The organism is Streptomyces sp. NPDC048521 (assembly GCF_043199855.1).
Taxonomy (GTDB): domain Bacteria; phylum Actinomycetota; class Actinomycetes; order Streptomycetales; family Streptomycetaceae; genus Streptomyces.
On sequence record NZ_JBICWR010000010.1, the window covers coordinates 166,504 to 280,407 of the forward strand.

Here is a 113,904-nt window from a genome sequence, read left to right on the forward strand (position 1 = left end):
CACCCTGGACACCGCCCTGAGTGGCACCGGCACCGCCGCCCTGGACACCGCCCTGAGTGGCACCAGGCCCGCCACCCTGGACACCGCCCTGAGTGGCACCAGGCCCGCCACCCTGGACACCGCCCTGAGTGGCACCGGCACCGCCGCCCTGGACACCGCCCTGGGTAGCACCGGCACCGCCGCCCTGGACACCGCCCTGGGTAGCACCGCCACCGCCACCCTGGACACCGCCCTGGGTAGCACCGCCACCGCCACCCTGGACACCGCCCTGGGTCGCACCGCCACCGCCACCCTGGACACCGCCCTGGGTCGCACCGCCACCGCCACCCTGGACACCGCCCTGAGTGGCACCGGGCCCGCCACCCTGGACACCGCCCTGGGTAGCACCGGCACCGCCACCTTGGACACCGCCCTGGGTAGCACCGGCACCGCCACCTTGGACACCGCCCTGGGTGGCACCGGGCCCGCCACCCTGAACACCGCCCTGGGTAGCACCGGCACCGCCACCTTGGACACCGCCCTGGGTAGCACCAGGCCCGCCACCCTGAACACCACCCTGGGTCGCACCGGCCCCGCCGCCCTGGACACCGCCCTGAGTGGCACCGCCACCGCCGCCCTGGACACCGCCCTGGGTAGCACCGGCACCGCCGCCCTGGACGCCGCCCTGGGTAGCACCGCCGCCGCCGCCCTGGACACCGCCCTGGGTAGCACCGGCACCGCCGCCCTGGACACCGCCCTGGGTAGCACCGCCGCCGCCGCCCTGAACGCCGCCCTGGGTAGCACCGGCACCGCCGCCCTGGACGCCGCCCTGGGTAGCACCGGCCCCGCCACCTTGGACACCGCCCTGAGTGGCACCGCCACCGCCGCCCTGGACACCGCCCTGGGTAGCACCGCCGCCGCCGCCCTGAACGCCGCCCTGGGTAGCACCGGCACCGCCGCCCTGAACACCGCCCTGGGTAGCACCGGCACCGCCACCCTGAACGCCGCCCTGGGTAGCACCGGGCCCGCCGCCCTGAACACCACCCTGGGTAGCACCGGCACCGCCGCCCTGGACACCGCCCTGAGTGGCACCAGGCCCGCCACCCTGAACACCACCCTGAGTGGCACCAGGCCCGCCACCCTGGACACCGCCCTGGGTAGCACCAGGCCCGCCACCTTGGACACCGCCCTGGGTAGCACCGGCACCGCCACCTTGGACACCGCCCTGAGTGGCACCAGGCCCGCCGCCCTGGACACCGCCCTGGGTAGCACCGGCACCGCCACCCTGGACACCGCCCTGGGTAGCACCGGCACCGCCACCCTGGACACCGCCCTGGGTAGCACCGGCACCGCCACCCTGAACACCGCCCTGGGTCCTGCCGGTCCCGCCACCCTGGACACCGCCCTGGGTCCTACCGCCGCCCTGCTTGCATTGATTTCCCTTGCACGGCTTCGGCTTTTCCGGAAGCAGGCGCTGAGTCTGTGATTTACCTGGGTGGGCTTGGGTGTTGGCTACTGTTCCGTTCGCTGCCGGCGCCGCAGAGGCAGGGGCCCCGATGGTGACGAGTCCTCCGGCCATTGCAGCTGACACTATCGCTGTCGCTATCTGCTGCTTCCGAATGTGCCGCACGGGTGTGCTCCTCTCTTCCGAGTCAAGCGCTATCGCTTCGGCTTCCAGTGATGTTTTGCGTCGGCTCTGGCCTCATCGTGGTGATTGTTCGGCCACTCAGGAAAAGGCCCGTCCAACTGGGCGCCTGGCTCGATAATCGCGGACTGCCCTGGACCGCCGGGTTCTACGCGGTGGTCGGATGCGTCCCATGCATCGAGCAGTTGACCCGGGCCAGGAACAAATACACCCCGCGTCGCACATCCACAGCGTTGAGCCCTGGAAACCTGGACGCCGCGAAGTGACCCATCCCCGATCGTTCTCCCACCAGCCAGCCGAGTCAACTCGAATCACAGGGACGCAAAATGTTCATCAACTCGGTTTGTCGACAGAAATACCCACCCCAGGGACCCGAAAGGGCCGCACCGCTCCGTCGATCGGTACTGGGAAATTTACTGCGGCGGCAAACCCTCGCGGCAGTTCGCCAATAAACTAACGGCAGCCTTGTGGGCGGAATTGGCTACAACGCGGAGCCTCGTCGAAGGGCGATCCGCCCCAGGACGGTCTTCACGAGTGGCGACCCGCCATCTTCTCGAGGCGGGCGATGCGCTCGGCCATCGGCGGGTGGGTGGAGAACAGCTTCGACAGTCCCTGGCCCGGGCGGAAGGGATTGGCGATCATCATGTGGCTCGCCGTCTCGATCCGGGGCTCGGGCGGCAGCGGGAGCTGCTGGGTGCCCGTCTCCAGCTTGCGCAGCGCGCTCGCGAGGGCGAGCGGGTCGCCGGTGAGCTGGGCTCCCGAGGCATCCGCCTGGTACTCCCGGGAGCGGCTGATGCCCAGCTGGATCACGGTCGCGGCGAGCGGGCCCAGGATCATGATCAGGAGCATGCCGAACAGGCCGGGGCCGTCGTCGTCGTCCGAGCGGCCGATCGGGATGAGCCAGGCGAAGTTCACCAGGAACATGATCACCGAGGCGAGGGCGCCGGCGACCGACGAGATGAGGATGTCCCGGTTGTAGACGTGGCTCAACTCGTGGCCGATGACGCCGCGCAGCTCGCGCTCGTCCAGCAGGCGCAGGATGCCCTCGGTGCAGCACACGGCCGCGTTGCGCGGGTTGCGGCCCGTGGCGAAGGCATTGGGAGCCTCCGTCGGGGAGATGTACAGCCGGGGCATGGGCTGGCGGGCCTGCGTGGACAGCTCGCGCACCATTCGGTACAGCGCCGGGGCCTCGAACTCGCTGACCGGACGGGCACGCATCGCGCGGAGCGCCAGCTTGTCGCTGTTCCAGTACGCGTACGCGTTGGTGCCGAGGGCGACGAGGACCGCGACGATCAGACCGGTGCGGCCGAAGAAGCTGCCGATGACGATGATGAGTGCGGACAGCCCCCCGAGGAGTACGGCGGTCCTGAGCCCGTTGTGCCGGCGGTGCACGGTGCGCCCTCCAAGTCGTGCAGCTGGGGAACACTTCGGTCCAGTGGACCCTCCCGCTTGTGACAACGCCAGGCAGCGGTCACGAGTTCCCTGGTGTGTGCGGTGGCACGGATCGGCCGTACGAGTGGCGTGCGCCTACGGCCTCACGCGCGCGTGGCGGCACGGGTGCCCCACGCGCGCCTGGGGATTCCTCAGAACAGGCCGGTGGCCGTGAAGCGAAGGACCAGCTGGGGTGCTCCGGACAGGGCGACGCCGAGGACTCCGGTCAGGGCGATGGCGGCCGTGAGGGGGGCCGGGACGCGGTGCCTGGCGGGCTCGCCCTCGGGGGCGCGGAACAGCAGGGCCGTCCACTGCAGGTAGTAGAAGAGGGCGATCACGACGTTGACGGCCATGACGACGGCGAGCCAGCCCAGGCCCGCGTCGACGGCCGCCGAGAACACGGTGACCTTGGCGAACAGGCCGATGACGCCCGGCGGCAGCCCGGCCAGGCACAACAGGAAGAAGGCCAGGAGGAGGGCGGTGAGCGGGTTGGTGGCGTACAGGCCCCGGTAGTCGGCGATCCGGTTCAGGCCCCTGCTACGGCCCACCAGGGCGGCGACCGCGAACGCGCCGAGGTTCACGGCGGCGTACATCAGGGCGTACGCGACCGTGGAGCCGATCGCCTTCTCGGGGTTCTTGGCGTATCCGGCGGCAGCGATCGGCACGAGGAGGTAGCCGGCCTGGCCGACGGAGGACCAGGCGAGCAGCCGTACGGCGCTGTACGCGCGCGTGGCCTGCTGGCGCAGGGCGGCCACGTTGCCGATGGTCATGGTGAGGGCGGCCAGGGCGGCGAGCGCGGGCCCCCAGACGTCGGCGTACGAGGGGAACGCGACGACGGTGACGAGGATCAGGCCGGAGAAGCCGACCGCCTTGCCGACGACCGACAGGTAGGCGGCGACGGGCAGGGGGGCGCCCACGTAGGTGTCGGGCACCCAGAAGTGGAAGGGCACGGCGGCCGTCTTGAAGGCGAAGCCGACGAGGGTCAGGACGACCCCGGTCTGGGCGAGGGTGTCCAGCCGGCCGTCGACGTGCGTCAGGCGCTGGGCGACCTGCGTGAGGTAGAGGGTGCCGGTGGAGGCGTAGACGAAGCTGATGCCCATCAGGCTCACCGCGGTGGCGGTGACCGAGGACAGGAAGAACTTCAGGGCGGCCTCGGAGGACCGTTTGTCACCCTGCCGGATGCCCACCAGGGCGAAGGCCGGCAGGGAGGCGACCTCCAGGGCGACGATCAGCGTGGCCAGGTCGCGGGAGGCGGGCAGCAGGGCGGCGCCGGCCGCGGAGGACAGCAGCAGGAACCAGAACTCGCCCGCCGGGACGCGCCGCCGGTCGTCGTCGAGGTTCGTGACCGACAGCAGGGCCGCCAGCAGGGCGCCGCCGAGGACCAGGAACTGGATGACGAGCGTGAACCGGTCCACGGTGTAGCTGCACACGTGCGCGTGGCCGGTCAGGCAGAAGGTGCTGCGGTCGCCGTCCAGGAGGGGCAGGAGCAGCAGGGCGGCCGCGGCCAGTCCGGCGACCGAGACCCAGCCGAGCACGGCCTTGCGGGGCTCGGGCAGGAACAGGTCGGCGACGAGGACGACGAGCGCCACGGCGGCGGCGATCGTGGGCGGGGCGATCGCCGGCCAGTCGACGGACTGGACCAGCGACTCGGCAAGCGGCTGGGCGCTCATCGGGTGCCTCCTGCGAGGAGCTGCTGCACGGCCGGGTCGGTCAGGCCGAGCAGGGCCCGCGGCCACAGTCCGGCGACGACGGTGAGGGTGACGAGCGGGGTCCAGGCGGCGAATTCGTACCCGTGCACGTCGGCGAGTTTCGGGACTTCCTGCTCCGCGGCGCCCATGCAGACGCGGCGGACCACGATCAGCATGTACGCGGCCGTCAGCAGGGTGCCGAACGCGCCGATGGCCATGAAGGTGAGGAACGCGGGCCGGCTGAGGTCGGCGGCGGGTCGGAACGCGCCGAACAGGGCCAGCATCTCGCCCCAGAATCCGGCGAGTCCGGGCAGGCCGAGGGAGGCGACGGCGCCGAAGGCGAGCAGGCCGCCGAGGCGCGGGGCCTTGCCGTACAGGGCGGCGCCCGTCTCCTGTGCGAGGGTGTCGAGGTCGGTGCTGCCGGTGCGGTCCTTCAGCGCGCCGACCAGGAAGAACAGCAGGCCGGTGATGAGGCCGTGGGCGATGTTGGCGAACAGGGCGCCGTTCACGCCGGTGGGGGTCATGGTGGCGATGCCCAGCAGGACGAAGCCCATGTGGCCGACGGACGAGTAGGCGATCAGGCGCTTGAGGTCGCCCTTCGCGCCCTGCTTGGCGAGGGCCAGGCAGGCCAGGGATCCGTAGATGATCCCTACGACGGCGAAGGCGGCGAGGTACGGCGCGAAGGTGTGGAAGCCGTGCGGCGCGATCGGCAGCAGGATCCGGACGAAACCGTACGTACCCATCTTAAGCAGCACACCGGCCAGCAGGACGGAGCCGACGGTCGGGGCGGCGGTGTGGGCGTCGGGCAGCCAGCTGTGCAGGGGCCACATCGGCGTCTTGACCGCGAGCCCGATCCCGATCGCCAGAACGGCGATGACCTGCACGGATGCGGTCAGCGACCGGCCATTGTCAGTGGCGAGTGCCACCATGTCGAACGTGCCCGCCTTGATCCCGATCAGGAGCAGGCCGAGCAGCATGACGACGGAGCCGAGCAGCGTGAACAGGATGAACTTCCACGCGGCCCGGGTCCGGCCCTCGCCGCCCCACCGGGCGATGAGGAAGTACATCGGGATGAGCACCATCTCGAACGCAAGGAAGAACAGCAGCAGGTCGAGGACGGCGAAGGTCGCGAGGGTGCCGGACTCGAGCAGGAGCAGCAGCGCGACGAACGCCTTCGGGGACGGGCCCGAGGGCGGCTTGAAGTACGAGTAGAGCGCGCAGAGGAAGGTCAGCAGCGCGGTCAGGACCAGAAGGGGGAGGGAGATGCCGTCGATGCCGAGGTGGATCCGCACGTCGAGTGCGGGGATCCAGCTGATGTCGGTCGTGGCCTGCATCTTCGACGGATGGTCGTGGTCGAAGCCGAGCGCCAGGACGCTCGCGGCGATGAGGATCGCGCCGGTGACGGTGACGCCGTGCCGGAGCACCGCCTGCTCGGGTGACTTCCCCTTCAGTCCGGGCGGTGCGGGCAGGAGAGCGGCGACGGCGCCGAGGAGCGGGCCGACGACGACGAATGCCAGAACGAACTGCATCACGGACTCGTTGATATCGATCACGCCTGCTCACGCTCCGGTCGCGACGAGGACGACGGCGACCGCCAGGACGACGGTGCCGGCGAGCAGCGCGCTCACATAGGTCTGCACATTGCCGGTCTGCGCGCGCCGTACGGCGGCCCCGAGGAACCGGGGCAGCGCGGCGGCGGCGTGTACGTAGGTGTCGACGACCTCGCGGTCGAGGAACCGGACGAGGCTCGCTCCGGCCTGGACCGGGCGGACGAACAGCGCCGTGTACACGGCGTCCAGGTGGAAGCCGGCGGCCGCGTGCCGGTGCAGCGGGCCGAGCAGCAGCCGCCCGGGGTCCGCCGGGTCGGGGGCGTAGGCGATGTCGCCGTAGGCCGGCCGGTGGGTGGCGATGGCCTCTGCCTCGACCAGTCCGGCGTCGCCCTCGGGATGGGCGGCGACCGCGCCGAGCGGGGCGCGGGCGGCGAGCGCGGAGGTGTGCTGCCAGGCGCCGTAGGTGAGCAGTCCGCCGACCAGGGCGAGGCCCGTGCCGAGGATGGAGGTGAGGAGGGTCGGGGTCAGGTCGCGGCCGTCGAACCAGCCGGGCAGCGTGCGGTAGGCGAACCCGCCGAAGGCCAGGGACGGGATCGCGAGCACCCACAGCACCACGGTCATCGTCAGCGGCTGACGCCCGTGCTCGGGGGCCTCGGCGCCCCGGCCGCGGAAGGCCAGCAGCCACAGGCGGGTGGCGTAGGCGGCGGTGAGCAGGGCGGTGACCAGGCCGGCGACGAGGACGATCCAGCCCGCCGCGCCGGGCGCGTGCTCGGTGTGACCGCCGGTGACGTGTTCGGCGGCGCCGAGGACCGACTCCTTGGAGAAAAAGCCGCTGAAAGGCGGGATCGCGGCGAGCGCGAGCAGCGCCACGGTCATCGTCCAGTAGGCGTCCGGGATGCGGTCGCGCAGGCCGTGCATGCGGGACATGGCGGCCAGCGAGTTGGTGCCGGCGGCGTGGATGATCACACCGGCCGCGAGGAACAGCAGCGCCTTGAAGGCGCCGTGGGACAGGAGGTGGAAGACGGCGGCACCGCGGTCGCCGACGGCGAGGGCGCCGGTCATGTAGCCGAGCTGGCCGATCGTCGAGTAGGCGAGGACGCGCTTGATGTCGTCCTGGGCGAGCGCGGCCAGGCCCGAGCCGGTCATGGTCACGGCGGCCATGACGGCGAGGACCACCATCGCGGCGAAGGAGGCCTCGAACACGGGAAGGAGGCGGGCGATGAAGTAGACGCCGGCGGCGACCATCGTCGCGGCGTGGATCAGCGCGGAGACGGGTGTCGGGCCCGCCATCGCGTCCGGCAACCAGGTGTGCAGCGGGAACTGCGCCGACTTGCCCGCCACGCCCGCGAGCAGCAGCAGGGCGATCAGTGTGGGGTGGTCGAGACCGCCGCCGGCGACGGCGCCGAGGACGCGGGTGATGCGGAACGACCCGGCGTCGGTGCCGAGGGCGAACAGGCCGATGAGGAAGGGCACGTCGCCGAGCTTGGTGACCAGGAAGGCCTTCAGGGATGCGGCGCGGGCCTCGGGGGTCTCCCAGTAGTGGCCCACCAGGAAGTAGGAGCAGATGCCCATGACCTCCCAGCCGACCAGCAGCACGATCAGGTCGCCCGAGTAGACGACCAGCAGCATCGCGGAGGTGAACAGGGAGACGAGAGCGGCGTAGGAGGGGTAGCGCGGGTCGTCGCGCAGGTAGCCCGTGGAGTAGATCTGCACGCAGGTCGCGACGAAGGCGACCAGGACGGCGGTGAGCGCGGCGAAGCCGTCGATGTACAGGGCCAGGTCGATCGGCACCGAGCCGGTGGGCGTCAGCTCGGTGTGGGCGTTGATGGTCCGGCCGCCGCCCTGTCGTACGGCGACCGACGCGGCCAGCACGAGCGCGGCAAGGGCCGGCAGCACGGCGAGCGGGCGGACGAAACCGGGGGTGGTGCGGCCCAGGAGCAGGCCCGCCGCGGCACCCAGGAACGGCAGGAGGGGGACGAGGACGGCGAGGGTGGTCGTGGTCACGCGGTGGCCTCAGCCTTCTCGGCCGCGGAGGTGTCGGGTCCCTCGGTCTCGGGTCCCTCGGCGGTGTCGCGGAGCTTGTCGATGTCGGAGGTGCCGCGGTTGCGGTAGACGGCGAGGACGATCGCCAGGCCGATGCCGATCTCGGCCGCGGCGATGGCGATGGTGAACAGGGTCAGCGCCTGGCCGGAGTGCAGGGTCTCCTCGGCGGCCCTGCTGAGCCAGACGTCGAAGGCGACCAGGTTGAGGTTGACGGCGTTGAGCATCAGCTCGACCGACATCAGCACCAGGATCGCGTTGCGGCGGGCGAGGACGCCGTACAGGCCGGTGCAGAAGAGGAGGGCGGAGAGGACGGCGGGATAGGCGAGGTGCATCAGCGGGCGCCTTCCTTGTCGCCGGGGGAACTCGCGGGCTTCGCGCCGGAGGAACGGGCGGGGCTGTTCGCGGCGGTGTCCGTCGGAGCGGCCGCACCGGTGACGGCCGCGTCCGCCTTCGCCTTGCGGGACAGGACGATCGCGCCGACCAGGGCCGCGAGGAGGAGGACGGAGAGGGCCTCGAAGGGCAGGACCCAGTTCTGGAAGAGACTCTCGCCGGTGACGCGGGTGGTGCCGGCGGCCGGGCCGTCCAGGTCGATCCAGGTGGTGCGGAAGGCGTCGACGACCACCCAGACCAGGGCGACGGCGGCGGCGACCGCGACGGTCAGGGCGGCCCAGCGGTTGCCAGAGTCGGCGTCCGGGGAGCGGCCGATGGGGGCCTTGGTGAGCATCAGACCGAACAGGAGGAGGACGACGACGGAGCCGACGTAGATCAGGACCTGCACCCAGGCGATGAACTCGGCCGTGAGCAGCAGGTACTCCACGGCGAGGCCGCCGAGGGCGACCACGAGCCACAGGGCCGCGTGCACCAGCTGCCGCGTGGTGACCGTGACGAGCGCGGCGCCGAGGGTGACCAGGCCGACGAGGAGAAAGGCGATCTCGACGCCGGTCGGGGACAGGAAGCCGTGCTGGGCTGCGGCGAGGCTCCCGTGCTGGGCTGCGGCGAGGCTCACGACTCACCCTCCTGCGGCTGCTGCGGTTCGGCCTGTGTGGCGGCCAGCTTCTCGGCGGTCTTGCGGGCGGCGGCGATCTCCTTCGGCTCCTCCGCGCCGGGGTCCAGGGCGGGCGGGGCCGGGACGGTCCACATCCACTCGCGGAGCTTGTCCCGCTCATGGGTGAGGTCACGGATGTCGGTCTCGGCGTACTCGAACTCCGGGGACCAGAAGAGGGCGTCGAAAGGACAGACCTCGATGCAGATACCGCAGTACATGCACAGGGAGAAGTCGATGGCGAACCGGTCGAGGACGTTGCGGCTGCGCTCACGTCCGCCCGGGGCCGCCGGAGGGACCGTCTCCTTGTGGGAGTCGATGTAGATGCACCAGTCCGGGCACTCGCGGGCGCACAGCATGCAGACGGTGCAGTTCTCCTCGAACAGGCCGATCACGCCACGGGTGCGGGGCGGCAGCTCGGGGAGGGCGTCCGGGTACTGCTCGGTGACGGTCTTCCGCGTCATCGTGCGCAGGGTGACGGCCAGGCCCTTGGCGAGGCCGGAGCCGGGAATGGGGGCCATGGTTAGCTGATCACCACCTTGACGATGCCGGTGAGGGCGATCTGGGCGAGGGAGAGGGGGACGAGGAGGGTCCAGGAGAGCTTCTGAAGCTGGTCCTCGCGCAGCCGGGGGTAGGTGACGCGGAGCCAGATGACGACGAACGCGAGGATCGCGGTCTTCAGCAGGGTCCACAGCCAGCCCAGGCCGTCGGCGCCCCACGGGCCGTGCCAGCCGCCGAGGAAGAGGACGGTGGTCAGGCCGCACAGGACGACGATGCCCGCGTACTCGGCGAGCAGGAACAGGGCGAAGCGCAGTCCCGTGTACTCGGTGTACGCGCCGAAGATGATCTCCGAGTCGGCGACGGGCATGTCGAACGGCGGACGCTGCAGTTCGGCGAGTCCGGCGACGAAGAAGACGATCGCGCCGACGATCTGCCAGGGCAGCCACCACCAGTGGAAGGCGTGGACGATGCCCGGCAGGGAGACGGTTCCTGCGGCCATGGCCACGGAGGCGGCGGCGAGCAGCATCGGAAGTTCGTAGGCGAGCAGCTGGGCAGCCGTGCGCAAGCCGCCGAGCAGGGAGAACTTGTTCGCGCTCGCCCAGCCGGCCATGAGCGAGCCGAGCACGCCGACGCCCATCACCGCGAGCACGAAGAACACGCCCGCGTCGAGGACCTCGCCGACGGCGCCCTCGCTCGGGCCGATCGGGATGGCGAGCAGGACGAGGAGGTACGGCAGCAGGGCCACGGCCGGGGCGAGCTGGAAGACGCGGCGGTCGGCGCCCGCCGGGACCACGTCCTCCTTCTGGGCGAACTTCACGCCGTCCGCGATGAGCTGGGCCCAGCCGTGGAAGCCGCCCGCGTACATCGGGCCGAGGCGGCCCTGCATATGCGCCATCACCTTGTGCTCGGTCTGGCCCACGATCAGCGGGAAGGTGAGGAACACGACGAACACGACCAGGAGTCGCAGGGCGACGTCCAGCACGTCGTTCACTGCGGGCCTCCTGCGGGGTGATCGGGCTGGTCGGGCTCGGCGGGGGTGCCGTCGGCGGCGGGCTCGGCGGGGGTGCCGGGCCTACGGGGTTGCTCGGCGGTTTCGCTGGGTTGCTCGATTTCGCGAGGCTGCGTGGGCTCCTCCGGGGTCACCACGGATTCCGCGGCTTCCTCGGGAGTCGCCCCGGACCGCGCGGGCTCCTTCGGGTGGGAGCGGGGCGTCGGCTCGGGCTCCGGCTCGTCGAAGGCCGGGCGCGCGTGGTGCCAGGGGGCGTCCGAGCTGCGCGGGGCCGTGCTCCGGCGGGCGGGCCGGACCGCGTCGTCCGGTTCCGCCGGCGCAGGTTCCGTGGGCTCTGCCGACCCCGGTTTCACCGGCTCCGTCGGCTCAGCCGGAGCGGGTGCCGCTTCGGGTGTGCCGGCCCGCTGCGAGGCCGAGCCCTCCGAAGCGGTGCGCGCGCGGCGCGGCCGTACCGGTGCCGGTGTGGGGGCGGCCGGCTGCGTCGGGCCGGGCTCATGTGCCACCGACGCCTCGGCGGCCGGTCCCTCCACCGCCGCCGCCTGCGCTGCGTCGCCCTCGGCCGCGGCCTGCTTCTGTGCCGCCGCGTCCTCGGCCGGTGCCGGCGCCTTCACGGCCCGTGCAGCCGTGTCATCGGCCGGTGCCGCCGCGTCCTCGGCCCGTGCGGTCGTGTCCTCGGGCGCTGCCGCCGCCTGGCTCACCGAGCCTTCGCTCGCGCTCCTCATCCGGCGCGGCCGACCCGGAGCACCGGCGCCCGCTCCGGTGCGCGCGCCCGCGGCGCCCGGCTGCGTACCCCCGGCTCCCGAGCCCGCGGGTGCCGTCTGTGAATCCGCGGCTCCCGAGGTGACGCCCTCCCCCGGCTGTGCGCCGGCGACGCCCTCCGCGGTGGTCGCACCGGTCTGGCTGGCGGAGCCCTGTGCCGTCGTACGGGTGCGCCGGACCGGGCGTTCCCCGGCCGCGCGGGCGGGGCGCTCACCCGCCGCGCGTCCCGCCGTACGGGCCGGGCGGGCCGGGGCGGGGGGCAGCTGGCCCTTGAGCGGGCCCCACTCGTTGGGGTCGGGGACGCCCGGGGGCAGCATCTGGCGGCGCTTCGGGCCGCCGTGCGCCGCACCCGCCGCAGGCTCCCCTGGTTCCTTGGCTCCGGGCCAGGCCTTGGCGACGCGGGCGGCGAGGACGAAGTCCTTGCGGAGTGGGTGGCCCTCGAAGTTCTCGGGGAGCAGCAGGTGCTCCAGGCCGGGGTGGTTGTCGAAGACGACGCCGAACATCTCGTGGGTCTCGCGCTCGTGCCAGGCTGCGCCCGCGTAGACGCCGACGGCCGAAGGGAGCGTCGGTGCCTCGTGCGGGACCGTCGTGCGGACGAGGAGCCGGCGGACCGGGTCCAGCGCGACGACGTGGGCGGACACCCGGAAGCCCGTACCCGGTTCGTCGACCGCGCTCAGCCAGTCGAAGTAGGTGCAGGACAGGGTCGTACGGGCCGTCTCCAGTGCGGTGAGCCAGGAGGACGGGGGCACGTCCACCGTCAGGACGTCGTACGACTCCTCGGCCGTGGCGTCCGTGCCGAAGAGTTCCTCCGCGGGGGCGGGCAGCCAGCCGACCGTGCTCATCGGGCGTCCCCCTCGGTGGCGGGGGCCGGGGGCTTGACCAGGTCGCTCTGCAGGGCGGCCGCGGACGGGCGGGCGGAGCCGGCGCCGTACCGCTCCCCCAGCGACTCGCGGGCGATCTTCTCCTGGAGCTTGAGGATGCCCTGGAGCAGTGCCTCGGGGCGCGGCGGGCAGCCGGGAACGTAGACGTCGACCGGGATGATCTGGTCGACGCCCTTGGTGACCGAGTAGGAGTCCCAGTACGGGCCGCCGCAGTTGGAGCAGGCGCCGAAGGAGATGACGTACTTCGGTTCGGGCATCTGCTCGTACAGGCGCTTGACGGCCGGGGCCATCTTGTCCGTGACCGTGCCGGAGACGACCATCAGGTCGGCCTGGCGGGGGCCCGGTGCGAAGGGGATCACGCCGAGCCGGATGAAGTCGTGGCGGGCCATCGACGCGGCGATGAACTCGATCGCGCAGCAGGCGAGGCCGAAGTTGAAGACCCACAGCGAGTAGCGGCGGCCCCAGTTCAGGACCACCTTCATCGGTTCGGGTGCCAGGCGTGCCAGGGCGCCCAGCCTCTTGGGCTCGGGCAGCGGAACCGGCTCGGAGACCGCGGGGTTCACGTCCATGCCAGGACGCCCTTCTTGTATGCGTACAGCAGGCCCACGGCGAGGAAGCCGAGGAAGATGAACATCTCCACGAGGGTCGTGGCGCCGTAGCCGTCGGCGGCGAAGACCGTCGCCCAGGGGAACAGGAAGATCGAGTCGACCGCGAAGATCACGTACAGGAAGGCGTAGACGTAGTAGCGGACCTGGGTGTGGGCCCAGCCCTCGCCGACCGGGTCGACGCCGCATTCGTAGGTCAGGAGTTTCTCGGGGGTCGGCACGACCGGGCGCAGCAGGCGGCCGGCGCCGAAGGCGACCGCGACGAACAGCACGCCGACGAGGGCGAGCAGTCCGACCACCGAATAGGACTGGAAGTAGCCGGCCGCGATGACGTCCGCGGCGGCGACCGGTGAGTCCCCCAACGTCTCCCGCACCGTCCGTTCCTCGCTCCCTGACCTCGTGACCCGGTGAACTCTGTGATCCCACGTTTTCGAGGATCTGTACGCACGGGAGTCTAGGCCCTGATAAAGAAAGGGTAAGCAGCCTGTCACGCCGTGAGACGCGGGGCCCGGGTGCGGGGTGGGGTTTTCCCCCGTCGGCGGAGGGCGGCGTACCGCATGGCGCGGCGGGCGCCGCGCACGGCAGGCTGACCGGTATGACCGCTCCCAGCTCCGCCGCCGACCGGACCGACGGCACCGACCGGACCGACGGCACCGATCGCCTGCCCCGACCCCGGCCGGCCTACGCCGCGCACACCTGGAAGGAGATCGCGCATCTCCTGCTGAACCTGCCGGTGGCGGTGTTCGGCTTCGCCTACGCGTTCACGGTGCTGGTCACCGGGGGGACCCTCACCCTCACCGTGATCGGCCTGCCGCTGCTCGCGCTCTGCCTGCTCGGTGCCCGGCAGCTGGGGAAGCTGGAACGGGCCCGGGCCCGGAGGCTGCTCGGGGTACGGGTGGAGGAGCCGACGCCGCTGCCGCTCGCGAAGGGCGGGGGGCTGGTGCAGCGGCTGTGGATGGCGCTGAAGGACCCGGTGGGCTGGCGGACGCTGCTGTACGACGCCATCCGGCTGCCCTGGGGCGTCCTCACCTTCTGCACCGTGCTGATCTCGCTGTCCGTGCTGTGGCCGGTGCTGCCGTACCTGGCGCGGGCGCTTGCGAACGTCGACCGGGCGATGGTGCGGGGGCTGCTGTCCCCCTCGGACGAGCTGGAGCGCCGGATCGCCGAACTGGAGTCCGATCGCGGGATCGTGGTGGACACGGCGGCGGCGGACCTGCGCCGGATCGAGCGGGACCTGCACGACGGGGCCCAGGCCCGGCTGGTGAACCTGGCGATGGGCCTCGGCCTGGCCAAGGAGAAGCTGCTGGAGGACCCGGACGCGGCGGCGGCGATGGTCGACGAGGCGCACGGCGAGGTGAAGCTGGCCCTGCAGGAGTTGCGCGATCTGGCCCGGGGCATCCATCCGGCGGTCCTCACGGACCGGGGCCTGGACGCGGCTCTGTCGTCGGTCGCCTCCCGTTGCACGGTGCCGGTGAAGGTGACCGTGGACCTGCCGGCCCGGCCGGCGGAGGCCATCGAGGGCATCGCCTACTTCACCGTCTCCGAGCTGCTGCAGAACATCAGCAAGCACAGCCGGGCCCGATCCGCCTCCGTCGACGTGTGGCGCTCGGAGGACCGACTGCTCATCCAGGTCCGGGACGACGGCCAGGGCGGCGCCCGGCTGGACGGCGGCACCGGCATGCGGGGCCTCGCGGAGCGGCTGGGCGCGGTGGACGGCCTGTTCGTGCTCGACTCGCCGGCCGGTGGCCCGACCGTGGTCACCGCGGAACTGCCGTGGCGGAACCGGAAGGCATGACCGCCCGGCCCGCCGAAGGTTCGGCAGCCGCACACCCTCCCCGACGCTTCGCCACCCCATATCGCCCCGGCCACGCCGAACAGCCACACCCACCCGCACCCCCCAAGGGACGCCCCCGCCCCGCGCGCCCCCAGGGGTGGGGAAAACCCCCCGTCCAAGACGCCGACGGCCTTCATGGCTCGCGGGCGGGCGGCGGACGACTCTGGAGACACGGCTGAACCGCCGCTCGGACGAGGAGAACGGGACGACATTCGATGGCCACGGAGTACGCGCAGGGGTACGGGCGAGGGCACGGGCAGCCCGCCGGAACCGGCCACCGGCTGCCCGCAGCGCTGCGGGCGCCGTTCGAGGCACGCAGTTGGCGCGAGTTCGGCTACGTCCTGCTGAGTCTGCCGGTCTCCCTGCTGCTCTTCACCTGGGCGGTGGCGATGGTCCCGCTCGGGGCGGGCCTGCTGGTGACCTTCCTCGGCGTCCCGGTGCTGGCGGCGGCACTCGCCGGCTGCCGCGGCTTCGGCGTGCTGGAGCGGGCGCGGGCGCGCGGGCTGCTCCGGCTGGACGTGGCCGACCCCGAACCGCTGCGGGTACGCGGGCCGGGCGCGCCTGCCTGGATGGGCGCGGTCCTGAAGAGCGGAGCCTCCTGGCGGCACCTGCTGTACGCGCTGGTGCTGCTCCCGTGGGCGGTGTTCTCGTTCGCGGTGGCCGTGAGTTTCTGGACCGTCGGCTGGGCACTGCTGACGTATCCGCTGTGGTTCTGGGTGTTCCCGGCGTACGCCGGGACCGGCGGCCTGCAGATGTACGGCGACCAGCACCACAGCATCTATCTCGACAACGCGTTCGAGATCACCGTGACCGCCCTGATCGGACTGCTGTTCACCCTGGCCACGCCCTGGCTCGTCCGGGCCCTGACCACCGTGGACGGGCTGCTCGTGCGGGGGCTGCTCGGGCCGTCGTTGCTGTCGGCGCGGGTGGTGGAGCTGGAGTCGGACCGGGGGGTCGTGGTCGACACGGCCGCGGCCGACCTGCGGCGCATCGAGCGGGACCTGCACGACGGGGCACAGGCCCGGCTGGTCGGCCTGGCCATGGATCTGGGGCTGGCGAAGGAGAAGCTCCGGGAGGACCCGCAGTCCGCGGCACGGATGGTGGAGGAGGCGCACGGCGAGGTGAAGACGGCGCTGCAGGAGCTGCGCGATCTCGCGCGGGGCATTCATCCGGCGGTGCTGACCGACCGGGGCCTGGACGCGGCCCTGTCCGCGGTCGCCGCCCGCTGCACGGTGCCGGTACGGGTCGAGGTAGACCTGCCCGCCCGGCCGGCCCCGGCCATCGAGGGCATCGCCTACTTCACGGTCTCCGAGCTGCTGCAGAACATCAGCAAGCACAGCGGGGCCCGGTCCGCGTCGGTGGACGTGTGGTGCTCGGAGGACCGGCTGATGCTGCAGGTGATCGACGACGGCGTGGGCGGCGCGGAGGTCTCCCCCGGCTCGGGCCTTGCGGGACTGGCCGGCCGCCTGGACGCGGTGGACGGCATCCTCGTGGTGGACTCACCGGCCGGCGGCCCGACCCGTGTGATCGCGGAACTGCCGTGGCGGACGTCCGCATGAGCCGGACACCGGCCTGAGGCCACCCCCTCCCTGGCGGTCCCGCCGGTACGGGCGGCTGCCGGGCGGCCGACCGGACCGCCCTCGCGCCCACGACGTCATGGCCCCCTCGCCTCGATGCTGGAATGCTGGACCTCCGTACGGACGCGTCAGGGACCGACGTCGTCGCAGGGAACGGGCTGTGGGGGGCCGGAAGATCGTGGAGGACAGGGTGCGGGTGGTCATCGCCGAGGATTCAGTGCTGCTCAGGGAGGGCCTGACCCGGCTGCTGACCGACCGCGGGCACGATGTGGTGGCCGGTGTCGGGGACGCGGACGCGCTGGTGAAGACCATCGCCGACCTGGACGCGCAGGGCGCGCTGCCGGACGTGGTGGTGGCGGACGTACGGATGCCGCCGACGCACACCGACGAGGGCGTGCGGGCGGCCGTGACGCTGCGCAAGGCGCACCCGCGGCTCGGGGTGCTGGTGCTGTCGCAGTACGTGGAGGAGCGCTACGCCACCGAGTTGCTGGCCGGTTCCAGCCGGGGCGTGGGGTATCTGCTCAAGGACCGGGTCGCGGAGGTGCGGGAATTCGTCGACGCGGTGGTGCGCGTCGCCGAGGGCGGTACGGCGCTGGACCCGGAGGTGGTCGCGCAGCTGCTCGGGCGCAGCCGCAAGCAGGACGTGCTGGCGGGGCTCACCCCGCGCGAGCGGGAGGTGCTCGGGCTGATGGCCGAGGGGCGTACGAATTCGGCGATCGCCCGGCAGCTGGTGGTCAGCGACGGGGCCGTGGAGAAGCACGTCAGCAACATCTTCCTGAAGCTGGGTCTGGCCCCGAGCGACGGCGACCACCGGCGCGTTCTGGCCGTTCTCACCTATCTGAACTCGTGACGGACGCGTCCGGCGTCGTACCGGACGTCTCCGGACCGTGACGGGCGGGCACGGCGGCGGTGGCGTGGCACCGCCGTCCGGGACCGTGTCGGACGGGAGCGGAAGGGGAGAACCGGGGGACGCGCGGGGAGCGCCTTGAGAGGCGCTTGAGGGATGCGGGACATCATGGGAGGTCAGCGCGACAGGCCGTCTCGAAATGTCATCCGATCCGTGGATGCCCTCGGGAAGGTGACCCTAACCGACGTAGGGTTGATCCTGGGATGGTCCGTGGGACAGACCACGCCCCGGACAGCCGCCTCGAAGGAGGTCCAGTTCAGTGACCAGCCAGGTCAGCAGCCCAGCGGAGCAGACCGACGGATCGGTCGTGGCAGAGCAGCGCAAACCGGGCGGAGCCAAGGACGTTCGGCGCCTGGACCGGGTGATCATCCGGTTCGCGGGGGACTCGGGTGACGGCATGCAGCTCACCGGGGACCGCTTCACCTCGGAGACCGCGTCCTTCGGCAACGACCTCTCCACCCTCCCGAACTTCCCCGCCGAGATCCGCGCCCCCGCCGGCACCCTGCCCGGCGTCTCCTCGTTCCAGCTCCACTTCGCCGACCACGACATCCTCACCCCGGGCGACGCGCCGAACGTGCTGGTCGCGATGAACCCGGCCGCCCTGAAAGCGAACATCGGCGATCTGCCGCGCGGCGCCGAGATCATCGTCAACACCGACGAGTTCACCAAGCGGGCCCTGCAGAAGGTGGGCTACGACAGCTCGCCCCTGGAGGACGGCTCGCTCGACGGCTACAGCCTCCACCCGGTGCCGCTCACCACGCTCACGGTGGAGGCGCTGAAGGAGTTCGCCCTCTCCCGCAAGGAGGCCGAGCGCAGCAAGAACATGTTCGCGCTGGGCCTGCTGAGCTGGATGTACCACCGGCCCACCGAGGGCACCGAGAAGTTCCTGAGGTCGAAGTTCGCGAAGAAGCCGGACATCGCGGAGGCCAACATCGCCGCGTTCCGGGCGGGCTGGAACTTCGGCGAGACGACGGAGGACTTCGCGGTCTCCTACGAGGTCGCGCCGGCCGCCAAGGCCTTCCCGGTCGGCACCTACCGGAACATCTCCGGCAACCTGGCCCTGGCCTACGGCCTGATCGCGGCCTCGCAGCAGGCGGACCTGCCGCTGTTCCTGGGCTCGTACCCGATCACGCCGGCCTCGGACATCCTGCACGAGCTGAGCCGGCACAAGAACTTCGGTGTGCGGACCTTCCAGGCGGAGGACGAGATCGCGGGTATCGGCGCGGCGCTGGGCGCGGCGTTCGGCGGCTCGCTTGCGGTCACCACCACGTCCGGTCCGGGTGTGGCGCTGAAGAGCGAGACGATCGGGCTCGCGGTCTCCCTGGAGCTGCCGCTGCTGGTGGTCGACATCCAGCGTGGCGGCCCGTCCACCGGTCTGCCGACCAAGACCGAGCAGGCGGACCTGCTGCAGGCGATGTACGGCCGCAACGGCGAGGCCCCGGTGCCGGTGGTGGCGCCCAGAACCCCGGCGGACTGCTTCGACGCGGCCCTGGAGGCGGCCCGGATCGCCCTGACGTACAGGACCCCCGTGTTCCTGCTCTCCGACGGCTATCTGGCCAACGGGTCGGAGCCGTGGCGGATCCCGGAACTGGACGAGCTGCCGGATCTGCGGGTGCAGTTCGCGTCCGGTCCGAACCACACCCTTCAGGACGGCACCGAGGTCTTCTGGCCCTACAAGCGCGATCCGCAGACCCTGGCCCGGCCGTGGGCGATCCCGGGCACGCCGGGCCTGGAGCACCGCATCGGCGGCATCGAGAAGCAGGACGGCACGGGCAACATCTCCTACGACCCGGCCAACCACGACTTCATGGTCCGCACCCGCCAGGCCAAGGTCGACGGGATCGAGGTCCCGGACGTCGAGGTCGACGACCCGCACGGCGCGCGGACGCTGGTGCTGGGCTGGGGCTCGACGTACGGCCCGATCACGGCGGCGGTACGGCGGCTGCGCGCGGCCGGGGAGTCGATCGCGCAGGCGCACCTGCGCCACCTCAACCCCTTCCCGCGCAACCTCGGAAGCGTGCTGGAGCAGTACGACAAGGTGGTCGTCCCGGAGATGAACCTGGGGCAGCTGGCCACCCTGATCCGGGCGAGGTACCTGGTCGACGCCCACTCCTACAACCAGGTCAACGGCATGCCGTTCAAGGCGGAACAGCTCGCCGCGGCGCTGAAGGAGGCCATCGATGACTGACGCCGGCAACGGGCTGCTGCAGCTGGTCCCCAAGGCCGAGGCCAAGCAGTCGATGAAGGACTTCAAGTCGGACCAGGAGGTGCGCTGGTGCCCGGGGTGCGGTGACTACGCGATCCTGGCCGCCGTGCAGGGTTTCATGCCGGAGCTGGGGCTGGCCAGGGAGAACATCGTCTTCGTCTCCGGTATCGGCTGCTCCTCCCGCTTCCCGTACTACATGAACACCTACGGGATGCACTCCATCCACGGCCGCGCCCCGGCGATCGCGACCGGGCTGGCCTCCTCCCGCCGGGACCTGAGCGTGTGGGTCGTCACCGGTGACGGCGACGCCCTGTCCATCGGCGGCAACCACCTGATCCACGCGCTGCGCCGCAATGTGAACCTGAAGATCCTGCTGTTCAACAACCGGATCTACGGGCTGACCAAGGGCCAGTACTCGCCGACCTCCGAGGTGGGCAAGATCACCAAGTCGACGCCGATGGGTTCGTTGGACGCGCCGTTCAACCCGGTGTCGCTGGCGATCGGCGCGGAGGCGTCCTTCGTGGCGCGCACGATCGACTCCGACCGCAAGCATCTGACCGAGGTGCTGCGCGCCGCCGCCGACCACCAGGGCACGGCGCTGATCGAGATCTACCAGAACTGCAACATCTTCAACGACGGTGCCTTCGACGCCCTGAAGGACAAGCAGCAGGCGGAGGAGGCGCTGATCCGCCTGGAGCACGGGCAGCCGATCCGCTTCGGTGCGGACGGCGCGCGCGGTGTCGTACGCGACCGGCAGACCGGTGACCTTCAGGTGATGACGGTGACCGAGCAGAACGAGGCGGACCTCCTCGTCCACGACGCGCACGCCGCGTCCCCGACGACCGCCTTCGCGCTGTCACGGCTAGCGGACCCGGACACCCTGCACCACACCCCGATCGGTGTCTTCCGCTCGGTGGAACGGCCGGTCTACGACACGGCGATGGCCGATCAGCTCGACACGGCGATCGAGCAGCGGGGCAAGGGCGACCTGGCCGCGCTGCTGGCCGGCGGCGACACCTGGACGGTCGTCGGCTGATCTTCTCGCTGATTCACGAGGCCCGGGACTTGGCTTCCCGGGCCTCGTCGTGTGCACGGCGGGTCTCGTCGTAGGCCCGGCGGGTCTCGTCGTAGGCCTGGCGGGCCTTCTCCACCTCGGCCATGCGGTCATGGGTCCACTGGGCCAGGGAGCGCACCTGCTCCGCCGCCTCCCGGCCGAGACCGGTGAGCGAGTAGTCGACACGGGGCGGGATGACCGGCTTGGCGTCCCGGTGGACCAGGCCGTCGCGCTCCAGGGTCTGGAGGGTCTGGGTGAGCATCTTCTCGCTGACGTCCCGGCCGCTGAACCGGCCGATGGCCCGGCGCAGCTCGCTGAAGCGGTACGGACGCTCGAGCAGCTCGATCAGGACGAGGACGCCCCAGCGGCTGGTGACGTGTTCCATCACGAGGCGGTAGGGGCACAGCGCCTCCGCGTCCACCCTCTGCTTGCTTACCGACATGCCAGTACCTTACTTGAAAGTGGGTACTTTCGTTTGGTTAGTGCAGCTCCTAGGGTGAGTGGCCTACGACATCCGCTGTCCTCACGGCATCCCCCAAGGAGTTCTGAACCATGAGCATCGTCGTCACCGGAGCCACCGGACACCTCGGCCGCCACGTCGCGGAGCAGTTGCTGGAGAAGGTTCCGGCGGAGCAGATCACCGCGGTCGTGCGCGACGAGAAGAAGGCCGCCGACCTGGCGGCCCGCGGCGTACGGCTCGCTGTCGCCGACTACAACGCGCCCGAGACCTTCGACGGCCTGTTCCGGGCCGGTGACCGGGTCCTGCTGATCTCGGGCAACGAGTTCGACAAGGGCCGGGTGCGGCAGCACCAGGTCGTCATCGACGCGGCGAAGGCGGCGGGCGTGGCGCTGCTCGCGTACACCAGCGCCCCGAGCAGCCTGACGGCCGCACTGGCGGACGACCACCGGGCCACCGAGGAGGCGCTGCTCGCCTCCGGTCTGCCGTACAGCCTGCTGCGCAACGGCTGGTACCACGAGAACTACACCGAGAACCTGGCCCCGGTGCTGGAGCACGGCGCGGTCGTCCAGGCCGCCGGTGACGGCCGGGTCTCCTCCGCCTCCCGCGCCGACTACGCGGCCGCCGCCGTCGCGGTACTGACCGGTGAGGGGCACGAGAACACGACGTACGAGCTGGGCGGCGACGAGGCGTGGGGTTTCGCGGAGTACGCGGCCGAGCTGAGCCGGCAGACCGGCAAGGAGATCGTCTACAACGCCGTCTCCGGCGAGGTGCTCAAGGGCATCCTGACCGGTGCCGGGCTGCCGGAGCCGCTCGCCGAGATCTTCGCCGGCGTCGACGCGTCGATCGAGAAGGGCGAGCTGGTCGTCTCCACCGGTGACCTGTCCCGCCTGGCCGGCCGCCCGACCACCCCCCTCGCCGAGGCGGTCACCGCCGCGCTCAAGGGCTGAACTCAAGGTCACGGGCTTGAACCGCCCCCTGGACGGTCCCTGGGCGCCCCCACCTCCACCTGTCATGACCGTATGGCGATACGGGCATGACAGGTGGGGGTGCCCGGCGCTACCTTCGTTCCCGTGCGCCTGACATGACAGGGAGGAGGGCCCGTGGCCGAGACGTCCAAGGGTGAGCACCGGATAGGCCTGCTGAACGGCTTCGCCGCCTACGGCATGTGGGGGCTGGTCCCCCTGTTCTGGCCGCTGCTCAAGCCCGCCGGAGCAACGGAGATCCTCGCCCACCGCATGGTGTGGTCCCTGGCCTTCGTCGCCGTCGCCCTGCTCGTCGTACGGCGCTGGGCCTGGGCGGGGGAACTGCTGCGCCAGCCGCGCCGGCTCGGACTCATCGCCGTGGCGGCGGCCGTCATCACCGTGAACTGGGGCGTCTACATCTGGGCCGTGAACTCCGGCCACGTCGTCGAGGCCTCCCTCGGGTACTTCATCAACCCGCTGGTCACCATCGCGATGGGCGTACTGCTCCTGAAGGAGCGGCTGCGGCCCGTGCAGTGGGCGGCGGTCGCGACCGGCCTGGCCGCCGTCATCGTCCTGACCGTCGGCTACGGCCGCCCCCCGTGGATCTCGCTCTGCCTCGCCTTCTCCTTCGCCACCTACGGCCTGGTCAAGAAGAAGGTGGGCCTCGGCGGCGTCGAGTCGCTGGCCGCCGAGACCGCGATCCAGTTCCTGCCCGCGCTCGCCTACCTGCTGTGGCTCGTCGCGCACGGCGAGAGCAGCTTCGTCGACGACGGGACGGGGCACGCCGCCCTGCTCGCCTCCACCGGCATTGTCACCGCGATACCGCTGGTCTGCTTCGGCGCGGCGGCGATCCGCGTGCCGCTGTCCACGCTCGGCCTGCTGCAGTACCTGGCCCCCGTCTTCCAGTTCCTGCTCGGCGTCCTGTACTTCCACGAGGCCATGCCGCCCGAGCGCTGGGCCGGTTTCGCGCTGGTCTGGCTGGCGCTGGTCCTGCTCACGGGCGACGCGCTGCGGTCCGCGCGCCGGACGGCCCGCACGCTCACCAGGGAGACCGGAGGGCCCCGCACCACCGCGGCGACCGGCGCGGTGGGGGCCGCACGGAAGACGCAGAACGTGGCCTCCGGGTCCGAGCCGGATCCCGAGACCGCGAGGCGGTAGACGGCGGTCACGGCTATAAGTGGTCACCATGACCCGGACACCCGCACCTGCCCCGCTGCACTGGAAACTCGTCATCGACGCGGGCGACCCGCACGCCCAGGCCGACTTCTGGGCCGCCGCCCTGCACTACACGGCCGAGGACAACAGCGCCCTGGTCGAACGGCTGCTGTCCCTCGGCGCGCTGCCCGGCGAGGCCACCGTCGAGTACCACGGCCGCCCCGCCTTCCGCGACCTGATCGCCGTACGGCACCCCGACGACCCCTGCGACCCGGAGACCGGCACCGGGCTCGGCAGGCGGCTGCTGTTCCAGCGCGTGCCGGAGGCCAAGACCGGCAAGAACCGGCTCCATCTCGACCTGCACCCCGGCGAGGGGCTACGCGCGGACGAGGTGGCCCGGCTGGAGGCACTGGGTGCGCGGGTGCTGCGCGAGGTGACGGAGCCCTCCGGCGCGTGGGTGGTGATGGCGGACCCGGAGGGCAACGAGTTCTGCGTGCAGTAGGCCTGGTGCGACGGGTTCCGCTGGGCTGCTGGTACCGGTCCTCCCCTCACGCCCGTGCGGCGCGGGCCGCCCGGTCGGTCAGGCGGACCATGCGGGCGCGGGCGGACTCCAGGGGGCCGGGGTCGTCGGCCGCGGGCCCCGGCTCCGCGGTGAGGCCGGTCCACAGCTCGATCAGGTCGCGGCCCATCCGCAGTCCCTCCTCCGGGTCGCGCACCGCACGCCAGGCGGTCGCCGCGCTCTGCACGTTGCCGTAGGCCGCCTCCGCGTCCCGCGCGTCGCGGCGCAGCCGGGCGAGCTCCAAGGACAGCTGGAAGGCGCGGACCGGGTCGCCCGCCAAGTAGGCGATGTAGGCGGTCAGTTCCCGCAGGTGCAGCACCTCGGCATGGCGGGGGCCCAGCACGGCGGACGCCTCGGTGACCGTGCGGTCGGCGAGTTCCGCCGCCGCCTCGATACGGCCCGCGCGCACGGCCTCGTTGATCCGTGTCATCGGCTCGGTGAGCAGCTCGGCCCCCTCCGCGGTCTCGGTCACGGGCCCGTCCCCCAGCACCTCCTCGGCGACGGCGTCGAACCCTCGGGGCGGCGTGGGGGTCGAGGAGGTGGGACGCTCCGCATCGGCGGACACGGAGGCGAGGACCGATGCCGCTTCCCGCACCGCCGTGGGCGCGGGCGTGGCGGCCGCGTGCGCGCCCATGTCCACCGGTGCGTACGAGCGGGTCTCCGGCCTGTCGGCGCGGGTCTCCGGCGCGTCCCCGAGGACGGTCGCCGGCCTCTCGGCGACGGTCACCGGTGCGTCCATGACGGGCGGGGGCCCGAACTGCCCCGTCGGCGCCTGCACCGTCCCGGCCGGCCGGGACCGCGGTTCCGGAGCCACGTCCACCGCCCCCGGCACCTCCCCGGAAGTCACCCGAACGGGTTCCCCCGTCACCCGGCTCGAGCCGTCGGCCGAGACCTCCAGGGGGACCACGCAGCCCGCGCGGTCGTCCTGGATGGTGGCGCGTATCGGGGTGCCGAGGCTGATGGCCAGGCACTGGAGGTGGTTCAGGACGGCCTGCTGGATCTCTTCGCCCGGTGCCGCCACGACGGACGTCCCGTCCACCGACGCGCCTCCCGCGCCGAACACCCGGACGGCCACCGCCGCCGGATGCGCCGCGGGCTGCTGCGCCCGCTTCTTCTCGAAGCTGAGTCGAGACATCGGTACTTCCTCACTCCCCGGCGCCGCGATCCGGTCGTACGCGTCCTGCCGACCAGTGTGTCGGCTGCCCCCGGCTTCCGCGTCACCGCGACGTCACAGCCTCGCACCAGCCGCACCCTGGAGAAAATTGCTTGCGTGTGCATAAAATGCAGACGCCTTTATTTTTGGTAGGACACCGCTCCACTGGGGGACCCATGAGCCGCCGCTTCCTCTTCGTCCTGGGCAGCGCCCGCGCCGAGGGCAACACCGAGTTCCTGGCCCGCACGGCCGCCGAACAGCTTCCCGGTGACGTCGAACAGCGCTGGATCCGCCTCGCCGAGCACCCACTGCCGGACTTCGTGGACCTCAGGCACGACAGCGACCACGTACGGCCGCCCTCGGACACCTCCACCGGCCTGCTGCTGGACGCCACACTCGCGGCCACGGACATCGTGATCGCCTCGCCGCTGTACTGGTACTCGGTGTCCGGCCTCACCAAGACCTACCTGGACCACTGGTCCGCCTGGCTGCGCACCCCCGGCCTCGACTTCAAGGCGACGATGGCCGGCCGCACGCTCTGGGGCATCGCCGCACTCGCGGACCACGAGCCGTCGGTCGCCGACCCCTATGCGGGCACCCTCAACAACTCGGCCGCCTACCTGGGGATGCGCTTCGGCGGCGTTCTGCTGGGCAACGGCAGCAAGCGCGGCGACGTACGGAACGACACCGAGGCGCTGGCGCGCGCGAAGACGTTCTTCGCGCAGGACGCGCCCCTCGCCCGCTTCCCGTACGAGACCGCGTCAGGGTGAGGGGACCGACGTACCGGGGGCTCAGGCGCTGATGTCCTTCGCCGTGAAACGCGCCCAGGCGGCCGAACCGAACACGGCCGCGTACAGGGCCTGGAGGCCGAGGTTCTTCACCAGGTCGTCCCAGTACACGGGGTCGCGCATCAGATCGGCGAAGGACAGCCAGTAGTGCGAGAAGAAGTACGGCTGGAACGCGTGCAGCTGAGGTATCTGGTCGAGGATCTGAACGGTGATGAGCAGACCGACGGTGGTCGCCATCGCCGCGATGCCGCTGTTGGTGAGGGTCGACACGAACAGGCCGAGGGCCGCCACGCCGACCAGTGAGGCGGCGACGATCAGGGCGATCAGCAGGGCCCGCCCCAGTCCCTCGGTGAAGCTGATCCGGGTGCCGGAGATCGTCATCAGATCACCGAGCGGGAAGAGCAGGGCGCCGACGGCCAGCGCCGAGCCGGCCACGACCAGGGTGGCCAGGACGCAGAACGCCATCACGGTCGTGTACTTGGTCAGCAGCAGGCGGGTGCGCCCGGCCGGGGCGACCAGCAGATAGCGCAGGGTGCCCGCGCCCGCCTCACCCGCGATCGCGTCGCCCGCGACGACGCCTACGGCCATCGGCAGGAAGAACGGCAGGGTCGCGGCCAGCGCCGTGAACACCAGGAACAGGCCGTTGTTGGTGATCTGCGTGATGAACGCCGGGCCCTCGCCGCCACCCCCGCCCACCGCCGAGCCGCCCCGCGTCTCGATCTTCACCGCGATCCCGACCAGCACCGGCACCGCGGCCAGCACCCCGAGCAGGGCGAGCGTGCGCCAGCGGCGGAGCGTGGTGACGAGCTCGCTGCGCAGCAGCCCGAAGGTCCACAGGGGACTCGGCCGGCGCCCGGCCGGCACCGCGATCGCCTCAGCCCGCGACATCGAAGCCCTCCCCCGTCAGTGCCACGAACGCGTCCTCCAGCGAGGCCCGTTCGAGCGTGAGACCCCGGACCCGGACACCCGCAGTGACCAGGGCCGCGTTCACCTCGGCGAGATCCCGCACCGGCGGCTCGCCGGTGACCCGGTCGCCGTCGGCGGTGACATCCCCGACGCCCTGCTCCTTGAGCACCCGGGCCGCCTCGGCCGCGTCCGGGGTGGTCACCACCAGCCGGCCGCGCGCTCCGGCCGCCAGGTCGGCCACCGGGCCCTGGGTGACGAGCCTGCCCTGCGCCATGACCGCCGCGTGGGTGCACACCTGCTCGATCTCGTCGAGGAGGTGCGAGGAGAGGAAGACGGTCGTACCGTCGGCGGCCAGCTCCCTGATCAGGGTGCGGATCTCGCGCATGCCCTGGGGGTCGAGGCCGTTGGTCGGCTCGTCCAGGACGAGCAGCCTGCGCGGCTGGAGCAGAGCGGCGGCGAGGCCCAGGCGCTGCTTCATGCCGAGCGAGTACGCCTTCGCCTTCTTGCCCGCGGCCGCCGCGAGTCCCACCCGGTCCAGTGCGGCGGCGACGCGGGCTCGCCGGGTGCGGGGGTCCGCGGCCGGGTCGGCGGCGTCGTAGCGCAGCAGATTGTCACGGCCGGAGAGGAAGCCGTACAGCGCGGGCCCCTCGATCAGCGCGCCGACCTGCGGGAGGACGGCACGGGCCGACCGGGGCATGGGGCGGCCCAGCACGCGGGCCGTGCCCGCGGTCGGCTCGATCAGCCCCATCAGCATGCGGATGGTGGTGGTCTTGCCGGAGCCGTTCGGGCCGAGGAAGCCGAAGACGCTGCCCGCCGGGACGGTCAGGTCGAGACCGTCGACGGCGAGCTGCCCGCCGCGGTAGCGCTTGGTGAGGCCGCGCGTGGCGATGACGCTCGCCGACGCGTCCCCGGGGTCGCGCTCCTCCCGCTGCGTGGCGGACGGTGCGTCCATCGGCTCCCCCTCGATTCGTCGTGCCCGGGAAGGGTTACTTCCCCGCGTCCGCCGCCTTCACCAGGGCGTCCTTGGTCACCGCGCCGGCGTAGATCGTGCCGTCGTCGGTGATCAGGGCGTTGACCAGGCGAGTGGAGAAGACCGTGCCCTTGCCGAACTTGCCGGAGACCTTGTCCCCGAGCGAGCCGAGGAAGCCGCCGAGGTCTCCGCCCCGGGAACCGGTCGGCAGGCCGCCCCCGGCGCCGGTGTCGAAGGTGACGACGGACGTCCAGCCCTTGCCGAGGACCGTGGCCCCGTCCAGGCCCTTGCCGAAGTCCTCGCCGGCCTTCGGGGCGTGCTCCCGCGCCGCGGAGTCCTTCTCCTCGGTGACCTTCGCGCCCTTGGGCGGGGTGAAGTCGAAGGTGGAGGCGGCCGGCCTGGCGAAGGAGACCTGGGTGAAGCCGGCGTCGACCACGGCGGCGCCACCGCTCTTCGGGGTCAGCGTGAACTTCAGCGGCAGCCCGGTCTTCGCGTCCACGGCGATGCTGATCGCGCCGACCGTGGTGCCGGACTGCTTGGGCCTGATCAGCAGCTTGTAGGCGTCGCGGCCGGCGACCTGCGCGGTGCCGTCGACGGTGACGGACGTGGTGTCGTCCACCGCCTTCAGGGCCTCGTCGGCGAAGTCCTTGGGCGTGGCCGGCGGCTGCGCCTTGCGGTCCTTGCCGGAGTCGGCCGCGGTGGAGTGGTAGACCTCGTTGCTCTTGCTGTCGTAACCCCAGACGTCCCTGCCGTCGTGGATGAGGTTGTACTCGGCGCCCCGCTCCAGCACGGACAGCTTCTGCCGGTCCGGGCCGTCGGCCGCCACGCGCAGGGTGTGCGTGCCGCTGACCAGCTCGGTGAGCTTGGACTGCGGGTCGGCGGAGGAGCCGTCGCCGGAGCCCTGCGCCGCCCCGGAGGCGAAGCTGCTCTCCAGGCCGCCGAGGTCGGGCAGACCCAGGTCGGTGTTGATCTTCACGGTGCCGGACAGCTGCTGCACGTCCGACTTGGCGATCTTCTCGATGAGCTGCTGTGCGGTGATCTTGGGCAGGTCGGGGTCACCGGAGTCGGCGAGCGCCGGGACCAGCCCGATCGTGGCCGCCGCCACCCCCACCACCGCGACCGGGACGACATACCGGGCGGCCTTGCGGCGGCCGGAGCGCGCGTCCTCGTCCCGCGCGGCGCCCACTGCGTCGTCGGATTCGTACGGTGCCATGTGTGCCTTACCTCCGTCGTCGGCGGCGGCTGTCCTCACGCTGGTCCACCTTTGCCGCCATTCTCACCCGAATCGGTGAGGAGTGGTGATTTCCGTGGTTACCATCTGACCAAATCGGCCGTGAGGAATCGTCAGACCTCGGAGGCAACTCCGTCTACGCCTGCGGTATGACACGTAGGGCCTGCGGCTCCCCCGACCCGTAGGGGTCGCACCGCCGCCGTACGGCGGCTAGCCGGCGCGGTGCACCACCGCGTCGCACAGCTCGAGCAGGGCCGCCTTGGCGTCGCACTCCGGCAGCGGCGCCAGCGCGCCCCGCGCCTCCTCCGCGTACCGGACGGTGTCCCGGCGGGCCTGCTCCAGCGCGGGGTGCGCGCGCAGCGCGGCCAGCGCCTCGGCGAGCCGGGCGTCGTCGCTGAGGTCGGAGTCCAGCAGCTCGCACAGCGCGAGGTCCTCGGGCAGCCCCAGCCGGGCGGCACGCTCACGCAGCCGGAGCACGGGCAGCGTCGGGATGCCCTCGCGCAGGTCGGTGCCCGGGGTCTTGCCGGACTCGCGGGAGTCGGAGGCGATGTCCAGGACGTCGTCCGCGAGCTGGAAAGCGACCCCGAGCCGTTCGCCGTACTGGGTGAGCACGTCGACGACCGTCTCGTCGGCGCCGGACATCATGGCGCCGAACCGGCAGGAGACCGCCACCAGGGAGCCCGTCTTGCCGCCGAGCACGTCCAGGTAGTGCTCGACCGGGTCGCGGCCGTCCGAGGGGCCGGCGGTCTCCAGGATCTGGCCCGTGACCAGCCGTTCGAACGCGAGGGCCTGCACCCGGACCGCCTCGGGGCCGAGGTCGGCGAGGATCTGGGAGGCACGGGCGAAGAGGAAGTCGCCGGTGAGGACCGCGACGGAGTTGCCCCAGCGCGTGTTGGCGCTGTCCACGCCGCGCCGCACGGCCGCCTCGTCCATGACGTCGTCGTGGTACAGCGTGGCGAGGTGGGTCAGCTCCACGACCACGGCCGACGGCACGACGCCCGGCGCGTAGGGGTCGCCGAACTGTGCCGCGAGCATCACGAGCAGCGGCCGGAACCGCTTCCCGCCCGCCCGCACGAGGTGCTGCGCGGCCTCCGTGATGAACGGGACCTCACTCTTGGTGGCCTCGAGCAAGCCTTCCTCGACAGCCGCCAATCCGACCTGGACATCGGCTTCCAGAGCCTGGTCCCGCACGCTCAGCCCGAACGGCCCGACGACGGTCACGAGGGGTCTCCTGTCTGCTGGTGTCTGCTGGCGGTCACACGGTTTGTCGATAGGTCGCTGCCATCACTCGAGTCAGCGTATCCGGTCCTCTTTCGATCACCGATAGCGCCCACCGGTCCAGCCCGGGCGGTATCGGATCATGACCGGTATGGTTTTGATCGGCTATTAAGAACGGACATTTATCGACTTAACAGGAACCTGCACGCTTTGTCGCGGCGGGCACATGGCCACGCCCGAATCCGCCCGGACGGCCCACCCTCCTGACCGGCACCTCCTTCCGCGCACGCCGCGTCCTCCAGGAGAACGACGGGTGCCGCATTGCGGGTTCCACCGTTGCCCGACCCCGAGCGCGCACCACCCGAATCCCCCATGTCTGATTTGCTGCACTTTGCTATTTCGTGAATTGGGTCACGCGCCCTCACGACCCATCAGGCTCGCCACGGCACCCGTTCTCCCTTGCCCCGTCGGCCAGTTGAGAGTTGGCAACCGCAAAGGATCAAGTACCTCATACGGCATAGATCAAGGTCAAATAGTGCGTTGTATGAATCCAGTACTTGTTCCCGACATGTGCTCTCGCATACGTTCCGGGCCGTCGGGCGGACGCCGAATCCTGCCGCCGCCCGCGTAACCCATCGACGAACTCATTCGTACGGCAGGAGCGGGGGACCCAGGTAAGCCGCTGGACCGGACGGCACATGCCGCACCGGAACGGCTAGGGGTGAAGCCGTGCCTTTCCCGGGCACGGCCGGGCACCTCCCCGCCCGAACCCGACAGCTCACCTCGCAGGCGCCGGAGAGGAACTTCCCCATGCCTGCTGCCGTTCAGTACCGCCGTCCCCGGAACAACCGCCTCGTCCGCGCCCTCGCCGCCGTCGGCACCGGTGCCGCCGTCCTCGCGCTCCCGCTCATCGGCGCGACCACCGCCTCCGCGGCCGACACCACGACCACCGCGGCCACCACCCCCGCCGGGTACCCGAACAACCTCGACGGCTGGATCCGCGAGTCGCTCGCGATCATGGCCGAGAAGAAGATCCCCGGCACCTACAACGGCATCTACCGCAACATCATCCGGGAGTCGTCGGGCAACCCGATGGCCATCAACCTCTGGGACTCCAACGCGGCCAAGGGCATCCCGTCCAAGGGCCTGCTCCAGGTCATCGACCCCACGTTCAACGCCTACCACGTGGCCGGAACGTCGTTCAACATCTACGACCCGGTCGCCAACATCACCGCCGCCTGCAACTACGCGGCCGCGCGGTACGGGTCCATCGACAACGTGTTCGGCGCGTACTGATCCACGGCGGAACCGGCACCCGACGCACGGCGCCTCGACGTACGGCGGGCCGGTGCGCACCGGCACCTGACGGACCGGCGCGCAGCGGCCTCCGGCCGACGGCGCCGTACTGAAGTGCCGGTCAGTCGGCCGGGAAGAGTCTTTCGAGGACGACGGCGACGCCGTCGTCCTCGTTCGACAAGGTGATCTCGTCGGCCACCGCCTTGAGCTCGGGGTGCGCGTCGGCCATGGCGACCCCGCGACCGGCCCAGTCGAACATCGGGATGTCGTTGGGCATGTCCCCGAAGGCCAGGGCCTGTTCAGGACCGATCCCGAGCCGCTCGGCGGCCAGCGCCAGCCCGGTCGCCTTGGTCACCCCGCACGGCTGCAGTTCCACGGTCCCCGGACCCGACATGGTGACGGTCGCCAGCGAGCCCACCGCCGCGCGTGCGACGGCCGCCAACTCGTCGTCGCACAGGGTGGCGTGGCGCAGCAGCACCTTGCTGATGGGCTCGCTCCACAGGTCGTCGCGCCGGCCGACCCGTACCGCGGGCAGGGTCGGGTGCGGCATCAGATACCCGGGTTCGATGAGCGTGAGCCCGTCCACCCCGTCCTGGTCGACGGCAGCGTAGACCTGTCCCACCTCGGCCTCGATCTTGCCGAGCGCGGTCTCGGCCAGCTCCGGGTCCAGCCGGACCGACCACAGCAGGCGGTCGGCGGCGGCGTCGTAGACCTGAGCACCCTGTCCGCACACCGCGAGCCCCGTGCAGCCCAGGTTCGCCAGCAGCGGCCGCACCCGTGGGGCCGGGCGGCCCGTCACCACCAGATGCCGGGCGCCCGCCCGCGCGACCCGTGCGAGCGCGGCGAGCGACCGGTCGGAGACGGTGTCGTCGCCGCGCAGCAGCGTCCCGTCCAGGTCGGTGGCGATCAGTGCATATGCGGGGGTGGGTGCCATGATCAGAGAATACGGACACCGCGTCCCGCCGACTCACCGCTCTTTCCCCACACTTGCGGGCTGTTCGGCCACAAGTGGCGCCCGTGGGTTCCTGGATGGCGTGGTGCCTCTCCCCTTCACGGACCTCAGCCGTGGGCCGCGGCCAGGTGTTTCGTCAGGCGTGGAGAGGCGAACTCCGTGCCGCAGACGAAGCGCATCACCGGGCCGTACGAGGACGCCGCCGGGAGTCCGGTGAAGTACAGGCCGGGTACGGAGGAGACGTAGCCGGGGCCGAGCTTCGGGGTGCCCCGGCTCACCGCGAGCCGGGTGCGCAGCTCATGGCCGAGGAAGTCCATCGCGGCGATGTCGACGCGGTAGCCGGTGGCGGCGATGACGTGGTCGGCGGTGAGCCGCTCGGTCCGGCCGTCCAGGGAGCGGACGGTGAGGACGGGACTGCCGTCCGGGGCCTCGGCGCCCATGAGCCGCTCGATCTCCTGGACCTGCACACCGCTCTCGAAGCGCTCGCGCAGCCACCAGGCGCCGAGCGGACCGAGGACCCGGCGGACCAGGTAGTGGCGGGTGGTCTCGGGCAGGAAGCGGTAGGGGTGCGGATAGTAGCTGAGCGCCCACAGCGACCAGGCACGGCCGAACGGGGACTCGGGGCGGAACTTCGGCTGGCTCCAGGGCGGGGCGCCGAAGGCGACCCGGCCGCGCCCGCGGGCCACCACTCGCACCCGGGCGCCCGCCTCGGCCGCGAGTGCCGCCGTCTCCAGCGCGGACTGGCCGGCACCGATCACGATCAGCTCCTTGCCGGCGAAGCGGCCGAGGTCGTGGTGCTGAGCGCTGTGCGAGACGGGGCCCGCCGCAGCGGGCCCGTCGGCCGCCGCCGCGGCCAGCTCCGCCGGGAGATGGGCCAGACCGGACAGGCCGGTGGCGACGACGACCGCGCGCGCCGTGAACAACTCCCCTGAGTCCAGCTTGAGTTCGAAGCCGCCGCTCTTGTCGCGGTCGACGGAGACGACGCGCACCCGCTCCAGGTCCGGGACCAGCTTGTGCTGGAACCACTCGCCGTAGGCGATGAAGGTCTCCACCGGGATGATGTCCTCGTCGGTCACCAGGCGGCGGATACCGGCCGCGTCGCAGTAGTCGGCGAGGGTGTGGCCGGGCTGCGGGCAGTCGAGGTTGGAGGCGACAGGGGTCGACTTCAGGAGCATGCCCTCGGGCATGTGGTCGCGCCAGCTGACCATGGGGTCGCCGAAGACACGGACGGGGATGCCGCGCGCCCGCAGATGGGCGGCGGTGGACAGGCCGAACGGCCCGGCCCCGATGACTGCAACCGGTCGAATCACGAAGTCCCTCCCCAGAGACACGGTGCGCCACCTTCGTGGCCTTGCCTACTTCGTGGATGTGCCGCTGCCGCGGCGGTTGGTCCGCCACAGCTGATAGAGATGCTTCGCGCCCGGGCGCACGAAGCGGGCGAGCATCGTGAGGAACGGCAGCGGGTCGTCACCCGCGAACCAGGCCAGCTCCGTCCCGCTCGCCTTCGCCGGCGCGTGCGGCGTCGTGTAGCCGCTGCGGCGGTAGGCGAGGAGGGCGGGGAGGTCGATGTTCTCCACGATGTAGCGGTGACCGGTGCGCTGTTCCCCCTCCGGAACGCGGCGGCCGGTCAGGTCCAGGTGCATCGCACGGACGACGTCCACGCCCGACTCGCTCTCGAAGAGCCGGAACTGGGCGCCCATGCGCGGGTTGAAGTCGAGGAGTTTGTACTGTCCGTCGCGCCGGTCGAAGCGCAGGTCGAGGTCGATGATGCCGCTGAAGCCGATCTGCTTGATGAAACGCGCGGCGAGGTCGGCGAGTTCCGGGTTGTCGACGACGTAGGCGCGCGCCGTCATGCCCGCGTGCGGCGGCCAGGAGCGGACCTTGACCCCGGTGAACAGCGCGAGCGGGCTGGAGTCCCGGTCGAAGCAGGCGTGCACGATCCAGTCCTCGGCCTCCTCGCGCGGCAGGTACTCCTGGAGGATCACGCCGGGTTCCTCACCCCAGTCCCGGGCGAGCGCGAGCAGACCCTCGCGGGTGGCGATCCTCGTGGTGCCGTTCACGGCCGGCCGCGTGCGCCGGACGAACGCCTCACGGTTCTTGGCGACCACCGGGAAGCGGGCCGTACCGGCGAAGGCGGCGATGTCCTCGTACGACCGCGGGAACACGGCCGCGGGGCTCACCACGCCGTGCTCCGCGCACAGTTCGTGCAACCCCTGCTTGCTGGCGAGCCGGCGGGGCAGCGCGGGGTCCACCCGCGGGAAGAGAAAGGCACCGGCCAGCTCGTCCTGGTGTTCGGCGATCAGTACCGCGGCCTCCTCGTCCGTCGGGATCAGGACGGTCGGGCGGCCGATCCGGTGACCGATGCGCAGCAGGCCCTCGACCAGATGAGCCGGGTCCTCCGCACCGGTCGTCGGCCATACGAACGCCTTCCTCAGGTACCGCGAGGAGGCCGCCGGTGTGTACCGGTCCTCGGTGACCGCGTACATGGGCACGCCCAGGCGGCCCAGGCTGCGGATGGCGCCGACGCCGCCGTGGTGCAGCGGGTAGTCGCCGAACTTGACGATCAGCCCCGGCACGTCACGGTCGGCCTCGAACGGCACGCCGTCGGTGTTTTCGGCCACGGGTCCCCCCACGTGTCCCCCCAATGGAACGGACCCACCCCGTCCGTGCCCCCAAAGTACGCTAAGCCGGAATTGCCGCCTCCGACAAGGGCCATTGGGACATTGCTAACTCTTTAGACACTGATCGGACAGCCATTCGATCGTCCGTCGGCGATCTTCGACCGCTGACCGGGGGATGCCTGAGGACACTGCCCAAGACAGGCATCCCGGCCGTAACGTGTGCCGCGACCACATGGAACGCATCGCCATGCATGGCCCGGATGAGAGTGAGGCAGCACCCCATGCCCCCCTTCGACGTCCCCGAGGGCGACCCCTTCGGCCCGCACAACCTCCCCTATGGCGTGTTCTCGCCCGCGGGCAGCACGGAGCGGAGGGTCGGTGTCCGGCTCGGGGACCACGTCCTCGACGCGGGCGCCGCGGCCGCCGCGCTCGGCTCGCCGTACGCCTCTCTGCTCGCGCGGCCCACCCTCGGCCCCCTGCTCGCCGCGGGGCGCACGGCCTGGTCGCAGGTGCGGCGCGCGCTGACGGAGTGGGTGACGGCACCCGCGCACCGGCCCACGGTCGAACCGCTGTTCCACCCCCTGTCGTCGGTGACCCTCCATCTGCCCTTCGAGGTCGCGGACTACGTCGACTTCTACGCCTCGGAGAACCACGCCAGGAACGTCGGCAAGATCTTCCGCCCGGACGCCGAGGACTCCCTCACCCCCAACTGGAAGCACCTGCCGATCGGTTACCACGGCCGCTCCGGCACGGTCGTCGTCTCGGGCACGGACGTCGTACGACCGTCCGGGCAGCGCAAGGGCCCCGGCGACCCCGCCCCCGTCTTCGGCCCGTCGATCCGGCTGGACATCGAGGCGGAGGTCGGCTTCGTCGTGGGCGTGCCCTCCGAACTGGGCAGCCCGGTCGCGCTCGACGGCTTCCGGGAGCACGTCTTCGGGCTGTGCCTGCTGAACGACTGGTCCGCCCGGGACATCCAGGCCTGGGAGTACGTCCCCCTCGGTCCCTTCCTCGGCAAGTCCTTCGCCACCTCGGTGTCGGCGTGGATCACCCCGCTGGAGGCACTGGAGCACGCGCGCGTGGCACCACCGGAGCGTACGCACCCGCTGCTGCCCTACCTGGACGACTCGGCCCCCGGGATCGAGCCCGGCGGCTACGACCTGCGCATCTCCGTCGCGATCAACGGCCATGTGGTGTCGGAGCCGCCCTTCTCGACCATGTACTGGACCGCCGCCCAGCAGCTCGCCCACATGACGGTGAACGGCGCCTCGCTGCGCACCGGCGACCTCTACGGCTCGGGCACGGTGAGCGGGCCGGAGGAGCGCCAGCGGGGCTCCCTGCTGGAGCTGACCTGGAACGGCCGCGAGCCCCTGGAACTCCCGGACGGCAAACGCGCCTTCCTGGAGGACGGCGACGTGGTGACCCTGTCCGCGTGGGCACCCGGCGCGGACGGACGCCGCGTGGGCCTGGGAGAGGTCGGCGGACGGGTCGTGTCGGGGTGAGCGGCAGCTTGTAGCAAGCAGTCACCTCCGGCGGAGAGGAAGAAGTGCTGGAGGCGGTGCGGCCGGCGTTCCCGGAGAAGGAGGACTGCCGGAGACTCGGAGCCGAGGCGAGCCGGACTCGAAGGAAGACGGCCGGTTCGCCTCCGGCACCTGACTGGAGCCGTCTGTGACCGTCATACTGACGGGACACGCACCACGTGACGCGCCCCGACGCGTCGCCCCGCACCACCTGCCAGCCGCGCAACTCTCCGACGAGGAACCGGAGCCCCGGCATGACCCTCTGCCTGCTCCTGCTGAGCGTCGTCGCTCTGACGGCCGCCGTACCGGCGCCGCGTGCGCTGACCCGGGCCGCCTGGCCCGAGCGGGATCCCGTGGTCGCGCTGTGGGTGTGGCAGTGTCTCGTCGCCACCGTCCTGCTGTGCTGCCTGACCGCACTGGTCCTCGGCGCGGCGGCCGTCTTCCACACCGTGCGCGACCGTGTGTTCGCCCCCGCGCCGCCCGCCGTCACCGCCGCGTACGACCTGTCCACCGCACCGGTGTGGGCCACCACGCTCACCGTCCTGCTGGCCTGCGGGGCCGCCTGGACGACGGCGATGCTGGGCCGGGAACTCGTCGAGGCCCGCCGCAGCCGGGGCCAGGCCCGGGCGCAGCTGCGCGAACGCGCCCCCGACCTGCCGGCCGGGCTGCCGGCGGCACGCGGGCCCATGCTGGTGCTGGAGGACGAGTATCCGGACGCCTGGTGGATGCCGGGGCATCCGCCGCAGCTGGTCGTCACCACCGGGGCACTGCAGCGCCTCACGGACCACCAGCTGGACGCCGTCCTCACACACGAGCGTGGTCACGCACGCGCCCGTCACGACTGGCTGCTGCACCTGTCCACCGCGCTCGCCACGGGTTTCCCGCGCGTTCCGCTCTTCGCCCACTTCTGCGACCAGACGCACCGCCTGGTCGAGCTGGCCGCGGACGACACGGCGTCCCGGCGCTGCGGGCACCTCACCACGGCCCTCGCGCTGATCGAGCTGAACCAGCACCGGGGTGTCCTCTCCTGCGCCTCCAGCCGACGCCTCCTCGGCGAACGCGTGGACCGCCTGCTGGAACCGCCACCGCGGCTGCTGCCCCGGCACCGGGCCCTCACGACGACGGTGGCCGCGCTGGTTCCACTGCTCCCCCTGCTGATCACGTTCGCTCCGGGACTGACGGCACTGTCGTAACCACCGACCGCAGCGGTCCCGGCCCGGACAGGCTGAATCCGACACTGTCCCAACCGCCGACCGTACCGACCGCAGGCGGATGTCGGCCCGGGACGGGCTATATCCAGTCGTCCGGCTCCGGCTCGTCCGTGGGCTCGGGCCAGTGGTCCTCCGTGGGTTCGGTGCCGGCCGGGTCCGCGGACACAGACTCGGCGCCCGCGGGGACCGCGGCACCGGCCGGGCTTGCCCCGTCCAGGGAGGCCAGCACCTTGAGCACCCCTTCCCCATAGGTGGCCAGCTTCTTCTCGCCGACGCCGCCGACCATGCCCAGCTCGCGCACGGAACCGGGCCGCCGGGAGACGATCTCCCGCAGGGTGGCGTCGTGGAAGATGACGTAGGCGGGGACACCCTGCTCCCGGGCCTGCTCGGCGCGCCAGGCGCGTAGGGCCTCGAAGGCGGGGAGCAGTTCCTCGGGCAGCTCGGCCGCGGCGGCCTTGGCCTTGCGGTCGCCCCCGGAGGCACCGGTCGACCGCGACCGGGAGCCGGCCGGCTTCTTCGGCTCCTTGCGCAGCGGCACCTCGCGCTCGCGCCGCAGCACCGATCCGCTCGCCTCGGTGAGCACCAGCGTGCCGTACTCGCCCTCGACCGCGAGCAGCCCCTGGGCGAGGAGCTGGCGGATGACCCCCCGCCACTCGCCCTCGGTGAGGTCCTGCCCGATACCGAAGACGGACAGCTGGTCGTGGTCGAACTGGATCACCTTGCCGCTGCGCTTGCCGAGCAGGATGTCGACGATCTGCATCGCGCCGAACTTCTGCCCGCGCTCCCGCTGCAGCCGCACCACCGTCGACAGCACCTTCTGCGCGGCGATCGTGCCGTCCCAGGTCTGCGGTGGGACGAGGCACGTGTCGCAGTTGCCGCACGCCGCCGCTTCGGCGTCCTGGCCGAAGTAGGCGAGCAGCTGGCCGCGGCGGCACCGGGCCGTCTCGCACAGCGCGAGCATGGCGTCGAGGTGGGCGGCCGCCCGGCGGCGGAACGCCTCGTCGCCCTCACCGGACTGGATCAGCTTGCGCTGCTGTATGACGTCGTTCAGGCCGTACGCCATCCAGGCCGTGGACGGCAGGCCGTCACGGCCCGCGCGGCCGGTCTCCTGGTAGTAGCCCTCGATGGACTTGGGCAGGTCCAGGTGGGCGACGAAGCGTACGTCCGGCTTGTCGATGCCCATGCCGAAGGCGATGGTCGCCACGACGACCAGACCGTCCTCGCGCAGGAACCGGGACTGGTGCGCGGCCCGGGTGCCCGCGTCCAGGCCCGCGTGGTACGGCACCGCGTCGACGCCGTTGGCGGTCAGGAACTCCGCGGTCCGTTCCACCGAGTTGCGCGAGAGGCAGTACACGATGCCGGCGTCACCGGCGTGTTCCTCCCGGAGGAAGGCGAGCAGCTGCTTCCTGGGGTCGGCCTTCGGCACGATCCGGTACTGGATGTTGGGCCGGTCGAAGCTGGCGACGAAGTGGCGGGCCGCCGGCAGGTTCAGCCGCTGGGTGATCTCCTGGTGCGTGGCGTGTGTGGCCGTGGCGGTGAGGGCGATCCGCGGGACGTCCGGCCATCGCTCGCCGAGGAGGGACAGGGTGAGGTAGTCGGGGCGGAAGTCGTGGCCCCACTGGGACACACAGTGCGCCTCGTCGATCGCGAAGACGGAGATCTTGCCGCGGGAGAGCAGGTCGAGCGTGCTCTCCAGGCGCAGCCGCTCCGGCGCGAGGTACAGCAGGTCCAGCTCGCCGGCCAGGAACTCGGCCTCGACCACGCGCCGCTCGTCGAAGTCCTGCGTGGAGTTCATGAAGCCGGCCCGCACGCCGAGCGCGCGCAGGGCGTCCACCTGGTCCTGCATCAGGGCGATCAGCGGGGACACCACCACGCCGGTACCGGGCCGGACCAGGGCGGGGATCTGGTAGCACAGCGATTTGCCGCCGCCGGTGGGCATGAGGACGACGGCGTCGCCGCCCGCCACCACGTGCTCGATGATCTCTTCCTGCTCGCCCCGGAAGGCCTCGTATCCGAAGATCCGGTGGAGTGTGGCCAGCGCCTCGCTGTCGGCCGCACCCGGCCCCTCGGTCATCCTTGGCATCTCGCTGATTCCGCCCGTCGCGCCCATCGTCCTGTCCCCCGTCGGTTCCCCCGTGCGTCGTCCGTCGACCACTGCGTCCACGATAGGCGCCCGCGCCGACAACGCCCGACCGTTGTCCACAGGCGGGGTGTGCTTGTCGTATCAACGCCATGGAGTGCCTGTGGGTAACGGTCGAGCAGCCGGTCGAACGTCTGTGGGTGACGCCGAGCAGTCGGTGCCGAGGCGGGCCGGGAGGAAGCCCAGCCGCTCGGGCACCACGCTGCGCGCGCCCGTCCTCGGCCGAGCGGGGCGTGTCCGGTCACCGACGTGCGACGGCCCCGGTTCCCCTCCCGAGCGGGAACCGGGGCCGTACGGCCGTGCCGCATCCGTCAGCGCACGAACACTCCCGCCTGGCTCGCCAGGTCCAGGAAGTACTGCGGTGCCACACCGAGCACCAGTGTCACCGCCACGCCCACGCCGATCGCCGCCATGGTCAGCGGCGAGGGAACGGCCACGGTCGGTCCCTCGGGCCTCGGCTCGCTGAAGAACATCAGCACGATCACGCGGATGTAGAAGAACGCGGCGATCGCCGAGGAGATCACACCGACCACGACCAGCGGGGCCGCGCCGCCGTCCGCCGCCGCCTTGAACACGGCGAACTTGCCCGCGAACCCGGAGGTCAGCGGGATACCGGCGAAGGCCAGCAGGAACACCGCGAACACCGCCGCGACCAGCGGTGACCGGCGGCCGAGACCCGCCCACTTGGACAGGTGGGTCGCCTCGCCGCCCGCGTCGCGTACCAGCGTGACCACGGCGAACGCACCGATCGTCACGAACGAGTACCCGGCCAGATAGAACAGGACGGACGACACGCCGTCCTTCGTGGTGGCGATGACACCCGCGAGGATGAAGCCGGCGTGCGCGATGGACGAGTACGCCAGCAGCCGCTTGATGTCGGTCTGCGTGATCGCGACGATCGCACCGCCCAGCATGGTGATGATCGCCACCGCCCACATGACCGGCCGCCAGTCCCAGCGCAGGCCGGGCAGGACGACGTACAGCAGTCGCAGCAGCGCGCCGAACGCCGCCACCTTCGTCGCCGCCGCCATGAAGCCGGTCACCGGGGTCGGCGCGCCCTGGTACACGTCGGGCGTCCACATGTGGAACGGCACCGCGCCCACCTTGAACAGCAGGCCCATCACGATCAGCGCGCTGCCGAGCAGCAGCAGCGCGTCGTTGCCCATCGTGTTGGCGAGCGCCGGGTCCACGCTGGTGACCGTGCCGTCGACGACCTGGGCGATGCGCGCGTACGACACGGAGCCCGCGTAGCCGTACAGCAGGGCGATGCCGAACAGCGTGAACGCCGAGGCGAACGCACCGAGCAGGAAGTACTTGACCGCGGACTCCTGTGACATGAGCCGCTTGCGGCGGGCCAGCGCGCACAGCAGGTACAGCGGCAGGGAGAAGACCTCCAGGGCCACGAACAGCGTCAGCAGATCGTTGGCCGAGGGGAACACCAGCATGCCCGCGATGGCGAAGAGCAGCAGCGGGAAGACCTCGGTGGTGGCGAACCCGGCCCTGACGGCGGCCTTCTCGCTGTCGCTGCCCGGCACCGACGCCGCCTGGGCGGCGAAGGAGTCGACCCGGTTGCCGTGCGCCGCCGGGTCCAGGCGGCGTTCGGCGAAGGTGAACAGGCCGACCAGGCCGGCCAGCAGGATCGTCCCCTGCAGGAACAGGGACGGTCCGTCGACCGCGATCGCCCCCATGGCCGCGATGTGCGCCTTGGTGGTGCCGTACCCGTCGGCGGCGAGCGCGACGACCGCGGCGAACGCGGCACAGAGCGCTACGACGGACACGAACACCTGCGCGTAGTAGCGGGACCTGCGCGGGACGAAGGCCTCGATGAGCACCCCGACCAGCGCCGCACCGACGACGATCAGGGTCGGCGACAATTGTCCGTATTCGATCTTCGGCGCGTCGATCTTCGAGATCGGATCGGCCGCGGTTGTCCACAGGCTGTGGACGGCTGCTGTGCTCACTTGGCCGCCTCCACCTCGGGCTTGGGGTCCTTCTTCTGGACGTCGGACATGGTCTGCTTCACCGCCGGGTTGACGATGTCCGTGACCGGCTTCGGGTAGACACCCAGGAAGATCAGCAGCACGATCAGCGGGGCGACGACCACCAGTTCACGCGCCCGCAGGTCGGGCATCGCCGCGATCTGGGGCTTCACCGGGCCCGTCATCGTCCGCTGGTACAGCACGAGGGTGTACAGCGCGGCGAGGACGATGCCGAAGGTGGCGATGATGCCGATCACCGGGTAGCGGGTGAACGTGCCGACCAGCACCAGGAACTCGCTGACGAACGGCGCGAGGCCGGGCAGCGAGAGGGTGGCGAGGCCGCCGATCAGGAAGGTGCCGGCGAGGACCGGGGCGACCTTCTGCACGCCTCCGTAGTCGGCGATGAGCCGGGAGCCGCGCCGGGAGATCAGGAAGCCGGCGACCAGCATCAACGCGGCCGTGGAGATGCCGTGGTTGACCATGTAGAGCGTCGCACCGGACTGGCCCTGGCTGGTCATCGCGAAGATGCCCATGATGATGAAGCCGAAGTGCGAGATCGACGCGTAGGCCACCAGCCGCTTGATGTCCCGCTGGCCGACCGCGAGCAGTGCGCCGTAGACGATGCTGATCAGTGCCAGTACGAGGATCACGGGCGTCGCCCACTTGCTGGCCTCCGGGAACAGCTGGAGGCAGAAGCGGAGCATCGCGAAGGTGCCCACCTTGTCGACGACCGCCGTGATGAGCACGGCGACCGGGGCGGTGGACTCCTGCATGGCGTTGGGCAGCCAGGTGTGCAGCGGCCACAGCGGCGCCTTCACCGCGAAGGCGAAGAAGAAGCCGAGGAACAGCCAGCGTTCGGTGTCCGTCGCCATGTGCAGCGAGCCGTTGGCACGGGCCTCGGCGATCTCGGAGAGGCTGAAGTTCCCGGCGACCACGTAGAGGCCGATCACCGCGGCGAGCATGATCAGTCCGCCGACCAGGTTGTAGAGCAGGAACTTCACCGCCGCGTACGACCGCTGCGTGGCGGCCGCCTCCTCGCCGTGCTCGTGGGCATGGTCCCCGAAGCCGCCGATGAGGAAGTACATCGGGATCAGCATGGCTTCGAAGAAGATGTAGAAGAGGAAGACGTCGGTCGCCTCGAACGAGATGATCACCATCGCCTCGACGGCGAGGATCAGCGCGAAGAAGCCCTGGGTGGGCCGCCAGCGGCGGCTGCCTGTCTCCAGCGGGTCGGCGTCGTGCCAGCCCGCGAGGACGATGAACGGGATGAGCAGGGCGGTGAGCGCGATCAGCGCCACGGCGATGCCGTCCACGCCCAGCTCGTACCTCACCCCGAAGTCCTTGATCCAGGCATGGGATTCGGTGAGCTGGTAGCGGGAGCCGTCCGGGTCGAAGCGGACCAGGACGGTGACCGCCAGGGCGAGCGTGGCGATCGAGACCAGCAGCGCCAGCCATTTGGCGGCGGTGCGCCGTGTGGCCGGTACGGCGGCCGTGGCGACGGCCCCGAGGGCCGGGAGCGCCGCCGTCGCTGTCAGCAGAGGAAAGGACATCGGTATCAGACCGCCCTCATCAGCAGGGTCGCGGCCACCAGGAGTGCCGCACCGCCGAACATCGAGACCGCGTAGGAGCGGGCGAAGCCGTTCTGGAGCCGGCGCAGCCGCCCGGACAGACCGCCGAAGCCGGCCGCCGTGCCGTTGACGACGCCGTCGACCAGGGTGTGGTCGACGTACACCAGGGAGCGCGTGAGGTGCTCGCCGCCGCGCACCAGGACGACGTGGTTGAAGTCGTCCTGGAGCAGGTCGCGCCGGGCCGCTCGGGTGAGCAGCGAGCCGCGCGGGGCGACGGCCGGGACCGGCTTGCGGCCGTACTGGGCCCAGGCGATGCCGACACCGATGACCAGGCAGACCATGGTCGCGCCGGTGACGGTGGCGGCGCTGAGCGGCGAGTCGCCCTCGCTGTGGCCGGTGACCGGCTCCAGCCAGTTGAGGAAGCGGTCGCCGATGCTGAAGAAGGCGCCGCCGAGGACCGAGCCGACGGCCAGCACGATCATCGGGATCGTCATGACCTTCGGGGACTCGTGCGGGTGCGGCTCGGCGTGCTCACCGCGGTGCTCGGCCACCGGCTCCGCACTGGGCGCCTCCGGGGAGCGAGTGGGTTGGTTCCTCCAACGCTCTTCTCCGAAGAACGTCATCAGCATCACGCGCGTCATGTAGAAGGCGGTGATGGCCGCGCCCAGCAGGGCCGCGCCGCCGAGGATCCAGCCCTCGGTGCCGCCCTTGGCGAAGGCCGCCTCAATGATCTTGTCCTTGGAGAAGAAGCCCGACAGACCCGGGAAGCCGATGATCGCGAGGTAGCCGAGGCCGAAGGTGATGAACGTGATCGGCATGTACTTGCGCAGGCCGCCGTACTTGCGCATGTCGACCTCGTCGTTCATGCCGTGCATGACGGAACCGGCACCGAGGAACAGCCCGGCCTTGAAGAAGCCGTGCGTCACCAGGTGCATGATCGCGAAGACGTAGCCGATGGGGCCGAGGCCGGCCGCCAGCACCATGTAGCCGATCTGCGACATGGTCGAGCCGGCCAGCGCCTTCTTGATGTCGTCCTTCGCGCAACCGACGATCGCACCGAAGAGGAGCGTGACCGCGCCGACGACGGTGACGGCCAACTGGGCGTCGGGTGCGGCGTTGAAGATGGCACCGGAGCGGACGATCAGGTAGACGCCCGCGGTCACCATCGTCGCCGCGTGGATCAGGGCCGAGACCGGGGTCGGGCCCTCCATGGCGTCCCCGAGCCAGGACTGCAGCGGCACCTGGGCCGACTTGCCGCAGGCCGCGAGCAGCAGCATCAGGCCGATCGCGGTCAGCTTGCCCTCCGAGGTGTCCCCGGTGTGGCTGAGGACCGGGCCGAAGGCGAAGCTGCCGAAGGTGGTGAACATCAGCATGATCGCGATCGACAGGCCCATGTCGCCGACGCGGTTGACCAGGAAGGCCTTCTTCGCCGCCGTGGCGGCGCTGGGCTTGTGCTGCCAGAAGCCGATGAGCAGGTAGGAGGCGAGGCCGACACCCTCCCAGCCGACGTACAGCAGCAGGTAGTTGTCGGCGAGGACGAGCAGCAGCATCGCCGCGAGGAACAGGTTCAGGTAGCCGAAGAAGCGGCGGCGCCGCTCGTCGTGCTCCATGTACCCGACCGAGTACAGGTGGATCAGCGAGCCGACACCGGTGATCAGCAGCACGAACGTCATCGACAGCTGGTCGAGGCGGAAGGTGACGTCCGCCTGGAAGCTGCCGACCGAGATCCACGTCCACAGGTGCTGGGTCAGTGTGCGGTGTTCGGCCTCCTTGCCGAGCAGGTCGGCGAAGAGGATCAGGCCGAACACGAAGGAGGCGGCCGACAGGAGCGTGCCGATCCAGTGGCCGACGCGGTCGAGGCGCCGGCCGCCGACCAGCAGGACGGCCGCTCCGAGCAGGGGCGCCGCGATGAGCAGCGCGATCAGTTTCTCCACGATTCTTCCGACCCCTTACAGCTTCATCAGGCTGGCGTCGTCGACCGAGGCCGAGTGGCGGGTACGGAACAGCGACACGATGATCGCGAGGCCCACCACGACCTCCGCGGCGGCGACGACCATCGTGAAGAACGCGATGATCTGGCCGTCGAGGTTGCCGTGCATCCGGGAGAAGGCGACGAACGCGAGGTTGCAGGCGTTCAGCATCAGCTCGATGCACATGAAGACCACGATGGCGTTGCGGCGGATCAGGACGCCGGTCGCGCCGATCGTGAACAACAGGGCTGCGAGATAGAGGTAGTTGACCGGGTTCACTTCGACGCCTCCTCGGGCCGCTTGAACGTGGTCGGCTCGATCGCCCTGCGCTCCAGGCGCTCCTCCGCGCGCTGCTCCAGCGCCCGCAGGTCGTTGAGCGCCTCCGTGGACACGTCACGGATCTGGCCGCGCTCGCGCAGCGTCTTGTTGACCGTCAGCTCGGAGGGGGTGCCGTCGGGCAGCAGGCCCGCGATGTCCACGGCGTTGTGCCGGGCGTAGACACCGGGGGCGGGCAGCGGCGGGATGTACGCGCCTTCACGGACGCGCTGCTCGGACAGCTCGCGCTGGGTCTTGGCCCGCTCGGTGCGCTCGCGGTGGGTGAGCACCATCGCGCCGACGGCGGCCGTGATCAGCAGGGCGCCGGTGATTTCGAAGGCGAAGACGTACTTGGTGAAGATGAGGGACGCGAGGCCCTCCACGTTGCCGTTCGCGTTCGCCTGACCGGTGCCGTTGAACTCCTTCAGGGAGGCGTTCCCGATGCCCGCGAACAGCAGGACACCGAAGCCGACCCCGCAGAGGAGAGCGAGCCAGCGCTGGCCCTTGATGGTCTCCCTGAGCGAGTCCGCGGCCGTGACACCGACGAGCATCACCACGAACAGGAACAGCATCATGATCGCGCCGGTGTAGACGACGATCTGCACGATGCCCAGGAAGTAGGCGCCGTTGGCGAGGTAGAACACCGCCAGGACGATCATGGTGCCGGCGAGAGAGAGCGCACTGTGCACGGCCTTTTTCATGAAGACGGTGCACAGGGCGCCGATGACCGCGACGGTGCCCAGGACCCAGAACTGGAAGGCCTCACCGGTGGAGGTGGTGTAGGCGGCGAGCTGCTGCGCGGTCATCGGTCGATCACCTTCTCCGAGGCCGGTTCGTCCTCGCCGAAGGTGGAGGCGGCCTCCTGCGGGACCTCGCCCCTGGAGACGGCGACCTGCGGGACCGTGCCGGGCGCGGCCTGGGTGACCAGGCCCCGGTAGTAGTCCTGTTCGTCCGTCCCCGGGAAGATCGCGTGGGGCGTGTCCACCATGCCTTCTTCCAGGCCGGCGAGCAGCTGCTCCTTGGTGTAGATGAGGTTGGCGCGGCTGGAGTCCGCCAGCTCGAACTCGTTGGTCATCGTCAACGCGCGCGTGGGACACGCCTCGATGCACAGCCCGCACAGGATGCAGCGGGCGTAGTTGATCTGGTAGACGCGGCCGTACCGCTCGCCGGGCGAGTAGCGCTCCTCGTCGGTGTTGTCGGCGCCCTCCACGTAGATGGCGTCGGCGGGGCAGGCCCAAGCGCACAGCTCGCAGCCGACGCACTTCTCCAGGCCGTCCGGATGGCGGTTGAGCTGGTGCCGTCCGTGGAACCGCGGAGCCGTGGTCTTCTTCTGCTCCGGGTACTGCTCGGTCAGCCGCTTCTTGAACATGGCCTTGAAGGTCACGCCGAAGCCGGCCACGGGATTCTGGAAACCGGGCTTGGTCTCCTTGGGCTCCTCAGCCATCGGACGCCTCCTTTCCATCCGTAGATCCGTCACTGACAGTGTCCGACCCGCCACTGACAATCAGCTCCCGCTCGCGGCGCGGGCGGCGCCTCGGCACGGGTGGCAGCTCCTGTCCGGGCAGCGGTGGTACGGGGAATCCACCCGCCATGGGGTCGAATCCGGGCTGCTGGACGGCGGGCTGCTCGGCCGTCTTCGCCTTCTCGCGGAACATGTCGGCGACGAAGGAGATCAGCAGCAGGGCGAGCACCGCGCCGCCGACGTAGAGGGCGATGTCGGCGAAGTCGTAGTTCTCGTTGCGCAGGGCCCGCACGGTCGCGACCAGCATCAGCCAGGTCACCGAGACCGGGATGAGGACCTTCCAGCCGAGCTTCATCAGCTGGTCGTAGCGGACGCGCGGGAGTGTGCCGCGCAGCCAGATGAAGAAGAACAGCAGCAGCTGGACCTTGATGACGAACCAGAGCAGCGGCCACCAGCCGTGGTTCGCGCCCTCCCAGAAGGAGCTGATCGGCCAGGGGGCGCGCCAGCCGCCGAGGAACAGCGTGGCCGAGACGGCCGAGACCGTCACCATGTTCACGTACTCGGCGAGCATGAACATCGCGAACTTGATGGACGAGTACTCGGTGTTGAAGCCGCCGACCAGGTCTCCCTCGGACTCCGGCATGTCGAAGGGTGCGCGGTTGGTCTCGCCGACCATCGTGACGATGTAGAGGATGAAGGAGACCGGCAGCAGCAGGATGTACCAGCGGTCGTGCTGCTGCTCGACGATCGTCGACGTCGACATCGACCCCGAGTAGAGGAACACGGAGGCGAACGCGGCGCCCATGGCGATCTCGTAGGAGATCATCTGCGCGCAGGAACGCAGGCCGCCGAGCAGCGGGTAGGTGGATCCGGAACTCCAACCCGCCAGGACGATGCCGTAGATGCCGACGGAGGCGACCGCGAGGATGTAGAGCATCGCGATCGGCAGGTCGGTGAGCTGCATCGTGGTGCGGTGACCGAAGATCGAGATCTCGTTGCCGGCCGGCCCGAACGGGATCACCGCGATCGCCATGAAGGCCGGGATGGCCGCGACGATCGGCGCGAGGACGTAGACCGCCTTGTCCGCGCGCTTGACGATGACGTCTTCCTTCAGCATCAGCTTCACGCCGTCGGCGAGCGACTGCAGCATGCCCCAGGGGCCGTGCCGGTTGGGTCCGATGCGCAGCTGCATCCAGGCGACGACCTTGCGCTCCCAGACGATGGAGAACAGCACGGTCACCATCAGGAAGGCGAAGCAGAAGACGGCCTTGACGACGACCAGCCACCAGGGGTCGCGGCCGAACATCGAGAGGTCTTCAGCGGCGAGGTACGGGCTCATGCCTCCACCTCCTTGGGGGCCTCTTCGGCGAGTGCCGCCGGGCCGATGCGGACGAGGGAACCGGGCTGTGCTCCGGTGTCGGAGGCGACGCCCGTGCCGACGGAGTTCAGCGGGAGCCAGACCACCCGGTCGGGCATCTCGGTGACCTGGAGCGGGAGTACGACCGTGCCGGCGGGGCCGGTCACGGCGAGGACGCCACCGTTCTCGACCCCCGCCTCGGCGGCCGTAGCGGCCGACACACGCGCGTGTGCGGCGTGCCGGGTTCCGGCGAGCGCCTCGTCGCCCTCCTGGAGGACACCTTGGTCGAGCAGCAGCCGGTGTCCGGCGAGTACGGCCTCGCCGATCGCCGGGCGGGGCAGTACGCCCGCGGTCTCCGCGGGCGCGGAGGCGCGGGGGCCGTCCCAGGAACCGAGCCGGTCGATCTCCGCGCGCGTGGTCCGCAGATCCGGCAGGCCCAGGTGCACGTCCATGGCGTCGGCCAGCATCTGCAGCACCCGCGCGTCGGTCGGTGCGAGACGGCGGGTCATCTGCTCGGGCTTGAGGGCGGCCTCGAAGAAGCGGACCCTGCCTTCCCAGTTGAGGAAGGTCCCCGCCTTCTCGGCGACCGCGGCGACCGGCAGGACGACGTCGGCGTGCTCCGTGACCTCGCTCGGCCGCAGCTCCAGCGACACCAGGAAGCCGACGCTGCCGAGGGCCTCACGCGCGCGTGCCGGGTCGGGCAGGTCGGCGACCTCCACACCGGCGACCACGAGTGCCGAGAGTTCCCCGGTGGCGGCGGCCTCGACGATCTGGTGCGTGTCGCGGCCGTGGCGCAGCGGGAGTTCGGCGAGCCCCCAGACGGCGGCGACCTCCTCCCGGGCCCGCGGGTCGGTCGCCGGGCGGCCGCCCGGCAGCAGCGACGGCAGCGCGCCCGCCTCGACCGCGCCGCGTTCACCGGCGCGGCGCGGGATCCACACCAGCTGGGCACCGGTCGCGGCGGCGGCGCGTACGGCGGCCGTGAGACCGCCCGCGACCGACGCGAGCCGCTCGCCGACGACGATGACCGCGCCCTCGGCGCGCAGCGCCTCGGCGGCGCGTGTACCGGGCTCCTCCAGGCCGACACCGCTCGCGAGGGCGTCCAGCCACTCGGTCTCGGTGCCCGGTGCGGCCGGCAGCAGGGTGCCGCCCGCCTTCTCCAGGCCCCGCGTGGCGTGTGTGGCCAGTGCGAACACCCGCTGCTTGCGCCGCCGCCAGGCCTTGCGCAGCCGCAGGAAGACGCCGGGCGCCTCCTCCTCCGACTCGAACCCGACGAGCAGGACGGCGGGCGCCTTCTCCAGGGAGGTGTACGTGACCCCCGTACCGTCGAGGTCGCGGCCGTGGCCTGCCACGTGGGCCGCGAGGAAGTCGGCCTCCTCGCCGCTGTGCACGCGCGCGCGGAAGTCGATGTCGTTCGTGTCGAGCGCCACGCGCGTGAACTTGCTGTACGCGTAGGCGTCCTCGACGGTCAGCCGGCCGCCGATGAGGACACCGGCCCGGGAGCGGGCGGCGGTCAGCCCGCGCGCGGCCGCTTCCAGGGCCTCCGGCCAGGAGGCGGGCTCCAGGACACCGTCGGCGTTGCGCACCAGGGGTGTGTCGAGGCGGTCCTTCTGCTGCGCGTAACGGAACGCGAAGCGTCCCTTGTCGCAGATCCACTCCTCGTTGACCTCGGGATCGTTGGCCGCCAGCCGCCGCATGACCTTGCCGCGCCGGTGGTCGGTGCGGGTCGCGCAGCCACCGGAGCAGTGCTCGCACACCGACGGGGAGGAGACGAGGTCGAAGGGACGGGAGCGGAAACGGTAGGCCGCCGAGGTCAGGGCGCCGACCGGGCAGATCTGGATGGTGTTGCCGGAGAAGTACGACTCGAACGGGTCGCCCTCACCGGTGCCGACCTGCTGGAGCGCGCCCCGCTCGACCAGCTCGATCATCGGGTCACCGGCGATCTGGTTGGAGAAGCGGGTGCAGCGGGCGCACAGCACGCACCGCTCGCGGTCGAGCAGCACCTGCGTGGAGATCGGTACGGGCTTGTCGTAGGTGCGCTTCTTGCCCTCGAAGCGGGATTCGGTGTTGCCGTGCGACATGGCCTGGTTCTGCAGCGGGCACTCGCCGCCCTTGTCGCAGACCGGGCAGTCCAGCGGGTGGTTGATGAGCAGCAGCTCCATCACGCCGTGCTGGGCCTTCTCGGCGGCCGGCGAGGTGAGGTGGGTCTTCACGACCATGCCGTCCGTGCACGTGATGGTGCAGGACGCCATCGGCTTGCGCTGGCCCTCGACCTCGACGATGCACTGGCGGCAGGCACCGGCGGGGTCCAGCAGGGGGTGGTCGCAGAACCGCGGGATCTCGATGCCGAGTTGTTCGGCTGCCCGGATGACCAGGGTGCCCTTGGGCACGCTGAGTTCGATGCCGTCGATCGTCAGCGTGACGAGATCTTCCGGCGGGACCGCCGCCTGTCCCCCTCCTGTGGGGGCGCTGGTGGTCACGGTCATGCGTTCACCTCCGGGCGGTCCGCCCAGGCCGTCGACTTGGCCGGGTCGAAGGGGCAGCCCCGGCCCGTGATGTGCTGTTCGTACTCCTCGCGGAAGTACTTCAGCGAGGAGAAGATCGGTGAGGCGGCGCCGTCGCCGAGGGCGCAGAAGGACTTGCCGTTGATGTTGTCGGCGATGTCGTTCAGCTTGTCGAGGTCGGACATGACGCCCTTGCCGGCCTCGATGTCCCGCAGCAGCTGCACCAGCCAGTACGTCCCTTCGCGGCACGGCGTGCACTTGCCGCAGGACTCGTGGGCGTAGAACTCGGTCCAGCGGGTCACCGCCCGCACCACGCAGGTCGTCTCGTCGAAGCACTGCAGGGCCTTGGTGCCGAGCATGGAACCGGCGGCGCCGACTCCCTCGTAATCGAGGGGGACGTCGAGGTGCTCGTCGGTGAACATCGGCGTCGAGGAGCCGCCCGGCGTCCAGAACTTGAGGCGGTGCCCGGGCCGCATCCCACCGCTCATGTCGAGGAGCTGGCGGAGCGTGATGCCGAGCGGCGCCTCGTACTGGCCGGGGCTCGCCACATGGCCGCTGAGCGAGTAGAGCGTGAAGCCCGGGGACTTCTCGCTGCCCATCGACCTGAACCATTCCTTGCCGTTTTTCAGGATGGCGGGAACCGACGCGATCGACTCGACGTTGTTCACCACAGTGGGACAGGCGTAGAGGCCTTCCACCGCAGGGAAGGGGGGACGGAGCCGCGGTTGACCACGGCGGCCTTCGAGCGAGTCGAGCAGTGCGGTCTCCTCACCGCAGATGTACGCGCCGGCGCCCGCGTGCACGGTGAGTTCGAGGTCGAGTCCGCTGCCCAGGATGTTCTCGCCGAGGTAGCCCGCCGCGTAGGCCTCGCGCACGGCCTCGTGCAACCGCCGCAGAACGGGGACGACTTCACCACGCAGATAGATGAAGGCATGCGACGACCTGATGGCGTAACACGCGATCACAATGCCCTCGATGAGGCTGTGCGGGTTCGCGAAGAGGAGCGGGATGTCCTTGCAGGTTCCGGGCTCCGATTCGTCGGCGTTGACAACTAGATAATGCGGTTTTCCATCACCCTGCGGAATGAACTGCCACTTCATCCCCGTCGGGAATCCCGCGCCGCCGCGCCCGCGCAGACCGGAGTCCTTGACGTACGCGATCAGGTCGTCCGGTGACATGGCGAGCGCCTTGCGGAGTCCCTCGTACCCCTCGTGCCTCCGGTAGACGTCCAGACTCCAGGACCGGTCCTCGTCCCAGAAGGCCGACAGCACGGGTGCGAGCAGCTTCTCGGGGCTCGTGTCCTTGACCTCGGGTACCACGGTCATCACTCCCCCTCCTCGGCGGTAGGCCCTGCCGGGTGGGCCGGGTCGGAGGCCGATGTGTCCTGCGGCGCGTCGTGCGAGCTGAGGTGCTCGGCCGGTGACGGCTCGTGCACGGCCCGCTCCTGCGGTTCGTCGTGCGGCCCCGCTTCGTGCGGACCGCCGTCGCGCGGATGGACCACGCGCGCGGGTGCGGCCTCTCCCCTTGCCAGGCGAAGGCCCACCAGCGACGCGGGTCCCGCACTGCCGCCCTCCTCGACGGCCCCTGGCCGCTCGTCGGGGAAGCCGGCCAGGATCCGCGCGGTCTCCTTGAAGGTGCACAGCCGCGCCCCGCGCGTGGGCTGCACGGGCCGTCCCGCGCGCAGATCGTCGACCAGGCGCCGGGCGCTCGCCGGGGACTGGTTGTCGAAGAACTCCCAGTTGACCATCACGACCGGCGCGAAGTCGCAGGCCGCGTTGCACTCGATGTGCTCCAGGGTGACCTTGCCGTCGTCGGTGGTCTCGCCGTTGCCGACGCCCAGGTGCTCCTGGAGGGTCTCGAAGATCGCGTCGCCGCCCATCACCGCGCACAGCGTGTTGGTGCAGACGCCGACCTGGTAGTCACCGGACGGCTTGCGCCGGTACATGGTGTAGAAGGTGGCGACGGCGGTGACCTCCGCGGTGGTCAGGCCCAGCATGTCCGCGCAGAACTGCATCCCGGTGCGCGTGACGTGGCCCTCCTCCGACTGCACGAGGTGGAGCAGCGGCAGCAGGGCGGACCGGGAGTCGGGGTAGCGCGCGATCACCTCGCGCGCGTCCGCCTCCAGCCGGGCCCGGACGTCGTCCGGATATGCGGGCGCGGGCAGTTCGGGCATGCCCAGGCTGACGCCCCGCTCCGAGGAACTGGTGGTCACCGGTCGACGCCTCCCATCACGGGGTCGATGGACGCGACGGCGACGATGACGTCGGCGACCTGGCCGCCCTCGCACATCGCCGCCATGGCCTGAAGGTTGGTGAAGGACGGGTCACGGAAGTGGACCCGGTAGGGGCGGGTGCCGCCGTCGGAGACGACGTGCACCCCGAGCTCGCCCTTGGGCGACTCGACGGCCACGTACGCCTGTCCCGGCGGGACGCGGAAACCCTCGGTGACCAGCTTGAAGTGGTGGATCAGGGCCTCCATGGAGGTGCCCATGATCTTCTTGATGTGGTCGAGGGAGTTGCCGAGCCCGTCCGGTCCCAGGGCGAGCTGGGCGGGCCAGGCGATCTTCTTGTCGGCGACCATGACCGGGCCCGGCTGGAGCCGGTCCAGGCACTGCTCGACGATGCCGAGCGACTGGCGCATCTCCTCCAGGCGGACCAGGAAGCGGCCGTAGGCGTCGCAGGTGTCGGCGGTGGGGATGTCGAAGTCGTACGTCTCGTAGCCGCAGTACGGCTGTGCCTTGCGCAGGTCGTGCGGCAGGCCGGCGGAGCGCAGGATCGGGCCGGTCGCGCCGAGGGCCATGCAGCCGGCCAGGTCGAGGTAGCCGACGTCCTGCATGCGGGCCTTGAAGATGGGGTTCCCGGTGGCGAGCTTGTCGTACTCCGGGAGGTTCTTCCTCATCTTCTTCACGAACTCGCGGATCTGGTCCACCGCGCCGGGCGGCAGGTCCTGGGAGAGTCCGCCGGGCCGGATGTACGCGTGGTTCATCCTGAGGCCCGTGATGAGCTCGTAGAGGTCGAGAATCATTTCACGATCACGGAATCCGTAGATCATGATCGTGGTGGCGCCCAGCTCCATGCCGCCGGTGGCGATGGCCACCAGGTGGGAGGAGAGCCGGTTCAGCTCCATCAGGAGCACTCGGATGATCGTGGCGCGCTCGGTGACCTGGTCCTCGATGCCGAGGAGCTTCTCGACGGCGAGGCAGTAGGCGGTCTCGTTGAAGAAGGACGTCAGGTAGTCCATGCGCGTCACGAACGTGGTGCCCTGCGTCCAGGTCCGGTACTCGAGGTTCTTCTCGATGCCGGTGTGGAGATAGCCGATGCCGCAGCGGGCCTCGGTGACCGTCTCGCCCTCGATCTCCAGGATCAGGCGGAGCACTCCATGGGTGGACGGGTGCTGGGGACCCATGTTGACGACGATGCGTTCGTCGTCGGGGCGGGTCGCGGACTGGACGATCTCGTCCCAGTCGCCCCCGGTGACCGTGTAGACGGTGCCCTCGGTGGTCTCGCGCGCCGAAGCGGCGGAGGCCGCGGGTGCTGACTGCGTGCTCACGAGTACGACCTCCGCTGGTCCGGAGCCGGGATCTGGGCGCCCTTGTACTCGACGGGGATGCCGCCGAGGGGGTAGTCCTTGCGCTGCGGGTGGCCCTGCCAGTCGTCCGGCATGATGATCCGGGTCAGGGCCGGGTGACCGTCGAAGATCAGCCCGAAGAAGTCGTAGGTCTCGCGCTCGTGCCAGTCGTTGGTCGGATAGACGGAGACCAGGGACGGGATGTGCCGGTCGGTGTCCGGAGCGCTGACCTCGAGGCGGATCAGCCGGTTGTGGGTGATCGAGCGCAGGTGGTAGACGGCGTGCAGCTCGCGGCCCTTGTCGTGCGGGTAGTGGACGCCGCTGACGCCGGTGCACAGTTCGAAGCGCAGGGCCGGGTCGTCGCGCAGGGTGCGGGCGACGCGGACCAGGTGTTCGCGTTCGATGTGGAAGGTCAGCTCACCACGGTCGACGACCGTCTTCTCGATGGCGTTCTCGGGGAGCAGTCCCTGCTCCTCCAGCGCGCCTTCCAGTTCGTCGGCGACCTCGTCGAACCAGCCGCCGTAGGGGCGGGTCGCCGGTCCCGGGAGTCGGACCGAGCGGACGAGGCCGCCGTAGCCGGAGGTGTCGCCGCCGTTCTCGGCGCCGAACATGCCGCGCTGGACGCGGATCTCCTCGCCGCCCTGGCCGCGCTGGCCGGGGAGGTTGGAGGCGGCGAGGTCCTTCTCGGGGTTCACCCCGTTCGCGGACCCGTTCGCACCGTTGGTGCCGTTCGCGTCGCTCACTGCAGCAGCCCCTTCATCTCGATCGTGGGCAGGGCCTTGAGCGCCGCCTCCTCCGCCTCACGGGCCGCTTCCTCGGCGTTCACGCCGAGCTTGGCGGACTGGATCTTCTGGTGGAGCTTGAGGATCGCGTCCACCAGCATCTCGGGGCGGGGCGGGCAGCCGGGGAGGTAGATGTCGACCGGCACGATGTGGTCGACGCCCTGGACGATCCCGTAGTTGTTGAACATGCCGCCCGAGGAGGCGCAGACGCCCATGGAGATCACCCATTTCGGGTCGGGCATCTGGTCGTAGACCTGCCTCAGGACCGGCGCCATCTTCTGGCTGACCCGGCCGGCGACGATCATCAGGTCGGCCTGGCGCGGCGAGCCGCGGAAGACCTCCATGCCGAAGCGGGCCAGGTCGTAGCGGCCGGCACCGGTGGTCATCATCTCGATGGCGCAGCAGGCGAGGCCGAAGGTGGCCGGGAAGACGGACGCCTTGCGCACCCAGCCCGCGGCCTGCTCGACGGTGGTCAGCAGGAAGCCGCTCGGCAGCTTTTCTTCGAGTCCCATGTCTATAGGCCCCTCAGTCCCATTCCAGGCCGCCGCGCCGCCATACGTACGCGTACGCGACGAAGACGGTGAGCACGAAGAGCAGCATCTCCACGAGCCCGAAAACACCCAGGGCGTCGAAGGTGACGGCCCACGGGTAGAGGAAGACGATCTCGATGTCGAAGACGATGAAGAGCATCGCCGTCAGGTAGTACTTGATGGGGAAGCGCCCGCCGCCGGCCGGCGTGGGGGTCGGCTCGATACCGCACTCGTAGGCCTCGAGCTTGGCGCGGTTGTACCGCTTCGGACCGATCAGCGTGGCCATGACCACGGAGAAGATCGCAAAGCCTGCCCCGAGGGCTCCCAGTACGAGGATGGGCGCATACGCGTTCACCGCTCCTCGCTCCTCTCAGTCGGCGCTGACTGCTGGCGGTTGCACTGGGCTCACCTGCCTCACCGGTCTCACGAGCCCCGCTCGTCCCGGGCGAAGATCGAGAACATGTGAAGCAGGTCACAAGCCCAACTGCCTCGCATCTTATGCCCGCCGCTCTGTGATCTGCGACACGGGGTATTACACAAGCTTTGTGATCTCCACCACCTGACGAACGATCATGAAGTCGGATGATGAGTGATCTTCACACCGGAAGCGTTCACTTGATCACCAGAAGTGACATTTTCGCTCGTCATCGCAGGCCGGAAGGGGCGTCTCCATATCAAGAGACTTCCGTTGCATGCAAATTGGTGTTGGACGCCGGACCCTGATAGAGGGGCGCGTTCACACGTCAGGGGGAAGGTCGGGCGTGATGTGGACGCGAGTCCGGGCGTGTGCACGCGTTCACGAGCCGCGCGGGCACCGGACGCCGCTCTTCCGGCAATCGTTCCGTGACCTCCGCCACATCGATGAGAGTTCACTGAGAACCGGGCTTGGCCAACCATCCCAAGCAGTGGTAAGCGGCGGGCAATTCGGGCGTAATGATCAAAGACCGTGATCAAGGGCTTGATCACGCGCGTCCGCAATGTCCGTTACGGCGTCAATAAAGAGCGACACGCCCGGGATTCCGGGGCCGGATTGAACAACTGTGGCGCAGCACACGTTTCTTGAAGATATGAAGGAGCCCCTGGTACCGGTTGTTCCCATGTCCCACACCGCTCACATACGCAGCCACCGGAAGCCCCGCCGCAGCGCGTCGACCCTCGCGATGCGGGCCGGAGTTGCCGGTGGCGTCCTCGGCACCCTGGCAGTCGCGGGGGCGTCCGGTTCGGCGAACGCTGCCGAGCCGGTGACGCAGACCCTCGAACTGCCCACCCTGACGGCCGATATGGCCGCTCAGGCCGCCAAGGCCGCGGACGCCACCCAGCTGGCCGCCGCGAACTACCAGCTTCAGGCCGAACGTGACGCGGCTGCCGCAAAGGCCGCGAAGCAGGCCAAGGCGGACCTCGCGGAGGCGAAGAAGAAGGCGGCTGAGGCCAAGAAGAAGGCCGAGGAGGCCGCCCGCAAGGAGGCCGCCGCACGCGCCTCCCGCGACACGGAGCGGACGACGCTCTCCGCCACGGTGAGCACCGGCACCACCTCGACCAGCACGTCCACGGCCACCGGTTCGGCCGCTGCCGTCATCAGCTTCGTCAAGGCGCAGGTCGGCAAGGCGTACGTCTCCGGCGCCACCGGCCCCTCCGCCTACGACTGCTCCGGCCTGGTGCAGACGGCCTTCAAGCAGGTCGGCATCAGCCTGCCGCGCGTCTCCCAGGCCCAGTCGACCGCCGGCACCCAGGTCTCGCTGAGCAACCTGCAGCCGGGCGACATCCTGTACTGGGGCAGCGCGGGCAGCGCGTACCACGTGGGCGTGTACGTCGGCGACGGTATGTTCGTCGGTGCGCAGAACCCCTCCAGCGGCGTCGTGGAGAGGCCGCTGTCGTACGACCCGCCCACCGGAGCCGTGCGGGTGCTCTGAGAGCACCGCGCACCTCTCACGCGCGTAGGGCCGCAGCCGCTCGGGGGCAGCGGCCCTTGCGCTTTCCCCCGGGCTGCCCCGGCTCGCTCCTTCCCCGGGCTGACCCGAATCGCTCCTTCCCCGTCTGCCCGGCTCGGCTCTTCCCTGACATGCTCGGCTCGGACCGCCGGACGGCGGTTCGTCCACGAGCGAAGGAGACAGCGCGATGCCACGCGTGTTCGTGCAGGGAAGCCCCGTCGGCCATTTCCCCCGTTACGCCCCCGAGGCCGGGCGTGGTGCGGTGCGCCGTGTCACCGAGGTCGGTGAGGAGGTGCTGCACAGGCCGTGCCGGGACGTCACGGAGTTCGGGCCCGACCTCGCCGCGCTCATCGACGACATGTTCCGCACCATGTATGTCGCGGAGGGGGCCGGACTGGCGGCCAATCAGGTCGGGGTCGATCTGCGTCTGTTCGTGTACGACTGCCCTGATGACGAAGGAATCCGACATGTCGGACACATCGTCAATCCGGTGCTCGAAACGCCCTTGAACGGGCGACGGCTACTGGAGGAGGGTGAGGGCTGCCTGTCGGTGCCGGGTGCCCTCATGGCGGTGCCGCGACCGGACCGGGCCGTCGTACGGGGGCAGGACAGGGACGGCGACGCCGTCGTCATCGAGGGCACCGGGTACTTCGCGCGCTGCCTCGCCCACGAGACCGACCACACCCACGGGTACGTCTACCTGGACCGGCTCTCCAAGCGGGAGAAAAGGGACGCGCTGCGGCAGATGGCGGACCGGCGGGACGAGGTGTACGCCCGCCGGGCCGCCAAGGCCGAGGCCCTGAGCCGGGCCCAGGGGATGCTCACGCCTTCGGGGCGACCTTGCTCAGGCCGTTGATGATGCGGTCCATCGCGTCGCCGCCCGTGGGGTCGGTGAGGTTGGCCAGCAGCTTCAGGGTGAACTTCATCAGCAGCGGATGCGTCAGGCCGCGCTGGGCGGCGATCTGCATGACCTTCGGGTTGCCGATGAGCTTCACGAAGGCACGGCCGAGGGTGTAGTAGCCGCCGTAGGTGTCCTTGAGGACGCGCGGGTAGCGCTGCAGGGCGATCTCGCGCTGGGCGGGCGTGGCCCGCGCGTGGGCCTGGACGATGACGTCGGCGGCGATCTGGCCGGACTCCATGGCGTAGGCGATGCCCTCGCCGTTGAAGGGGTTCACCAGGCCGCCGGCGTCTCCGACGAGCAGCAGGCCCTTGGTGTAGTGCGGCTGGCGGTTGAAGGCCATGGGGAGCGCGGCGCCACGGATGGGGCCGGTCATGTTCTCGGGGGTGTAACCCCACTCCTCCGGCATGGAGGCGCACCAGGCCTTGAGAACCTCGCGCCAGTCCAGCTCCTTGAAGGAGGCGGAGGTGTTGAGCACGCCGAGGCCGACGTTGGACGTGCCGTCGCCCATGCCGAAGACCCAGCCGTAGCCGGGCAGCAGGCGGTCCTGGGCGCCGCGGCGGTCCCACAGCTCCAGCCAGGACTCCAGGTAGTCGTCGTCGTGGCGGGGCGAGGTGAAGTAGGTGCGCACCGCGACACCCATGGGGCGGTCCTCGCGGCGGTGCAGGCCCATCGCGAGGGACAGACGAGTGGAGTTGCCGTCGGCGGCGACGACGAGCGGGGCGCGGAAGGTGACCTCGCGCTTGTCCTCGCCGAGCTTGGCGGTCACACCGGTGATGCGGCCGGTGCGGTCGTCGACGATCGGGCCGCTGACGGTGCAACGCTCGTACAGGCGGGCGCCGGCCTTCTGGGCGTTGCGGGCGAGTTGCTCGTCGAAGTCGTCGCGCTTGCGGACCAGGCCGTAGTCCGGGAAGGAGGCGAGATCGGGCCAGTCGAGCTCGAGCCGGACGCCGCCGCCGATGATCCGCAGGCCCTTGTTGCGCAGCCAGCCGGCCTCCTCGGAGATGTCGATGCCCATGGCGACGAGCTGCTTGACCGCGCGAGGGGTGAGACCGTCGCCGCAGACCTTCTCGCGCGGGAACTCGGTCTTCTCCAGGAGCAGGACGTCGAGGCCGGCCTTGGCGAGGTGGTACGCGGTCGTGGAGCCGGCTGGCCCCGCGCCCACGACGATCACATCGGCGGTGTTGTCGGAGAGGGGCTCGGTCACGGCGGGATCTCCCCAAGGTTCGAAATGTACGTGCCGACCGGCACTGGACATGGGCAGTCTATTCAGCAGAATTGATCACCCGTCTGAAGGGCTGCCCTGTGAACCGACCTCTTCCCGCGGTACGGCTGCGCGTTCCCACCCATGAGGACGCGGTCGCCTGGCACCGGGTCTTCGACGACCCCGAGGTCATGGAGTTCTACGGCGGCAGGCCCGCGGCCCTGTCGGTCTACGAGGAACTCACCGCGCGCCAGCGGCGGCACGACGCGGAGCTGGGGTTCTGTCTGTGGACGATGCTGGACGAGACCGGTGAGGTCATCGGCTTCACCGGCGCGCAGCCCTGGCGGCCGGACTGGGGGCCGGCCGGCGAGACGGAGATCGGCTGGCGGCTCGGCCGGGCGCACTGGGGCAAGGGGTACGTCACCGCCGCGGCGCTGGAGACCCTCAGGCGGGTGCGGGCGGCCGGGGTGCCGGGTGTGGTGGCGATGGTCCGGCCGGGCAACGAGCGGTCGATCGCGGTGACCCGGCGGCTCGGCATGCAACCGGCGGAGACCTACGAGCACCCCGCACTGAACGAGCCGGCGCTCTGCTTCCGACTCCCCTTCACTCACGCACAGTAGTCGTCTGTCACGGAAAGACACCGGCGTCTTCCGGGTGGGACCCGCGGGAGTTACCCTTCCAGTACCGCTGGGGGTGACATCTGTGCGTATAACACCCAAAACACCCGAAGTGCGCGTTCCCCGTCTGGTCGGTCTGATGGCCGTGGACGCGCGCGAGACGGCCCGGGCGCAGGGCCTGTTCCTCAACGCGCCGGACCGCCCGGACTTCCACCGCACGGTCGTCGACTACGTCGTACGCCAGTTTCCGCAGCCCGGTGCCGAGGTGCCGCCGGACTCGATGGTGTACGTGTGGTTCGACTTCGGTGAGGGCGAGGGCGGCGGAGGCGTCCGAGAACCACGCATCCCGCAGCCGCCCACCGGCGGACTCCAGCGCGAGCTGGGCGAACCCGGCGACGCCTTCGAGATGATCGACCGCTGAGACAGCCGACGGGTGGCGGCGCTCCGTTCAGCTGTCCTTGAAGCCCCGGTGCAGTGCGACCACGCCGCCGGTGAGGTTGCGCCAGGCCACCTTCGACCAGCCCGCCTTGCGCAGCCGTTCGGCGAGGCCGGGCTGGTCGGGCCAGGCACGGATGGACTCGGCGAGGTAGACGTAGGCGTCCGGGTTCGAGGACACCGCGCGCGCGACCGGCGGCAGCGCCCGCATCAGGTACTCGGTGTAGACGGTCCGGAAGGGCGCCCAGGTGGGGTGCGAGAACTCGCAGATCACCACGCGCCCGCCGGGCCGCGTCACCCGGTACATCTCCCGCAGGGCCGCGTCCGTGTCCTGCACGTTGCGCAACCCGAAGGAGATCGTCACGGCGTCGAAGGTGTCGTCCTTGAAGGGGAGCTTCGTCGCGTCGCCCGCCGTGAACGGCAGCCAGGTGTGCTTCTTCTTGCCGACCTGCAGCATCCCGAGGGAGAAGTCGCAGGGGACGACGTACGCGCCCGTCTGCGCGAAGGGCAGCGAGGAGGTCGCCGTGCCGGCCGCGAGATCGAGGACCTTCTGCGCCGGGCGCGCGTCGACCGCCCTCGCCACCTCCTTGCGCCAGCGCCGGTCCTGGCCGAGCGACAGCACGTCGTTCGTCAGGTCGTACCGTTCCGCCACGTCGTCGAACATCGAGGCGACTTCATGCGGCTGCTTGTTCAAGGAAGCACGGGTCACCCGCCCATTGTTGCAGCCCGGCCTCACGGCACGAGCCTCGGCTTCTTGCGTGCCGCGATGTCCTCCACCCAGCCGCACAGCAGGACGAAGACGGCGATCAGGAGCCAGCCGACGCCGAACATGAACCACTCGCTGTCCAGCGGCAGGTACGTCGCGAAGGCGGGCACGTTCCAGAACCGGTCGATCAGCGGGACGGCGAGGATCAGGGCGATCTCGTGCCACAGGTAGATCGTCACCGCGCGCGCGTTGAAGACGGTGACCGTCCGGTCGAGGCGGCGGAAACGGGCGAGCCACGCGAAGTCGATCCGGAAGTACGCCTTCGCCCACATCAGCAGCAGCACGAAGCCGGCCGACCAGAAGGCCTGGGCGAGGGGGTTCTCGTCGAGGTCGTACGTGCCGAAGTCGGCCCCGTGCGAGAACGCGTACCAGGCGCCGTAGCCCAGCGCCGCGCATGACAGGGCCGGCACGAGGGCCGGTCTCATCCGCTGGAGCACGCCGTCGCGGTGGGCGAAGCCGAGGATCCAGCAGCAGAGATACGTCGACAGGTCCCACAGGGCGCTGCCGAAGCGGTCGTCCGGGCCGGACCAGGCGAAGGCGAGGACCAGGATCGGGGTGAGGGAGAGGAGCAGTACGGGGACGGGAGCCTTGCGGAAGATCCACAGCAGGGCCGGGGAGAGGAGGACGAACCAGAGGTACGTGCGCAGGTACCAGAGGATCTCCCAGGCCTGCTCGCCCCATGCGCTGCCCGGCGGGTCGCCGAGCGGGACGATCCAGTAGACGATCTGCCGGCCTGGCATCCAGCCGTGGATCAGCATCGCGAGCACCACGAAGACCCCCCAGAACCAGAAGGGGGGCAGGAGGCGGCGCAGACGGCCTCTGAGCACCTTCAGGGCGGGGCGTTCCAGGGACCTGGCCATGAGGGTGCCGGCGAGGGCGAACATGACGCCCATGGAGGGGAAGAGGAGGGCGCACCAGGGCCAGCCGAAGGTGTGGTACGTGACGACCCTGATCAGGGCCACGGCCCTGAGGGTGTCGAAGTAGCGGTCTCTTCCGGTCGCTCCTGGCCGCGGTGGCTCGGCCCGGGACGGTCGGGCGGTGCCGCAAGGGGCGCCCGCAGCCGGGCGGACCCCGGCATCCCCCTTCCTGTGCGATCCCACTCAGCTCACCCCCGCCGGTGTCCCCACCTCGCCCGTGCGCTTCAGCTTCTGCCAGCGGAGGCGGCCGCCGGTGAGGGCGGTGATGCAGGAGTGGATGAGGACGAGGTACATCATCTGGCGGTAGGCCAGTTGCTGCAGGGGCATCATGAGCAGGTAGCGGTACTTCTCGCGGTCGAGGCGGAACGCGTAAGCGGCGCAAGCCAGTTGGACACCGAGCACCGCCAGCCACGCCAGCAGGGCCGCGCGCAGGTCGATGAAGATCATCGAGTAGACGGTGAAGACGTCGATCAGCGGGGCGAAGACCGGCGTGACGATCTGGAAGATCACCACCAGGGGCATGCCGACACGCCCGAAGCGGCCCGAAGGTCCCTTGTCCGTCAGGGACTTGCGGTGCTTCCACAGGGCCTGCATGGTGCCGTACGACCAGCGGTAGCGCTGGGACCAGAGCTGTTTCATGGAGCCCGGCGCCTCCGTCCAGGCCCTGGCGTGTTCCTGGTAGACGACGTGCCAGCCCGCGCGGTGCATCGCGATCGTGATGTCGGTGTCCTCGGCGAGGGTGTCCTCGCTCATCCCGCCGACCGCGAGCACCGCCTCCCGGCGGAACGCGCCGATCGCTCCCGGGATCGTCGGCATGCAGCGCAGCAGGTCGTACATGCGCCGGTCGAGGTTGAAGCCCATCACGTACTCGATGTGCTGCCAGGCGCCGATGACCGTGTTGCGGTTGCCGACCTTGGCGTTGCCGGCGACCGCGCCGACCCGGGGATCGGCGAAGGGCTGCACGAGGTGCCGTACGGTGTCCGGTTCGAAGACGGTGTCGCCGTCCATCATCACGACGATGTCGTGAGCGGCGTTGCGGACGCCGTTGTTCAGGGCGGCCGGCTTGCCCGCGTTCTCCTGCCGGATGATCCGGACGTTCGTCATGCCGAGCGACTCGGCCGCCTCGCGCGCGATCTCGGAGGTGCGGTCCGTCGAACCGTCGTCGACGACGATGATCTCGATCGGATGGGTGCTCCGCGCCAGCGACTTCAGGGTGTTGGCGATGCACTCCTTCTCGTTGTACGCCGGCACGATCACGCTCACCGGCCGGGTGACCGGCGGGCCCCAGCTGAACCGGCGTCTGTTGCGTTGCCGGTGGTGGCGGCGGGCGAGGATCACCATCATCCCGAAGCGGCCCATGACGGCCACGCCGACGACCATCAGCCCGACGGAGAGCACCGGCAGGGTCCATTCGGCGACGGCGACGGCCGCGATGAGGGCCTTGCCCTCGTAGAGGGTCATCCCGGTGGCGGTGCGATGGGCGGCCTGGAGGCGGGCGGGGCCGGTCGCGGTGCCGCCCGGTGTCGCGACCGGTCCGGTGCCGGCCGCCCCGGCTTCGGTCGCACCCTCCGCCGGCTGTCCGGCCGTGCCCCCGTTCGCCGCCTGCCGTTCGGTGGCGCGCTGCTTGTCGATGACGCCGCTGATGGTGGTGAAGGTGTAGCCCTTCGCCTTCATCTTCTCGATGTACTCGGGCAGCGCCTCGATGGTCTGCGAGCGCTCGCCGCCCGCGTCGTGGAAGAGGACCGAGGCGCCCGCGCCGCCCTTCGGGGTGGCCCACTGGACGATCTTCGATACGCCCGGCCGCTTCCAGTCGTCGCTGTCGGTGTCGACGAAGACGCTGGTGTAGCCGTCCTTGCCGAGCTTCTGGTAGACGGGCCAGCTGTAGTCGTCGATGGCGTCGGTCTCGGAGGAGTACGGCGCGCGGAACAGGGTCGTGGTGATGCCGGCCGCGCCGGCGAGGGCGAGCTGCGTCTGCTCCATCTCGCGGTCGACACGGGCGGCGCTCTGGTACGACAGGTCGACGTGCGTGAAGGTGTGGATGCCGACCTCGTTGCCCTGTTGGACCATCGTCTTCACGATGCCCGGATAGCGCGACACCATCGAGCCGACCAGGAAGAACGTGCCGGGGACGTCGTACTTGCGCAGGATCGCGAGGACCTGGGGCGTCCAGGTCGGGTTCGGGCCGTCGTCGAAGGTGAGCGCGATGGTCTTGGACGGGACGGAGACCGTGGTGGCCTGGCCACCCCGAAAGGTGAGGATCGGGCCGCCGTTCAGGATCTTGTCGGGGACCTTGTCGGCGCTCGCGCCGGTGCGCACCCGCTGGTCGCCGCCGACCTCGGAGCGCAGATAGCCGTCGAGCAGCATCACGCAGGTCAGCGCCAGCAGGAGCAGGAGGGCGAGGATGGTGCGGGGCCGCTGGAGCGCCGCGGCCCGGCCTGCGGCGCGTTCGATGCGGGTGGGCGCGCGCCTGCGGCCCCGGGAGGACGTCGGAGTGGTCATGACTGCCGCTGCGCTCCGGTCAGTTGGCGCCCGCGGACGCGGACGCGGACACGGACGGGGTGGTGGCGACGAGGGCGGTGACCGAGGGCGGCACCGAGGGCGTGCCGTTCGGCAGGTCCGCCTGGCGGCCGATACCGCCCTGCGGCCGTACCTGGCCGGGGGCCTGGCGCCCGCCGGCGTTGCCGAAGGGCAGCAGGGAGGACGGGTCGAGGGAGGTGCCCCAGCCCATGAAGGCGGCGACGAGCACGCCCGCATAGGTGAGGCAGACGGCGCCGACCAGCAGGCCGAGGCGGCGCAGCACCTTCGACCGGCGTCCGGTGGTGTCAACGAACACGGGCCCCTCGACAGGCCCGTTGCCATGTTTGCGACGGCGACCGCACCTGACGGCGCGACTTTCGATGGCGGGTTCGGATTGCATTCCTCGGATATTAGAGAGCTTTTATGTGTCCCTTTCCTGGAAAACCCTGTGAGCCACCCATGAGGCCTGGCTCAACCTGTCGTTTCCCTGAGAAGACCGCCTAGGCACACGGTTTCGTGTGAGAGATTTCCTCCCTGGGAACGCTTTCCGTTTCCTTCCTGCGGCATATGTCACAAGAACGGGTGCACACGCGATGAGAAGTTCACTGAGGCCGATCGCCGGGTTCGCTTGCGCATTTGCACTCGCAGTGACCGGTTGCTCCGAGGAGGCGGCGAGCACAGCCCGCTCCCCCGGCTCCTCCCCTGCGTACACTCCCGATTACGCCCCCTACGTCAGCGCCACCGAGGCCGCCGCCACCGATTCCGCCGGGTCCCCGTCGACGTACAACCTCGCCTTCGTGATCGCCGACGGCAGCGGCTGCGCGCCGCGGTGGAACGGCACCGAGGCGATCGGCGACTCCGCGGTGAAGTCCCGGATCGCGGGGCTGAAGAAGGACGGCGCCACCGTCCGCGTCTCCTTCGGCGGGGCCTCCGGCAAGGAACTGGCCGCCACCTGCCACAGCGTCTCCGCGCTGGCCGCCGCGTACGCCGAGGCGCTGGACGCGGCCGGTTCCACCCAGGCCGACTTCGACATCGAGGGCGACGAACTGACCGACTCCGCCTCCGTCGCGCTGCGTGCGCAGGCGATAGCCAGGCTGCAGCAGGAACGCCCGGACCTGAAGGTCTCCTTCACCCTGCCGGTGATGCCCTCGGGCCTCGACTCCGACAGCCTCGCCCTGCTGGAGTCGGCGAACACGTACGACGTCCAGGTCTCCACGGTCAACCTGATGACCATGAACTACGGCGAGTCGTACGGGGGCGACATGGGCGACTACGCCCTCGCCTCCGCACGGGCCGCCCACACCCAGCTCAAGAAGGTGTTCGGGCTGTCGGACTCCGGTGCCTGGCGGGGCATGGCGCTCACCTCGATGATCGGCGTCAACGACGTGGCCGGTGAGACGTTCACGCTCTCCGACGCCGACCAGGTGCGCACCTTCGCCGAGGACAAGGAGATCGCCTGGGTGTCGATGTGGTCGGCCTTCCGCGACCAGCAGTGCATGGACGGGGAGGCCGGGCAGGACGACGCGGCGACCGACTGCAGCGGGGTGACGCAGGGTTCGGGGGCGTTCGGGAAGCGGTTCTCCGGCTGAACCGGTCAACGGCCCCGGTACACCAGCCGGCCGGCCAGCACGGTCGCCACACAGGTCGCCCCACCGCGCTCCGTCAGCGCCGTCTCGTCGGGTACGTCGAACACGGCCAGGTCGGCCCGGCCGCCGACGGTCAGCGGGCCGTGGACCGTGCCGGGGAGGTCGTGCCCCTCGGCGAACGGGTCGAGGTCCGGCCGCTCGCCGAGCAGCATGCTGCCCGGAGCGCCCGTGATCCCGACGACGGTCAGCCCGGACCGGGCCACGGCCGTGGCCACCAGCGGATCGCGGAAGCGGGCTCCCGGGGACGCCACCGCCGTCGTGCCGTACCGCAGCATCCGCTGCAGACCGCGCCGTACGCTGCCCGCCCAGCGGGTCTCGGCGAGGTCGCCCAGGGCGGCCAGCCGTTCGCCCCACAGGGGCAGTTCACCCAGCTCGTCGGCTTCGCGCGGGTCGGGGTGGTAGCAGTGGCGCAGCAACCACAGCGGGTGCCACTGACGCAGGCCCGGGGTGAGCACTCCCGGCCACCGCCGCACCCGCGCGCCCGGCGCCGCGGCGGCGACCTCCGGGTACGGCCCGACGGCCGTGATCCGGTCGCCGTCCACCACCACGGCTCCGTCCACGACGGGTGCCACGCCCACCGGCAGGATCAGTGGGGCGGCGTGGATCGTCAGCACGGCAGGCTCAGTTGGACGCCAGCAGCTTCAGCTCGGGGTGGGCCGTGCCGCCCTCGATCGCCGTGGAGGAGATGTGGGAGACCACGCGGTCGTCGACGGGGTCGTTCGCCGGGTCGTCGTGCACGACGAGGTGCTCGTACGTCGTCGCGCGCTGCGCCGGGACGCGGCCCGCCTTGCGGATGAGGTCGATGATCTCCAGCCGGTTGGAGCGGTGCTTGGCACCGGCCGAGGAGACCACGTTCTCCTCCAGCATGATCGAGCCGAGGTCGTCCGCGCCGTAGTGCAGCGACAGCTGGCCGACCTCCTTGCCGGTGGTCAGCCAGGAGCCCTGGATGTGCTGGACGTTGTCCAGGAAGAGGCGGGCGATCGCGATCATCCGCAGGTACTCGAAGAGGGTCGCCTGGGTGCGACCCTTCAGGTGGTTGTTCTCGGGCTGGTAGGTGTACGGGATGAAGGCGCGGAAGCCGCCCGTGCGGTCCTGCACGTCCCGGATCATGCGCAGGTGCTCGATGCGTTCGGCGTTCGTCTCGCCCGTGCCCATGAGCATGGTGGACGTCGACTCCACGCCCAGCTCGTGCGCGGTCTCCATGATCTCCAGCCAGCGCTCGCCGCTCTCCTTCAGCGGGGCGATGGCCTTGCGCGGCCGCTCGGGCAGGAGTTCGGCGCCCGCGCCGGCGAAGGAGTCCAGACCGGCATCGTGGATGCGGGTGATGGCCTCCTCGACCGACACGCCGGAGATCCGCGCCATGTGCTCGACCTCGGAGGCGCCCAGCGAGTGGATCACCAGCTGCGGGAAGGCCTCCTTGATGGCCCGGAAGTGCTTCTCGTAGTACTCCACGCCGTAGTCCGGGTGGTGGCCGCCCTGGAACATGATCTGGGTGCCGCCCAGCTCGACGGTCTCGGCGCAGCGGCGCAGGATGTCGTCGAGGTCGCGGGTCCAGCCCTTGGCGGTGTCCTTGGGGGCCGCGTAGAACGCGCAGAACTTGCACGCCGTGACGCACACGTTCGTGTAGTTGATGTTGCGCTCGATGATGTACGTCGCGATGTGCTCGATGCCGGCGTACTTGCGGCGGCGCACGGCGTCGGCGGCGGCGCCCAGGGCGTGCAGGGGCGCGTCGCGGTAGAGGACGAGCGCCTCTTCCGGGGTGATCCGCCCACCGGCGGCGGCACGGTCGAGGACAGACTGGAGGTCGGCCTTCTCGGTCACCAGGGCGTCCCTTTCGTCAAGGGTTGTGAGCGGACCGCAACAGCGTACGCCAGCCGTTTCCGCCCGAGGACGTCAGGCCGCGTACGCGCCGATCAGCAGCCCGGCGAAGGCGCCGGCCATCAGAAAAGGCCCGAAGGGGATCGCCGTCTTGCGCCCCGCCCTCCGGACGACGACGAGCGCGCCGCCGTAGAGAGCGCCGAACAGGAACCCGGCGAAGGTGCCCAGCAGCACGGTGGGCCAGCCGTACCAGCCGAGCACGGCGCCCATGCCCACGGCCAGCTTCACGTCGCCGAAGCCCATGCCGGCCGGGTTGATGCGATGCAGCACGTAGTAGCCGCCGCCGAGCGCGAGGGCGGCGTAGAGCGCGGTGAGCCAGTGGCCGGCGTGCTCGGGCAGCAGCGCGGTGAGGCCCAGCAGGGCGAGCGCGCCGGCGGCGAGCGGCAGGGTCAGCGGGTCGGGCAGCCGCTGCACCCGGAAGTCCACCACGGCCAGCAGCACCCCGACCGGCGCGAGCAGCAGCCAGACCGCCAGCTCGGGCCGGGTGCCGGTGGCGGCCGCGAGGGCGGCACAGGTCAGGGCGGTGGCGGCGGCGAGAAGGGCGCCGGAGGGCGCGAGACGGGGGGCGGAGGCGGTGTGCTCACCCGCGCACTGTCCGCACGTCGCCCCGCCGAACCACCCGCGGACCGGGTGGCCGTCCGGGCACCGGTCCCGCCAGGACTCGCCGGACGGGACGGCAAAGCGGTACGCGGCCCGGGGCAGCAGCGCGCCCGCCACCGCGCCCCACAGCGCCGAGATCAGCACCAGCGCGCCCGTGGTCACCCCCGCCGCGCTCACGCGGCCGGGTCTTCCGTCGAACTCACCGTGCTGCGCAGCGCCATGGCGGGTGTCCTCGAAGTGCCGTTGCCGGAAGTGCGCCGAGCAGCCTACGGACATCCGGCCGCCCCGCGCACCCGGTACCCGGCTCGGGCGGCTCGGAATGTCGAACGGCTGATCCGTGGACAGCCCGGCTCCGCCCGCTAGCGGACCTTCGACATCCGCGAAACCGGGTTGCCCTCCTCCGAACTGTCCGACGTGTACTTCAGGTCGTCGCCGACCGGTGTCAACTCCACCTGGTGCGGGGCCTGGTTGCAGCCTGCGTCATTGCCGGCGGCGCCCACCGAGGTCGCGAGGATCTGGGTGCTGGTCACCTTCTTCAGGAAGAGGGTGTCGTCGCAGACGGCGCCGAGCCGGTCGGTCTGCCGGAGCCGTCCCACCGTCTCGCCGACGCGCGCCTGCTGGACGGTGAGCCGGAAGGTGCCCATGGGCAGGGCGCCGCCGAGGCCGGTGGCCTGCCCCTCCCACGTGCCGAGGTAGCGGGCCGGGACGGTGCCCGGCTGGTCGCTCATGCCCCCGGCGCTGCCGGCCGTCGCGCTCGGGGCCGGGGGGTGTGCGGTGTCACCGCCCGCGTTCGTGTCGCCGCCCGCCTGGAACCACGGCCGCAGCAGGAGGCCGAGCCCGACGGTGGCCGCGGCCAGCGCCCCGGCGACCGCCAGCGCCACCGTGCAGCTCAGCCGGCGCCCGCGGCCGGCCTCCACGGGCGCGGAGGTCGCCGCCACGCTGAGGGAGACCCTGCCGGGGGGCGGTACGTCCCGTGGCGCAGGCACGGCGGTCGGCGCGGCCGGCATCCCAAAAGCGCTGGTCACCGGCCCACCGACGGCCATGACGGGCGCCGCCCCGAACTCGCCGGTGGGCGCCGGCGGACGGTGACCGGTCGCCGTGGATTCGCCGGTGCCCGACGTCGGCCCCGCCGCTCCGCTCACCGACAGGCTGCTGAAGCGCACGGGTCCCGACCGCACCGCCTCCCCCGTGTCCAGGTTGAGCAGGCGTACGGCACTGCGGCTGACCTGTTCCACCAGGGCGCCCGGCAGCCAGCCGCCCGCGATCAGCCGGGCGGTGCCTTCGGGGGCGAGGCGCCGGCCCACCTCGGCGGGCTCGGGCCGGGCCGCCGGGTCCTTGGCCAGGCAGGCCGCCACCACCGCGCGCAGCTCACCGTCGAGGGGGCCGAGTTCGGGCTCTTCGTGGACGACCTTGTAGAGCAGCGCGGCCGAGGAGTCGCCCCGGAAGGGCGGTTCGCCGGTGGCCGCGCAGGCGAGGACGGCACCGAGGGAGAAGACGTCGGCGGCGCCGGTGACGCCCTCGCCGAGGATCTGCTCGGGCGCCATGTAGCCCGGGGAGCCGATCGACACACCGGTGGAGGTCAGGGACGCCGTACCGTCCATCGCCCGGGCGATGCCGAAGTCGATCAGAAGGGGACCGTCCAGGGTCAGCAGGACGTTGGACGGCTTCACGTCCCGGTGGACCAGGCCCAGTTCGTGCACGGCCGTCAGCGCCTCGGCGAGGCCGGCGCCGAGGGCCCGTACGGTGTGCGCGGGCAGCGGCCCGCCGTCGGTGACGGCCACCGCGAGGGACGGGCCGGCCGCGTAGGCGGTGGCGACCCAGGGCACCGGGGCGTCCGGATCCGCGTCCAGGACGGGCGCGGTCCAGGTACCGCCGACCCGGCGCGCGGCCTCCACCTCGCGCCTGAACCGGGCGCGGAACTCCTCGTCCAGGGCGAAGTGCGGGTGCACGATCTTCACCGCGACCGTACGGCCACCCGCGCTGCGGCCGAAATAGACCCGGCCCATGCCACCGGAACCGAGCCGTCCGAGCAGCCGGTAGGGACCGACCTCGGCCGGTTCGTCAGCTTCCAGCGGCTGCATGGCGCTCTCTCCCCCCGACGCCTTGTCTGCAGCAGCGTAGTGACTCGTGCCTACGGCTGCAGCAGGTCCACCTTCACATCCTCCGGGAAGCCCGTCGTCGGGCCCACCCTGCGGGCGAACTCGGCGACGGCCCGCAGCTGCGGGTCGCCGAAGCTGAAGTCGAGGGTGGTGAAGTACTGCTCCAGGGTCGCCTCGTCGAAGGCCTCCCAGCGGGCGGCCTGCTCGGCCACCTTGCCGACCTCCTCCAGGGAGAGGTTGCGGGAGGCGAGGAAGGCCTCGTGGACCTTGCGGGTGATGGACGGCTCGCGTTCCAGGTAGTCCCGGCGGGCCGCCCAGACCGCGAAGACGAACGGCAGGCCGGTCCACTCCTTCCAGAGCGCGCCGAGGTCGTGCACCTGGAGGCCGTAGCGCGGGCCGTCGAGGAGGTTCGCCCGCAGGGCGGCGTCACCGATGAGGACGGCGGCCTCCGCCTCCTGCATCATCAGGCTGAGGTCGGGCGGGCAGGTGTAGTAGTCGGGCTGGACGCCGTAGCGCTCGGCGAGGAGGAGCTGGGCCAGACGGACGGACGTGCGGGAGGTCGAGCCGAGGGCGACCCGGGCGCCGTCCAGCCGGTCGAGGGGGACCTGGGAGACGATCACGCAGGACATCACCGGGCCGTCGCAGCCGACGGCGATGTCCGGGAAGGCGACGAGTTCGTCGGCGTTGCGCAGGAACTCGACCAGGGTGACGGGGCCGATGTCGAGGTCGCCGCGCACGAGCTGCTCGCTGAGCTTCTCCGGGGTGTCCTTGGTCAGCTCGAAGTCGAGGAGCGTGCCGGTTCTCGCGAGCCCCCAGTAGAGGGGCAGGCAGTTCAGGAACTGGATGTGGCCGACGCGCGGCCGGGTGCGAGAATTGTCCACATCGCGAGACTAGACCCGTGCGGTACCGTGCTCGGACCGACCCCGCCGCCAAACGGGCTAGCGAGGGTTCAAACATCCGGGTGAAGTGATCTTGACCTCTATTGCTTTCGGCTGCCCGCGTGCTAGGCTCGCCGCAAGTTGCAGTTTGGTTTCCCTTGCAGTACAGAGCCTGCGGAGCATGTAACCGCAGGCTCTCGTCGTTTTCAGACGAATGCAGTTGTGCAGCACCGTTTCGCACGTGCAGGTTCTGGAGCAGGGCAACCCTTTTGAGCCCAAGGAGGGCTTATGGCTACCGGAACCGTTAAGTGGTTCAACGCCGAAAAGGGCTTTGGCTTCATCGCCCAGGAGGGCGGCGGCCCCGACGTCTTCGTTCACTACTCCGCGATCAACGCCTCCGGCTTCCGCTCCCTCGAGGAGAACCAGCAGGTGAGCTTCGACGTGACGCAGGGCCCGAAGGGTCCGCAGGCGGAGAACGTCACCCCCGTCTGATCACTGCCTGATCGCAGAACCTGAGTGCAGTACCCAAGGAGCCCCACGCCGTAAGGCGACGGGGCTCCTGCCTTTTCCGCACCCACTCGTTCGGTGAATTCTCGGCGCATTCCCTATGTGTGCTGCATGACGAGGACGAAGGTCGTGCCCGGCACCAGCGCCTCGTACGAGTGAGCCACATCCCCCCGATAGCTCATGTAGTCCCCGGGATTCAGCTCCGCTTCCTCCCCGGCCGGTCCCGCCTTCACCCGGCCCGTACTGACGACCAGGTGTTCGACCGTGCCCGGGATGTGCGGCTCCGACGTGCGCGCCGCCCCGGGCTCCGCCCGCAGGTGGTAGATGTCCCGCCGGGCCCCGGGCGGGCTCGCCGACAGCAGCGTCGCGACGTAGTTCGCCTGCTCCGAGGCGACGGCGGGGCCCTCGCCCGCGCGGATCACCCGGACGCTCGGCACCGGCGGCTCGACCAGGGCGCTGAACGGGACGCCGAGCGCCACCCCCAGCGCCCAGATGGTCTCCATGCTCGGGTTCCCGCTCGCCGCCTCCAGCTGGGAGAGCGTGGACTTCGCGATCCCGGCGCGCTTGGCCAGCTCGGACAGGGAGAGCCCGGCGCGGGTCCGCTCCCGCTTGAGGGACGCGGCGATCCACTCCATGGGGAGCCGGGCGGGAACCTCGGACATGTCGTTCGCTCCATCGGTACGATCGTTCGCCTTGACGGACAGGCTGGCTGCTGTCCATTCTAAAGAACATGCGTTCGCTACAACGAACACCGAAGGCCGTCGCCCCCTTGCTCCGCGACAGCTCGCTCGTCTGGCTCGCCAGCGGCATCGTCGGCGTCTCCTTCGGCGCCGTCTCCGTCGCCGGCGGGCTGCCGGTGTGGGTGCCGGTGCTCATGTCGCTGGTGGTGTACGCCGGGTCCGCCCAGTTCAGCGCGGTGGGCGTGCTGCTCGCCGGGGGCGGCCCGGTCGCCGCCGCGGCCACCGGGCTGCTGCTCAACACCCGCACGGCCGCCTTCAGCCTCGCCGTGGCCGAGATCCTCGGCACCGGCCGCGCCAGCCGCTTCCTCGGCGCCCATCTGGTCACCGACGAGACGGTCGCCTTCGCCCTCGCCCAGCCCGATCCGGCGCGGCAGCGGCGGGCGTTCTGGATCTCCGGGCTCGGCCTGTTCGCCGTATGGAACATCGGCGTCCTGGCCGGCGCGCTCGCGGGCAGCGCCCTCGGTGACACGGCCCGCTACGGGCTGGACGCCGCCTTCCCGGCCGTCCTGGTCGCCCTGGTCCTGCCCACCCTGCGCGCGGACGCGGCGGTACGGCGATGCGCCCTGCTCGGCGCCGCCCTCGCCCTGGCGGCCACGCCCGCCGTGCCGGCCGGGGTGCCGGTGCTGCTCGCCCTCGCCGGACTGCTCCTGCACCGCGGGCCCGCCCCGGGAGCCGCCGCATGAACGCCACGGTCGCCGTGATCCTGGCCCTGGCCGTCGGGACATACGCCTTCCGGCTGGTCGGCCCGGTCCTGCACGGGCGGGTCACGGTCCCGCACCGCGTCCAGGAGCTGGCCTCGGCGGGCGCGGTAGTCCTGCTCGTCGCCCTGCTGGCCACGGGCGCCCTGACCGAGTCCGGCGGCTTCGCGGGCTGGGCCCGCCCTGCCGGCGTCCTGGTCGGCGCCGCCCTGGCCTGGCGCCGGGCCCCCTTCGCCGTCGTCGTCCTCGGCGCGGCGACGACGACGGCGCTGCTGCGGCTGGCGGGGGTGGGCTAGGCCGCGTCCCGCCAGACCGTCAGGTCGCCCTGGAGGAAGGCGAGGTCCGGCAGCGCGGTCGACTTCGTCTGGACCACGAACAGCGCGATGTCACCCGACGGGTGCTTGATGCAGATCTCGCTGCCGTTCGCCATCGAGGCCAGCGGCCAGCGGTGACGCGTGGCGTGCTGGAGCATGAGACGGCACTCGTCGAGGCTGGTGCCGTGCCCGCCGAATATCTGGACGAACACGCTGGCGTCGCTCTCCAGCTCGCAGCCGGGCGTCTTGCAGCCGAAGCGGATGGCCCCCTTGTCGTTCTTCGGCTTGCCGTCCGGGTCCTCGATGCTCAGCGGGTTCTTCGCGTCCAGCATCCGCGGGGCGTACGACTCGGCCTGCGGCTGCGACGGCGAGGCCGAGGAGGACCCTCCCGCCCCCGGTGCGGCGCCACCGCCCCCCGAGTCCGAGGACTCCGAGGAGTCCGACGAGGATCCCGGCGCGGACGCCGACGACCGTGCGGACGCTCCCCCGCCGGAGGCCGAGGAACCGGTCGCCGAGGAACCGGTCGCCGCGTCCCGCAGACCGGACCGGTTCCGGGCGTCCATCACCGACCACGCCAGGAGTGCCACCAGCAGCGCACCGCCCACCACACCGGCGACCGACATCAGCGCGGCACGCCGTCTGCGGGCCTTGCGCTCCTCCGGCGTCGGCTGCGGCCACCCCGCCGGAAGCTGCGGGTAACCGATGAGCGGCTGCGGCTGCGCCGGGGTGGGCTCCAGGTGCCCGATCAGCTGCTGCGGCTGCGGGTGCGCCCGGGTGGGCTCCGGGACCGGTGCCGGTACCACGACCTCCGGCCCGGTGATCTCCCGCCACACCGCCGGTCCCCCGCCCGCGTCGGCATCCGCGCCCAGCCGCTGCCGGCACCAGTCCACGACCTCTGCCAAAGTGGCCCGCTCCGCCGGGTCGGCGGCCAGACACCGGGCCATCAGCGGACGCAGCGCCTCCGGCAGCAGGGACAGGTCGGGTTCGGAGTGCACGATCCGGTACAGCACGTTGACGGCCGGGCCGTCGCCGTAGAGCGGCCTGCCCAGCGCCGCGAACGCGGCCGTCTGCCCGAGCGCGAAGACGTCGGTCGCCGCCGTCACCTCGTCCCCGGCCGCCTGCTCCGGAGCCATGAACGAGGGCGTGCCGATGGTGCCCCCCGTCGCCGTGTACGAGGTCCCGTCGGCGGCCAGCGCGATACCGAAGTCGATCACTCGGGGCCCGTCGGCGGCCAGCAGCACGTTCGACGGCTTCAGGTCCCGGTGCACGATCCCGGCGTCGTGGATCGCCTGCAACGCCTCGGCCACCCCCGCCATCAGCCACAGCACCGCGGGCACCGGCAACGGCCCACGCCGGGCCACGGCCTCCGCCAGGGACGGCCCGGGCACGTACAGCGTGGCCAGCCACGGCGGCACGCCGTCGGCATCGGCGTCGATCAGCTCGGCGGTGTACGCCCCCCGTACCCGCCGGGCGGCTGTGATCTCCCGGCCGAACCGCCGCCGGAAGTCCGGGTCGTCGGCCAGCTCGGGCCGTACGACCTTGATCGCCACGGGACGGCCGCCCTGCGTGTGCGACAGGTAGACCCGGCCCATGCCGCCCGCGCCCAGCCGGGCGGCCAGCCGGTACCCCGCCACCACGGGGGGATCGTCGGCCTGCAGTGGCTGAAAGGCCTCCGTCGCATGGCTCATCGGCCGGTACCCCCCCCCGTGTGATGCGTTGGCCAACGGCAGCAGCCTAAGCGGAGTGTCGGTGCGGCCCGTTACGGTCCCTCCCCATGACCGACACCCGCACCTTCTACGACACCGTCGCCGAGGACTACGCCGCGCACTTCCGCGACTTCCTCGCCGATTGGCCCCTGGAACGGGCCATCCTCGCCGCGTACGCCGAACAGGTCGGCCCCGGCGGCACGGTCGCCGACCTCGGCTGCGGCCCCGGCGAGGTCACCGCCCACCTGGCCGGCCTGGGCCTGTCCGTCTTCGGCCTCGACCTCTCCGAGTCCATGATCGCCATCGCCCGCCGCGAGCATCCCGCGCTGCGGTTCGAGCAGGGTTCGATGCGGGAGTTGTCCATGGCCGACGGTTCGCTGGCCGGGGTCGTCTCCTGGTACTCCAGCATCCACACACCCTTGGACGAACTTCCCGCGCTGTTCGCCGAGTTCCACCGCGTGCTGGCCCCCGGCGGACGGCTCCTGCTCGCCTTCCAGGTGGGTGACGTGCCGCTCCGCCTCGAACGTCCCTGGGGCCGTGACGTGGCCCTGGACCACCACCGGCGCCGCCCCGAGCAGATGGCGGAGCTGCTGTCCGACGCCGGGTTCGCCCTCCGCTCCAGCACCGTGCGCGAGCCCGAGGAGGCACGGGGGGCGTCGTTGGTCCCACAGGCGTTCCTCCTGGCCCAGAAGGAAGGCTGATCGGGCGGGGTGGTGGTGGGGTGGGCGCGGTGGTGAGGTGGGAGCCGTGGACGTCGGCAAGGCGGTAAGACGGTCTGGGGGAGCCGGCGTTCACCGCAAGGCGGCCACCGTGTCCGCGAAGGCCCTGGCCGGCGGGCTGAGCGCGTCCCAGCGGCGGACGGCCCAGCCGACGGGGAGGGGACGGAGGCCGGGGAGGGGGACCAGGCGCAGCGGGCCGTCGCCGGGAACGGGCAGGCCGGGTACGGCGGGTACGACCGCCCTTCCCAGGCCCAGCTCGGCGAGCAGCAACGCCGTGTCCCAGTCGGCGACGCTCGGCTCGTACGCGAACCGGACGCCCCGCTCGGCGCACGCCGTTTCCAGGTGGGCGGCGGACGTGGAGTTCGGGGGGAGCCGGATGAGCCGGACGCCGGCGAGGTCCGCAGGGTCCAGGTGCGGGCGGTCGGCGAGTGGGTCGTCCGCCGGGACGGCCAGCAACCACGGCAGTTCCACGACCGTCCGCTGCTCGATGCCCCGCACCGGTGGGCCGATGGTGATCCAGGCCAGGTCCAGCGTGCCGTCGGCGAGGGCGTCGAAGCTGCCGCGGCCCGAACTGACCGTGCGGAACTCCAGGTTGACCTTGGGGTGGTGGCGGCGGAACGTGACGACCGCGTCCGACATGAAATGCCGGACGGTCGTGGCGCCGGTGGCCACACGGACGTAGCCGCTGTGACCGTCGACCAGGTCGCGCAGCTGTCGTACGGCGACGTCGAGGGCGTTGATGCCCTCGGTCGCGGCGGCCTCCAGGAGGCGGCCGGCCTGGGTGGGGACGACTCCACGGGGCTGCCGTTCGAGCAGGGCCACCCCGGTCTCCCGCTCCAGCCGCTTGACGTGCTGGCTGACGGCGGACTGGGTGCAGCCGAGGTCGCGGGCGACCGAGCTGAGGCTGCCCGCGCGGCATACGGCCACGAACACGCGAAGGTCGTCCAGCGTCACAACACCCAAGCTAACACTTGGGTTTGCCGAGAAAACCCAAGGATTGACTGTCTTCAGGGGGCCGTACGAGGATCGTTCGCGGGCCGCAACCGACCCAGGCGGCAACCCGCTCCCCGCCCCGCCGAGTCCGGACGAGGGGGGACCAGCGAGGAGCGGGTGTCGACCCTCGCCCCGATGAAAAGGCGCCCTTGGGCCGCTCGGGCGGCCCCACGGCAACTTCACCGGCCCCGCCGCATCAGCGCTCGTACAGGGTCTCCACCTGTGCCGCGAAGTCCCGCAGGATGTGGTCCCGGCGGAGTTTCATCGACGGGGTGAGGTGGCCCGCGGCCTCCGTGAAGTCGACCGGCAGGAGCGTGAAGCGGCGGATGGACTCGGGGCGGGAGACCAGCTTGTTCGCCTCGTCCACCGCCCGCTGGAGGACCGCCGTCAACTCCGGGTCGTCGACGAGGAGTTCAGGTGGTACCGGATGCTTTCCGATCATCTGGCGCCAGTGGGTGATGCCGTCGCGGTCGAGGGTGATCAGCGCGGCGACGTACGGGCGGGCGTCGCCGACCAGCATCACCTGGGAGATCAGCGGGTGCTGGCGCAGCCAGTTCTCCAGCGGGGCCGGGGCCACCGACTTGCCGCCCGCCGTGATCAGCAGCTCCTTCTTGCGGCCGGTGATGGTCAGATATCCCTCGTCGTCCAGCTCGCCTATGTCGCCCGTGGGCAGCCAGCCGTCCCGGGTCGCGGGGACGACTCCGCCGGCCTGCGGGTCCCAGTAGCCGCGCAGCACATGGTCGCCGGCGATGAGGATCTCGCCGTCCGCCGCGATCCGTACCCGGGTGCCGGGCAGGGGCCAGCCGACCGTGCCGAGGCGGGGCTTGAGCGGTGGGGTGACCGTCGAGGCAGCGGTGGTCTCGGTCAGGCCGTAGCCCTCGAAGATCTCGATGCCGGCGCCGGCGTAGAACGCGGCGAGGCGTCGGCCGAGGGGGGAGCCGCCGCAGATCGCGTATCGGACGCGGCCTCCCATGGCGGCGCGGATGCGGCGGTAGACGAGGGGGTCGTAGAAGGCGCGCTGTGTCTTCAGGGCGCGGCCCGGGCCGTTGCCGGTGCCGGTCTGCCGGGCCTCGACCGCCTCGCCGTAGCGCTGGGCCACGGCCGCCGCCCGGTCGAAGACTGCCACCCGGCCGCCCGCCTCCGCCTTGGCCCGCGCGGAGTTGTAGACCTTCTCCAGCATGTAGGGGATGGTCAGCAGGCAGGTGGGCTGGAAGGCGGCCAGGTCCGGGAGCAGGTCCTGCGCCGCCAGGCTCGGCGCGTGGCCGAGGCGGACCCGCGCGCGGACGCAGGCGATGGCCACCATCCGGCCGAAGACGTGGGACATCGGCAGGAAGAGAAGGACCGACGGCTCGTCGTCCCGCGCCTTGAAGACCGGGTAGAGCAGTTCGATGGCGTTGTCGACCTCGGCGAAGAAGTTCCCGTGCGAGAGGGCGCAGCCCTTGGGCCGGCCGGTGGTGCCGGAGGTGTAGATGAGCGTGGCGAGGGTGTCGGGGCCCAGCATGCCCCGGCGTACGGCCACCTCGCCGTCCGGTATGTGCGCGCCCGCCTCGGCGAGGCGTTCCACGTGCTCCTTGTCCATGACCCAGACATGTCTGAGGTCGGGCAGGTGCTGGAGTTCGGGGCCGAGGGCGGAGGCCTGGCCGACGGTCTCGGTGATCAGGGCGACCGCGCCGGAGTCGTGCAGGATCCAGCGGGTCTGGAAGACGGACGAGGTGGGGTAGACGGGGACGGTGACCAGGCCGGCCGCCCAGGCGGCGAAGTCGAGCAGGGTCCATTCGTACCGGGTGCGGGCCATGACGGCGATCCGGTCTCCCGGCTGCAGCCCTTCGGCGATCAGCCCTCTGGCCACCGCGAGCACCTGTTCGGCGAACCGCGCGGCCGTCACGTCGGTCCAGCGGCCGTCGGGCAGCCGTCGGCTGAGCACGATCGCGCCGGGGGCCGCCTCGGCGTTCTCGAACGGCAGGTCGGCCAGCGAGCCATGGGTGACCGGCGGCGCGAACGGCGGTACGGACACTTCTCGTACGGCCCCGTCCAGCCGCCGGATCTCGGGCTCCACCAGGACCGGGTGGCCGTCGTAGTCGGTGGCGAAGACGGGGGCGCCGGAGGGAACGGGGGCGCCTGAGGAGACGGGGGCGTTCGGGTACGGCGTGGACACGGGCGGCTCCTCGGGCGTGCAGCGGTGCACGGCTTGCTGCATGACGTACGTGCCTCGCACACCGAGGCGTTCACCGGCGGCGGGCCGCAGACAGGGGTTACCGACGGTTAGGCAGGTGATCGTACGGGTCTGCTGTGAGGGGCTTGTGCGGGTTCGGAAAGGGTCCGGGGCCAGGGATGTGCAGTCTCGGGGGTTATGTGAGGGGGGTTCAGCTTCGGTGGCTTGTCAGCTCTGTCGGCCGAGAGCCTGGACGCCCTGCAGGCCGAGCGGCCCCGCCCCGGACCGGCCTCGCCCGTCCACCCGCCGTGTACCGCCTGCCGAGAGGCCGGCGGTTCACGGACGTTCCAGGATCGCTGTCACGCCCTGCCCTCCGGCCGCGCAGACCGAGATCAGGCCGCGTCCCGGCCCGTCCCGTTCGGCCAGCAGCTTGGCCAGGGTCGCCACGATCCGTGCGCCGGTCGCGGCGAAGGGGTGTCCCGTGGCCAGCGAGGAGCCCGCCACGTTCAGCCGGGCGCGGTCCACGGGCGGCAGGCCCCGCTTCTCCCACGCGGCGAGCGTGGCCAGCACCTGGGAGGCGAACGCCTCGTGGATCTCGATGAGATCGAAGTCGGCCAGGTCCAGGCCGGTGCGTTCCAGCAGCCGCGGGACCGCGTGGGCCGGTGCCATCAGCAGGCCGTCCTCGCCGTCCGCCACATCGCCGTGGACGAAGTCGACGGCGGCCGTCTCGTACGCGGTCAGGTAGGCGAGCGGTGCCTGCCCGCGCGCCCGCGCCCACTCCTCGCTCGCCAGCAGTACGAGGGCGGCACCGTCGGTGAGCGGGGTGGAGTTGCCCGCCGTCATCGTCGGATCGGGGTCCTTGACCCCGAACACGGGCCGGAGAGCGGCGAGTTTCTCCGGGGTGGAGTCCGGGCGCAGGTTCTGGTCCCGCTCCAGGCCCCGGAAGGGGACCACCAGGTCCTGGAAGAAGCCCCGTTCGTAGGCGGCGGCCAGTCGCTGGTGGCTGGTGGCGGCCAGCTCGTCCTGCGCCTCACGCGTGATGCCCCAGGCGCGGGCGGTCACGGCGGCGTGCTCGCCCATGGACAGCCCGGTGCGCGGCTCGGCGTTGCGCGGGATGTCGGGGATCAGATGGGCGGGGCGGATCTTGGCCAGCGCCTTGAGGCGGGCACCCGCCGACCTGGCGCGGCGCGCCTCCAGCAGGATGCGGCGCAGGTGGTCGTTGACGCCGAGGGGCGCGTCGCTCGCGGTGTCGGCGCCGCCCGCGACCGCCGACTCGGCCTGGCCGAGGGCGATCTTGTTGGCGGCGGCGATGACGGCCTGCAGGCCGGTGCCGCAGGCCTGCTGGACGTCGTAGGCGGGGGTGCGCGGGTCCAGCCGGGAGCCGAGGACGGTCTCGCGGGCGAGGTTGAAGTCCCGGCTGTGCTTGAGCACGGCGCCGGCGACGAACTCACCGACCACGCCCGGGCCCTGGAGGTCGTAGCGCTCGGTCAGGCCGTCCAGGGCCGCCGTGAGCATCTCCTGGTCGGAGGCGGTGGCGTAGGGGCCGTCGGAGCGGGCGAAGGGGATGCGCGTGCCGCCGAGCACCGCGACCCGGCGTGCCCGAGGTGGCTCAAGGGGACTCATCTCGACCTGCTCCTCACCGTGCCGCGGCAGTGGCTCACCTTGCCTTACCTCCGGTAACCTTACTCCAGAGTAAGCATTTGTCAGCCCTTCCGAACCGAGTCGCGCGGGAGTCGCACATGACCGACCGCTACCTGAGCTTCACCGGCACGGCACCGGGCCGTTTCCTCACCCGGCGCCTGGGCCTGCCCCAGCCGGCCGAGCTGAGGCGCTGGTCACCGGAACGCCCCGCGCTGCCGGGCCCGTTGCTGCATCTCGCGGCCGGGACGTCCGCCCTGGACCTCTCCCCCGTCCTCGCCCGTACGGGCCTCGCCACGGGGGGTACGGATCCCGCCGCCGTCGTCCTGGACGCCACCGGCGTACGGGACGTCGACACCCTCGGTGAGGTGCACGCGGCCCTCCACCCCGTCGTCCGGTCGCTCGCCCCGAGCGGCCGCCTGCTGGTGCTGGGCGCCCCGCTCGACCCCGCCGACCACCATCAGTCGGCCGCCCAGCAGGCCCTGGAGGGCTTCACCCGCTCGCTCGGCAAGGAGATCGGCCGGGGCAGGACCGTCAACCTGGTCCGCCTGACGGACGCGGCCGCCGCCGAGTCCACCCTGCGCTTCCTGCTCTCCCCCAAGTCGGCCTACGTCAGCGGCCAGGTGATCGAGGTCGGTGCCGGCGCCGTCACCGCGCCCGCCGACTGGGACCGGCCCCTCGCCGGGCGCACCGCGCTGGTCACCGGGGCCGCGCGCGGGATCGGGGAGGCCGTCGCCGAGACGCTGGCCAGGGACGGCGCCCAGGTGGTCGTGCTCGATGTGCCCGCCGCCGAGGCGGACGCCCGCCGGGTCGCCGAACGGCTCGGCGGCACCGCCCTCGCCCTGGACATCACCGCCGCCGACGCGGGCGAGCGCATCGCCGCCGCCCTCCCCGACGGACTGGACGTGCTGATCCACAACGCGGGCATCACCCGGGACCGCCGGCTGGTCAACATGCCCGCCGAACGCTGGACCCCGGTCCTGGAGGTCAATCTGGGCAGCGTGCTGCGCACCACCGACGCGCTGCTCGCCAAGGGCACCCTGCGTCCCGGCGGGCGGATCGTGGCCACCGCCTCCATCGCCGGACTCGCGGGCAACGCGGGCCAGACCAACTACGGCGCGAGCAAGGCGGGGGTCGTGGGCCTCGTACGGTCCCTCGCGCCACGCGCGCTCGCGGAGCACGGGGTCACGGTCAACGCGGTGGCGCCCGGATTCGTCGAGACGACGATGACGGCCGCGATCCCGCTGTTCATCCGGGAGGCCGGGCGCCGGATGAACTCCCTCGCCCAGGGCGGGCTGCCGGTCGACGTCGCCGAGACCACCGCCTGGCTCGCCCACCCGGCCTCCGGCGCGGTCAACGGCCAGGTCGTCCGCGTCTGCGGCCAGAGCCTGCTGGGGGCCTGATGACCGCCGTCACCCTGGACTCCGCCCCCGCGCTGGTCCCGCTGCTGGCCCGGGGCGCCCTGCGCTCCCCCTTCAAACGTCCCGCACCGGACGCGGACTTCCCGCGCACCCGGCTCGTCCTGCCCGGGCTGCGCGTCGACCTGGCGAAGCTGGCCGCCTACGAGCGGGTGTGCGGCTTCGCCACGGGGACCGCCGGCGGTACCGGCGCGGACGCCCTGCCCGTCACCTACCCGCACGTGCTCGGCTTCCCGCTGGCCATGCGGCTGATGAGCGGCCGGGACTTCCCGCTGCCGCTGCTGGGCCTGGTCCACACGTCCGTCGAGATCGTCCGCCGTGCCGAGCTGCCCGCCTCCGGGGAGTACGAACTCGCCGTGCACATCGAGGGCCTCGCCCCGCACCGGCGCGGCACCGAGGCCACCGTGGTGACCGGGCTGCGCTCCGGCGGCGGCCTGGTCTGGGAGTCCCGCAGCACCTACCTGGCCCGGCACCGCACCGCGGGCGGTACGGCAGCCGAGGCGCACGAGGACGACACCCCGCTGCCCGTCGTCGACGAGTGGCGGCTGGCCGGGGACGTGGGACGCCGGTACGGCGCGGCCTCCGGCGACCGCAACCCCATCCACCTGCACCCGCTCACCGCCCGCCTCTTGGGCTTCCCGCGGGCCATCGCGCACGGCATGTGGACCGTGGCCCGCTGCCTGGCCGCCCACGGCACGGGCGGCTCCGCCGTGGTACGGGCCGCGTTCCGGGCGCCCGTGCTGTTGCCGGGAACGGTGACCTACGGGGCGGACGGCGCCGGCCGCTTCGAGCTCCGGGGCGCGGGGGGCAGGCTCCATCTGGCCGGGGAGGTACGGCCGCTGTCCGGCACGGCGGACGGCTAGGCACGGTTCGGGTGTCCCGCAGTTGCCGGGTGCGGGCAGTCCGTGGCTGGTCGCCCCGGTCCCCGCGCGCCTTCAGGGCGCTGCCGCTCGCCCGCCCGAGGGGTGCGGGAAACCGGGCGAACGACCCCCACGCACCCGCGGCCGGCGACGGCGACCGCGAAGCCCCCGAACGGCCTCAGACCTGCTCGGCCGGCGGAGTCCACACGTGGCCCCGCATCAGGTCGCCCAGGCCCGCCCAGGCGAAGTTCATCAGGGTGGCGGCGGCCTGACGGGCCGTCACACCGGGGGTGGTGTTGGCCCATGCGGCGAGGGACTCGGCCGCCCCGACCAGCGCCTCGGCCAGTCCGGCGACCTCGCGCTCGGGCAGGTCGGGGTCCCGGTGGGCCTCCCGGGCCGCGACCGCGATCAGCCGGGTCACGAACGCGACGATCTCCTCGCGCATCGCGGCGACCTCGGCCGCGAACGGCTCACCGTGGGTGCGGGCCTGCAGGTGCAGCACGGACCAGGCGTCGGGATGCTCGGCGGTGTGCGCGAAGAACGCCTGCAGCCCGTCCCACAGTTGACGGTCGGCGGGCAGGTCGGGCCGCACGGCGGTGCGCACCGCCTCGGTGAGCGCGGCGGCCTCCCGGCGGATGCAGGCCGTGAAGAGGTCTTCCTTGGAGTTCAGGTACAGGTACACCAACGGCTTGGACACGCCCGCCAGTTCGGCGATCTCGTCCATCGACGCGGCCATGTACCCCCGGCGGCCGAAGATCCGTACGGCGGCGTCGAGCATCTGCTGCTCCCGCACCGCACGCGGCATCCGCTTGGTCTTCACGGCACCCATGGGGCAAGACTAGTTGCGGCCCGGGGTGCCCGGAGCCGCGTACCGGTCAGGAAGGCTGGCCCTGCGCGCGGGCGGTGTCGTCGACGCCGTCCTCCTGCCTGCGGTTGGCCTCCAGGTTGGCCTTGATCCGGTCGACCTTGCCGGCGACCCGCACCGAGGCCCGCTCCCGCTCCTTGCGCAGCACCACCCAGCTGATCGGTGCCGAGAGCACGAGGGCGAGCAGCAGGACCCAGAAGAAGTTGGCGTTGCCGTAGCCGCGCGGGAAGATGCCGGAGTAGACGGCTCCCCAGACGACCATGAGGCAGCCGGCGAAGATGCCGAGGCGCATCAGCGTGTAGCGGAGCATCTCAATCCACTCTTCCGTGTCGTACGGTCCGAAAACCCATATCGGGCATCGTCCAGTGAAGCACGCCGGTCCGGCGATCTTGTCAGAGGGTGGGGTGCCTCACGTGAGCGGCAGCAGCATGGTGATGTCGTCGCGGTCGTCGCCGGGGGCCACCCGGATGGCGTCGGGCACCCTGCCGACCTCCTTGTAGCCGCAGGAGGCGTAGAAGTGCTCCAGGCCGTGGCCGCCCCGGCAGCCGAGCCGTATCGCGTCGATGCCCTCGAAGTCGCGGGCCGCGTCCGCGGCGGCCGCCAGCAGCTCGCGGCCGTAGCCCTTGCCCTGGTGCCGGGGGTGGACCATCACCGTGTAGAGCCACACCCAGTGCCGCTGCAGCCGGTGCGTGTTGAAGGAGAAGAACGCGGTCGCGGCCACCTCGCCCGCCTCGTCCTGTCCGACGAGCAGCCGGTGCCGGCCCTCGGCCATGGCCACGAGGTGCTTCACCAGCTCGGGGCGGATGTCCTCGCGGGTCACGGGCGCCACGAAGCCGACGGCTCCGCCCGCGTTGGAGACGTCCGTCCACAGGTCGAGGATGCCGTCGCGCAGGGCAGGGGTGAGGTCGGGGTCCAGCGTGAAGGTAAGGGGCATGCGCGCATGCTATCTATTACGTCAGTGCGCGCGCAGCCACTTTCAGATCGGCCACCAGCCCCTGGTAGGCAGCCTCCCGGTCGTCCGCCCGCAGCACGGACGACGGGTGCACCGTGGGCACCAGCCGCTCCGCCCGCCCGTGGATCTCCCGCTCCAGTACGGTCCCGCGCACCTCGCCCACCCGGAACGACGAACCCAGCAGCGCCTTCCCGGCCGTCGCCCCCAGCACCACGATCAGCTCCGGCTCCACGATCGCCAGTTCGGCCGCCAGCCAGGGCCCGCACGCGGTCATCTCCCGCAGGCTCGGCGCCTTGTGGATCCGGCGCTTGCGCGGCTCGGCCCGGGTGAACTTGAAGTGCTTGACGGCGTTGGTGACGTACGCGTCCACCGGGTCCAGGCAGGCCTCCTCCAGGGCGCGGTCGAGGAGCTTGCCCGCGGGACCGACGAACGGCTTGCCCTGCCGGTCCTCCTGATCGCCGGGCTGCTCCCCGACGAGCATCACGCGCGCGTCGGCCTTTCCGGCCCCGAACACGGTCTGGGTGGCGTCCCTGTGGAGCGGACAGCCCCGGCAGCCGGCGGCGGCGCTGCGCAGGGCGGCCAGGCCGCCGTGGTCCGGTACGAAGGGTTCGGCGGTGTAGGCGTCCTCAGGGGTCTTCGTGACAGCCATGCGGGGCGGGTACCCCTGGTTCCGGCCGGGAACCGGCGGGGTCGTACGGGCCGTCGCCCGGCCGGGGGCCCGCCGTGACCGGGCGCGCAGTCCCCCGCGCCCCTTCGGGTCGGGCCCGGACGAGCCCGTTGTGCGAAGGCCGGGTTCCAGGGGGCGCAAGCCCCCCAGTGTCACACCCGCATCGGCTGGGGGGAGTCCCTGCGCGCCGGGTCGGGGCCCTCGTACTCGCGGATGATCTCGTAGCGCGTGTTGCGCTCCACCGGGCGGAAGCCGGCGTCGCGGATCAGGTCCAGCAGGTCCTCACGGGTCAGCTTGTTCGGCGTGCCGAAGTTGTCCGCGTCGTGCGTGATCTTGTACTCGACGACCGAGCCGTCCATGTCGTCGGCGCCGTGCTGCAGGGCCAGCTGGGCGGTCTGCACGCCGTGCATGACCCAGAAGACCTTCACGTGCGGGACGTTGTCGAAGAGGAGCCGGGAGACCGCGAAGGTCTTCAGGGCCTCGGCGCCGGTCGCCATCTGGGTGCGGGCCTGGAGGCGGTTGCGGACCTTGCCGTCCTTCATGTCCACGAAGTCGTGCTGGTAGCGCAGCGGGATGAAGACCTGGAAGCCGTTCGTCTCGTCCTGCAGCTCACGCAGCCGCAGCACGTGGTCGACGCGGTGCCGGGGCTCCTCGATGTGGCCGTAGAGCATGGTGCAGGGGGTCTTCAGCCCCTTCTCGTGCGCCAGGCGGTGGATGCGGGACCAGTCCTCCCAGTGGGTCCGGTGGTCCACGATGTGCTGCCGGACCTCCCAGTCGAAGATCTCGGCGCCGCCGCCGGTGAGGGACTCGAGCCCGGCGTCGATCAGCTCGTCCAGGATCTCCGAGGCCGACAGACCGCTGATCGTCTCGAAGTGGTGGATCTCCGTCGCCGTGAACGCCTTCAGGGACACGTCCGGCAGGGCGGCCTTCAGCTCCCGCAGGGACCGGGGGTAGTACCGCCAGGGCAGGTTCGGGTGCAGGCCGTTGACGATGTGCAGTTCGGTGAGGTTCTCCGTCTCCATCGCCTTGGCGAGCTTGACGGCCTCCTCGATGCGCATCGTGTACGCGTCCTTCTCGCCCGGCTTGCGCTGGAACGAGCAGTAGGCGCAGGAGGCCGTGCACACGTTGGTCATGTTCAGGTGCCGGTTGACGTTGAAGTGCACGACGTCCCCGTTCTTACGGGTCCGCACCTCGTGCGCGAGGCCGCCGAGCCAGGCCAGGTCGTCCGACTCGTACAGCGCGATGCCGTCCTCGCGGGTCAGCCGCTCACCGGAACGGACCTTCTCCTCCAGCTCGCGCTTGAGCCCGACGTCCATGCCAACACCTTTCTCCGACAGCCCGACCAACGGTATCCCTAGACCTCTTCCGGCAGCTCGCCGACCCGGTTCTCCCACTTGGTGGAGAGCACGATGGTGGTACGGGTCCGCGAGACCCCCTTGGTCCCGCTCAGCCGCCGGATCGTCTTCTCCAGGCCGTCCACGTCCGTCGAGCGCACCTTGAGCATGAAGGAGTCGTCGCCGGCGATGAACCAGCAGTCCTCGATCTCCGGCAGGTCCCGCAGCCGCTGCGCCACGTCCTCGTGGTCCGCGGCGTCCGAGAGAGAGATGCCGATGAGCGCGATGACGCCGAGGCCGAGGGAGGCCGCGTTCACCGTGGCGCGGTAGCCGGTGATGACTCCGGCCGCCTCCAGCCGGTTGATGCGGTCGGTGACGCTGGGTCCCGACAGGCCGACGAGGCGCCCCAGCTCCGCGTAGGAGGCCCGGCCGTTCTCCCTCAGGGCCTGGATGAGCTGCCTGTCCACCGCGTCCATGCGATCGAAGCCTTCCGCTGAAGAGTTCCGAAGTGTGATGAGAGGTACTGCGCCGTGCTCCGCCGGGCTCTACCGGTCGGGCCCGCCGCCCAGTTCGCCCCGCCACCGCCGGTACAGGCCGTGCTCGACGCCCGCCGCGTCCAGCACCCGCCCGGCGACGAAGTCCACCAGATCCTGGATGTGTGTGGCGCCCGCGTAGAAGGCGGGCGAGGCCGGTACGACCGTGGCACCGGCGTCGTCCAGCGAGACGAGGTGCCGCAGCGTCTGACCGTTCAAGGGGGTCTCCCGCACCGCGACGACCAGCGTCCGGCGCTCCTTCAGCGTGACGCTCGCCGCCCGCTGGAGAAGGTCCTTGGACAGGCCGAGCGCCACACCGGCCACGCAGGCCGTGGAGGCGGGCACGATGAGCATCCCCTTCGCCGGGTACGAGCCCGAGGACGGCCCGGCGGCGAGGTCGCCCGCGCCCCAGTACCGCACCGCGCTGACGTCCACGTCGAAGGTGCCGGGCTTGCCGTCGGCGCCCCGGGCCAGCCATGCGCTCAGGTCGTCCTGCCAGTGGGCGTCCCGGAACGGGATCCCCGTCTCGTCCAGCAGCGTCAGCCGCGAGGCCCGGCTGACCACCAGGTCCACCGCTTCTCCCGCCCCCAGCAGCGCCCGCAGCACGGCGGCCGCATACGGCGTCCCGGAAGCTCCGGACACCCCCACGATCCAAGGCGCGCGCTGCGTTTCTCCTGCGTTCACACCTTGAGCGTACCGGCGGGCCGCCCCGGGCTCAGGCCGGGTCGCACGCCCCGGGGGCGGCGGACGGGCGGGCCGGGGCCAGTCAGACGGTCAGACCGCGCACCAGCAGGTCGAGCAGCGCGCACACGAACAGGGCAATGCCGATGAAGCCGTTGACCGAGAAGAACGCCCGGTTCAGACGGGACAGGTCGTGCGGGCGGACGATGCGGTGCTCGTAGACGAACGCGCCCGCCACGATCGCCAGGCCCAGCCAGAAGAAGGCGCCGGCGTGGGTGGCCAGGGCGTACCAGACGAACAGGGCCGTCGTCACGGTGTGGCAGGCCCGCGCCCCCCAGATCGCGGCCGGGACGCCGAAGCGGGCCGGGACCGACATGACACCGATCTCGCGGTCGGTGTCGACGTCCTGGCAGGCGTAGATCAGGTCGAAGCCGCCGATCCAGACGCCCACGGCGAGGCCCAGGACGACCGCCTCCCAGGACCAGGAGCCGGAGACGGCCAGCCAGCCGCCGACGGGCCCCATGGCCTGGGCGAGCCCCAGGATGGCCTGCGGGAAGTTGGTGAAGCGTTTCCCGTAGGGGTAGACCACCATCGGGATCACCGCGACCGGCGCCAGGGCCAGGCACAGCGGGTTCAGCAGGGCAGCGGCCCCGAGGAAGACCACCAGGGCGACGAGGGCGCCCGTCCAGGCGTGCCGGACCGACATCGCGCCGGTCACGAGTTCCCGGTGCGCCGTGCGCGGGTTACGGGCGTCGATCTCGCGGTCGATGATCCGGTTGACCGCCATCGCGAACGTACGCAGGCCGACCATGCAGATGGTGACCAGCAGCAGCCGGCCCCAGTGGATGTTGCTGTCCCACTCGTACATCGCCGTGAGCGAGGCGATGTAGGCGAAGGGCAGCGCGAAGACCGAGTGCTCGATCATCACCAGGCGCAGGAACGCCTTGGTGCGTCCCGGCTGAGGGATCGCGGCGGACGCGGAACTCACAGGCCGTACTCCTTCCAGCGGCGGTCCACCAGGGCCGCCGTAGCCGGGTCCGAAAGGACCATGTCCGGCCACCCGCCGTCGCGGGTGTACCCCTCCTCCGGCCACTTCTTCGTGGCGTCGATACCCGCCTTGCCGCCCCAGAACTGCTGGTAGGAGGCGTGGTCGAGATGGTCGACGGGGCCTTCGACGACCGTGAGGTCGCGGGCGTAGTCCGTGTTGCCGAGCGCCCGCCAGGCGACCTCGTGCAGATCGTGGACGTCGCAGTCGGCGTCCACGACCACGATCAGCTTGGTCAGGGACATCATGTGTGCCCCCCAGATCGCGTGCATCACCTTCTGCGCGTGCTTCGGGTACTTCTTGTCGATCGAGACGATCGCGCAGTTGTGGAAGCCACCGGCCTCGGGCAGGTGGTAGTCCACGATGTCCGGGACGATGATCTTCAGCAGCGGCAGGAAGAAGCGTTCCGTGGCGCGGCCCAGCGGGCCGTCCTCGGTCGGGGGGCGGCCGACGACGATCGACTGGAGCAGGGGGCGCCTGCGCATCGTCACGCAGTCGATCTTCAGGGCCGGGAAGGGTTCCTGCGGGGTGTAGAAGCCCGTGTGGTCGCCGAAGGGGCCCTCCGGCAGCATCTCGCCGGGCTCCAGCCAGCCCTCGAGCACGACCTCGGCGTTCGCCGGGACCTGGAGCGGAACCGTCTTGCAGTCGACCATCTCGATCCGCTTGCCCGCGATGAACCCGGCGAAGAGGTACTCGTCGATGTCACCGGGGAGCGGGGCGGTGGAGGCGTACGTCACGGCCGGCGGGCAGCCGAAGGCGATCGCGACCGGCAGGCGCTCGCCGCGCCGGGCCGCCACCTGGTAGTGGTTCCGGCTGTCCTTGTGGATCTGCCAGTGCATGCCGATGGTGCGCTTGTCGTGGCGCTGGAGGCGGTACAGGCCCAGGTTCCGGATGCCGGTCTCGGGGTCCTTGGTGTGGGTCAGGCCCAGGTTGAAGAAGGAGCCGCCGTCCTTGGGCCAGGTGAAGAGAGCCGGGAGCCGCTCGAGGTCGACCTCGTCACCGTGCAGGACGACCTCCTGCACGGGCGCGTTGTCCGGCTTCACCTTCTTCGGCGGCACGTGCGTCATCGCGCCGAGCTTGCCGAAGGCCTCACGGACGCCGACGAAGCCGTGCGGCAGCTCGGGCCGCAGCAGGCCGCCGATCTTCTCGGAGATCTCGCCGTACGACTTCAGGCCCAGCGCCTTCAGCAGCCGCCGGTCGGTGCCGAAGACGTTCATCGCGAGCGGCATCGCGGAGCCCTTGACGTTCTCGAAGAGCAGCGCCGGGCCGCCGGACTTCTGCACCCGGTCGACGATCTCCCCGACTTCCAGGTAGGGGTCGACCTCGGCCTTGATGCGCTTGAGGTCTCCCTCGCGCTCCAGCGCTCGCAGCAGGGAGCGAAGATCGTCGTAAGCCATGCGTCCCAGTATCGGTCACCGACGGCCGGGGACCGGTCACCGGGGCGGTGCCGAGGGGCTTCGCGGTGGCTGGGACACTCCTCGATCATGAGACGTCACCGTCGGCTGCCGGTCCTCGCCGTGCTGTTCGCTCTCGCCGCGTGCGCGCCGGCGCCGGAGACGGGCGGCTCCTCCGGCTCGCCGCTGACCCGCGTACCGGCCGCCGACCGCCGTGCCGCGCCGGACCTCACCGGCCGCACCCTCGACGGGAAGCCGGTCCGCCTCTCCGACTACCGCGGCAAGGTCGTCGTCCTGAACATGTGGGCCTCCTGGTGCGGTCCCTGCCGCGCCGAGGCACCCGAACTCTCCCGCGCACAGCGGGACTTGGCGGCGAAGGGTGTCCAGGTGCTGGGCGTGGACACGGATGCGGAGGGGGCCGCGGGCCTGGCGTTCCAGCGCGACCACGACCTGGCCTACCCGAGCCTGCACGACCCCGGCAGCCGGCGGCTCGCCCTGCTGCCCAGGGGATACCGGCCCCAGGCGCTGCCGTACACGCTGCTCATCGACCGGAACGGGAAGATAGCGGGCCTGTGTCTCAGCACGCTCACGGCGGCGGAGGTCCGTGACCTCACGCGCCCCCTGGTGCGCGAGAAGGCCCACCGACCGCTCAACCGCCGCTCAGGCACCGCTCGTTCCGCGGCACCGGCGCGACCAGCCGGCTCAGCTCCATGAGCACGGTGTCGGTCTGCCGTACCGAGTCCGCGAGCGACACCTCCACGGCCGGCCGTCTGCCGTAGGTGACGAGGAGTTTCCGGCCGCCCCGGGACGCGGCCTCCCGCAGGACCCAGTCCACCCCGTTCACGGCGACGCACGGGTCCTTCGTCTCAGCCGGTGGAGTCAGGCCGCAGCGCAGTCGCACCGCCCCGTGGCCCCACACCGCGAGTCCTTCGAAGGTGATCCGGCCACGCCGGTGGCCGTCCAGGCGGTCCGGGTAGTGGGCGGCGATCCGCGCGCACGCCGGGTCCTTCGCCTGCGGGCCCTGCCGCAGGCCGAACACCGGCGAGGACAGTTCCTGCACCACCAGCGCCCCCGCGACGACCAGGCCGCTCGCGGCGACCCCGGCCGCCGCCCGGGTCCTGCGCGCCCGAAACCCCACCGCGCCTTCCCCCGTCCCCGCCCCTGTCGACGATCCCGATCCCCGATCAGCGACCAGCGACCAAGGAACACCCATGATGGCCACCCGCTACCCTGGCCCGGTCACCGGGGCCGTCACACATCGTCGGGAGGTCGCACGACCATGCTCAGGTATCTGCCGTTCCTGCTGGTCCTGACGTTGTGGATCTACGCCTTCGTGGACTGCCTGAACACGCCCGAGGAAGAGGTGCGCCACCTGCCGAAGGTGGCGTGGGTGATCATCATCCTGCTCTTCGGCGAGGTGCTGGTCGGCCCGGTCGCCTGGCTGGTCACCGGCAAGGTGCGGCACGCCCCCGCGGGCGGCTCCACCCCGTCGCGGTCGCACCGGAACACCGCCGCCGGCTGGGTCGCCCCCGACGACAACCCCGAGTTCCTCAAGTCCCTGGACAAGGACGACCCGAAGAACAGCGACTGACCCATGGAGCTGAGGCTGCTCGTCACCTTCGAGAAGGTCGCCACGGTACTGAGCTTCACCCGGGCGGCGGCCGAGCTGTCGTACGCGCAGTCCAGCGTGACCAGTCAGATCCGGGCGCTGGAGGCCTCCCTCGGCGTGGAGCTGTTCGACCGGCTCGGCAGCCGGATCCGGCTCACCGAGGCGGGCGAGCGGCTGCTGCCCTACGCCCGGCGGATCATCGAGCTGACCGAGGAGGCCCGGGCGGCCGTCACCGAGCCGGAGGAGCCGTCCGGCACCCTGACCGTCGGCACCATGGAGTCGCTGACCTCCTACCGGCTGCCCCCGCTGCTGGAGTACTTCCATCACCGCCACCCCAAGGTGCGGCTCGCCCTGCGGACCACCATCGGCGACGAGACCCGGCAGGCGCTGCGGCAGGGGACGTACGACGTGGGTTTCCTGATGGAGGAGGAGACCGAGCACCCGGGTCTGGACGGCGCGGTGCTGGCGGTCGAGCCGCTGGCGCTGGTCGCGGCGCCCGGACACGCGCTGGCCGGACGGCCGGTCGCGACGGCCGAGCTGACCGGGCAGCCCCTGCTGGCCACCGAGCCGGGCTGCGCCTACCGGGACCTGTTCGAGCGGGAGCTGTCGGCGCTGGAGCCGGTGGACTTCATGGAGTTCGGGACGATCGAGGCGACCAAGCGCGCGGCGGCGGCCGGCCTCGGGATCGCGTTGCTGCCCGAGGTGACGGTCGCCGCCGAACTCGCGGAGGGCTCCCTGGTACGGCTCGCGTGGGAGCCGCCGTTCACGCTTCGCACGCAGCTGGCGTGGCGGTCCGGGAAGCGGCTTCCGGCGCATGCCCTGCTGTTCGTGGAGCAGGCGCGGAGGCTGGCTTCCGGGCAAGGGTGACCTTGAGGCTGGCCGTCACGATCAGCGGGACTCCCAGCGCCTGGACGAGCCCGATGTGGTGGCCGTACACCGCCCAGTCCATGACCATGGCGACGGCCGGGTAGACGAAGGCGAGCACGGCGATCTTCGCGGTGGGCAGCTGGGCGTAGGCGGCGTACATCAGGACGTACATCACCCCGGTGTGCAGGAGGCCGAGCCCGGCCAGCCAGCCCCAGTCGGCGCCGGTGCCCCGCATCGCGCCGAAGTCCGCGAAGGGCAGCAGCAGCGGGATGCCGACCAGCACCTGGACGAGGGCGATCAGGTGAGGGCGTACGCCGGTGATCCGCTTGGTGACCAGTGTGGACAGGCCGTACAGGAGGGCGGCCAGGAGCGCCTGGCCGACACCGGTCAGATACGAGCCGCCGCTCGCGAAGTCGTCCGGGGTGACGCCCGAGATCAGGACCAGGCCCGCGAAAGCCAGCGCGATCCAGCCGGCCTTGGCGGCGGTGAGGCGCTCGCGGAACAGCAGGGCACCCAGCAGGACCACGTAGAACGGCTGGGTGTGATAGACGACCGTGGCGACCGAGATCGACGTGTTCTCGTACGACTGGAAGAGCAGGACCCAGTTGAAGACGATGAACACGCCGCCGAGAACGGCCAGTCCGAAGGTGCGCGCGGTGAACCCGTGGCCACGCAGCCAGCCGCGGGCGACGACGTAGGAGCCCAGCGCCAGGGCGCCGAACAGGACGCGGAAGAACACCACGTTGAAGGGCGAGGCGCCCGACTCGACGACGAAGAGACCGAGGGTGCCGGAGAGCACCATCGCGATCGTCAGCTGGGCCGTGCCCTTGTTCTCTGGGGTCATGCCCATGAAGCTACGAGCGGTCCTGGACGCCGGTCCACGCGCCAGTGGGGCGTCCTGCCGATGGCCCCATCGGTGCCGCCGATGGGTGGGCGTCGTGCGCCGAGCGCGCCGGGAGGACAGCCGGGCGGCTCTGCGGGCGGCGCTCGACACCCGCGAGCGGACCCTGACGGCCCGCACCCGGGCGATGCTCAGGGGCGCCGGCGCCCTGGCCGACCACCTCGACGCCGAACCACCACCACGCCGATCACCTCGACGCGGACCGCCTGGAAGCGGACCGTCTGGAGGCGGACCGTCTCGACGCCGGGCTCCCCGGCGCAGGCGGGACGGCGAGAGGAGTGACAGCGGGCGGGCCGGGACCGGCAGCCAGGTGATCGCGGGCGGCGGGCGACCGCGTGGTGCGCTCGCGCGTTGCCCCGATGTGTCCGGCAGCGCACAGTGAGCACATGGACGAACAGCAGGCCCGCGCCTGGCTCGCCACCGCCGTCGAGGAGGCCCGCACCGGACTCGCCGAGGGCGGCATCCCCGTCGGCGCCGCCCTCTACGGCCCGGACGGTGCCCTCCTGGGCCGCGGCCGCAACCGACGCGTCCAGGACGACGACCCCTCGACGCACGCGGAGACGGCGGCCTTCCGCGCGGCGGGCCGGCAGCGCACGTACCGTGGCACGACCATGGTCACCACCCTCTCCCCGTGCTGGTACTGCAGCGGCCTGGTACGCCAGTTCGGCATCTCCCGGGTGGTGATCGGCGAGGCCGGCACCTTCCACGGCGGCCACGACTGGCTGGCCGGGCACGGAGTGGAGGTCGTGCTCGTGGACGACCCAGGGTGCGTGGCGATGATGCGCGCCTTCATCGAGGACAACCCGGAGCTGTGGAACGAGGACATCGGTGCGTGAACCCCTTGTCGAGCCCCGAGCCCGAGCCCGAGCCCGGTCCGGACTCGCCCGTACCGTCGGCCTTCGGGTCGGCTGGGCCCCGGCCGGTCAAGGTCGGTTGTTCACTTCCGCGTTCGGCGTGCCACCCGTTCCGTTGAAATGAACCGGCCGGGCATGTCCCGGCCACGTCCCACGGCATTGCCTTGAAGGGGGGCCCGCATCCAAGGCCCCCCTTCTGCGATGGGAGACGCGTGCGAATCACTGACATCCAGCGCTGCGAGGTCCGGCCGGGACGGCTCGTCGAATGGACGCTGAGCCCGGCGACCGTCGCGGTGGCGACGGGTCTGCCGGAGGACTCCCGGCCTCCGGCCTACATCCAGGAGTCGCACATCCGGACGGCGAGGTCCGTCCGGGAGGACGGCCTGTTCGTGCCGACCTGGCTCGGCACCGCCTTCGACCTCCCGGGCCCGGCCGACCTGGATGCGCTGCAGGAGGCGCTGCGCGCCTGGACCGTGCGGCACGAGACGCTGCGCAGCGGCTTCCGCTGGGCGGGCGAGGAACTGCGCCGGTTCACGCTCGACGCCGCCGACGTCTCCCTGCGCCGGGAGGAGGCCGGCGACTTCCCCGACGCGGACGACCTCGTCCGGCACCTCCAGGACCGCTTCGACACCGTCGCGGACGCGCTGCGCTGGCCGAACCTCATCTACACGGCGGTCGTACGGGACGACGGCGCGAGCGTGTACATGGCCTTCGACCACAGCAACGTCGACGCCTACTCCCTGCACCGGATCCCCGCCGAGATCCACGAGCTGTACGCGGCGGCCCGCGCCGGAACCGAACCGGATTCCCCTGCCCCGGCCGCCAGTTACGTCGACTTCTGCGAGATCGAACGGGCGGACGCGGACGGCATCGACGGCCGGCACGCGATCGTGGGCCGCTGGCGCGAGTTCATCCGCCGCTGCGACGGGACGCTGCCGGGCTTCCCGGTCGACCTCGGCCTGGAGCCGGGCGGTCCGCTGCCCCGGCAGCAGATGCTGTGCGAGCCGCTGGTGGACGCGGACGGGGCGGCGGCGTTCGAGGCGTACTGCAGGCCCTACGGCGGCAGCCAGGTCGGTCTGCTGGCGGCGACCGCGCTGATCGTCCAGGAACTGGGCGGGCAGTCGGTGTACCGGACGGTGGTGCCGTTCCACACCCGGGTGCGGTCGCGGTGGAGCGACTCGGTGGGCTGGTACGTGGGCGGCGCGCCGATCGAGGTGCCGGTGGGCCGTGCCCCGGGCTTCCCGGACGCCCTGCGGGCGGTGCGCGCCGAACTGCAGGCGAACCGGCCGTTGTCCCGGATGCCGCTGGCCCGGGTGCTGAGCCTGCTCGGCTCGGACTTCCGGCCGACCTCGCCCGACCTGTACTCGATCGTCTCCTACGTCGACGCCCGGACCATCCCCGGCGCCGAGCGGTGGGCCGAGCAGAAGGCGCACGGGCTGCTCCGGGTGTCGTACGGGGACCAGGTGTGCGTGTGGGTGAACCGGCTGCACGAGGGGCTGTGGCTGGCGAGCCGGTACCCGGACACGGACGTGGCGGGGAAGAACCTGCGGCTGTACGTCGAACGGCTGCGGGACCACATCGCCTCGGTGGCGCACGGCAGCCTCCCGGCGGTTTCGTAACACAACGGACACCACTGGCTCTGGCCTGGAGCAACTCCCCCTTCTTACACTGCTGTTGAGGGGGGCGATGCGGTGCACAGACGGTTGCACGGGCGTGGGGCGCTCTTCGATGCCGATCCGCCCGGTCTCGCGCCGCGGCTGGTGGGCATGCGCCCGCATCACCATCGCGGTCATCCGCTGGAGCACCCGGACGAGCCGCCGTTCGTGGTGCTGACCGGGGCGCGCGGGCTCGGCAAGAGCGCGGTCCTCGCCGAGCTGCGGGACTCCTACCAGGGGCACACGCCGGTCGCGCTGGTCGACTGCGCGGAGGAGCAGTTCGCGGGTCCGCCTGCGGACCGGCCCGCCGATTCCTGGTCGCCGCTCGCGCAGGCGCTGCTGGTGCTCGCCGAGCAGCTCGCGGAGCCGGTGACGGGCGCCGGGCGGATCACCTTCCCACGGCTGATGTCGGGCCTGGTCGCGGTGGCCGCGGGCGGCTGGGGCGACGCCGACTCCGAGCGGATCCGCCGGGAGGTCGAACGGATCCTGCTGCTGAACGAGAGCGGCTCGTGGATCACCGGGCTGGCCGGGCGCTGGGCCGGGAAGGTGGCGGCGAAGGTGGTCGCCGCGGCCACCGGCACCGGGCCGCTGGTGTCGGGCGCCATCGAGGCGACGCTGGAGTCCGTCGCGGAGGGCTTCGCCAGCCGCCGGCACCAGAAGGCGTCCGTCTGGTACCGGACGTATCCGAACGCGGGCGGCAACGCGCAGCGCGGGCTGATCCTGCTGTCCGGGCACTTCCGGGCGGGCGGCACCTCGCGGGAGCACGCCGAGCGGTATCTGGTGCGGGCGCTGCTGGCCGATCTCACGGAGGCGTACGCGGGCGTGCTGCCGCGGATGCAGCGGCTGGGCCGGCCGCTGGTGCTGCTCGACAACGCGCAGTCGGCACCGGGCCCGGGGCTCGTGGCGGCCGTGCTGCGCGACCGGGCCGAGGGCATCGCCGACCAGGTGGCGTTCGTCGCGGCCCGGCGGGGCGAGGGCCGCGAGGAGCTGCGCAGCGCGGTCCGGCGGGAGCTGCCGGAGGTGGCCCGGCGCAGCGACTGGACGCCGGACGCGACGCCCTCGTCGCGGGCACTGCTGCTCGCCCTGCCGCCGCTGAGCCCGGACGACACGCTGCACATCGTCGGCGCGGCCTGCGAGGACGCCCCCGTGCCGCCCGAGCTGCCGCATGCCGCGCACCGGTTGACCGGCGGGAACCCGCTGGGCATCGTGCTGCTCGCCGAGGCGGCCGCGCAGCATCTGCCCGGCGCGTCCGCGCTGGGTGAGCTGCTCACCGCGGAGGTACGGCCCGCCGAGGACCGGCCCGGCCGGTCCGGCCGGCCCGTCTACGAGGCGCTGCTGGACCGGCTGGTGCCGGCCGAGCACCTGGAGGAGCTGACCGTGCTGGCCGCCGCCCACGACCACGGCTCGGCCTGCGCGCTGGCCGCGGAGCTGCTCCCGGACACCTTCGGACCGGCGAGCGTACGGGCCCTGCAGACGCTGCTCGCCGAGGAGGGACTGCCCGCCGTGCCGGGCCGGTTCGTCGGCGACCCGTTCGTACGCACCCTGCTGCTGCTCCGGCTGCACCTGCGCGACGCCGACCACGCGTCGTGGCGTACCGCGCACGAGACGCTGATCGTCCACTACACCGCAGCCGAGCACGCCCGTTACCGGCTGCACCACGAACTCGCGCTGGGCCTCACGGAGTCGGCCGTCGCCCATCTGCGCGACACCTTCCCGACGGCGGCCCCCGGTGCCTGGCTGCGCACCCTGCGGTTCATCGCGTCCGCGCCCTACTTCCACGCGCACGACGCCGAGGGCCGCGACTTCGGCGGTCGCGGCGACCGGCGGGCCGCGGTGGCACTGGGCCGCACGGACGCGGAGCACCCCGTGCCGGAGGGCGCGGACGCCGTACTGCACCTGCGGATACGGCGGTTGCTGCACGCGGTGTGGCAGCTGACGGATCCGCTGGTGCTGCCCGACCCGCAGGTGTGCGACCGGCTCCGCTTCGAGCTGGAGCAGCTGTCCAACCTGCGGCCGGCGGGCAACGCGCTGCTGTGGCGGGCCTCCCGGGACTGGCCGGCGGCGGCGCTCGCCGGGCGCCCGATGGACGGTCCCGACGACCCCGACGGCACGGACGACGGCCCGGACGACCGGAGCGGGGAGGAATGATGGCGCGCAGGGGTGTGGGGACGTGGGTGCGCGAGGGCGTGTGGGAGATCCCGCTGCGCCGCTATCTCGCCCTGCTGGTGGCGGCGGCCCTGGTGACCGGCCTGGTGTTCGCGGTACGCACCCTCACCGACGAGGACCGGTCGTGCGCGCCCGGGGTGAGCCGGCCGGAGGGCAGCGAGGAGTGCGTCGGCGTGGCGACGGGCCCGTACGACTTCGGGCAGGCCCAGCTGCGGGAGGTCGTACGGGCGATCGGGCGGGAGAACGACCGGCTGGAGCCCGGCGGCTCGGTGACGGTGGCGCTGATGCTGCCGTACACCTCCACCTCCCCGACCAGCCTGAACGACATCCAGCACCAGCTCCAGGGCGCCTACCTGGCGCAGTACCAGGCCAACCACGACTCCAACGGGGAGGCCCCGCAGATCCGGCTGGTGCTGGCCAACCCGGGGGCGACGGGCGGCCACTGGCGGCAGACGGTCGACCAGCTGACCCGGATGACGACGAGCGCGGACCGGCTGCGCGCGGTCGCCGGCGTGGGGCAGAGCACCGACGCCAACAAGAAGGCCGTCAAGGAGCTGACCCGGCGCCACGTCCCGGTGATCGGCTCCTCGATCACCGCCGACGACCTCGCCAACGGGCAGCGCGGCAAGGACCCCTACCCCGGTCTCGCCCGCGTCTCGCCGACCAACACCGACGAGGCCCGCGCGCTGGCCTCGTTCGCCAAGGTGAGCGCGGGCAAGGCGCTGCTGGTGTACGACAAGCCCGGTGACCCGTACACGCGGACGCTGCAGGAGTCGTTCGCGGCGCTGATCAAGGGCTCGCCGTACGAGCCGCAGCCGTTCACCCCGCCCGCCGACCGCAGTGCGGAGGGCACGACGGCGAACACCTTCCGGCAGATCACGCACCTGGTGTGCGACACCTCCCGGGAGACGGACACGATCCTGTTCGCGGGCCGGCACACCCAGCTGCGGCAGTTCATCAACGCGCTCGGCGGGCGCGGCTGCCAGGACCGGACGTTCACGGTGCTGACCGGCGACGAGGCCTCCTACCTGACCCACGAGAAGGACCTGGACCGTGCTGCGCTGCGGCACAACCTCTCCGTGCGCTACACCTCCCTGGCCCACCCGGACGCCTGGACGAAGAACCCGGTGCGCACGGGCGGCTCGGCGGCGGACTTCACCGCGCTGCAGAAGCTGGTGACGGCCGCCGGGCGGGGGCCGATGGGCCCGATCGGTTCCGTCGCGCTGGACGACGGGCAGCTGATCATCGGCTACGACACCCTGCGGCTGGCGGTGCACGGCATCCGCGAGGCGGTGCCGGGTGGCGGGAGCGTCCCGTCGCTCGCGGACGTGGGTCTGCAGTGGCCGCAGGTCAAGGGCTCGCTGCGGGTGGACGGGGCGAGCGGCTGGATCTGCTTGGACGTGCACGGCAACCCGTACGACAAGGCCGTGCCGATCGTGGAGCTGACCCCGCAGGGCGGCTCGAGCTTCGTCCGGATCGCCTGGCCGGAGGGGAAGCCGCCGGGGAAGGAGTGCCTGCCGCCGTCCTAGGGCCTGTCAGACGGGCCCTAGGTGAACTGGCCGGGGAGGGGCTGCGTGGGCTCCGGGCCGGGAGGGTTCCGCGAGGGCTCCATATCGGCGATCAGATGTTCGAATCGGGCGCGCCAGGCGGACTCGGACTCGCCCTCGCCCTGGAACTCGTGGGTGAAGCGCAGCACGCTCCCCCGGTCCCCTTCCCGCTCCAGATGGAACCGGATCCGGCCGCCGTCCCCGACCGTGTACTCGGCGACCCGGTCCACGTCCCACGCGGTGATCCGCCCGGCACCCAGGTCACGCAGGACGATCTCGCCGTCGAGCCGGGGCTCCAGAACGTCGACGGCGGTGAACCAGCCCCCGAGTCCCTCGGGGGTGGCCACCGCCGACCAGACGTCCTCCATGCGCCGCGGGATCCGCACCAGGAAGTGGAGTATGTGCGTGTTCCCGTGCGTCTGGCTGGTGCCTTGTTCGATGGAACCGCTCATGACACCAGTGTCACCGACCGGGCGATTACACGCCCGCGTAGGAGTGCTTGCCGCTGACGAAGATGTTGACTCCGTAGTAGTTGAACAGCCAGCACCCGAAGGCGAGCAGCGCCAGGTAGGCGGCCTTGCGGCCCTTCCAGCCGGCCGTGGCGCGGGCGTGCAGGTAGCAGGCGTAGGCGATCCAGGTGATGAAGGACCAGGTCTCCTTCGGGTCCCAGTTCCAGTAGCGGCCCCAGGCGTCGCCCGCCCAGATCGCGCCCGCGATGATCGTGAACGTCCACAGCGGGAAGACGGCCGCGTTGACCCGGTAGGCGAACTTGTCGAGCGAGGCGGAGGCGGGCAGCCGCTCCAGCACCGAGGAGGCGAAGGAGCCGGGCTTGCCGCCGGTCTCCAGCTTGTTCTCGTACGAGTCCTTGAACAGGTACAGGATCGTGGCGACCGCGCCGACGTAGAACACCGCGCCGCAGAAGATCGCGGTGGACACGTGGATGTACAGCCAGTACGAGTGCAGCGCGGGAACCAACTGGTCGCTCGCGGTGTACAAGACGGTGACGGCGAGACCGAGGTCGAGGAGGACCGAGGTGATCAGGAACAGCCCGAGCCAGCGCACGTTCTTCTTCAGTGCCAGCAGCGCGAGGTACACGCCTACGGCGACCGTGGAGAAGGTGATGTTGAACTCGTACATGTTGCCCCACGGCGCCCGCTGCACGGAGGCCGCGCGGGAGACGACCCCGCCCAGCTCCACGAGGAAGGCGAGCACGGTGAGGGAGATGGCGATACGCCCGTAGAGGTCGCCCTGCGCGTCCCCGCCGTGCGCGCCGGGCCCGTCCGGCACGTCCCGGGCACCGGACGCGGAGCGCACGACGACCTTGGGCCGTTCCAGTACGGCGGTCCCGCCGGCCTGCTTGACGGTGACGGCGGGCCCGCTCGCCTTCCGCGCGCTGTCGGCGGTGAGCGCGGCGGCCGTCCGGCCGACCTTGCTGCGGCTGCCGAAGAGCCACTCGGCGATGTACGCGAAGAAGGCGAGGGTGTACACGGCCATCGACGAGTAGATCAGCGTGTTGCTGATGCTCGCCAGGTGTTCGTTGGTCGCTACGGCGAGATCGGTTGCGGCGGCGAGAGTCACTTCTCAGCCCCTTCGGCAGGTACGACTGGGGATTCGGCGGAGGCGTCGGTGGAGTCTTGGGAGGAGTCGGCGTCCGGGTCGTCACCGGGGTCGGCCGCCCCCGGCGCCTGGTCGTAGAGGGTTCCGGCGAGGGCGCCCAGTTCCTCGGGCACCTTCGCGGACTCGCTGCGGCCGAGCCCGGCCATCTCGACGACCGTGACGCCGTCGGTGCCGCGCACCGCCCGCACCCACACCCGGCGGCGCTGGATGAACAGGGAGCCGGCCAGACCGAAGATCGCGGCGAGGGCACCGCCGAGCGCCCAGCCGCTGCCCGGCTCCTGGACGATCTCGAAGCCGGCCCACTCCTTGATGTCCTTCTCGAAGGTGATGGACCCGGCGCCGTTCGGCAGCTTCATGGTCTCGCCGGGCTTCAGGTTCACCCTCAGCTGCGCGCCCTTGGCGTCCTTGTAGTCCTTCATGTGGGTCTTGTCGAGCTGGTACACGCTCTGCGGGATGCCCGAGTCGACACCGAGGTCGCCGTGGTACGGCTCCAGGTTCAGCACCGGGTTGAGCAGCGCGGGGAACGCCGAGGCGATCTCCATGCCGGCCCCGCCGTAGGTCGGCAGGAAGAAGGCCTTGACACCCAGCTGCTCCTTCACGCCCTTGGCGTTGCGGTAGCCGTCCATGACCTTGACGACGCCCTGGGAGGTGACGTTGCCGTCGAGCGGCAGCAGCGGTACGGCGTCGTGGTAGACGACCTTGCCCTTGCCGTCGCGGACGGTCATGACAGGGGCGTAGCCGTGGCTGACGAGGTAGACCTTGGAGTCGTCGATCTCCAGCGGCTGGTTGACCTTGACGGTGGTCGTCCGTTCCTTGCCGTAGGCGCCCTTGCTGTAGGTGATCCTCGCCTGGTAGGTGCGCGGGGTGCCGCGGTTGGGGCCGGTCAGCTCGTAGGTGCCCGTGAAGTCCTTCAGGTCGAAGCTGAACGGCACGAGGTCGTCGTTGTGGAACAGGCTGCCGGACTTGAAGTCGTCGTACATCGGCAGCGCGTTGGAGAAGCCGTCGCCCTCCACCATCAGCTTGGTGCCGTCCGACTTGTACAGCTGACCCGAGGCGAAGGCGATCAGCAGCACGATCAGCGCGATGTGGAAGACCAGGTTGCCCACCTCGCGCAGGTACCCCTTCTCGGCGGCGACGGCGTCACCGGCGACATGGGCGCGGAAGCGGCGCCGCTTCAGCAGGGCGAGCGCGGCCTCGCGGACCTGCTCCGGGTCGGCCTCGGTACGCCACGTCGTGTACGCGGGCAGCCGGTTCAGCCGCTTGGGCGCGCCCGGCGGACGGCCGCGGAGCTGGCCGACGAACTGCCAGGTGCGCGGGATGATGCAGCCGATGAGGGAGACGAACAGCAGGATGTAGATCGCGGAGAACCACACCGAGCTGTAGACGTGGAACAGGCCGAGCTTGTCGTACACCGGCGCCAGCGTCCTGTGGGCGGCGCGGAAGTCCTCGACCTTGCTCGCGTCGGCGCCGCTCTGCGGGATCAGCGAGCCGGGGATCGCGCCGAGCGAGAGCAGCAGGAGCAGCAGCAGCGCGACCCGCATGGAGGTCAGCTGCCGCCAGAACCAGCGGGCCCAGCCGATGACGCCGAGGCCGGGCAGACTCGACAGCTCCTCCCGCGGGGCCGTCGACAGCTGGGAGCCCGCCGCCCCCAGCTCCTCCTGCTCGCGGCCCTCGGCGGCGTCCGGGGAGCTGCCGGGCTCGGTCTTGGAAGTCGTGCTCATCGCGTCAGATCCCCACAGTGAAGCCGTTGGACCAGGTCTGCATCTGCTGTACGAGGCTGTTCCAGGCACCGGTCAGCAGCAGCACACCGGTCACGATCATCATCGTGCCGCCGATGCGCATCACCCAGACATAGTGGCGCTTGACCCAGGCGAAGGCGCCGAGGGCCTTGCGGAAGGCGACCGCGGTGAGGACGAAGGGCACCCCGAGGCCGAGGCAGTAGATCACCGTCAGCAGGGCGCCGCGCCCGGCACTCGCCTCGTTCCAGGAGAGTGCGTTCACCGAGGAGAGGGTCGGGCCGAGGCAGGGCGTCCATCCGATGCCGAAGAGGGCGCCGAGTACGGGCGCGCCCACCAGACCGGTGGCCGGCCGCTTGTGGAAGCGGAACTCGCGCTGGGTGAACCAGGGCATCAGCCCCATGAAGAACACGCCCATGAGGATCATGAGGACGCCGAGCGCCTTGCTCAGCGGGTCCTTGTAGTCCTGCAGGGTCGAGCCGAAGTAGCCGAACAGCGCCCCGCCGGAGACGAAGACGGCGCTGAAGCCGATGACGAACAGGGAGGCACCGGCGACCATCCGGCCGCGGCGGGCCTCGGCCAGGTCGGTGCCGGCGACCCCGGTGACGTAGGAGAGGTAACCGGGGACCAGCGGGAGGACACAGGGCGAGAAGAAGGAGATCAGGCCGCCGAGCAACGCCACCGGTGCGGAGACCAGCAGGGCCCCGTGGAGCACGGTCTGGTTCTGGCCGGTCGCGGCCAGCGTCAAGGTGGCGCTCACGTCACTTCTCCGCCAGGACCGGCTTGACCATCTTCAGCAGGTTCGTGTCGTCGAGCGGCTGCAGCGCCCGCGCCGCGACCTTCCCCTGCTTGTCGATGACGAGCGTGGAGGGGATCAGCTGCGGGTTGAGGGTGCCCTTCTTGAAGCGGAGCATCAGCTTGCCCGTGGGGTCGTACAGGCTCGGGTAGCCGATCCCGTTCTCCTTCTCGAAGGCGACCGCGGGGGTGGTGCTGGTGTCCCGGGTGTTGATGCCGACGAACTGCACGCCCTTGCCCGCGTAGTCCTTCGACACCTTCGCGAAGTACTTCGCCTCCTCCCGGCACGGTCCGCACCAGGAGCCCCAGACGTTGACGACGACGACCTGGCCCTTGTAGTCGGCGACGTCCAGGGTCTTGCCGTCGATCGTCTTGCCGGACAGGTCGGGTGCCGTGGCGCGCTTGTCCTGGGGCGCGGTGTCGATGCCGTTGTTGCCGGTGACGAAGTGGGTGTCGCCACCGCCGCCGGACGTGCCGCCCTTACCGCACGCGGACAGGGTCAGGGCCGAGACGGCGGCCACGGCGCTGAGCAGGACGGCGCGGCTACGGGTACTCATGTGAAAAGTTTCGCATGCCTGTTCCGGGGATCTCGCGCGCCCCCCTGCGGGGCGGAAAACCGCATTTCAGGGCGTATTTACACGGGACATTTCGGTCAGCACGCCCCGGATGCCTCAGGCGGCGTCCGAGGAGGCCGCCTCGGTGTCCCGCAGGAACTCCTTCCAGCCGCCGACGGGCCGCTGCCCGACCTCCAGCGTCCGCAGCTTGGCGAGCACCTCGGGCTTCTGCACGTCCATCCAGTCCACGAACTGCCGGAAGGAGACCAGCCGCACGTCCGCACCCTTCTCCTTCTCCCGCGCGATGTGCGTGAAGGCCTCCTCGACGGAGTCCATGTAGATGCCGCCGTTCCACTGCTCGAAGTGGTTGCCGACGAAGAATGGTGCCCGGTTTGTCTCGTATGCCCGCTGGAATCCCTGGATGTACGCCTGCGCGGACTGCTTGCGCCAGCCGGGGTAGTTGTAGGCGGGCGCCTTGGTGGAGTTCAGGGACTGGTTGGCGAGCATGTTGTAGTCCATCGACAGGACCTCGAAGGGACGTCCGGGGAAAGGTATCTGCTGCAACGGCAGGTCCCAGATCCCCAGCTTCTTGTCCGGCCACACCTGACGGCCGCCCGGCGAGGAGGCGTCGTAGCGCCAGCCCAGCTTCCGGGCGGTGGGCAGCAGGTTGTCCTGACCGAGCAGACAGGGCGTACGACCGCCCACCAGCTCCTTGTCGTAGTCGAAGGGCAGCGACGGCAGATCGGTCCACCCGGTGTTCGTCCGCCACTCCGTCACGAACGCCTTGGCCTGCCGGATCTCGCTCTGCCACTGCTGCGGGGTCCAGTTGGCGACCGTGCCGTGACCGGCGCAGAAGTGCCCGTTGAAGTGGGTGCCGATCTCGTGCCCCTCGAGCCAGGCCCGGCGCACATTGGTGAGCGTGGCCTTGATGTGCTCGTCGGTGAGGTAGCCGATGTCGGAGGCGCCGCGCGGGTTGTTCGGGGGCTCGTACAGCCGCTTCTTCGACTCGGGCAGCAGATACAGACCCGAGAGGAAGAAGGTCATGCTCGCGCCGTGCTCCTTGGCGAGGTCCAGGAAGCGCGGGAAGAGCCCGTTGCCGACCTCGCCGGCGCCGTCCCAGGAGAAGATCACGAACTGCGGCGGGGTCTGCCCCGGCTCCAGCGGCTCGGGCTTGGCCGGCTGGTGCGGCTGCCTGCCGGTGAAGGAGGTCGAGCCGTCACCGATGGGCCGGACCGGATGCGCGCTGCTCCTGCTCCGCGGCTCGGCGCTCCCCTTGCCGGAACCGCCCTGGTGACCGGCGCCGTCCGAGGACTTGAGACTCCCGCAGCCGGCGAGACCGGCGGCGGCCGCCGCGCCCGCGCCGAGGCCGAGCGTTGCCCGCCGGGAGAAGGTCCGGGAGATGGTGGGCATGGAGATCCCCGATTCGTCGCGCCTGCTGGTGGTCACCCAGTCAGAGGGCGCGACGATCGGGGAGGTTCCGTTGAATTATGTGCTTTTCATCACGAGCGCCGCAGAAGTGCGCTAAGAGACGGCAAACGGGCCGTCACAAACGGCTGATCCAGGCGTGTCAGACGCTCGGTTCGTCAGGCGCCCGGTCTGCCAGGCGCCCGGTTTGTCGGGCCTTCTGTTTGCCGGGCCCCCAGTGTGCCGGGCCCCTCGCTTGCCAGGCCCCTCGTCCGTCAGGCCCCGAAGGCCTTCCCCTGGACCGTTCCCTTGCCCTTCTGTGGCTTGGCGCCGGCCCGCAGGTGGACGGGGACGAGATCGATGGCGGGCTCGCTGTAGCCCACCGAGACGATCTTGTCGCCCTGGTAGGTGAACGTCGTCAGGGAGGCCAGCGTGCACTGCCGCTTGCGCGGATCGTGCCACAGCCGCCGCCGCTCGACGTACGACCGCACGATCCAGATCGGCAGCTGATGGCTGACCAGGACCGCCTCGTGCCCGCGCGCCTGGTCCTTGGCCGCGTTCAGCGCGCCCATCATCCGCACGACCTGGTCGATGTACGGCTCTCCCCAGGACGGCCGGAACGGGTTGACGAGGTGCTTCCAGTTGTCCGGATTGCGCAGGGCGCCGTCCCCGACGCCGAACGTCTTGCCCTGGAAGACGTTGCCGGCCTCGATGAGCCGCTCGTCGGTGTCCAGGTCGAGGCCGTGCGCCTTGGCGATCGGGGTGGCGGTCTCCTGCGCCCGCTCCAGCGGGGAGGCGACGACATAGGTGACGTCCCGCGAGGCGAGGTGCTCGGCGACCCGGTCGGCCATCTGCCGACCCAGCTCGGACAGGTGGTAGCCGGGCAGCCGCCCGTAGAGGATGCCGTCCGGGTTCTCGACCTCGCCGTGCCGCATGAGGTGGACGACGGTGATGTCCTTGCCGCTGCTGCTGTTCCCGTTGCTCACGCGGTGGCCTCCGCAGCCGCCCGGGCCGCCGCCGGAAGGGCGTCGGCGATCTTCTGGATGGCCCGCTCGTCATGGGCCGTGGACACGAACCAGGACTCGAAGGACGACGGCGGCAGGTAGACGCCGTTCGACAGCAGCGAGTGGAAGAACGCGGTGAAGCGGAACGACTCCTGCCGCTTGGCGTCCTCGTAGTTCCGCACCTGCCGGTCGGTGAAGAACACGGAGAACATGTTGGAGGCGGTCTGCAGCCGGTGCGCGACGCCCTCCTTGGTCAGCGCCTCGGTGACGAGGGACTGGATCTGCGCCGAGACGGCGTCCACCTTCTCGTAGGCCGCGTCGTCGAGGAGCCGCAGCTGGGCGAGCCCGGCGGCCGTGGCGACCGGGTTCCCGGAGAGGGTGCCGGCCTGGTAGACGGGCCCGGCGGGCGCGAGGTGGGCCATGACGTCGGCCCGCCCGCCGAAGGCGGCGGCGGGGAAGCCGCCGCCCATGACCTTCCCGAAGGTCATGAGGTCGGGGGTGACCCCGTCGACGCCGTACCAGCCGCTCCTGCTGGTGCGGAACCCGGTCATCACCTCGTCGGAGATGTAGAGGGCGCCGTTCTTGTGACAGGCGTCCCTGAGCCCTTGGTTGAACCCGGGGTCCGGCGGCACTACGCCCATGTTGCCGGGCGAGGCCTCCGTGATCACGCACGCGATCTCGCCCGGGTGCCGGTGGAAGGCCTCCTGCACGGCCTCCAGGTCGTTGTACGGCAGGACGATCGTGTCGCCCGCCTGGGCACCGGTGACGCCCGGGGTGTCGGGCAGCGCGAAGGTCGCGACACCGCTGCCGGCCGCCGCGAGCAGCGAGTCCACGTGCCCGTGGTAGCACCCGGCGAACTTGATCACCTTGGCGCGCCGGGTGAACCCGCGGGCGAGCCGGATGGCCGACATGGTGGCCTCGGTCCCGCTGCTGACGAGCCGGACCTGCTCGACGGGCGCCACCCGGGCGACGATCTCCTCGGCGAGCGCGACCTCGCCCTCACCGGGCGTGCCGAAGGACGTACCGCAGGCGACGGCCTCCTGGACGGCGGCGATGACCTCGGGGTGGGAGTGCCCGAGGATCATGGGGCCCCAGGAGCACACGAGATCGACGTACTCGCGCCCGTCGGCGTCGGTGAGGTAGGCCCCCTTCCCGGACACCATGAACCGCGGGGTGCCGCCGACGGCGCGGAAGGCGCGCACCGGCGAGTTCACACCGCCGGGCGTGACGGCGGAGGCACGGTCGAAGAGCGCCTGGGACGCGGGCGCTTCGTACGGATAGGGCGTTTCGCTCTGGGCACTCATGACGTGCGACTTCTCCGCCTTCTCGGACTCCGGTTGCATGGTGACCCCCTCAGGGTAGGCCGCGCCCGGTCCGGACCGCGGACGACCTCAAGATCAAAGCGGTGCGGTCCACCATCTGCGAGACTGAGACCTGATACACACAGCTCATACGCACGTAATGATCAGAGGCCGGGAAGTTTTCCCCCGCGGACTGTTGTTTCACCGCACGTTTCGGCGGGCGGCCGTGGGGGAGGTCACTGACACGATGATCGGGTTGCGCGGCGGGGGCCACGCGTCCTAGAAAAGCAGTCGGGTGGAGATATGCATCGCGGTGGCGGACTGGGCGAGGGGACTGATGACCTGGGTCCTCGACGTGCCCGGCGGGGAAGGCACCGGCGCGACGCGGAGGAGACCGCCGAAACACGTCAGACTGACGCACGTCAGGCACAGGGTGTACCGAGTGAGCCCGAGCGGTACGACCGGCAGATCGAGCAGCAGCTGGACCGACCGATCGACCGCCGGCTCGACCACCGGGTCGACCGCCTCCGGGCGGGGAGCAGGAATGGTGGTCGGGTGGGGGTGACGTACAAATACTTCGGCGCGCCGGACGGCGCGACCGCGGCCCGCGTCCCCATCTCGATGCGCCCCGAGGAACTCGGCGGCGACGAGCTGGGCATGAACGGCATGTTCACCAAGATCAAGCCGGAGACGATGGCCGCGATGGTGCTGACCGGCATCCAGGGCGTGCCCCTGCACAAGGTGCCGCCCCTCGAACTGGTCGTCCTGCACCCCGACTACGCGGTCGTCAAACTCCCCACGACGGTCGTCGACCCCCTGCGCGGCATCGGCGAGGAGGCGGTCGGCGCGGCCGCCTTCATCTGGTCGACGGTCCCCGACCGAGGTGGCCCGCGGGACGCGTTCAACGTCTACCAGCTGCTGCACGAGTGGCAGGACTTCTCGCACCGGCTGCATGAGGCGGGACACCAGCCTTATTGCCTGGTGTGGCCCTGAGCTGGGGTTTGTGGGATTTGGGCGGGGCTTCCGGGTCTCGCTCCTGCTGGTGCCGGAGGGGGCCGTCAGGCGGCCGGGGCACATTGAGAACACATGGATTCGGGTGAGGGCGCCGATGTGCCCACGCGTACGCGCAGATCTCCGGACCGGTCCTGATCGGCCTCGCCGGCAGGGCGCCCCGCCCGCAGACCAAGCGCCGGTACGCCCACCACCTTCAGCAGGCCGCCCCCGAGCACGCAGAGCGCATCCTGGCCGACTCCGTCTGGGATGCCCTGGCCACAGTGCTCGCCGAGGCGGAAGCAACCGGGCACAACGCGACCGCGATCCTCAACCGGGCCCTGAGCCAGCGCACGCTGGACGACGCCCGCAGTCCCGCCCGGCGCTGACCTGGCGCGCCCGCCGCCTCGGCGAACGCCACGCCCCCGGTCCGCGGGCGCAGGCAGCCAGTGCTCGCCACGCTGCTGGGTCCACCCTTGCAGGAACCCCGGATTCGGCAGCGCTGACCAGACCTCATCGAGCCGCCACCTGTTTGCTCCACCTCCAAGCCTCCGAGTATCCGAACCACACGCTGATCGACTTCGGACGAGAGGCGCCTTTCGGTCAATGTTCGACCTGGTCCCCTCTGTGCGCGGCTTGTACGGGTTTGCGGTATGGCCACACTCGCCGCGCGCGTGGACGATGCCCCTCTGTGCCTGCCGGGGTGTCTTCGCGGCTGGCCTGGTGGACACGGGGGTGGGGAGTTGGCGTTCACGGAGCACCAATCGGTCTTTTCGGCACCTGCAGTACCGCTGGGGACTGCTGACGTTGCCGGTGAAGTAGTCCGGCACGGGGCATACACCGAGGGCGTCACCCGCCGATTGAGTGCAGCCGCCTTCGCCCGCACGGACTGGCTGGCCGTGCTGCGCGCCGAACTGGCGGACCTGTGGATAAGGCTGAAGGCAGCCGTGCGGAAACGCCTGCGGTGGGTGTTTCCTGTGACGGAGAAAGAGAAGCCCTCCGACGCCCCCGAGCCGAAGCCTCCGTCGGTCGTGCTGGGCGAGGACTACGCGGTCTGGGTCCGGCGCCGCATCAAGAAGTCGGCGCGGCCGGCGCCGGTCTACGGGTTCCATCAGGAACCCGTCGTCCACGCCAGTGATCGTGCCATCCGCCACATGCGAAGACGCCGAATAGGCATCGCTGCGGTGACCATGCTCGTCGTCTGGCCGACGATCGCCGGCGCTCTGACTGCGAGCTGGGCGGCACTGGTCCTGTTGGCGGGCGTGTGGGCCGTCTATCTGGTCGAGCGCTGCCTGGCGCAGGTGCGGTTCAACGCCCTACTTGCCGGAGAACTGCACGCGCCCGCGCCGGCCGTGCAGGCTCACGCCCTGCCGTACCTCTACGAGCGTCGTCCGGGCGGTGACCGACACCGGTTCCTCGGGGCAGGTCTTCAGGCATGGCACGAGGCGGTCATCGGCATCGACGTCGAGCCCGCCCCCGAAGGCCAGGACGAGGAAAACGACACCACCGCGCTGCCACCAGGAATCGGCTCACCGGCGCAAAGCCCAAGCCAACCGGACATGGCCGAGGTGGCCAAGGCCGTCCTGGAGGCGCTGGCCAAGCACAACAAGCCGGTGGCCCGCAAGCCGCTGAAGCACTTCACCGTCGCCCAGTTGCATGCCTATGTCGCGCGCCGCCTGGACGACCCGGCGCCCGCTCATCACCGTGATCACCCCGTTCCGCGCATGGAGGTGATCGGGATCGCCGGCATCCACTACAAACGGTGGGACCAGATCGACGACGACACATGGCGCAGCCTGCAGACCCTCGCCGTGGACAGCTTTGGCGACAAGCCCGCCGAGGAGATCGCCCGCCGTTACATCTGGGCCAGGGTCACCGCCTGGAACGGCGACCTCATCGCGGCCATACTCGTCCACTTCGCTTATGAGGGCGGCTTCCTGCGCGTCACCGTCCGCCCGCACATCATGGGGCCACTCAACCCGAAGGTGGCCGGCCTCAAGCCGGCCGACCTGCGCAGCATCAGGTGGCTAGGCCGCACAGCGTTCAACGCTCTCGCTGATGTCTACGCCGGACTCGACCGGCTCGTACGCCGCAAGCCGCGCAGGCGCCCCGAACTCGATCTCGGCAGCGGACCGGTCAGCCTTCGCGAGGTCTACAGCGTCCGCTGGATCGAGGACATGCACACGAACGACGACGCCCGCTACTACGTGCAGATGATGCAGCGCCGCGTCTTCGACTCCACCGAGATCTTCCTGCGCGACCACAACGTCGATATCGCCGCCTACCAGCAACAGGCCACCGCGATCTACAACTTCGGCGTCATGAACGGCGGCACCATGTCCGGCCCCGTACAGGCCACGCCGTTCTCCGTGAACCCCTCCATGACGAACTGACCCACAAGCCCGCCAGGAGTCCCCATGGCCATCCGACGCCAGTCCGACCCGGTCCCGAGCGGTCCCAACTTCGGCATCATCAACACCGGTCACATGACAGGGCCGGCCCAAGCCGCGCCGTTCTCCCAGAACGCCACCCAGACCAACAACATCACCAACGAAGCCGTCGACAAAGCCCGCGAAAGCATCGAGGACCTCCGGCGGCGCCTGGAAAGACTGCGCGGCCAGTACCCCGAAGTGGACGCCGCCCTGCGCGACCTGGACATGATCACCCCGCGCCTCGATGAACCCGAACGCGATCCCGGCACCCTGCGCTACATGATCCAGAACCTCGTCGAACGCTGCGGCGGTTTCCCCAACCTCGTCGCCGCCGCCCAGCTTGTCCAGTCCACGGTCCTGGCGCTACTGCCCGGCTCCTGACCGGCCCGCCACCTCGGAGTCAGCCAGCGGGCCTGGGCTCCAGCAGGTCCAAAGCTTCCTCCCAGCGGAACCGGTCCGCCCCGCCGCCGACCCTCGGCTTGTGCGGTTCGCACGAGCCGATCATGACGCCCATCTCCCGCAACCGCTCCAGGTTCTGCTCGTAGGCCGGGTGAGCGGCCTGGGCTGAGTTCAGGTAGGGCAGTGCCACGGTTGGGATGCCCATGCCGTATGCCTCGCACAGGATGCCCAGGGCAAGGGTGTCGGATATCCCGGTGGCCCACTTATTGATCGTGTTGAAGGTGGCCGGGGCGACCGCAATGGCGTCTGCGGGGGGCAGTGGGCGAGGGTCCCCCGGCGAGCGCCAGGCGGATCGGATCGGGTAGCCGGTCTGTGCCTCGACCGCCTGGGCGTCGATGAAGCCGAGGCCCTGCGGCGTGGCGATGACACCGACGTCCCAGTTCGCCTCCTGCGCAGCGGTGATCAGCTTGCCGACGTCTCGGGCAACGCCAGCCGCGCAGACGACGACGTACAGGAAGGGCTTCTTGTCCGTGGCGGTCGGTTCGGTCACGCGGGGACTCCCAGTTGGCGGCTGAAGCGGTGCAGTTCCGGCA

The 113,904-nt window shown here is 71.1% G+C and carries 104 protein-coding genes, 2 pseudogenes and 1 riboswitch (1 of these 107 only partly in view); of the genes and pseudogenes, 35 read left to right on the forward strand and 71 right to left on the reverse strand.

The window, feature by feature from the left end:
• Positions 1-400: 400 nt before the first annotated feature.
• Positions 401-1,465, forward strand: a complete 1,065-nt coding sequence (locus tag ACGFRF_RS23705; protein WP_393742960.1) for a hypothetical protein — start codon at positions 401-403, stop codon at positions 1,463-1,465.
• A gap of 687 nt (positions 1,466-2,152) precedes the next feature.
• Here ACGFRF_RS23705 and htpX read toward each other — a convergent pair.
• The 11 genes from htpX to ACGFRF_RS23760 all read right to left on the reverse strand — a co-directional run bounded on the left by htpX (position 2,153) and on the right by ACGFRF_RS23760 (position 13,507).
• Positions 2,153-3,016: a zinc metalloprotease HtpX gene (gene htpX / locus ACGFRF_RS23710; protein ID WP_393742962.1), complete on the reverse strand. Its 864-nt coding sequence runs from the start codon at positions 3,014-3,016 to the stop codon at positions 2,153-2,155.
• 191 nt (positions 3,017-3,207) lie between these two features.
• The gene (locus ACGFRF_RS23715; protein WP_393742964.1) at positions 3,208-4,725 is read right to left on the reverse strand and encodes an NADH-quinone oxidoreductase subunit N; all 1,518 of its coding nucleotides are present in this window, start codon (positions 4,723-4,725) and stop codon (positions 3,208-3,210) included.
• Complete coding sequence (locus ACGFRF_RS23720; RefSeq protein WP_393742966.1) at positions 4,722-6,296, reverse strand: NADH-quinone oxidoreductase subunit M; 1,575 nt, start codon at positions 6,294-6,296, stop codon at positions 4,722-4,724. The genes ACGFRF_RS23715 and ACGFRF_RS23720 overlap by 4 nt, the downstream gene beginning before the upstream one ends.
• Positions 6,297-6,302: 6 nt before the next feature.
• The gene (locus ACGFRF_RS23725; RefSeq protein WP_393742968.1) at positions 6,303-8,297 is read right to left on the reverse strand and encodes an NADH-quinone oxidoreductase subunit L; all 1,995 of its coding nucleotides are present in this window, start codon (positions 8,295-8,297) and stop codon (positions 6,303-6,305) included.
• Positions 8,294-8,668, reverse strand: coding sequence for an NADH-quinone oxidoreductase subunit NuoK (gene nuoK, locus ACGFRF_RS23730; protein WP_094215548.1), 375 nt, complete (start codon positions 8,666-8,668; stop codon positions 8,294-8,296). Before nuoK (ACGFRF_RS23730) ends, ACGFRF_RS23725 begins: the two co-directional genes overlap by 4 nt.
• A complete protein-coding gene (locus tag ACGFRF_RS23735) occupies positions 8,668-9,342 on the reverse strand; it encodes an NADH-quinone oxidoreductase subunit J (protein WP_393742970.1) in 675 nt (224 codons plus the stop codon). The genes nuoK (ACGFRF_RS23730) and ACGFRF_RS23735 overlap by 1 nt, the downstream gene beginning before the upstream one ends.
• Entirely contained in the window at positions 9,339-9,899 is a 561-nt protein-coding gene (locus ACGFRF_RS23740; protein ID WP_393742972.1) for a NuoI/complex I 23 kDa subunit family protein, read from the reverse strand. The genes ACGFRF_RS23735 and ACGFRF_RS23740 overlap by 4 nt, the downstream gene beginning before the upstream one ends.
• Before the next feature lie 2 nt (positions 9,900-9,901).
• Positions 9,902-10,870, reverse strand: a complete 969-nt coding sequence (locus ACGFRF_RS23745) for an NADH-quinone oxidoreductase subunit H (protein WP_393742974.1) — start codon at positions 10,868-10,870, stop codon at positions 9,902-9,904.
• On the reverse strand, positions 10,867-12,489 hold the full coding sequence (locus ACGFRF_RS23750) for an NADH-quinone oxidoreductase subunit C (RefSeq protein ID WP_393742976.1): 1,623 nt from the start codon (positions 12,487-12,489) through the stop codon (positions 10,867-10,869). The genes ACGFRF_RS23745 and ACGFRF_RS23750 overlap by 4 nt, the downstream gene beginning before the upstream one ends.
• A complete protein-coding gene (locus tag ACGFRF_RS23755; protein WP_393742978.1) occupies positions 12,486-13,097 on the reverse strand; it encodes an NADH-quinone oxidoreductase subunit B in 612 nt (203 codons plus the stop codon). The genes ACGFRF_RS23750 and ACGFRF_RS23755 overlap by 4 nt, the downstream gene beginning before the upstream one ends.
• Positions 13,088-13,507, reverse strand: a complete 420-nt coding sequence (locus ACGFRF_RS23760; RefSeq protein WP_393742980.1) for an NADH-quinone oxidoreductase subunit A — start codon at positions 13,505-13,507, stop codon at positions 13,088-13,090. The genes ACGFRF_RS23755 and ACGFRF_RS23760 overlap by 10 nt, the downstream gene beginning before the upstream one ends.
• Positions 13,508-13,728: 221 nt before the next feature.
• Here ACGFRF_RS23760 and ACGFRF_RS23765 point away from each other — a divergent pair, with 221 nt between their 5' ends.
• From ACGFRF_RS23765 to ACGFRF_RS23785, 5 genes are all read left to right on the forward strand, one after another.
• Complete coding sequence (locus ACGFRF_RS23765) at positions 13,729-14,928, forward strand: sensor histidine kinase (RefSeq protein ID WP_393742982.1); 1,200 nt, start codon at positions 13,729-13,731, stop codon at positions 14,926-14,928.
• 254 nt (positions 14,929-15,182) lie between these two features.
• Entirely contained in the window at positions 15,183-16,526 is a 1,344-nt protein-coding gene (locus ACGFRF_RS23770; protein WP_393742983.1) for a sensor histidine kinase, read from the forward strand.
• A 208-nt stretch (positions 16,527-16,734) separates the two neighbouring features.
• Entirely contained in the window at positions 16,735-17,394 is a 660-nt protein-coding gene (locus ACGFRF_RS23775) for a LuxR C-terminal-related transcriptional regulator (RefSeq protein WP_393743250.1), read from the forward strand.
• Between the two features lie 316 nt (positions 17,395-17,710).
• Positions 17,711-19,639, forward strand: coding sequence for a 2-oxoacid:acceptor oxidoreductase subunit alpha (locus ACGFRF_RS23780; RefSeq protein ID WP_393742985.1), 1,929 nt, complete (start codon positions 17,711-17,713; stop codon positions 19,637-19,639).
• Positions 19,632-20,693: a 2-oxoacid:ferredoxin oxidoreductase subunit beta gene (locus ACGFRF_RS23785; RefSeq protein WP_393742987.1), complete on the forward strand. Its 1,062-nt coding sequence runs from the start codon at positions 19,632-19,634 to the stop codon at positions 20,691-20,693. Before ACGFRF_RS23780 ends, ACGFRF_RS23785 begins: the two co-directional genes overlap by 8 nt.
• A gap of 13 nt (positions 20,694-20,706) precedes the next feature.
• On the opposite strand, the gene ACGFRF_RS23790 is transcribed toward ACGFRF_RS23785, so the two are convergent.
• Positions 20,707-21,153 carry a winged helix-turn-helix transcriptional regulator gene (locus tag ACGFRF_RS23790; RefSeq protein WP_393742989.1) on the reverse strand — a complete coding sequence of 149 codons (447 nt, stop codon included), beginning with the start codon at positions 21,151-21,153 and terminating at the stop codon, positions 20,707-20,709.
• A 110-nt stretch (positions 21,154-21,263) separates the two neighbouring features.
• Between ACGFRF_RS23790 and ACGFRF_RS23795 the strand changes: the two genes are divergently transcribed.
• From ACGFRF_RS23795 to ACGFRF_RS23805, 3 genes are all read left to right on the forward strand, one after another.
• Positions 21,264-22,118: an SDR family oxidoreductase gene (locus ACGFRF_RS23795; RefSeq protein WP_393742990.1), complete on the forward strand. Its 855-nt coding sequence runs from the start codon at positions 21,264-21,266 to the stop codon at positions 22,116-22,118.
• Between the two features lie 153 nt (positions 22,119-22,271).
• Entirely contained in the window at positions 22,272-23,291 is a 1,020-nt protein-coding gene (gene rarD / locus ACGFRF_RS23800; RefSeq protein ID WP_393742991.1) for an EamA family transporter RarD, read from the forward strand.
• Positions 23,292-23,319: 28 nt separating this feature from the next.
• The gene (locus ACGFRF_RS23805; protein ID WP_393742993.1) at positions 23,320-23,790 is read left to right on the forward strand and encodes a VOC family protein; all 471 of its coding nucleotides are present in this window, start codon (positions 23,320-23,322) and stop codon (positions 23,788-23,790) included.
• Between the two features lie 46 nt (positions 23,791-23,836).
• On the opposite strand, the gene ACGFRF_RS23810 is transcribed toward ACGFRF_RS23805, so the two are convergent.
• On the reverse strand, positions 23,837-24,982 hold the full coding sequence (locus ACGFRF_RS23810; protein ID WP_393742995.1) for a hypothetical protein: 1,146 nt from the start codon (positions 24,980-24,982) through the stop codon (positions 23,837-23,839).
• A gap of 194 nt (positions 24,983-25,176) precedes the next feature.
• Between ACGFRF_RS23810 and ACGFRF_RS23815 the strand changes: the two genes are divergently transcribed.
• A complete protein-coding gene (locus ACGFRF_RS23815) occupies positions 25,177-25,770 on the forward strand; it encodes a flavodoxin family protein (protein WP_393742997.1) in 594 nt (197 codons plus the stop codon).
• Positions 25,771-25,791: 21 nt separating this feature from the next.
• On the opposite strand, the gene ACGFRF_RS23820 is transcribed toward ACGFRF_RS23815, so the two are convergent.
• From ACGFRF_RS23820 to ACGFRF_RS23835, 4 genes are all read right to left on the reverse strand, one after another.
• Positions 25,792-26,676: an ABC transporter permease gene (locus ACGFRF_RS23820; protein ID WP_393742999.1), complete on the reverse strand. Its 885-nt coding sequence runs from the start codon at positions 26,674-26,676 to the stop codon at positions 25,792-25,794.
• Complete coding sequence (locus tag ACGFRF_RS23825) at positions 26,663-27,646, reverse strand: ABC transporter ATP-binding protein (protein ID WP_393743001.1); 984 nt, start codon at positions 27,644-27,646, stop codon at positions 26,663-26,665. Before ACGFRF_RS23825 ends, ACGFRF_RS23820 begins: the two co-directional genes overlap by 14 nt.
• Before the next feature lie 34 nt (positions 27,647-27,680).
• Positions 27,681-28,877, reverse strand: coding sequence for an outer membrane lipoprotein carrier protein LolA (locus tag ACGFRF_RS23830; RefSeq protein WP_393743003.1), 1,197 nt, complete (start codon positions 28,875-28,877; stop codon positions 27,681-27,683).
• Positions 28,878-29,105: 228 nt separating this feature from the next.
• On the reverse strand, positions 29,106-30,116 hold the full coding sequence (locus ACGFRF_RS23835) for a polyprenyl synthetase family protein (protein ID WP_393743005.1): 1,011 nt from the start codon (positions 30,114-30,116) through the stop codon (positions 29,106-29,108).
• A gap of 623 nt (positions 30,117-30,739) precedes the next feature.
• Positions 30,740-30,920, forward strand: a riboswitch (cyclic di-AMP (ydaO/yuaA leader).
• A gap of 3 nt (positions 30,921-30,923) precedes the next feature.
• Between ACGFRF_RS23835 and ACGFRF_RS23840 the strand changes: the two genes are divergently transcribed.
• Positions 30,924-31,409 carry a transglycosylase SLT domain-containing protein gene (locus tag ACGFRF_RS23840; protein WP_393743007.1) on the forward strand — a complete coding sequence of 162 codons (486 nt, stop codon included), beginning with the start codon at positions 30,924-30,926 and terminating at the stop codon, positions 31,407-31,409.
• Positions 31,410-31,530: 121 nt separating this feature from the next.
• On the opposite strand, the gene ACGFRF_RS23845 is transcribed toward ACGFRF_RS23840, so the two are convergent.
• The 3 genes from ACGFRF_RS23845 to ACGFRF_RS23855 all read right to left on the reverse strand — a co-directional run bounded on the left by ACGFRF_RS23845 (position 31,531) and on the right by ACGFRF_RS23855 (position 34,961).
• Entirely contained in the window at positions 31,531-32,343 is an 813-nt protein-coding gene (locus tag ACGFRF_RS23845) for an HAD family hydrolase (protein WP_393743009.1), read from the reverse strand.
• 125 nt (positions 32,344-32,468) lie between these two features.
• A complete protein-coding gene (locus ACGFRF_RS23850; protein ID WP_393743011.1) occupies positions 32,469-33,671 on the reverse strand; it encodes an FAD-dependent oxidoreductase in 1,203 nt (400 codons plus the stop codon).
• Between the two features lie 45 nt (positions 33,672-33,716).
• A complete protein-coding gene (locus ACGFRF_RS23855) occupies positions 33,717-34,961 on the reverse strand; it encodes an ATP-grasp domain-containing protein (protein ID WP_393743252.1) in 1,245 nt (414 codons plus the stop codon).
• A gap of 302 nt (positions 34,962-35,263) precedes the next feature.
• Between ACGFRF_RS23855 and fahA the strand changes: the two genes are divergently transcribed.
• Positions 35,264-36,481 carry a fumarylacetoacetase gene (fahA, locus tag ACGFRF_RS23860; RefSeq protein WP_393743013.1) on the forward strand — a complete coding sequence of 406 codons (1,218 nt, stop codon included), beginning with the start codon at positions 35,264-35,266 and terminating at the stop codon, positions 36,479-36,481.
• Positions 36,482-36,753: 272 nt separating this feature from the next.
• Positions 36,754-37,692 carry a M56 family metallopeptidase gene (locus ACGFRF_RS23865; protein ID WP_393743015.1) on the forward strand — a complete coding sequence of 313 codons (939 nt, stop codon included), beginning with the start codon at positions 36,754-36,756 and terminating at the stop codon, positions 37,690-37,692.
• A gap of 97 nt (positions 37,693-37,789) precedes the next feature.
• On the opposite strand, the gene recQ is transcribed toward ACGFRF_RS23865, so the two are convergent.
• From recQ to ACGFRF_RS23940, 15 genes are all read right to left on the reverse strand, one after another.
• Positions 37,790-39,820, reverse strand: a complete 2,031-nt coding sequence (gene recQ / locus ACGFRF_RS23870) for a DNA helicase RecQ (protein WP_393743254.1) — start codon at positions 39,818-39,820, stop codon at positions 37,790-37,792.
• A 341-nt stretch (positions 39,821-40,161) separates the two neighbouring features.
• Complete coding sequence (nuoN, locus tag ACGFRF_RS23875) at positions 40,162-41,811, reverse strand: NADH-quinone oxidoreductase subunit NuoN (RefSeq protein WP_393743017.1); 1,650 nt, start codon at positions 41,809-41,811, stop codon at positions 40,162-40,164.
• A complete protein-coding gene (locus ACGFRF_RS23880) occupies positions 41,808-43,379 on the reverse strand; it encodes an NADH-quinone oxidoreductase subunit M (protein ID WP_393743019.1) in 1,572 nt (523 codons plus the stop codon). The genes nuoN and ACGFRF_RS23880 overlap by 4 nt, the downstream gene beginning before the upstream one ends.
• 5 nt (positions 43,380-43,384) lie before the next feature.
• Positions 43,385-45,331, reverse strand: a complete 1,947-nt coding sequence (nuoL, locus tag ACGFRF_RS23885) for an NADH-quinone oxidoreductase subunit L (protein WP_393743021.1) — start codon at positions 45,329-45,331, stop codon at positions 43,385-43,387.
• A 15-nt stretch (positions 45,332-45,346) separates the two neighbouring features.
• The gene (nuoK, locus tag ACGFRF_RS23890) at positions 45,347-45,646 is read right to left on the reverse strand and encodes an NADH-quinone oxidoreductase subunit NuoK (protein WP_028420845.1); all 300 of its coding nucleotides are present in this window, start codon (positions 45,644-45,646) and stop codon (positions 45,347-45,349) included.
• On the reverse strand, positions 45,643-46,488 hold the full coding sequence (locus ACGFRF_RS23895) for an NADH-quinone oxidoreductase subunit J (protein ID WP_393743023.1): 846 nt from the start codon (positions 46,486-46,488) through the stop codon (positions 45,643-45,645). The genes nuoK (ACGFRF_RS23890) and ACGFRF_RS23895 overlap by 4 nt, the downstream gene beginning before the upstream one ends.
• Positions 46,485-47,126, reverse strand: coding sequence for an NADH-quinone oxidoreductase subunit NuoI (gene nuoI / locus ACGFRF_RS23900; protein ID WP_393743025.1), 642 nt, complete (start codon positions 47,124-47,126; stop codon positions 46,485-46,487). Before nuoI ends, ACGFRF_RS23895 begins: the two co-directional genes overlap by 4 nt.
• Positions 47,119-48,483 carry an NADH-quinone oxidoreductase subunit NuoH gene (gene nuoH / locus ACGFRF_RS23905; RefSeq protein ID WP_393743027.1) on the reverse strand — a complete coding sequence of 455 codons (1,365 nt, stop codon included), beginning with the start codon at positions 48,481-48,483 and terminating at the stop codon, positions 47,119-47,121. Before nuoH ends, nuoI begins: the two co-directional genes overlap by 8 nt.
• Complete coding sequence (locus tag ACGFRF_RS23910) at positions 48,480-50,984, reverse strand: NADH-quinone oxidoreductase subunit G (RefSeq protein ID WP_393743029.1); 2,505 nt, start codon at positions 50,982-50,984, stop codon at positions 48,480-48,482. The genes nuoH and ACGFRF_RS23910 overlap by 4 nt, the downstream gene beginning before the upstream one ends.
• Positions 50,981-52,327: an NADH-quinone oxidoreductase subunit NuoF gene (gene nuoF, locus ACGFRF_RS23915; protein WP_393743031.1), complete on the reverse strand. Its 1,347-nt coding sequence runs from the start codon at positions 52,325-52,327 to the stop codon at positions 50,981-50,983. Before nuoF ends, ACGFRF_RS23910 begins: the two co-directional genes overlap by 4 nt.
• Positions 52,327-53,214, reverse strand: coding sequence for an NADH-quinone oxidoreductase subunit NuoE (nuoE, locus tag ACGFRF_RS23920; protein WP_393743033.1), 888 nt, complete (start codon positions 53,212-53,214; stop codon positions 52,327-52,329). Before nuoE ends, nuoF begins: the two co-directional genes overlap by 1 nt.
• A complete protein-coding gene (locus tag ACGFRF_RS23925) occupies positions 53,211-54,551 on the reverse strand; it encodes an NADH-quinone oxidoreductase subunit D (protein ID WP_393743035.1) in 1,341 nt (446 codons plus the stop codon). Before ACGFRF_RS23925 ends, nuoE begins: the two co-directional genes overlap by 4 nt.
• A complete protein-coding gene (locus ACGFRF_RS23930) occupies positions 54,548-55,312 on the reverse strand; it encodes an NADH-quinone oxidoreductase subunit C (protein ID WP_393743037.1) in 765 nt (254 codons plus the stop codon). Before ACGFRF_RS23930 ends, ACGFRF_RS23925 begins: the two co-directional genes overlap by 4 nt.
• A complete protein-coding gene (locus ACGFRF_RS23935) occupies positions 55,309-55,863 on the reverse strand; it encodes a NuoB/complex I 20 kDa subunit family protein (RefSeq protein WP_393743039.1) in 555 nt (184 codons plus the stop codon). The genes ACGFRF_RS23930 and ACGFRF_RS23935 overlap by 4 nt, the downstream gene beginning before the upstream one ends.
• Before the next feature lie 13 nt (positions 55,864-55,876).
• Positions 55,877-56,236, reverse strand: a complete 360-nt coding sequence (locus ACGFRF_RS23940) for an NADH-quinone oxidoreductase subunit A (protein ID WP_007383963.1) — start codon at positions 56,234-56,236, stop codon at positions 55,877-55,879.
• Between the two features lie 742 nt (positions 56,237-56,978).
• Here ACGFRF_RS23940 and ACGFRF_RS23945 point away from each other — a divergent pair.
• Both ACGFRF_RS23945 and def read left to right on the forward strand, forming a co-directional pair.
• Positions 56,979-57,791, forward strand: coding sequence for a C40 family peptidase (locus ACGFRF_RS23945; RefSeq protein ID WP_393743041.1), 813 nt, complete (start codon positions 56,979-56,981; stop codon positions 57,789-57,791).
• A gap of 205 nt (positions 57,792-57,996) precedes the next feature.
• On the forward strand, positions 57,997-58,665 hold the full coding sequence (def, locus tag ACGFRF_RS23950) for a peptide deformylase (RefSeq protein ID WP_393743043.1): 669 nt from the start codon (positions 57,997-57,999) through the stop codon (positions 58,663-58,665).
• On the opposite strand, the gene ACGFRF_RS23955 is transcribed toward def, so the two are convergent.
• A complete protein-coding gene (locus ACGFRF_RS23955; RefSeq protein WP_393743045.1) occupies positions 58,631-59,965 on the reverse strand; it encodes a geranylgeranyl reductase family protein in 1,335 nt (444 codons plus the stop codon). The two genes, def and ACGFRF_RS23955, sit on opposite strands and share 35 nt — an antisense overlap.
• Positions 59,966-60,012: 47 nt before the next feature.
• Between ACGFRF_RS23955 and ACGFRF_RS23960 the strand changes: the two genes are divergently transcribed.
• A complete protein-coding gene (locus ACGFRF_RS23960; RefSeq protein WP_393743047.1) occupies positions 60,013-60,531 on the forward strand; it encodes a GNAT family N-acetyltransferase in 519 nt (172 codons plus the stop codon).
• A gap of 109 nt (positions 60,532-60,640) precedes the next feature.
• On the forward strand, positions 60,641-60,949 hold the full coding sequence (locus ACGFRF_RS23965; protein WP_393743049.1) for a PASTA domain-containing protein: 309 nt from the start codon (positions 60,641-60,643) through the stop codon (positions 60,947-60,949).
• Between the two features lie 27 nt (positions 60,950-60,976).
• On the opposite strand, the gene ACGFRF_RS23970 is transcribed toward ACGFRF_RS23965, so the two are convergent.
• The 4 genes from ACGFRF_RS23970 to ACGFRF_RS23985 are packed head-to-tail and all read right to left on the reverse strand — an operon-like array spanning position 60,977 to position 65,479.
• On the reverse strand, positions 60,977-61,672 hold the full coding sequence (locus ACGFRF_RS23970) for a demethylmenaquinone methyltransferase (protein ID WP_393743051.1): 696 nt from the start codon (positions 61,670-61,672) through the stop codon (positions 60,977-60,979).
• Between the two features lie 23 nt (positions 61,673-61,695).
• A complete protein-coding gene (locus ACGFRF_RS23975) occupies positions 61,696-62,829 on the reverse strand; it encodes an acyltransferase (protein WP_393743053.1) in 1,134 nt (377 codons plus the stop codon).
• Positions 62,830-65,145: a bifunctional polysaccharide deacetylase/glycosyltransferase family 2 protein gene (locus ACGFRF_RS23980; RefSeq protein ID WP_393743055.1), complete on the reverse strand. Its 2,316-nt coding sequence runs from the start codon at positions 65,143-65,145 to the stop codon at positions 62,830-62,832.
• Between the two features lie 19 nt (positions 65,146-65,164).
• Positions 65,165-65,479: a hypothetical protein gene (locus ACGFRF_RS23985; protein ID WP_393743057.1), complete on the reverse strand. Its 315-nt coding sequence runs from the start codon at positions 65,477-65,479 to the stop codon at positions 65,165-65,167.
• 277 nt (positions 65,480-65,756) lie between these two features.
• Here ACGFRF_RS23985 and ACGFRF_RS23990 point away from each other — a divergent pair, with 277 nt between their 5' ends.
• Positions 65,757-66,752, forward strand: coding sequence for a chitinase (locus ACGFRF_RS23990; protein ID WP_393743059.1), 996 nt, complete (start codon positions 65,757-65,759; stop codon positions 66,750-66,752).
• Positions 66,753-66,757: 5 nt separating this feature from the next.
• Here the strand turns inward: ACGFRF_RS23990 and ACGFRF_RS23995 are convergent, their stop codons facing one another.
• From ACGFRF_RS23995 to ACGFRF_RS24015, 5 genes are all read right to left on the reverse strand, one after another.
• Positions 66,758-67,423: a hypothetical protein gene (locus ACGFRF_RS23995; protein WP_393743061.1), complete on the reverse strand. Its 666-nt coding sequence runs from the start codon at positions 67,421-67,423 to the stop codon at positions 66,758-66,760.
• A 7-nt stretch (positions 67,424-67,430) separates the two neighbouring features.
• Entirely contained in the window at positions 67,431-68,630 is a 1,200-nt protein-coding gene (gene mqnC, locus ACGFRF_RS24000) for a cyclic dehypoxanthinyl futalosine synthase (protein ID WP_393743063.1), read from the reverse strand.
• A 72-nt stretch (positions 68,631-68,702) separates the two neighbouring features.
• The gene (locus ACGFRF_RS24005) at positions 68,703-69,449 is read right to left on the reverse strand and encodes a prepilin peptidase (RefSeq protein ID WP_393743256.1); all 747 of its coding nucleotides are present in this window, start codon (positions 69,447-69,449) and stop codon (positions 68,703-68,705) included.
• A gap of 197 nt (positions 69,450-69,646) precedes the next feature.
• A complete protein-coding gene (locus ACGFRF_RS24010) occupies positions 69,647-71,368 on the reverse strand; it encodes a serine/threonine-protein kinase (RefSeq protein ID WP_393743065.1) in 1,722 nt (573 codons plus the stop codon).
• Between the two features lie 50 nt (positions 71,369-71,418).
• Positions 71,419-72,267, reverse strand: a complete 849-nt coding sequence (locus ACGFRF_RS24015) for a menaquinone biosynthetic enzyme MqnA/MqnD family protein (RefSeq protein ID WP_393743067.1) — start codon at positions 72,265-72,267, stop codon at positions 71,419-71,421.
• Between the two features lie 285 nt (positions 72,268-72,552).
• On the opposite strand from ACGFRF_RS24015, the gene ACGFRF_RS24020 reads away from it, so the two are divergent.
• The gene (locus ACGFRF_RS24020) at positions 72,553-72,756 is read left to right on the forward strand and encodes a cold-shock protein (protein WP_003992177.1); all 204 of its coding nucleotides are present in this window, start codon (positions 72,553-72,555) and stop codon (positions 72,754-72,756) included.
• 113 nt (positions 72,757-72,869) lie between these two features.
• Here ACGFRF_RS24020 and ACGFRF_RS24025 read toward each other — a convergent pair whose 3' ends face one another.
• Positions 72,870-73,433 carry a helix-turn-helix domain-containing protein gene (locus tag ACGFRF_RS24025; RefSeq protein ID WP_393743069.1) on the reverse strand — a complete coding sequence of 188 codons (564 nt, stop codon included), beginning with the start codon at positions 73,431-73,433 and terminating at the stop codon, positions 72,870-72,872.
• A 68-nt stretch (positions 73,434-73,501) separates the two neighbouring features.
• Between ACGFRF_RS24025 and ACGFRF_RS24030 the strand changes: the two genes are divergently transcribed.
• Both ACGFRF_RS24030 and ACGFRF_RS24035 read left to right on the forward strand, forming a co-directional pair.
• Positions 73,502-74,194 carry an AzlC family ABC transporter permease gene (locus ACGFRF_RS24030; protein WP_393743071.1) on the forward strand — a complete coding sequence of 231 codons (693 nt, stop codon included), beginning with the start codon at positions 73,502-73,504 and terminating at the stop codon, positions 74,192-74,194.
• Positions 74,191-74,505 carry an AzlD domain-containing protein gene (locus ACGFRF_RS24035; RefSeq protein WP_393743073.1) on the forward strand — a complete coding sequence of 105 codons (315 nt, stop codon included), beginning with the start codon at positions 74,191-74,193 and terminating at the stop codon, positions 74,503-74,505. Before ACGFRF_RS24030 ends, ACGFRF_RS24035 begins: the two co-directional genes overlap by 4 nt.
• On the opposite strand, the gene ACGFRF_RS24040 is transcribed toward ACGFRF_RS24035, so the two are convergent.
• The gene (locus ACGFRF_RS24040; RefSeq protein WP_393743075.1) at positions 74,502-76,211 is read right to left on the reverse strand and encodes a serine/threonine-protein kinase; all 1,710 of its coding nucleotides are present in this window, start codon (positions 76,209-76,211) and stop codon (positions 74,502-74,504) included. The two genes, ACGFRF_RS24035 and ACGFRF_RS24040, sit on opposite strands and share 4 nt — an antisense overlap.
• A gap of 86 nt (positions 76,212-76,297) precedes the next feature.
• Here ACGFRF_RS24040 and ACGFRF_RS24045 point away from each other — a divergent pair, with 86 nt between their 5' ends.
• Positions 76,298-76,930: a class I SAM-dependent methyltransferase gene (locus ACGFRF_RS24045; RefSeq protein WP_393743077.1), complete on the forward strand. Its 633-nt coding sequence runs from the start codon at positions 76,298-76,300 to the stop codon at positions 76,928-76,930.
• Positions 76,931-77,020: 90 nt separating this feature from the next.
• Here the strand turns inward: ACGFRF_RS24045 and ACGFRF_RS24050 are convergent, their stop codons facing one another.
• The 3 genes from ACGFRF_RS24050 to ACGFRF_RS24060 form a co-directional block, all read right to left on the reverse strand.
• Complete coding sequence (locus tag ACGFRF_RS24050) at positions 77,021-77,902, reverse strand: LysR family transcriptional regulator (protein ID WP_393743079.1); 882 nt, start codon at positions 77,900-77,902, stop codon at positions 77,021-77,023.
• A gap of 235 nt (positions 77,903-78,137) precedes the next feature.
• Complete coding sequence (locus ACGFRF_RS24055; RefSeq protein WP_393743081.1) at positions 78,138-80,096, reverse strand: AMP-dependent synthetase/ligase; 1,959 nt, start codon at positions 80,094-80,096, stop codon at positions 78,138-78,140.
• 333 nt (positions 80,097-80,429) lie between these two features.
• A complete protein-coding gene (locus ACGFRF_RS24060; protein WP_393743083.1) occupies positions 80,430-81,716 on the reverse strand; it encodes an acetyl-CoA C-acetyltransferase in 1,287 nt (428 codons plus the stop codon).
• 116 nt (positions 81,717-81,832) lie between these two features.
• On the opposite strand from ACGFRF_RS24060, the gene ACGFRF_RS24065 reads away from it, so the two are divergent.
• Together ACGFRF_RS24065 and ACGFRF_RS24070 are read left to right on the forward strand one after the other, a co-directional pair.
• Positions 81,833-83,134, forward strand: coding sequence for a 3-oxoacyl-ACP reductase (locus ACGFRF_RS24065; protein ID WP_393743085.1), 1,302 nt, complete (start codon positions 81,833-81,835; stop codon positions 83,132-83,134).
• A complete protein-coding gene (locus ACGFRF_RS24070; RefSeq protein WP_393743087.1) occupies positions 83,134-84,012 on the forward strand; it encodes a MaoC family dehydratase in 879 nt (292 codons plus the stop codon). Before ACGFRF_RS24065 ends, ACGFRF_RS24070 begins: the two co-directional genes overlap by 1 nt.
• A gap of 175 nt (positions 84,013-84,187) precedes the next feature.
• Here ACGFRF_RS24070 and ACGFRF_RS24075 read toward each other — a convergent pair whose 3' ends face one another.
• From ACGFRF_RS24075 to ACGFRF_RS24115, 9 genes are all read right to left on the reverse strand, one after another.
• Positions 84,188-84,838, reverse strand: a complete 651-nt coding sequence (locus ACGFRF_RS24075) for a TetR/AcrR family transcriptional regulator (protein WP_393743089.1) — start codon at positions 84,836-84,838, stop codon at positions 84,188-84,190.
• 46 nt (positions 84,839-84,884) lie between these two features.
• Positions 84,885-85,184, reverse strand: a complete 300-nt coding sequence (locus tag ACGFRF_RS24080) for a DUF4229 domain-containing protein (protein ID WP_393743091.1) — start codon at positions 85,182-85,184, stop codon at positions 84,885-84,887.
• 99 nt (positions 85,185-85,283) lie between these two features.
• On the reverse strand, positions 85,284-85,808 hold the full coding sequence (locus ACGFRF_RS24085) for a GNAT family N-acetyltransferase (RefSeq protein WP_393743093.1): 525 nt from the start codon (positions 85,806-85,808) through the stop codon (positions 85,284-85,286).
• Positions 85,809-85,824: 16 nt separating this feature from the next.
• Positions 85,825-86,475, reverse strand: coding sequence for a UdgX family uracil-DNA binding protein (locus ACGFRF_RS24090; RefSeq protein WP_393743095.1), 651 nt, complete (start codon positions 86,473-86,475; stop codon positions 85,825-85,827).
• Between the two features lie 170 nt (positions 86,476-86,645).
• The gene (gene mqnE / locus ACGFRF_RS24095) at positions 86,646-87,809 is read right to left on the reverse strand and encodes an aminofutalosine synthase MqnE (protein WP_393743097.1); all 1,164 of its coding nucleotides are present in this window, start codon (positions 87,807-87,809) and stop codon (positions 86,646-86,648) included.
• 38 nt (positions 87,810-87,847) lie between these two features.
• Positions 87,848-88,303: an Lrp/AsnC family transcriptional regulator gene (locus ACGFRF_RS24100; RefSeq protein ID WP_073901832.1), complete on the reverse strand. Its 456-nt coding sequence runs from the start codon at positions 88,301-88,303 to the stop codon at positions 87,848-87,850.
• A 69-nt stretch (positions 88,304-88,372) separates the two neighbouring features.
• Positions 88,373-89,044 (reverse strand): UbiX family flavin prenyltransferase, encoded by a 672-nt coding sequence (locus ACGFRF_RS24105; RefSeq protein WP_393743099.1) that lies wholly within the window; start codon positions 89,042-89,044, stop codon positions 88,373-88,375.
• 82 nt (positions 89,045-89,126) lie between these two features.
• Entirely contained in the window at positions 89,127-90,029 is a 903-nt protein-coding gene (gene mqnP / locus ACGFRF_RS24110) for a menaquinone biosynthesis prenyltransferase MqnP (protein ID WP_393743101.1), read from the reverse strand.
• Positions 90,026-91,483: a menaquinone biosynthesis decarboxylase gene (locus tag ACGFRF_RS24115; RefSeq protein ID WP_393743103.1), complete on the reverse strand. Its 1,458-nt coding sequence runs from the start codon at positions 91,481-91,483 to the stop codon at positions 90,026-90,028. The genes mqnP and ACGFRF_RS24115 overlap by 4 nt, the downstream gene beginning before the upstream one ends.
• A gap of 87 nt (positions 91,484-91,570) precedes the next feature.
• Between ACGFRF_RS24115 and ACGFRF_RS24120 the strand changes: the two genes are divergently transcribed.
• Complete coding sequence (locus ACGFRF_RS24120; RefSeq protein ID WP_393743105.1) at positions 91,571-92,194, forward strand: redoxin domain-containing protein; 624 nt, start codon at positions 91,571-91,573, stop codon at positions 92,192-92,194.
• Here the strand turns inward: ACGFRF_RS24120 and ACGFRF_RS24125 are convergent.
• Entirely contained in the window at positions 92,130-92,618 is a 489-nt protein-coding gene (locus tag ACGFRF_RS24125) for a DUF3515 domain-containing protein (RefSeq protein ID WP_393743107.1), read from the reverse strand. The genes ACGFRF_RS24120 and ACGFRF_RS24125 overlap by 65 nt on opposite strands.
• 141 nt (positions 92,619-92,759) lie before the next feature.
• Between ACGFRF_RS24125 and ACGFRF_RS24130 the strand changes: the two are divergent.
• Positions 92,760-93,062: pseudogene (locus tag ACGFRF_RS24130) on the forward strand (PLD nuclease N-terminal domain-containing protein); the annotation flags it as partial.
• Positions 93,063-93,074: 12 nt separating this feature from the next.
• Complete coding sequence (locus tag ACGFRF_RS24135; protein ID WP_393743109.1) at positions 93,075-93,956, forward strand: LysR family transcriptional regulator; 882 nt, start codon at positions 93,075-93,077, stop codon at positions 93,954-93,956.
• Here the strand turns inward: ACGFRF_RS24135 and ACGFRF_RS24140 are convergent.
• Positions 93,853-94,800 carry a DMT family transporter gene (locus ACGFRF_RS24140; RefSeq protein ID WP_393743111.1) on the reverse strand — a complete coding sequence of 316 codons (948 nt, stop codon included), beginning with the start codon at positions 94,798-94,800 and terminating at the stop codon, positions 93,853-93,855. The genes ACGFRF_RS24135 and ACGFRF_RS24140 overlap by 104 nt on opposite strands.
• 443 nt (positions 94,801-95,243) lie before the next feature.
• Here ACGFRF_RS24140 and ACGFRF_RS24145 point away from each other — a divergent pair, with 443 nt between their 5' ends.
• The 4 genes from ACGFRF_RS24145 (at position 95,244) to ACGFRF_RS24160 (ending at position 101,061) form a co-directional block, all read left to right on the forward strand.
• Positions 95,244-95,693, forward strand: coding sequence for a nucleoside deaminase (locus tag ACGFRF_RS24145; RefSeq protein WP_393743113.1), 450 nt, complete (start codon positions 95,244-95,246; stop codon positions 95,691-95,693).
• 230 nt (positions 95,694-95,923) lie between these two features.
• On the forward strand, positions 95,924-97,330 hold the full coding sequence (locus ACGFRF_RS24150; protein WP_393743115.1) for a condensation domain-containing protein: 1,407 nt from the start codon (positions 95,924-95,926) through the stop codon (positions 97,328-97,330).
• Positions 97,331-97,477: 147 nt separating this feature from the next.
• Entirely contained in the window at positions 97,478-99,514 is a 2,037-nt protein-coding gene (locus ACGFRF_RS24155; RefSeq protein WP_393743117.1) for a hypothetical protein, read from the forward strand.
• Entirely contained in the window at positions 99,514-101,061 is a 1,548-nt protein-coding gene (locus ACGFRF_RS24160; RefSeq protein ID WP_393743119.1) for an ABC transporter substrate-binding protein, read from the forward strand. Before ACGFRF_RS24155 ends, ACGFRF_RS24160 begins: the two co-directional genes overlap by 1 nt.
• A gap of 17 nt (positions 101,062-101,078) precedes the next feature.
• Here ACGFRF_RS24160 and ACGFRF_RS24165 read toward each other — a convergent pair whose 3' ends face one another.
• The 8 genes from ACGFRF_RS24165 to hemL all read right to left on the reverse strand — a co-directional run bounded on the left by ACGFRF_RS24165 (position 101,079) and on the right by hemL (position 109,493).
• Positions 101,079-101,531, reverse strand: a complete 453-nt coding sequence (locus ACGFRF_RS24165) for a hypothetical protein (protein WP_393743121.1) — start codon at positions 101,529-101,531, stop codon at positions 101,079-101,081.
• Positions 101,532-101,556: 25 nt separating this feature from the next.
• Complete coding sequence (gene ccsB / locus ACGFRF_RS24170; RefSeq protein ID WP_393743123.1) at positions 101,557-102,657, reverse strand: c-type cytochrome biogenesis protein CcsB; 1,101 nt, start codon at positions 102,655-102,657, stop codon at positions 101,557-101,559.
• Positions 102,654-104,417 carry a cytochrome c biogenesis protein ResB gene (locus ACGFRF_RS24175; protein ID WP_393743125.1) on the reverse strand — a complete coding sequence of 588 codons (1,764 nt, stop codon included), beginning with the start codon at positions 104,415-104,417 and terminating at the stop codon, positions 102,654-102,656. The genes ccsB and ACGFRF_RS24175 overlap by 4 nt, the downstream gene beginning before the upstream one ends.
• Positions 104,418-104,421: 4 nt before the next feature.
• Positions 104,422-105,192: a cytochrome c biogenesis CcdA family protein gene (locus ACGFRF_RS24180; RefSeq protein WP_393743127.1), complete on the reverse strand. Its 771-nt coding sequence runs from the start codon at positions 105,190-105,192 to the stop codon at positions 104,422-104,424.
• Between the two features lies 1 nt (position 105,193).
• The gene (locus ACGFRF_RS24185; protein WP_393743129.1) at positions 105,194-105,784 is read right to left on the reverse strand and encodes a TlpA family protein disulfide reductase; all 591 of its coding nucleotides are present in this window, start codon (positions 105,782-105,784) and stop codon (positions 105,194-105,196) included.
• Between the two features lie 114 nt (positions 105,785-105,898).
• The gene (locus tag ACGFRF_RS24190; protein ID WP_393743131.1) at positions 105,899-107,191 is read right to left on the reverse strand and encodes a hypothetical protein; all 1,293 of its coding nucleotides are present in this window, start codon (positions 107,189-107,191) and stop codon (positions 105,899-105,901) included.
• Positions 107,192-107,460: 269 nt separating this feature from the next.
• The gene (locus ACGFRF_RS24195; RefSeq protein ID WP_393743258.1) at positions 107,461-108,120 is read right to left on the reverse strand and encodes a histidine phosphatase family protein; all 660 of its coding nucleotides are present in this window, start codon (positions 108,118-108,120) and stop codon (positions 107,461-107,463) included.
• Between the two features lie 47 nt (positions 108,121-108,167).
• On the reverse strand, positions 108,168-109,493 hold the full coding sequence (gene hemL / locus ACGFRF_RS24200; RefSeq protein ID WP_393743260.1) for a glutamate-1-semialdehyde 2,1-aminomutase: 1,326 nt from the start codon (positions 109,491-109,493) through the stop codon (positions 108,168-108,170).
• Between the two features lie 552 nt (positions 109,494-110,045).
• Between hemL and ACGFRF_RS24205 the strand changes: the two genes are divergently transcribed.
• From ACGFRF_RS24205 to ACGFRF_RS24220, 4 genes and pseudogenes are all read left to right on the forward strand, one after another.
• Entirely contained in the window at positions 110,046-110,483 is a 438-nt protein-coding gene (locus ACGFRF_RS24205) for a hypothetical protein (RefSeq protein WP_020941521.1), read from the forward strand.
• Positions 110,484-110,608: 125 nt separating this feature from the next.
• Positions 110,609-110,991: pseudogene (locus ACGFRF_RS24210) on the forward strand (mobilization protein); the annotation flags it as partial.
• Between the two features lie 232 nt (positions 110,992-111,223).
• On the forward strand, positions 111,224-112,873 hold the full coding sequence (locus ACGFRF_RS24215) for a hypothetical protein (protein WP_393743133.1): 1,650 nt from the start codon (positions 111,224-111,226) through the stop codon (positions 112,871-112,873).
• A gap of 24 nt (positions 112,874-112,897) precedes the next feature.
• The gene (locus ACGFRF_RS24220) at positions 112,898-113,293 is read left to right on the forward strand and encodes a hypothetical protein (protein ID WP_393743135.1); all 396 of its coding nucleotides are present in this window, start codon (positions 112,898-112,900) and stop codon (positions 113,291-113,293) included.
• Between the two features lie 19 nt (positions 113,294-113,312).
• Here the strand turns inward: ACGFRF_RS24220 and ACGFRF_RS24225 are convergent, their stop codons facing one another.
• Complete coding sequence (locus ACGFRF_RS24225) at positions 113,313-113,861, reverse strand: flavoprotein (RefSeq protein WP_393743137.1); 549 nt, start codon at positions 113,859-113,861, stop codon at positions 113,313-113,315.
• Positions 113,858-113,904, reverse strand: partial view of a helix-turn-helix domain-containing protein gene (locus ACGFRF_RS24230; RefSeq protein ID WP_393743139.1) — the 3' portion only. The gene runs 1,225 nt beyond the window's last position; 47 of the gene's 1,272 nt are visible here — the last part of the coding sequence; its start codon lies off the right edge, out of view; it ends in the stop codon at positions 113,858-113,860. Before ACGFRF_RS24230 ends, ACGFRF_RS24225 begins: the two co-directional genes overlap by 4 nt.

Coding starts and splice junctions, on each gene's coding strand:
- ACGFRF_RS23715 (WP_393742964.1), bottom strand. CDS start 4,725: ATGAGCGCCCAGCCGCTTGCCGAGTCGCTGGTCCAGTCCGTCGACTGG.
- nuoK (WP_094215548.1), bottom strand. CDS start 8,668: ATGCACCTCGCCTATCCCGCCGTCCTCTCCGCCCTCCTCTTCTGCACC.
- ACGFRF_RS23740 (WP_393742972.1), bottom strand. CDS start 9,899: ATGGCCCCCATTCCCGGCTCCGGCCTCGCCAAGGGCCTGGCCGTCACC.
- ACGFRF_RS23750 (WP_393742976.1), bottom strand. CDS start 12,489: ATGAGCACGGTCGGCTGGCTGCCCGCCCCCGCGGAGGAACTCTTCGGC.
- ACGFRF_RS23755 (WP_393742978.1), bottom strand. CDS start 13,097: ATGGACGTGAACCCCGCGGTCTCCGAGCCGGTTCCGCTGCCCGAGCCC.
- ACGFRF_RS23765 (WP_393742982.1), top strand. CDS start 13,729: ATGACCGCTCCCAGCTCCGCCGCCGACCGGACCGACGGCACCGACCGG.
- ACGFRF_RS23770 (WP_393742983.1), top strand. CDS start 15,183: ATGGCCACGGAGTACGCGCAGGGGTACGGGCGAGGGCACGGGCAGCCC.
- ACGFRF_RS23785 (WP_393742987.1), top strand. CDS start 19,632: ATGACTGACGCCGGCAACGGGCTGCTGCAGCTGGTCCCCAAGGCCGAG.
- ACGFRF_RS23790 (WP_393742989.1), bottom strand. CDS start 21,153: ATGTCGGTAAGCAAGCAGAGGGTGGACGCGGAGGCGCTGTGCCCCTAC.
- ACGFRF_RS23795 (WP_393742990.1), top strand. CDS start 21,264: ATGAGCATCGTCGTCACCGGAGCCACCGGACACCTCGGCCGCCACGTC.
- ACGFRF_RS23805 (WP_393742993.1), top strand. CDS start 23,320: ATGACCCGGACACCCGCACCTGCCCCGCTGCACTGGAAACTCGTCATC.
- ACGFRF_RS23810 (WP_393742995.1), bottom strand. CDS start 24,982: ATGTCTCGACTCAGCTTCGAGAAGAAGCGGGCGCAGCAGCCCGCGGCG.
- ACGFRF_RS23815 (WP_393742997.1), top strand. CDS start 25,177: ATGAGCCGCCGCTTCCTCTTCGTCCTGGGCAGCGCCCGCGCCGAGGGC.
- ACGFRF_RS23820 (WP_393742999.1), bottom strand. CDS start 26,676: ATGTCGCGGGCTGAGGCGATCGCGGTGCCGGCCGGGCGCCGGCCGAGT.
- ACGFRF_RS23825 (WP_393743001.1), bottom strand. CDS start 27,646: ATGGACGCACCGTCCGCCACGCAGCGGGAGGAGCGCGACCCCGGGGAC.
- ACGFRF_RS23830 (WP_393743003.1), bottom strand. CDS start 28,877: ATGGCACCGTACGAATCCGACGACGCAGTGGGCGCCGCGCGGGACGAG.
- ACGFRF_RS23840 (WP_393743007.1), top strand. CDS start 30,924: ATGCCTGCTGCCGTTCAGTACCGCCGTCCCCGGAACAACCGCCTCGTC.
- ACGFRF_RS23845 (WP_393743009.1), bottom strand. CDS start 32,343: ATGGCACCCACCCCCGCATATGCACTGATCGCCACCGACCTGGACGGG.
- fahA (WP_393743013.1), top strand. CDS start 35,264: ATGCCCCCCTTCGACGTCCCCGAGGGCGACCCCTTCGGCCCGCACAAC.
- ACGFRF_RS23865 (WP_393743015.1), top strand. CDS start 36,754: ATGACCCTCTGCCTGCTCCTGCTGAGCGTCGTCGCTCTGACGGCCGCC.
- recQ (WP_393743254.1), bottom strand. CDS start 39,820: ATGGGCGCGACGGGCGGAATCAGCGAGATGCCAAGGATGACCGAGGGG.
- ACGFRF_RS23880 (WP_393743019.1), bottom strand. CDS start 43,379: ATGTCCTTTCCTCTGCTGACAGCGACGGCGGCGCTCCCGGCCCTCGGG.
- ACGFRF_RS23895 (WP_393743023.1), bottom strand. CDS start 46,488: ATGACCGCGCAGCAGCTCGCCGCCTACACCACCTCCACCGGTGAGGCC.
- nuoI (WP_393743025.1), bottom strand. CDS start 47,126: ATGGCTGAGGAGCCCAAGGAGACCAAGCCCGGTTTCCAGAATCCCGTG.
- nuoH (WP_393743027.1), bottom strand. CDS start 48,483: ATGAGCCCGTACCTCGCCGCTGAAGACCTCTCGATGTTCGGCCGCGAC.
- ACGFRF_RS23910 (WP_393743029.1), bottom strand. CDS start 50,984: ATGACCGTGACCACCAGCGCCCCCACAGGAGGGGGACAGGCGGCGGTC.
- nuoF (WP_393743031.1), bottom strand. CDS start 52,327: ATGACCGTGGTACCCGAGGTCAAGGACACGAGCCCCGAGAAGCTGCTC.
- ACGFRF_RS23935 (WP_393743039.1), bottom strand. CDS start 55,863: ATGGGACTCGAAGAAAAGCTGCCGAGCGGCTTCCTGCTGACCACCGTC.
- ACGFRF_RS23945 (WP_393743041.1), top strand. CDS start 56,979: ATGTCCCACACCGCTCACATACGCAGCCACCGGAAGCCCCGCCGCAGC.
- def (WP_393743043.1), top strand. CDS start 57,997: ATGCCACGCGTGTTCGTGCAGGGAAGCCCCGTCGGCCATTTCCCCCGT.
- ACGFRF_RS23955 (WP_393743045.1), bottom strand. CDS start 59,965: ATGTCCAGTGCCGGTCGGCACGTACATTTCGAACCTTGGGGAGATCCC.
- ACGFRF_RS23980 (WP_393743055.1), bottom strand. CDS start 65,145: ATGACCACTCCGACGTCCTCCCGGGGCCGCAGGCGCGCGCCCACCCGC.
- ACGFRF_RS23990 (WP_393743059.1), top strand. CDS start 65,757: ATGAGAAGTTCACTGAGGCCGATCGCCGGGTTCGCTTGCGCATTTGCA.
- ACGFRF_RS24010 (WP_393743065.1), bottom strand. CDS start 71,368: ATGCAGCCGCTGGAAGCTGACGAACCGGCCGAGGTCGGTCCCTACCGG.
- ACGFRF_RS24020 (WP_003992177.1), top strand. CDS start 72,553: ATGGCTACCGGAACCGTTAAGTGGTTCAACGCCGAAAAGGGCTTTGGC.
- ACGFRF_RS24025 (WP_393743069.1), bottom strand. CDS start 73,433: ATGTCCGAGGTTCCCGCCCGGCTCCCCATGGAGTGGATCGCCGCGTCC.
- ACGFRF_RS24030 (WP_393743071.1), top strand. CDS start 73,502: ATGCGTTCGCTACAACGAACACCGAAGGCCGTCGCCCCCTTGCTCCGC.
- ACGFRF_RS24035 (WP_393743073.1), top strand. CDS start 74,191: ATGAACGCCACGGTCGCCGTGATCCTGGCCCTGGCCGTCGGGACATAC.
- ACGFRF_RS24040 (WP_393743075.1), bottom strand. CDS start 76,211: ATGAGCCATGCGACGGAGGCCTTTCAGCCACTGCAGGCCGACGATCCC.
- ACGFRF_RS24045 (WP_393743077.1), top strand. CDS start 76,298: ATGACCGACACCCGCACCTTCTACGACACCGTCGCCGAGGACTACGCC.
- ACGFRF_RS24060 (WP_393743083.1), bottom strand. CDS start 81,716: ATGAGTCCCCTTGAGCCACCTCGGGCACGCCGGGTCGCGGTGCTCGGC.
- ACGFRF_RS24065 (WP_393743085.1), top strand. CDS start 81,833: ATGACCGACCGCTACCTGAGCTTCACCGGCACGGCACCGGGCCGTTTC.
- ACGFRF_RS24070 (WP_393743087.1), top strand. CDS start 83,134: ATGACCGCCGTCACCCTGGACTCCGCCCCCGCGCTGGTCCCGCTGCTG.
- ACGFRF_RS24075 (WP_393743089.1), bottom strand. CDS start 84,838: ATGGGTGCCGTGAAGACCAAGCGGATGCCGCGTGCGGTGCGGGAGCAG.
- ACGFRF_RS24080 (WP_393743091.1), bottom strand. CDS start 85,184: ATGCTCCGCTACACGCTGATGCGCCTCGGCATCTTCGCCGGCTGCCTC.
- ACGFRF_RS24085 (WP_393743093.1), bottom strand. CDS start 85,808: ATGCCCCTTACCTTCACGCTGGACCCCGACCTCACCCCTGCCCTGCGC.
- ACGFRF_RS24090 (WP_393743095.1), bottom strand. CDS start 86,475: ATGGCTGTCACGAAGACCCCTGAGGACGCCTACACCGCCGAACCCTTC.
- mqnE (WP_393743097.1), bottom strand. CDS start 87,809: ATGGACGTCGGGCTCAAGCGCGAGCTGGAGGAGAAGGTCCGTTCCGGT.
- ACGFRF_RS24100 (WP_073901832.1), bottom strand. CDS start 88,303: ATGGACGCGGTGGACAGGCAGCTCATCCAGGCCCTGAGGGAGAACGGC.
- ACGFRF_RS24115 (WP_393743103.1), bottom strand. CDS start 91,483: ATGGCTTACGACGATCTTCGCTCCCTGCTGCGAGCGCTGGAGCGCGAG.
- ACGFRF_RS24120 (WP_393743105.1), top strand. CDS start 91,571: ATGAGACGTCACCGTCGGCTGCCGGTCCTCGCCGTGCTGTTCGCTCTC.
- ACGFRF_RS24135 (WP_393743109.1), top strand. CDS start 93,075: ATGGAGCTGAGGCTGCTCGTCACCTTCGAGAAGGTCGCCACGGTACTG.
- ACGFRF_RS24140 (WP_393743111.1), bottom strand. CDS start 94,800: ATGACCCCAGAGAACAAGGGCACGGCCCAGCTGACGATCGCGATGGTG.
- ACGFRF_RS24145 (WP_393743113.1), top strand. CDS start 95,244: ATGGACGAACAGCAGGCCCGCGCCTGGCTCGCCACCGCCGTCGAGGAG.
- ACGFRF_RS24155 (WP_393743117.1), top strand. CDS start 97,478: ATGCGCCCGCATCACCATCGCGGTCATCCGCTGGAGCACCCGGACGAG.
- ACGFRF_RS24160 (WP_393743119.1), top strand. CDS start 99,514: ATGGCGCGCAGGGGTGTGGGGACGTGGGTGCGCGAGGGCGTGTGGGAG.
- ACGFRF_RS24165 (WP_393743121.1), bottom strand. CDS start 101,531: ATGAGCGGTTCCATCGAACAAGGCACCAGCCAGACGCACGGGAACACG.
- ACGFRF_RS24175 (WP_393743125.1), bottom strand. CDS start 104,417: ATGAGCACGACTTCCAAGACCGAGCCCGGCAGCTCCCCGGACGCCGCC.
- ACGFRF_RS24185 (WP_393743129.1), bottom strand. CDS start 105,784: ATGAGTACCCGTAGCCGCGCCGTCCTGCTCAGCGCCGTGGCCGCCGTC.
- ACGFRF_RS24190 (WP_393743131.1), bottom strand. CDS start 107,191: ATGCCCACCATCTCCCGGACCTTCTCCCGGCGGGCAACGCTCGGCCTC.
- ACGFRF_RS24195 (WP_393743258.1), bottom strand. CDS start 108,120: ATGCGGCACGGCGAGGTCGAGAACCCGGACGGCATCCTCTACGGGCGG.
- hemL (WP_393743260.1), bottom strand. CDS start 109,493: ATGAGTGCCCAGAGCGAAACGCCCTATCCGTACGAAGCGCCCGCGTCC.
- ACGFRF_RS24220 (WP_393743135.1), top strand. CDS start 112,898: ATGGCCATCCGACGCCAGTCCGACCCGGTCCCGAGCGGTCCCAACTTC.